This is a genomic window from Flavobacterium sp. HBTb2-11-1 (assembly GCF_009826975.1).
GTDB lineage: Bacteria > Bacteroidota > Bacteroidia > Flavobacteriales > Flavobacteriaceae > Flavobacterium.
Genome location: NZ_WUMO01000004.1, coordinates 288,356 through 403,698, shown reverse-complemented (window position 1 = coordinate 403,698; position 115,343 = coordinate 288,356). Strand labels below are relative to the sequence as shown.

Sequence of the window (115,343 nt, the reverse complement as noted above, 5' to 3'; positions counted from 1 at the left end):
CTGGAGTGACAGTAAACCGTTACTGCGCATCTGGTTTGGAAACTATCGGAATGGCAACTGCTAAAATACAGTCTGGAATGGCAGATTGCATCATTGCTGGTGGTGCAGAAAGTATGAGTTATATTCCGATGGGAGGTTACAAACCAACTCCAGATTATAAAGTTGCCGCTGCAGGTCACGAAGATTACTACTGGGGAATGGGTTTAACTGCCGAAGCGGTGGCTAAACAATACAATGTTTCTAGAGAAGATCAGGATGAGTTTGCTTACAATTCTCACATGAAAGCTTTAAAAGCGCAAGCAGAAGGAAAATTCGACAAACAAATCGTTCCCATTACTGTTGAGCAGACTTTCATTAACGAAAATGGTAAAAAAGAGACGAAGTCATATGTCGTAAACAAAGACGAAGGTCCAAGAGCAGGAACTTCTAAAGAAGCTTTAGCAGGTTTAAAACCCGTTTTTGCTGCTGACGGAAGTGTAACCGCTGGTAACTCTTCTCAAATGAGTGACGGTGCTGCTTTCGTTTTAATCATGAGCGAAGACATGGTAAAAGAATTAAATCTTGAGCCAATTGCACGTTTGGTAAACTTCGCTTCTTCTGGTGTTGAGCCAAGAATCATGGGTATCGGACCTGTAAAAGCAATTCCGAAAGCCTTAAAACAAGCAGGATTAACTTTGAACGATATTGAATTAATCGAATTAAACGAGGCTTTTGCTTCTCAAGCTTTAGCAGTAACTCGTGAATTAGGTTTAAATCCAGATATCGTAAACGTAAACGGTGGAGCAATTTCACTAGGACATCCTCTAGGTTGTACTGGTGCTAAACTTTCTGTTCAGTTATTTGATGAGATGAAACGCAGAGGAAATAAATATGGAATTGTTTCTATGTGTGTGGGTACTGGGCAAGGTTCTGCGGGGATTTACGAGGTTTTATAAGACTTTTTAGAGGAAAGAAGCAAGAGGAAAGACTTTCTGTTTGGGATGAAAAGTTAGTCTGAAATGGATTTTTAAAAAGTAGTAAAAAACCTACATTTAATTTTTCTTCTTATCTTGCCTCAAAAAACATGAAACACAATTTCAAGAATTTGAAAATTTGGATTTTAGCTATGGAAATTACAAATGATATCTATAAACTAACATCTACTTTTCCAAAATCAGAAACCTATAGTTTGGCAAATCAAATGAATCGATGTTCTGTTTCAATGCCTTCTAATATTGCTGAAGGCTCTAACAGAGGGAATAAACACTTTCAACATTATTTGAATATTAGTTTAGGCTCGTCATTTGAATTACAAACACAATTGTTGATAGCTTGTCAAAACGACTATTTAACAAAAGAAAAAACAGAAAAATTAGAAAACAAAATAATTGAATTTCAAAAGATGACTACAGGCTTCATCAATAAGTTAGGTTAAAATCTTTCTTCTTGCTTCTTTCATCTTTCAAATCTAAAAAACAAAAAAGTCATGAGCGACAAAACAAGAGGAGGTCAATTCCTAGTAAAAGAAACAAAATGCGAAGATATCTTCACACCAGAAGATTTCTCAGAAGAGCAGTTAATGATGCGTGACTCTGTAAAAGAGTTCGTTGACAAAGAATTATGGGCGCATAAAGATCGTTTTGAGAAAAAAGATTATGCGTATACAGAAGCTTCTATGCGTAAGGCTGGAGAACTTGGACTTCTTGGAGTTGCAGTTCCAGAAGAATACGGCGGATTAGGAATGGGATTTGTATCTACAATGTTGGTTTGCGACTACATTTCTGGAGCAACGGGTTCTTTCTCAACTGCTTTTGGTGCTCACACTGGAATTGGAACTATGCCAATTACACTTTATGGTACTGAAGAACAAAAGAAAAAATACGTTCCGAAATTAGCTTCTGGAGAATGGTTTGGAGCTTATTGCTTAACGGAACCAGGTGCAGGATCTGACGCTAACTCAGGAAAAACTAAAGCGGTTTTATCTGAAGACGGAACTCATTATCTAATTACAGGACAAAAAATGTGGATTTCAAACGCAGGTTTCTGCAGCTTATTCATCGTTTTTGCTCGTATCGGAGATGATAAAAACATTACAGGTTTCATCGTAGAAAACGATCCTTCAAATGGAATTTCTATGAATGAAGAAGAGCATAAATTAGGAATCCGCGCTTCTTCTACTCGTCAGGTTTTTTTCAACGAAACAAAAGTTCCTGTTGAAAACATGTTATCTGAAAGAGGAAACGGTTTCAAAATCGCGATGAATGCTTTAAACGTTGGTCGTATTAAATTGGCTGCGGCTTGTTTAGATGCACAAAGAAGAGTTACTTCTGGAGCTGTAAAATATGCTAACGAAAGAATTCAGTTTAATACTTCTATTTCATCTTTTGGAGCTATCCGTTCTAAATTAGCTGAAATGGCAACTAATGCTTACGCAGGAGAAAGTGCTTCTTACCGTGCGGCAAAAGACATCGAAGACAGAATCGCTGCTCGTGAAGCAGAAGGAACTTCTCATCAAGAAGCAGAGTTGAAAGGTGTTGAAGAATATGCAATCGAGTGTTCTATTTTGAAAGTTGCGGTTTCTGAGGATGTTCAAAACTGTTCTGACGAAGGTATTCAGGTTTTTGGTGGAATGGGATTCTCTGAAGATACTCCAATGGAAAGTGCTTGGAGAGATGCTCGTATCGCTCGTATTTACGAAGGTACAAACGAAATCAACAGAATGCTTTCTGTAGGTATGCTGATCAAAAAAGCTATGAAAGGACACGTTGATTTACTAGGACCAGCAATGAAAGTTCAGGAAGAATTAATGGGAATTCCATCTTTCGATACTCCAGATTACTCTGAATTATTCTCTGAAGAAAAAGTAATCGTAGCAAACTTGAAAAAAGTTTTCTTAATGGTTGCTGGAAGCGCTGTTCAAAAATACGGACCAGAATTAGATTCTCACCAACAGTTATTAATGGCTGCTGCTGATATCTTAATCGAAATCTACATGGCTGAAAGTACAATTTTGAGAACTGAGAAATTAGCTAAAAAAGAAGGTGAAGATAAAGTTCAAGAGCAAATTGCTATGGCAAAATTATACTTGTACAAAGCGGTTGATATCGTAAACTTAAGAGGAAAAGAAGGAATTGCTTCTTTCTCTGAAGGTGACGAACAACGTATGATGTTAATGGGACTTAAACGTTTCACTAAATATACTAACCTGCCAAACGTGGTAGCGTTAAGAGAAAAAATTGCAGAAAAATTAGTTGCAGAAAATTCATACTGCTTCTAATTTCAAAATAGTTTTTAGCTTTTAATTTGTTATAAACCCGTGCAAGTCCGAAACTGCACGGGTTTATTTTTTTTAATATGCTTATCGAAAGATATTTCTTATATGGCGCAATATTTTTGCAGATATTTGCAAAATATTTGTTAAAATTAGCTTATAGACTCATACGGTATAGCTAAACATAAAATGCATTACAGTATATTTAACATTCTAAAAACTATAAAAACAAAATAAATGAAACAAATTAACCTAATTGCATCATTTTTATTGTGCTTTTGCTTCACAGCTGTCTTCGCACAAAAAAATAAAAAAATGGACATTATTGCTTATTACACTGGCGATTCTCAACTTATTGATAAATATGAAGTTGGAAAATTAAACCAGATTATTTTTAGCTTCTGCCATTTAAAAGATGGAAAACTAAGTGTTGATTCTGCCAAAGATTCTATCACTATCAAACATTTAGTTTCTCTTAAAGCAAAAAATCCACAGTTGAAAATCATTGTATCTCTTGGAGGATGGGGAGGCTGCGAACCTTGTTCACAAGCATTTTCAACTGCTGAAGGACGCTTAAAATTTGCAAAGTCTGTAAAGGAAGTAAGCGATTATTTTAAAATTGACGGTTTAGATTTGGATTGGGAATATCCATCGATTGAAGGACTTCCAGGACATTTATATCAACCTGCTGACAAACCTAATTTTACAGAACTAATCAAAATATTACGTTCTACTTTAGGTAAAAAATATGAATTGAGCTTTGCTGCAGGAGGCTTCCAAAAATGTTTAGATGAATCTATTGACTGGAAAGCAGTTGCTCCATTTGTTAATCGCATTAATATCATGAGTTACGATTTAGTAAACGGATATTCAAAAGTTACTGGTCACCACACGCCTTTATACAGCACAAATCCGAAAGAAGAATCTACAGATAGAGCCGTTGAATTTTTATTGAAACTAGGTGTTCCTGCTGAAAAATTGGTAATTGGAGGTGCATTTTATACTAGACAATGGAAAAATGTAGAAAACATCAATAACGGATTATACCAAGCAGGAGAGCACTTTCAAGGTGTTGACTTTAAAAACTACGCTACAACATACACAGAAGCAAACGGCTGGAAATATTTTTATGATGAAAAAGCTCAAGCACCATATTGGTACAATGCATCAACTAAAACTTTTGCTACATCAGATGATTTAAAATCTATCAGAGCTAAAGCGGAATATGTAAAAGCGAAAAAACTGGGCGGCATCATGTTCTGGGAACTTACTCTAGACAGTTTCCGCGACGGAATGGTAAATGAGATTTACAAAGTTAAAACTGAAAAATAAAAAAAGGGAATCAAATTGATTCCCTTTTTTTTTAAAACGAATATTTTACATCGTTTTAGTTTTATTTTTGTCCATTTCACCAATAAACGGAATTGCTTCTAAAATTTCGCTTCTTATTATAGTTTGAAGATAAACCTCAAGCTGAATAAACTTTGCCGCGTTTATTGAACCAATTGCTTTTTTTGCCTGATTATAAGTCTTAGAATAAAGCTTCTCGTAATCAACGTGGTTTTTTAAAGTAGCCTTTGCCAACTCATCAGCTTTTGCATCTGTTAAAGTTTCATAATTAGCTGCATAATCATTTAATAGTTGAAACTTTGTCTGCCCTAAGGCTTTTCGCGACGTTTCATAATCATCATAAACTTTAGTGAAAGCAGCGGCTTGTGCATCAGATAAGTTCATGTACTGTTTTACCAGATCTGCTTTAGATTTTCCATAAACACTTTGTACTACTTCTAAATCTTCTTTATAAGAAGACTGTGCATAAGATGAAAACGAGGCTGCCGCCATGATAAGAATAAGTCCTAATTTTTTCATAGTTTTAATTTTAAATTTGTTTTTAAAAATATATGCATACTCAAATATACTGATTTTAAACACTTTAAATAAAATAACATTTTAAAAGAAAGAGTATTGGTAAACTGCTGAAAGCGCATAATAATTTAGTCCGTTGTTGGTATACGCCCCAATATGATATTGAAATCTAATGGATTGCCCTTTTGCAATTGGAGTAGAAAAAGTTCCTCCTACGCGCCAGTTATCAATCTGGCTATCATCCGAAACGCCATCAGTAATAGTTCGACCTCCAAAAAACCAAGTCGTATTGAAGCCAACCCACATTTGATTTTTAAAATAATAGCTTGCATGCGCCTGAAGGCTGTAGGTTGGTTTTTGCTCTAATTTTTTTCCTAGATAATCATTATTATCCGTATAAAACCAAACCCCGCCATAGGCCTCAGCATACACATGAGCAAACCGTTTCGATACTCCTATTTCTGGCTTGAAAGCCCATCGGTTTGTTCCAATATTTACTTGTTTATCTCCATAATATCTTCCTGTTGGGATTGAAGTAACCAAACTGACTCCAAGAATTGTTTTTTGCTCAAAACTTCTGAATTCAGATTTATCAAGTGCAGGAGAACCTAGCAAATTAATGCCAAAACGTACTTTCATATCTGCAAAACCAGTTCTTGAGCCAGTAACCAGCTGATCACTAACTACAGCAGATCCATCCATAAAAGTAAAAGGCAGTCCAACCTGTATACGAGCCAATTTATTTGCCAATCCAAACGTTCTAATATAATTCACAGCCATATTATGGCTTTGAAGTGTAAAATCTTTTATAGGTAGAGAAGGATCTGTAAGCACATTTCCATTTATAAAAACATAACCTGCAGCAATTACATTTAAATCTTTAGGAACATTAGCATACGCTCGAGGTTCCAAATCCTGAGCAGATAGGGACAACACACCAAAAAAGAAAACCAAAAGCGAAAACTGCCACTTTACTAACCAAAAAAAGATTCTTACCATATATTCAGACGAATTTGTGACAAGTTTACCCCATGAATTATATCATTGTTTCTCCGCTGTTTTGGGAGCATATATTATTCCATCATAGCTAATTGGGCCTCTATTATTACTACTGACAGAAAGTGTTGTGCTTCCGTTATAAAAGATAGAAAACAGTAAATCATAAACATCGCTTTTCCCTCTTACTGTCGCTTTTAGAATAGTATTATTCTTTTTACTTTCAACTCTAATATTTTCGGGTTTGCCTTCAAATTTTATTCCGCCATCACTATTGTATCCCACATTATAACCACGTCCAAAAAAAGGAAGATCACAAGTTGTACTATCAGCTTTAAACTTTAAAAAATATGTATTATAGTCCAGCTGAATTAATCTCCCTCCTTGTGGCGTTGCTTTTTGAGCTTCGAAAACAAAGTTTTGAGAATCTATAAGTTTCTTAATTTCATTTTGTTTCTGTAACTCTCTTTCTTGTTTGAGTTCTTTTTTTGATTTTTCTTGTGCTGAAACTGAAAAGTTTAGAACACTAACTAAAAAAAGTAAAGCAGATAATTTCGTTTTCATAGCATTATTTTTTAGTGAAACGCATCATGGCAATATCTCCAGAAATAAAATTCAATGTTTTGCCATCATCTGTTATATCATATGATGTAATTTTTTGCAGTGTACTCATGTAAGCCTGCTCCCCTTTACCGCCATCCAAACACATCATCTTGGTTACGGCCATGGGTTGCGTAAAATCAATTTTGCTGCCAGTCACATTCAGTTTTCCAGTGTATGAATTACAGCTGTTGTTTCCGGATACCCTATTCTCTTTAATGCTAAAATTTATGGTTGGCTTTTTATTTGGATATAATGCATCAAAAGTTTGTGCATCCGAGATATAATTCAATTCCCAAGTTCCATCAAGCTTAGAAACTGCATCCGTTTTTGCGCATTTACAAGAAATTAAAAACGAACTAAAAAAAACGAGGGTAAAAATCTTTTTCATCATAACATTAAGAATTAAATGTGAGCGAATTAGATAAGTGGTTTTCAGAAATTATTCGTTAAAAACCTATACGAATTTAAACAATATTTTCGGTTTTTAACTCAATCAATATCAAATTATAACGTATAGTTTGACTTTTTTTTAACTTTTAGAGTTAATCAGTTCCGTTATTTTATGTTAAATTTACTTAATCTTTAATTAAAATGCCCATAGATATGAAAAAACTAATTGTTTCTTTCGCTATAATTACAGCCTTAATCATTGGCTGTAAAACAAATAATAAATCAAATGATGCCAAAACTCTAACTGTTGCGCTAGAACCAAAAAGCAACAGTAAAGTAGCCGGAACTGCTACTTTTGTTGAGAAAAATGGCAAAGTAACTTTTACAGCAAAAATCACAGGATTAGAGCCTGGAGTCCACGCTATCCATATTCATGAAAAAGCAGATTGCAGCGCCGCAGACGGAAGTTCTGCTGGAGGACACTGGAATCCAACTTTCAAAAAACATGGAAAATGGGGAGTTGGAGAATATCATAAAGGTGATATCGGAAACTTTACAGCTGACGCAAAAGGTAACGGATCTATCACCCTAACTACAGACGAATGGTGTGTTGGATGTGGAGATTCTAATAAAGATGTTCTTGGAAAAGGTTTGATCGTACATGCAGGAACAGATGATTTTACCACTCAGCCAACAGGAAATGCCGGAGGAAGAGTGGCTTGCGCAGGAATCATTAAATAAGAAATATTTGAATAACCGCTATTTTTAACAAAATATAGCGGTTATTTCATTTTAAAATGAATCCTAAAACAAGAAAAAGACATAGCTTTGCATCAGCAAAATTAAGTCCATGATTAATCCATCAGCACCAGGCTGGATCGATAAGTTTTTTAGTGAACAGAAGTTTTCAGAAGCTATTCCTTTTGAGACTGTAGACTTGTTTTACTATAAAGTGAGAGAAACGGGATTTATTTACGGCCATATTATTGCTATAGATTCACAAGTTCCAATTCCGATAAAAGGCTGGTTTAAAACCGAAATTTCAAAAGTAGCTTTACTTAATACGCTCTACCATGTGTTTTGCTTAGAGAAAAGAAATTCGGAACCTAAAAATTTTATTTCAGAAGTTTTAAAGTTTTACAAGCAAATGAATCCAGAAGGATTTAATTTGTTTAAAATTTTATTGCCTAAAGACACTCCTTCTCTATCTCTGGAAAATATTATTGACCAGAGAGTTCAAACCAATGACAGCATTATCAGCAAAAACTTTTCGCATTTGGTGACCAATGCGCTTTTGTTTATTGATGTTTTAGCTTTCAGACAATATTTGGAACACGGAGAAATTCCTGAAAAATATTTAAAACGAATTGAAGAAACAGTTCTTGGAATTGTTGGTTTGGCTTTGAAAACCAAAACTGTAAAATCGCAGCACGACGATCTTCTGATAAAACTTTTTGAAGCTTCTATTCGCTATTCAAAATTTTCAAAAGTAACAGTTGAGACTTTAGAAACTTTGAATCTTGATTACTTTAAAAACAAATTGGAGCAATATTACCTGATTGACATGGCCGGAATGGCGTTGTGGAGTGATGGCGTTGTAGAAAATGAAGAATCGTATTTTCTATATGCCTTAGGTTCAACAATGGGAGTTCCTGATGATTTTGTGACCAAAAGTATGGACACAACCAATACTTTTATCACCACTCACAAAAAGAAAATACCGTACTTTAATTATTCAAATCCTGTCAAACATTTTTATGACCAAATGACGCACAGCGTAGTCAAATTAATTATAAGAAATAAAAACAGATTAATTAAAGAGATTGTTCAAAGTAAAGAATTAATGGTGCTTCTTGCCTATTCTACAACAAGAGATTTGGATGCGAAGGAAAAGAAAAAAGTAAAAAAACAGCTTTTAGATATCTGTAAAACCATTCCGTCACTTACAATTTTCTTACTTCCGGGAGGAAGCTTATTATTGCCGATATTGATTAAGTTTATTCCAACAATGCTTCCATCAGCATTTAATGAGAATTTAGACGAAAACGAATAAAAAAAATCGCCCTTTATAAGGGCGATTTCTATTTATCTATTAAAGGTCTAACTGATAAACTGAATCCAATTCATCGTTTGAACTGATGGTTACATTCAAATCGGTTACAAAACCAGAATTCAATCCGTAAACCCAACCGTGAAGCATAAGGTCTTGTCCATTTTTCCAAGCTCCTTGAACAATTGATGTTTTAGCTAAATTATAAACTTGTTCTTTTGCATTGATTTCAACAAAAGCATTAAAACGTTCTGTTTCATCTTCAATTGAGTTCAAATATTTGTCATGTAAACGATACTCATCTTTAATGTGACGAATCCAGTTATCAATAATTCCAACCGACTGGTTACCCATTGCAGCTTTCACACCACCGCATCCGTAGTGTCCGCACACAATGATATGCTTAATTTTTAAAACATTTACGGCATAATCCAGAACACTAAGCATATTCATATCAGAATGCACTACCATATTGGCAATGTTACGGTGAACAAAAACTTCTCCTGGTTTTGCGCCAACAATTTCGTTTGCAGGAACACGGCTGTCAGAACACCCAATCCACAATAATGGTGGCTGTTGTCCTTTTGCCAAATCAGCAAAATAATTCGGGTCTTTTGCCAATGAAGTTTCAACCCACTTTTTATTGTTTTCTAATAACTGCTCATAAAATTTTCTCATTTCTTTATTTTTTTGTGTGGTAATTTTTAAGTTATAATAGCCTCAAAAAATGAACTTGATGTAAAGTTACCTAAATTTTGACATTTCTTAGGCCTTAAAAACTCCTAAATTTAATTATTCTTCTCTAACAACTTCTCTTTTAACCAGTTCTCTTTTTGCCACATCATAATAATGTTCAATCGTAACATGATTATTATTTTCTGGCGTATTTTCTAGTTCGTATGCTTCTTTAAATCCTTTAAGCTTCACTTTTATATTTTCATCAACTGCTCTAGTTTCTTTAAATTCGCGAATCAAATCTAAAACATCATGCGCAATATACTCCGTATCATGAGCATTGATGATTACTTTTGAATTTTCTGGAATTTCATTTAAAGTCTGTTTGATAGCCGCTTTATTTAAAAACGAAACTTCCTGCGCTAAATCGATATGAATGATATCACCGTCTTCATATTCTTCTTTTTTAAAGACATAAGCTCTTTTTAAATTTCCTCTCAAAACAAAAATAATACTGATGATAATTCCCAACGCAACACCTTTTAGCAAATCTGTCGCAACAACAAAGACCAAAGTTGCGATGAAAGGTACAAACTGGTATTTCCCCTTTTCCCAGAAATGCATAAAGGTTGCTGGTTTTGCTAATTTATATCCGACCAAAATCAAAACCGTCGCCAATGTTGCCAACGGAATTTTGTTCAGAATTGCCGGAATAGATAATACACTTATTAATAAAAGTATACCGTGAATAATAGTTGACATTTTAGATTTTGCGCCTGCATTGTTATTCGCTGACGAACGCACCACAACAGATGTCATAGGAAGTCCTCCTAAAAGCGAACTGACTACGTTTCCTATTCCCTGAGCTTTAAGCTCAACATTGGTGTCAGTATAACGTTTTTGCACATCCATTCTATCAGAAGCCTCAATACATAAAAGAGTCTCAATAGAAGCGACAATGGCAATTGTAATAGCAACCACCCAAACTTGCGGATTTGTAACAGCAGTGAAGTCTGGCATTATTATAATTGATTTAAAGTCTTCAAAAGATTTTGGAACTGGCAAAGAAACCAAATGTTCTTTCGCAATTGCCAAAGTGCTTCCTGTAGATACAAATATTTCGTTTAAAACTACTCCAGCAATAACAGCGACTAAAGCTCCTGGAACCAGTTTTATTCTTTTTAAGAAAGGAACTTTATCCCAAGCTAATAAAATTACTAATGAAACTGCCGAAACCACAACAGCTCCTAAATGAATATGATTTAAAACATCAAACAAAAATGAAAACGAATTACTTCCATCATTTTGAATAAAAGCTTGATCTCCTTCGAAATCTGCATCATAACCAAAAGCGTGCGGTATTTGTTTTAAGATAATAATAATTCCGATACCGGCTAACATACCCTCTATTACGTTTGTTGGAAAATAATTCGATATACTTCCCGCTTTTAAAAATCCTAATGCTAATTGAATTAGTCCAGCAATAAAAACAGACATTAAAAATACATCGAACGCACCTAAATCGGTAATAGCGGTTAAAATGATAGCGGTTAACCCAGCAGCTGGACCTGATACACTAATATGTGATTGGCTTAAATATCCTACAACGATACCCCCCACAACACCAGCGATAATTCCAGAAAATAACGGTGCTCCAGAAGCCATTGCAATACCTAAACACAATGGAAGAGCCACCAAGAAAACCACTAAACCTGAAGCAAAATCAGATTTAAGGTTAGCAAAAAGATTGATTTTTTTTGTCATAATATAATACTAAAAAAATTATTCATTAAAGATTTGCCACATCTCAATAGAAATGCGGATAAAGATCAAAATAATCGGAAGTATTATGCTACGTTTGGCGGTGGAGCAAATATGCTCGGAGATATGTTGTCTAGTTTGACAATATTTTCAGAAATAATTGTTTTTTTCTCGATATAAACCGGAATCAAAACTTCATGCTCAAGAATTGTAGGGTGAACTACATTTTTAAGTTCCTTGTGCACTTCTTCTTCAGCAATGCTAAAAGATATAGCCGTATTATTCCCTTTCTTTAACGCCTGAACAATTGTTGGGGTCGATAAGAAGGCAATAAAAATGAATAATAATATGCGGGCTATAAATTTCATCAAAGCAAAAATAGCGTTAAACAAATAAAATCAAAGAGATTTTTATAGAAATTTAACACAAACAAAAAAGCAGAATGCAATTTTCATCCCATTCTGCTTCTATTTTATTAAAAACCAATATATTATAACGATTCTTCTAACCAAGCATTCATCATCCAAATTGTTTTTTCCTGCTCAGCAATAAAGTCGCTCATCATAGAATTGGTTCCTTCATCATTAATTTCGTCAGATTTGTTCAATATTTCTCTTTCGATTTTTAATAAATCAGATAAGGAGTGAACAATCAATTGAACTGCTTTTTCATCGTTAGAAATATTCTTTCCAACCGTCAATTTATTATTTTGAATATAATCTTCAAAAGTATGCAGAGGCGTTCCTCCTATTGTTAGCACTCTTTCTGCGATCATATCTATTTTAAGTTGTGCATCTGTATATAATTCTTCAAACTTAACATGTAAATCAAAGAAGCGCTTTCCGCGAATATTCCAGTGAATCCCTCTTAAGTTTTGATAATATACTTGAAAATTTGATAATAATACATTCAATTCTTGTACTAACAATTCTGATTCTTTTACTGGTAATCCTAAAATATTTGTCTTCATAATCTTATTTTTTACACTAATTTACTACAAATTTAGAGTAACTTTACTAAAATATATATAAATAAAAATTATATTTTCTTATTTTCGCATCACAAATTACTATCAACATGACTATAACTCAATTGCAATATGTGTTAGCGGTTGCTGAGCATAAAAACTTCACTCTTGCTGCTGAAAAATGCTTCGTAACACAGCCAACTTTAAGTATGCAGATACAAAAGATTGAAGAGGAGCTTAATATCTTAATCTTCGATAGAAGCAAAAAACCAATTCAGCTTACTGACATAGGACAAAAAATTGTCAGCCAGGCGAAAAACATCGTAAACGAAGCCGATCGCATAAAAGATATCGTAGAACAGCAGAAAGGTTTTATTGGCGGAGAATTTCGTCTAGGAATTATTCCAACGATTATGCCTACACTTCTGCCCATGTTTTTGAATAATTTCATTAAGAAATATCCAAAAGTAAAACTCTTAATTGAGGAGCTGAATACAGAGGAAATCATTACAAAACTAAAAAACGGGCATCTAGATGCTGCAATTGCCGCAACGCCGCTTGAAGACGAAAAAATCAAGGAAATTGTATTGTACTTTGAACCATTCGTAGCCTACATTCCTGAGCATCATGCTAGTTTTCAGAAAGAAGAAATTGAAGTAGCCGACTTAAACCTCAATGAAATTCTGCTTTTACAAGACGGTCACTGTTTTAGAGACGGCATTTTGAATTTATGTAAAAGCGTCTCTGACGTCGATCAAAATAATTTTCAGATTCAAAGCGGAAGTTTTGAAACTTTAATTAAATTGGCAGACGAAGGCCTTGGTACAACGTTACTTCCGTACTTGCACACCTTAGACTTAAAAGAATCCGATAAACTGAAACTTCGTAATTTTAAGGAACCAAAACCAGCCCGAGAGGTAAGTTTGATTTACCCAAAGAGCGAATTAAAGATGCAAATCATTGATGCATTAAGATCTACAATTGCTGGAGTTGTAAAAGGCGCAATTGTTTTTCAGAATGTTCAAATCATCAGTCCATTACAAAAGAAAGCGCAATAAAAAAGGAGCCAATTTGGCTCCTTTCTTTTTATACTTTAATTAGTTGTAGACTTTGTTTTAATTCTGGTTTTCCGACAACGAAATTCAGTAACCACTCTTGCAATTGTTCCATTTCGTAAGGCAACAGTGTTTTGATAGCTTTTTCTAACTCTTTGCAGAAAAGTACCGGATCGAAACTAACTCTTTCAAGTATTGATTTCGTGTAATCAAACATCATTTTTGACATAATAAAATAAGATTTTCGGGGGTTATCTATTTTTTTAAACTCGCACCAAATTTAAACAAATAACCAACATAAACATTACTTTTAACTTATTTTTTAAAAAACTTTAGCAACGAATACGTTTTCTTAAAACAAATAAATCAATATAGAATTATTCTAAATTATTCATTTGAACCGTTTTAAAAGCTCGAAACATTTCCCTTTTTCCTGGAGGTCCTGTTAATTTTTCTACCGTAAATCCAACTTCCATCATGCTTCTCTTCACAACTCCTCGAGCAGCATAGGTAACCAAAACGCCGTTTGGTTTTAAGCTATTGTACATTTTCTGAAAAATTTCAGTACTCCAAAGCTCCGGTTGTACTCTATATCCGAAGGCATCAAAGTAAATCAAATCAAAAATTTCAAAATCGTTTATTTCGTGAAAAAATTGTTTTCTTTTGGTTAACGAGAACAGGTCGCAAATTTCTATTTTTTCATTCCATTCACTTTTATGCATTTTCTCAAAAATGTTCTCAAATTCCAATGCCTCAAGTTCATTGGCATAATTCATCTCCAAGATTTCATCTGCATCAACAGGATATGCCTCTACTCCAACATAATCTATTCTCTGATTTTTTCTAATAGCTTCCAAATACGTGATAAAAGCATTTAAACCAGTCCCAAAACCTATTTCTAATATACTTATCGGATTTTCAAATAATGAAAGACCATTTTTAATAAAAACATGTTTTGCTTCCTGAATTGCTCCGTGTTTTGAATGATAACACTCGTCCCATTCAGGCAAACGAATTGTAGTTGAGCCATCTAGCGTTTTAATTATTTCCCTTTTCACCTTTTAAGAATTTAATAATAGCTTATTGTTGATTTTCAAGCCATTTCAATAATCAAATTTAGTCAAAACAAATGCGTAAAGCCTTAAAAAACGACACTTTTTTCATAAAATCTTTATAAAAATCAATTAAATATTTGAGTTTATTATAGGATAAACAAATCTCAATCAAAACCTATAAATAATGAATTTTCACTAAGCATTTTACAGATTTTTACGTAATTTTGCATTCGATAAATTCCATTTTACACGATATCATCACTTTAGATTTCTGAGAGTGAAGAATATCTCACAAAAAACATACATAACTATGAGTACAACTCAAACGAGCAAAATTGAAATCATTAAAGCTACTTCTACAAAAATAAACGAAGTAGATTTTGACAACTTAAGTTTTGGTGCTGTATTTACAGACCATTTATTCGAATGCGATTTTAAAAACGGGCAATGGCAAAATCCTGTCATTAAGCCTTATGCTCCAATTTTAATGGATCCTTCATCAAAAGTCTTCCATTATGGGCAAGCGATTTTTGAAGGAATGAAAGCTTATAAGGATGACAATAATGATGTTTGGTTGTTTAGACCAGATGAAAACTTCAAGCGTTTTAATAAATCTGCTGTAAGGATGGCAATGCCAGAAGTTCCAGAAGCTATTTTTATGGATGGTTTAAATGAATTATTGAAATTAGACAAAGATTGGATTCAGAGAGGAAACGGAGCTAGTATGTACATTCGTCCTTTCATGATTGCTACAGGTCCTGGAGTAATTGCAAATCCTTCTGATGAATATAAATTTATGATTTTACTTTCTCCAGCAAAAGCATATTACGGAGGTGAAGTAAAAGTTATCATTGCAGAACATTTCAGTAGAGCTGCAAACGGTGGTATCGGGGCTGCAAAAGCTGCAGGAAACTACGCTGCTCAATTTTACCCAACTAACTTGGCAAACAAAGATGGTTTCCAACAAGTTATCTGGACTGATGATGCAACGCACACAAAACTAGAAGAAGCTGGAACAATGAACGTGTTCTTCAGAATTAACGATACTTTATTAACAGCTCCAACAAGCGAAAGAATTTTAGATGGTGTTACCAGAAAAAGCTTGATCGCAATGGCTGAAAAAGAAGGATTAAAAGTTGAAGTTCGTCCTGTAATTGTTTCTGAATTGGTAGAAGCTGCTAAAAACGGATCTTTGAAAGAAATCTTCGGAGCAGGAACTGCTGCTGTAATCAGCGTTATCAAAGGATTCTCTTATAAAGATGAGTACTTTGAAATGGCTCCAATTGAGAATTCTTATGCTTCTTTCTTAAAAGAAAAATTAACAAATCTTCAAAACAAACTTTCTGAGGATACTTTTGGATGGACAGTGAAAGTTCAATAATCCAAAACCATATTAAAAAAGAAACCCGATAAATTAAAGTTTATCGGGTTTTTCATTTTTCCTTTATTATTAAATTTTAGCTTCTCGTTGCCGAGTTACTTGCGAAGATTTGCTTCGCCAGTTCGCTATCGCTCGGGTCTCCTTCGTCGAAATGACAAAAATAACGTAAAGCTTTGCGAGCTTGGCCTTTTTCTAAGAACTGCAGAAAAAAAACTTAGCGTTCTTTGCGTTAAAAAACTTCTTTACAATAATTTCGAAAAATCAGGTTTAAAATAATTTGGACCTTTCATAACTTTTCCGTCTTCGCGATAAATTGGTTTTCCGTCTTCACCCAATTTGCTCATATTGCTGCGTTGTATTTCATCAAAAACAGCCTCTATCTTATCTTGAAGTCCGTGCTCGATAATTGTGCCGCACAAGATGTACATCATATCCCCAAGCGCATCTGCAATTTCAACCAAATCATTATTTTGAACCGCCTCGTAATATTCCTCATTTTCTTCCTTCATCAAATTATAACGAAGCAATTTTTTCTCTGCTCCTACATCGGCAATTGGAGTTGCACTGTGGCCAATTTTAAAAGCAGTGTGAAATTCGGTTACGGCGTCAAGTTGTTTTTTCATATAGTAGTTTTCTTTTTTTTTGCTAATTTAAGTCACTTTCTGATAAATCTGAAAATTTATTCAATGAAATGAAAAGGCAATTTAGCAGCAAATCGTTTACAAATCTCTAAATTTGCTAAAAATTTTTACAATTATGTTTAGTCAAGGACAAGTACTATTTGGAGTATGTTTTTTTATCGCTTTTGTAATCATTATGATATTTGCTTATCGAAAAGATTTGAAATTGCACAAAGTCTTTTATAAAGGGAATTATAAAGTACTCCTTGCTTTTCTGCTTTTCATTGTCCTTTTGTTCGTAATTAAAATCTTTCTAAAAAGATAAATTATTCTGGTCGAAATAAAATAAAACCTAATAATTAGGGGTTATTAGTAAGACTCATTATAAAATTTATAACTTTACCGAAACCAAACAATCTACCATGAAAATTCTAAAGTATTTATTTCTTTTTGCACTTTTAAGCTTTGTTGCTCTTACTGTTTTTGTTGCTACTCAGAAAGGAGATTTTTCTGTAGAAAGAAGTAAAGTTATCAATTCGCCTCGTGCAACGGTTTATAACTACCTGAATGACTTTAGAAATTACGAAGATTTTGAATCATGGTCTGTTGAAGATCCTACGATTAAAATGACCTATGCTAATAAAACCAGTGGTAATGGCGCTACATTTTATTGGGATGGTGCAGACGGAAAAGGAAATTCTATTATTCTTAAAACGAAAGATGGAGAAAGCATCGATCAAAAAATGCAGTTTGATGGCACCGAAGCCGATGTAAACTGGACCTTAAAAGATACTTTAAACGGCAAAACAAAAGTTACTTGGAAAGGAAAAGGAACTATGAGTTTTCTATTTAAAATATACACCGCTCTTCATGGCGGTTCTGACCGAGTTATTGGAACTATCTATGAAAAAAGTTTAGCCAATATTGACAAAAACTTAGATTACGAAACTAAAACTTATGCTGTTAAAGTAGATGGAGTGGTTAAGAAAACTGAAACTCCTTATATCAAGCAGACTTTTACTAGCGAAATTGCCAAAGTAAGCAAGAATGCTAGAATTGTAATTCCGAAGCTTATTCAGTTTAGCGAAACAAATGGTTTGTCTGCGGCAGGAAAACCTTTTATCATTTATCATACTTACGACACTAAAAATGGTTTAGCAAAGATTTCGATCTGTTTGCCTATCAATAAAGAGATTTCAACAAGTTCAGGAAGCGATATTTTAGCAGGAAAACTAAATGGTTTCGATGCTGTAAAAACAACGCTTAATGGAGATTATTCTCATAGAAACGAAGCCATTGCAAAAACAACAGCTTATATCAACAATCAAAAGATTATTCCAGATTTAAGCTGGTCCCATCTTGAAATTTTAACATTAAGCAAATTGGATGTAAAAGCTTCATCTAAATTAGTGACTGAAATTTATTTTCCAATAAAACCAAAAGTAGTTCCTGTTGCCACAGAACCTGTTTATGCCACAGAAAGCGCTGGCGAAACAGCAAGCGAGCCACGTGTAGAACAACCTACAGAAAAGCCTCGCATAGAACCTGTAAAACGTAAACCTGCTGCACCAACTCCAGCTCCTGCGCAAACACCTGCACAAGAAGAAGATTCAGAATTTTAAATAATTTCAAAAGCGCATTAAACCTTTTGTTTTAAATTCTGTCTAACTTCTATTAAAAAAGTTTACAAAACAAAAAGTTTGATAGACGAGAAAGAATTTATAAAACAACTATTAACCCCTGAAACGCAAAATACTGCGTTTCAAAAACTCTTGTCTGATTATCAGAAACCTTTGTATTCTCATATTCGAAACATTGTTTTGAATCATGATGATGCTGATGATGTATTACAGAACACTTTTGTAAAAGTCTTTCAAAATCTTAAAAACTTTAAAGGAGAAAGTAAACTTTTTTCCTGGATGTATCGTATTGCCACGAATGAAGCTTTGACTTTTTTATCGCAAAAAGCAAAATTAAGTGGAATTTCTTCTGAAGATCTGCAAAACAAAACCATTGACAGTTTAAAAGCCGATCTCTATTTTGATGGAGATGAAATTCAAATCAAACTTCAAAAAGCGATTGTAACGCTTCCGGAGAAACAGCAATTGGTTTTCAAAATGAAATATTTTGAAGAATTAAAATATGAAGAAATTGCAGATATTTTAGGAACATCTGTTGGAGCCCTTAAAGCATCTTATCATCACGCAGTAAAAAAAATCGAATTATATGTTACATCAAATTAAACCTTTTGTAACTAAAACTATCTTATAAGTATTATGAAAACATTTAAATTAGAAAACGAACCCAAAATAAAATCTGGATTTAAAGCTCCAGAAAACTATTTTGATGATTTTTCGGAAAAGGTTTTACAGCAGTTAAAAGAAAAAGAAGTTAAGGTAATTCCTTTTTACAAACGCAACAAAACAATTTCTATAGCGGCCGCTGCAGCAATTATTTTTGCATTATTAATACCGATCATAAATAACTATAAAGCCAATTCAAACGAACTTGACGAAGCCACTTTAGAAAATTATTTATCATATCACTCCAATATCAGCCAATACGATTTAATTCAAACCTTAGATGACAGTGATATCGAAAAATTAGGAAATGATGTTACACTAGAAGATGAAACGCTAGAAGATATTTTAGCTGCAAGTCCGAACATAGAACACTTAATTTCAGAACAAAATTAAATCAAACTTAACTCAACAACTTAGCTTAACAATGAAAATAAAAAACATTTTACCGCTATTACTATTTCTGACAAGCTTTTCAATTTTTGCCCAAAATGGAAAAATTGATGAAAAGCGAGAAAAGATTAAAGCTTTTAAAGTATCATTTTTAACGACAGAATTAGAACTAACTTCAACTGAAGCCGAAAAATTCTGGCCAATTTATAATGCTTATGATGATAAACAATATGAATTGAAGTATCTGAAAATGAAGACTTATATAAAACAGTTAAAAGATGAAAACCTTAAAAACCTTTCTGATAAAGAAGCTGTTACGTTATTATCTCAAATAGAAAGCACAGATAAAGAAATCTATCAGCTTCGTGAAAAATACATGAACAGTCTGAAAAAAGTACTTCCAGCAAAGAAAATACTATTACTTAAAAAATCTGAAGACGACTTTAACCGAAAATTATTGCAACAATACCGCGACAAAGCCAATAAGGATTAAATCTTAACGATACAACAGCGATAAGAACCCTATATAATAATACTTACTTTATTATTTAGGGTTCTTATTTTTTTATTTAAAATTCAATCGAACTACTTTATTGTGTCCCGCTGCGATTGCAGTATTTCTGTTCACAAAACGGATGGTAAAAAATCTGTTATCTGTAGAAAGCTGCATCCAGTTTTCTCCTCCATTTTGAGAATATTGTATCCCCTCAGAACCTACACAAACAATTTCTCTTCCATTACCCCCAGGAACATATTGCACACATGACGCATAACCAAATCCCATATTCTGACCAATTAGCTGCCAAGTCTTGCCGCCATCTTTTGTGAAAGCTTTATTATTAGCTTTATTATTAGGAAGATCATAATCTCCTCCTGCAATAAAACCTTGTTTAGAATCGTAAAAATCGGCTGTAAAAATTCCTGTCATCTGTTTCCCTTGCACAATTGGAGTCTCTACAACTTTCCATGTTTTTGCCTTATCTGGAGAATAAAAAACACGCGCCTTTTTTCCGCCCGAAACTAACCAAGTATCATTTCCTTTTATAACGATATTCGTATTGCTGGCTGCAAAAGCAGCTTCTCCTGTGCTATTTGTCGGTAATTTATCGGAAAGCAGTTTGGTCCAAGTTTCGCCACCATCTCGAGTAACGATAATTGAAAAAGTATCCTCTGTCGGGTCACCAATTGCAATTCCTTCCTTATCGTTCCAAAACTGCATGCTATCGTAAAAAACTTTTGGATTAATTTCCTTGTAAACCAATTTCACTTTTAGATCCTTTTTTGAAACCGAATATAAAAGTGCTGGATTTGCCACACTTAATAAAAAAATATCTTTTGAAGTTTGCGCTATACTTCTAAATTCCAATTTTAAGGTATCGCGATAAATATGTTCTTCGAATTTTTCTTTTTTATCCAAATCATAATACCCAAAACGAGAATTATCAGCTCCGTACCAAACTTTATTTTTATCAATAAGAATTGCTCTAATACTAATTCTATCTTTAAATAATGTATCTACCGTCATAGATGTAAAGCCATTATTGTACGCAACGTCAGTTTTATAATTAAATGTTCTAAAAGACATCAATAAAATAAAAATAACACAAAATAAGGCGAGTTTTTTCATAGGAAACTTAAAATTTGGTTAACGCTAAAATACAATTAATTCCCACATAGAGAATTAATTTTCCTATTTTTTTGGCAAGATTATTTATTGTTTCATTTACAGAACTTTATCTAAAAAATTTAAAAACCCTTTCTTTTAAATATTTAAAACACTAAAAATCAATATTATACAAATTCAATCAGAACAAATAAATTTTGTGGCACAGTAATTGGATATCTCATAACACAAAATAATTTAATACAAATTAGCCATGAAAGCGAATTTACTTTTAATAGCAATATCAGCCTTAGTTTTTGGTTCTTGCGCTGCGCAAAGTCAAACTACTGTTTATGCAAAAAACTCAGATATAAGCGATAACTTAGATTTAAGAGCTGTTGCTTCGATGTTTGGAGAATCAGCTAATCTTCAAGATTTTGAAAGACGTTTAAATGATCCGAAATACCAAATATCAAATCTTGACCTTAACGGAGATGACGAAGTGGATTATCTTCGTGTAATCGAAAGTGTTGAAAACAGAACTCACGTTGTAATTATCCAAGCGGTTTTGGATCGTGATGTTTACCAAGACGTTGCTACAATAGATGTAGAAAGAGACAATTACAATAAAGTGAGTGTTCAAATTGTTGGAAACGCTTACTTGTACGGAGCAAATTACATCTATGAGCCTGTTTATAGTGTTGCGCCTGTTATTTACACTTCATTTTGGGTAACAAATTACAGACCGTATTATTCTACTTGGTACTGGGGTTACTATCCAACGTATTATACTGCTTGGAGACCTTACCCAGTTTATAGATATAGAAGTAATATCAATGTTTGCATCAACGTACACAATACATACAACTATGTAAATGTGAGAAGAAGCTACAGAGCCCCTGCTATTTACGAAACAAGACGTACTTACGGTTACGAAAGAATGCGTCCTAACTACAGTTTTGCTGAAAGACACGCAAATACATCTAATAGATATGAATTAGAACAAAGACGTGTAGCAAACAGAGAGACTAGCCGAAATACGTATAACACCAACAGAAATTATACTGGAAGAACTACATCTGATAATGGTGTTTCCAACAGAACCTATGCTGAAAACAGAAATGCTACAAACAGAACATCTGTAGACAGAAGCAGCAATGGAAACGGAAACAATAGAGGTTATAACTCTACAGGCAGAAGTACTGAAAGCGTAAGCACAGAAAGAAGCACAAATCGTGGCGGTTATTCAAATAATGGTTATAATAATACTCAAAGAAATGAAAATGCAACTCGTGTACAAAATACTCCAAGAGTAGATTACGGAAGCAGTAATAATTCTAATACATCAAGAGGATATTCTAACCGCGACATGTCTGCTCCAAGAGCTGAAAGAAGTTCAAGAAGTTATTCTGAAAACCAATCTAGCAATTCAAATAGAGACTATTCTGCTAGACCACAGCAAAGCCAACGTTCAGAATCTCCACGTATGAGCCAAGAACCTTCTAGAGGAAATCAAGAATCTAGAGGCGGACAGAGCCAAAGAGATAACGGGTCAGGCTCTAGAGGAAATGGCAGAAGAGGTTAATTTTCGAAATAAATAATATTCAAAAAGGAAAGCACAATTTTACGATTGTGCTTTTTTTTATCTTTTTAATTTTAATTGCTGCTAATTTGTTTTAAAACAGTAAATTTGCAACCGTCTTTTTATAAAATTATACATGAGCGCATCGCATAAAAACTTACATAGTAAGTTGTCTATAGGGGGTTTATTGATTACTTTAGGGATTATTTATGGAGATATTGGTACTTCTCCACTATACGTAATGAAGGCTATTTTGGGCGATCATACGATAAATGCTGATATTGTTTTAGGAGGCATTTCTTGTGTGTTTTGGACCCTTACATTACAAACTACAATAAAATATGTACTTATTACTTTAAGTGCAGACAACCACGGCGAAGGAGGAATTTTTGCCTTATATGCATTGGTCAAGAAAACAAAAATCCAATGGCTCATAGTGCCAGCCATTATTGGTGGTAGCGCCTTGCTCGCCGACGGAATTATAACCCCGCCTATTTCGATTTCTTCAGCTGTAGAAGGAATTAGGGCATTTTATCCAACGATGAAGACACAGACTATTGTCTATATCGTAATTACCATTTTATTTATTTTATTTACCATTCAGCAGTTTGGAACTAAATTGGTTGGAAAATTCTTTGCTCCAATGATGTTAATCTGGTTCGCTATGTTAGGTACCGTCGGAGCAATTCAGGTATTGAATTATCCTGAAGTAATAAAAGCGATCAATCCTTATTACGCTTATCATTTATTATCGATTCATCCTGATGGTTTCTTCGTTCTTGGTTTCGTATTCTTATGTACAACTGGAGCTGAGGCATTGTATTCTGACATGGGACACTGCGGAAGAAAAAATATTAGAATCAGCTGGATTTTTGTAAAAACTACTTTAGTGTTAAACTATTTCGGACAAGCCGCTTATTTAATTCACCACGAAGGAAGCACTTTACAGCAATTAGGAGGTGAAAACGGAAATCCGTTTTACTTGATTATGCCACATTGGTTTTTGCCTTTTGGAATTGTAGTAGCGACTCTTGCTGCCGTAATTGCTTCTCAGGCACTTATTTCTGGTTCGTTTACATTAATTAACGAGGCGATGCGTCTGAACTTCTGGCCAAAAGTAAAAATTAAATATCCAACAGAAGTAAAAGGCCAATTATACATTCCGTCAATCAACTGGCTATTGTTTTTTGGCTGTGTTGGAATAGTTTTACATTTTGAAGAATCAGGAAACATGGAGCATGCGTATGGTCTTGCGATTATTTTATGTATGATCATGACCACGATTCTATTAAACTATTACTTAATCATGAAACGTGTAAAACTGTACTTTATGGTACCGTTAATTACAATTTACTTATTGATTGAATTCAGTTTTCTTTTTGCTAATATTACCAAATTTGCTGAAGGTGGTTACGTAACATTAATCATTGCGAGTTTGCTGATTTCTGTAATGACTATCTGGTATTTAGCTAAGAAAATCAATAAAAACTACACCAAAGTGGTTAAAATTGATGACTACAAACGTGTTTTAGTTGAGTTAAGCCAAGATTTATCTATTCCGAAATATGCCACACATTTGGTTTATATGACCAATGCAAATCGCGTTGATGAATTGGAAGAAAAAGTAATTTATTCGATCCTTCAAAAACGCCCAAAAAGAGCTGATATTTATTGGTTCGTTCACGTTAATATTTTAACTGAACCTTACAAAACGCAATATAAAGTAACAGAAATTGCCAAAGACGATATTTATAGAATTGATTTCAACTTAGGTTTTAGAGAACCAACTAAAATCAACTTGATGTTTAGAGAAGTTATCAAAGACATGGTAAAACGAGGCGAAGTAGATATTACCAGCCGTTACGAATCTTTAAACAAAAACAATATTATTGGAGACTTTAAATTTGTATTGTCTGAGAAATTCTTATCAAACGACAACGATTTAAGATGGCATGAAAACATTATCATGAACTCTTATTTCTTCATAAAAAAACTGAGTTTGTCTGAAGAAAGAGCTTTTGGTCTAGACAGCAGTTCTGTTAAAATAGAAAAATTCCCGATGGTGCTTCACGCTCCAGAAAATATTGGATTAACACGTATTACAAAATAATACTCTTTTAAATAATTCAAAAAAAACACTCTAATTTGGAGTGTTTTTTTCTTTTAATACGAGTTAGATTAAGATTCAGTATTAAAAATTTAACTTTCAATCAATTAATAGTACCTTTGCAACTCAAATTATAGAAATGAGATTACACAGAAATTTAGTTTATACTACCATTGACTCTTTGAATGCTATTTTCAATGAAGGAGAATATGCTGATAAAGTGGTAGCCAGAGCATTAAAAAAAGACAAACGTTGGGGAAGTTCTGACAGGAAGTTTGTTGCTGAAACGATATACGAAATTGTTCGCTGGAAACGATTATACGCTGAAATTGCCGAAGTAAAAGAACCTTATGACAGAGACAATCTATGGAGAATGTTTGCGGTTTGGGCTGTTTTACGCGGTTATCCGATTCCAGATTGGAGACAGTTGGAAGGAACTCCAGAAAGAAAAATTAAGGGACGTTTTGATGAACTTTCAAAAGTAAGAGCGGTAAAAGAATCTATTCCAGATTGGATGGATAAATTGGGCGTAAAAGAACTTGGAGAAAAAGTTTGGGCAAAAGAAATTGCAGCTCAAAATCAGCCTGCAAAAGTTATCTTGAGAACTAATACTTTAAAAGGCACCAAAGAAAGTCTTAGAAATACTTTAATGGATTTAAATATTGAAACTGAATATTTAAAAGACCAGCCAGATGCTCTTGTTTTAAAAGAAAGAGCAAACGTATTTTTGACAGACGCTTTTAAACAAGGACTTTTTGAAGTTCAAGATGCGAACTCTCAGTTAGTTGCAGACTTTTTAGATGTAAAACCAGGAATGCGCGTAGTAGATACTTGCGCTGGTGCTGGCGGAAAAACATTGCACATGGCTTCTCTAATGCAAAATAAAGGACAATTGATCGCAATGGACTTGTACGAAAGTAAATTGAAACAATTGAAATTAAGAGCTAAAAGAAATGGCGCTTTTAATATCGAATATCGCATTATCGACAGCACAAAAGTGATCAAGAAATTACACGAAAAAGCTGATCGTGTTTTAATTGATGCACCATGTAGCGGATTAGGAGTTTTGAAAAGAAACCCAGATTCTAAATGGAAATTACAGCCTGAGTTTATCGATAACATTCGTAAAGTTCAGAGCGAAGTTTTAGAAAGCTATTCTAAAATTGTAAAACCAGGCGGAAAATTAGTTTATGCAACTTGTTCAGTTCTTCCATCAGAAAACCAAGAACAGGTAGAGAAATTCTTAAAAACAGAAATTGGACAACAATTTACTTTTATTGAAGATCGTAAAATGTTAGCTTCAGAATCTGGTTTTGACGGATTCTATATGGCACTTATGGAACGTAAGAAATAAGAAATTCCAATATTTAAATTTCAAATTCCAATTTGTTTTGGAATGTCTAAATACTAAAAATTCCAAATCCCAATTGAAAAAGTTGGAATTTGGAATTTTTTATTTTGGAATTTCCATTAAAGCTTTGGAATTTGGAATTTAAATATTGGAATTTTACTCCTGAAGGGTGGGTTTTCGCAACAACTTTCCATTTTCATTTTCTTTGAATTTTGAGACGAAGACGATTTCTTTTGGCTTCTCATATTTCCCTAAAACATCGAAGAAATCAGGCTCAAATTCTTGTTTTTCTCCTTCGATAACTAAAACTAATTTTTCTCCAAGAGTTGTATCTGGAAGTCCTGTTACAAAAAACCTATTAGCAATTTTCCCTATCAGTTTAGCTTCAATCTGCTCTGGAATCAGCTTTACTCCTCCACTATTGATTACATTATCAATTCTTCCCAAAAACTTAAACTGCTGTTCATTTACCAATTCTACCAAATCATTTGTGACAATTGGCTCATCAGAAATCGAGGCAACATTAATCACCAAGCATTGGCGATCGTCCTGAGAGATTTTGACATTTGGCAGAATTGAAAAAACAGAATCTCCCAAACGTTTCGCTGCAATATGCGTAATCGTTTCGGTCATTCCGTATGTCTCGTAGATTTCTGTTTTAAGCGGCAACAATTTCTCTTCAAGAGCCGAATCCAATTTTGCTCCTCCAATAATTAATTTACGAACTTTTGAAAGTCCTTCTATAGAATTTTGAACTTGAAGCGGCACCATTGCAACAAAATCATATGTGGTTGTATTTAGTTCCAGCGGATGCAGACTTGGAGAAACCACATCTAACTCCAAACCTAAAATTAAACTTCTCACCAGCATCATCTTTCCTGCTATAAATTGCGTAGGCAGACATAATAAAGCTTTATTTCCTGGCTCTAAACCAAAAAAATCACCTGTTGCCAATGCTGACTGAATCATAGCCTGTTTCTTCAATCTGACAAGTTTTGGAAGTCCTGTTGTTCCAGAGGTTGTCATTTCGATATAATCCTTTTTATCAAACCAATCCAAGAAAAACTCTCCAATTGATTGCTCATAAGCATCGCCTTCTTTGATAAAACTATAAGCGACGCGGCACAAATCTTTTGCATTTAGATGGTACCCATTTAATTTGAAATAATTGTGAACCTTATTTTGAGTTAAGTTTTGCATATTCTTAAGCATTTAATTCGACATTATTAATATTTCCTGTTAGCCTTTCTTTCCAATTTGTCCAGCCGTATTTTTTACTGAAAATAAAAAGCAGAATAGGATAAATAATAACCACTGGCATAATGACATCAATTCCTGCTGAAGGCTCTGAAAGATCTTTAAATATAGAATGGGTTTGAAAAACAGTCCAATCTGAAGTAACCAATAATGCTCCTACAAGATTGTTTGCAGCATGAAATCCGAGTGCCAATTCCATGCCTTCATCCATTAGCGTTATCACACCCAAAAACAATCCCGTTCCTATATAATAAATCATGATGACACTTCCCATTTTTTCAACTTCAGGATTGGTCCAATGCATGGAGCCAAATATTACAGAAGTCATCAAGAGCGGAAACCATCTGTTCTGAGCTAAATTAGCAAATCCTTGCATTAAATATCCTCTAAAAACATATTCTTCGGTAGAAGTCTGAATCGGAATTAAAACGCATCCTAAAACTGCTAATATCAAAAAAGGAACTAATTTAAACTGCAATACAAATTGTTCAGGAGATCTTAAATATACAAACAAAAAACTGAGCAAGGAGAAAAATGACCATAAAAAGAAAGAAAACCAGATTCTTTTCCAATCAACTCCAGGTCTTGAAGTTGTGACCGACAATAGAGTTTGGCGGTGAATATATTTTACCACAAAATAAATTCCCGCAAAAGCAAAAATGAAAGAAATCATTATCAGAAAAAGAGTTGTATTAGATTCAAACATTTTCATTATTCCCTCATTTGTAGTTGGAAAAGCAATGTGTTCTGTAAATGTTTTATAAAATACAGCGGCTGTAATTGGAATTTGCCCTATAAAAGATGCTGAAATAATAAAAACTGATCCTACAAGATATTTCCAAAATTTATTTTCGGGTTTAATTCCTTGTTCTAAAAACATAAATTTAAAATTTTAAAAAATGAGAATTCAAATTCGATAAGTTAATCATACTTTTGATAGTGCTAAAATACCTCCTTTTTATTTTACGAATATTAAACATTTAAATATAACAAAATGATACAAATTTACCACAATCCAAGATGCGGAAAATCGAGAAATTGCTTGGCTTTTATTGAAAAATCAAATCAGGATTTTAAAATCATACCTTACTTAACTGAAACTCCATCTTTTGACCAATTAAAAACCTTATCAGGACAGTTAAATCTTGAACCAATCCAGCTGATTAGAACGAAAGAAAAAATCTGGATCGAAAATTTTAAAGGAAAAGCCTTGAGCGATGACGAGATTATAAATGCCATGGTAGAAAACCCAATTTTAATAGAGCGTCCGATTGTTGTAAAAGACGGAAAAGCTATAATTGGCCGGGATCCAGAACTTGTCGCTTCTTTTTTAGATTGATTCTAAAATACCCTATTAACATTTTTTTGTGATTTTTCTCTTTAAACCAAAAACTACATTTGGCGTCTAAAGAGAAAAAGAAAACCAGAAATGAAAAAAATCAAATTTGCCGTATTACTTGTATTCTTGTTTACAAGTTTTTACAATTACTCTCAACAAGGTCCCGGAGGCAGACCCAAAGTAAAAGTCACCGGAAAAGTTTTCGAGAAAGTAAGCAAACAACCCCTAGAGTATGCTACAATTTCACTTACTGCTCCAAATGATACAAAAGTTGTTGCTGGCGGAATCACAAATCCAAAAGGAGAATTTGAAGTTGCGGTTGCACCCGGAACTTACGATATAAAAGTGGAGTTTATTTCATTCAAATCGACTGAAATCAAACAAAAAAGCATTCAAGACGATACCAATTTAGGTGTTGTAAATTTATCTGAAGATGCTGCACAATTGAATGAAGTTGTAGTTCGTGCAGAAAAATCGACGGTAGAAATCAAACTAGACAAAAAAGTTTACAATGTTGGACAGGATATGATTGTAAAAGGCGGAAGCGTGAGCGATGTTTTAGACAACGTTCCTTCTGTTTCTGTGGATACTGAAGGAAACGTTAGTTTAAGAGGAAGCGACAACATTCGCATTTTAATCGACGGAAGACCTTCGCAAGCCATAAATATTGCAGAAGCTTTAAGACAGCTTCCAGCGGATGCAATTGACAAAGTAGAGGTAATTACAAACCCATCAGCGCGTTATGATGCTGAAGGCGGTTCTGGAATTATCAATATTGTTCTTAAAAAAGGAAAAAATCAAGGTTTCAACGGAACTTTTATAGCTTCAACAGGTTTACCAGAAACGTATGGATTAAGTGCTAACTTAAATTACAAAACTGAAAAGTTAAACTATTTTACAACTGCCGGTTACAACTACAGAACTACAGAAGGAGCTGGTAAAACAAATTCCGAATATTTTGACGAAAACGAAATAACAAGAAGCTATTTAGATGAAGACCGTGACACAAAACGTCTTAGAAAAGGCTTTAACGGAAGAGCTGGTGTTGAATGGACCATAACCCCTTCTACATTTTGGACAAATGCTATCAACTACCAAAAAAATACTGGTGACGATAGAGATTTGATCAATTATTACAATTACGATGCCGATCGAAATTTTACTGGAACAACGTATCGTTTAAACAACGCAGATACTGGAAGCGAAAACTTCGAGTATACTTCTAATTTGATTAAGAATTTCAACGATAAAGGGCACAAACTTACCGCAGACCTTTCTATTTCAAGAAATACAGACGATAGCTACAGTACTATTACAGCCTCACCGAATTTCAATAATACATTAAACGATCAGATCCAAAAACAAGTATTATTTCAGGCAGATTATGTTCTTCCGCTAGGAAAAGGAAGCCAGTTTGAAGCAGGATATAAAGGAAGTTTTGGAGATCTAAACAACGAATATTATGTAACTGAAAATGGAGGAGCAAAAGATCCTAATTTATCAAATACTTTAGAATACAAAGAAAACATCAATGCGCTTTACACACAGTATGGTTTCAAAGTAAATAAATTCTCTTATTTATTTGGTTTAAGATGGGAAGACACAGACATCCATGTTAATTTGCTAGACAATAGCGATTTCAATACCAAGAAATACAACAACTTATTTCCAAGTGCTTTTATTAGTTACGAAATCTCAGATCAAAGTAATTTCTCTGCAAGCTATAGCAAACGTTTGTCAAGACCAAGAGGACGTTTCATGAACCCAGCAGTTAACTACGCTAGTAACGTTAACATCTTTCAAGGAAATCCAGACTTAGACCCTTCTTTGACAGACAAATATGATATTGGCTACATCAAAAAATGGGATAAAGTAACCTTCAATACATCGGCATATTTTGAAGACACAAAAGATGTTTTCAGCTTTGTACGATCTCCTACTGGAGACGAAGTTAATGGAGTGCCTGTAATCAAAAGCCAACCTATTAACTTAGGAAAAGAGCAAAAATTTGGTTTCGAATTTACGTTCAATTACACTCCATTCAAATGGTGGAAATTAAACAGTAACTTTAACTTCTTCAATGTAAAAACTACAGGGGAACATAGTTATACAGATACGCAAGGAAAAGAGATTGTTCAAGATTTAGACAATCAGGCTAATTCTTGGTTTGCAAGAGTAAACTCTAAAGTGACACTTCCGTACAAAATTGACTGGCAGTTGACAGCAATGTATAACGGAGAACAAAAAACAGCTCAAGGTAAAAACTTAGGCCAATTCGGAATGAATACTGCTTTCAGCAAAGATGTTATGAAAGACAAAGGAACTATTGCTTTCAACATTAGCGACGTATTCAATTCAAGAAAAATGAGATCGTACACGTATTTAGATGATGTAAGTTCATATAGCGAATTCCAATTCCGTAAACGTCAGTTCAATTTATCATTCACATACCGTTTCAACAAACCAAAAGGTGAAAGAGATAAAAATGCACAGCCAAGAAATGATGGCGGTGGAGACGGCGGTGGAGATTTTCCTGGATAAAATCTTTTAAATTCCAATCTGGATAAAAAATTCCAAATTCCAATTTTATCATTGGGATTTGGAATTTTCTATTTATAAGGAACCCGACAGTTTTTAAAAACCTATCGGCTTTAAATAAGCTTGTCAAATTGGAATTTGGAATTTGTCCCGAGGCTTCCGGATTGGAATTTCCTTTTTTTTGGCACAAAAAAAAAGAACCTTTTGGGTTCTTTTTTTATGACATCAATCTAAAATTAAATAGATTGTTCTTCTTGTCTTTTTCTGGCTCTTTTTTCTTTAATCATTTCCCAGCTAGCTCCTGTTACCCAATAAGATAAGAAACCTACCAAGAAAAACATTAACCAAAACCCTATAGTTAGTATGGTTAAGAAAAGTAAAAAACCTAAGTACTGTGAAAATTCAAACATGTTTTCCGGAATTTTTGAATGTTACCACAAATGTAGGGTATATATTTTTTCTCAGCAATAAAATCTAAATCAATTTTCGTTAAATAACATTTATCCGTATATTTATACTCATTTTAAATAAGCTTTTTTAGGTCATACAATCCCTTTCTCTAAAAGAGTTCAGAGGAATTTCATCAAAACATTTCACATTTTACAAATAACATTTTTACATACAACATAATGAAATACAGAATAGAAAAAGACACCATGGGCGAAGTTCAAGTCCCAGCCGACAAATATTGGGGTGCACAAACAGAACGATCTAGAAATAATTTCAAAATTGGGCCGGCGGCATCCATGCCAAAAGAAATCATAGAAGGTTTTGCTTACTTAAAAAAAGCCGCTGCTTATGCCAATTACGATTTAGGCGTTTTGCCAATCGAAAAAAGAGATGCAATCGCAGCAGTTTGCGACGAAATTCTTGAGGGAAAACTAGATGACCAATTCCCTCTTGTAATCTGGCAGACGGGTTCTGGAACGCAAAGCAATATGAACGTAAACGAAGTAATTGCCAACCGCGCTCAAGTCCTTAAAGGTTTTGAAATTGGCGAAGGCGAACAATTTATAAAAGCCAACGACGATGTAAACAAATCCCAATCGTCAAATGATACTTTCCCAACTGGAATGCATATTGCCGCTTACAAAATGGTCGTAGAAACTACGATTCCTGGTATCGAAAAACTTCATGCTACTTTAGCCAAAAAAGCTGCAGAATTTAAAGATGTTGTCAAAATCGGCCGTACGCACTTAATGGATGCGACACCATTAACTCTTGGTCAGGAAATTTCAGGTTACGCAGCACAACTAGCCTTCGGATTAAAAGCCTTAAAAAATACTTTATCCCATTTATCTGAAATCGCTCTTGGAGGAACAGCTGTTGGAACAGGATTAAACACTCCAAAAGGATATGATGTAAAAGTTGCAGAATATATCGCAAAATTTACCAACCATCCTTTTGTAACGGCAGAAAATAAGTTTGAAGCGCTTGCAGCACACGATGCAATTGTAGAAACACACGGAGCTTTAAAACAATTGGCTGTCTCTTTAAATAAAATTGCCAACGATGTTAGAATGCTGGCTTCAGGTCCTCGTTCTGGAATTGGCGAAATTCATATTCCTGAAAATGAACCAGGTTCTTCTATTATGCCTGGAAAAGTAAATCCAACGCAATGTGAAGCTTTAACCATGGTTTGCGCTCAAGTTATTGGAAATGATATGGCAATTGCTGTTGGCGGTATGCAAGGGCACTATGAACTGAATGTTTTCAAACCTGTAATGGCGGCCAATTTTTTACAATCGGCACAATTATTAGGTGATGCCTGTGTTTCTTTTGACGAACATTGCACACAGGGAATCGAACCAAATCATAAACGCATCAAAGAATTAGTTGATAATTCGCTTATGCTAGTAACTGCTTTAAACACCAAAATCGGATACTATAAAGCGGCAGAAATTGCTCAAACCGCTCATAAAAACGGAACAACTTTAAAAGAAGAAGCTGTCCGACTTGGTTATGTAACTCCAGAAGATTTTGATGCTTGGGTAAAACCTGAAGATATGGTTTGAGTTATGAATTATGAGTTATTACTCTAACGTAAATAATAAAAGGAGAAACATAAATGTTTCTCCTTTTTTATAGACAAAATCGGCTAACTCTAATTCATAATTCATAACTTATTTACCGTCTACATAATCCTGTAAATAACTGAATCTTTCTGTTAGTTTTCCGTTTTCAGTGATTTTGGCGCGTTTTAAGATTCCGTCTTTATCACCGTTGAAGAAAGCTGGAATTACGTGTTCCATAAATTGTTCTCCAAAACCTTCGCTGGCATCTTTTGGAATTTCACACGGCAGATTATCTACTGCCATTACTGCAACTGCAGCTGGATGAAAAAGATCAACTTCACGATCTTCTAACGGAAAATACCCATATAAGGGATCTTCAATGGTTGACGAACGTATTGTACAAGCAATCGGACCGTTAACATCACAAGAAATATCAGCTACCACTTTCAATTTGCAGTCGCTTGCGTTCAGCATTTCTTTGGTTAAAATCATCGGTGCATTATTGGCATAAAAATGTCCAGCAAAATAAATGTCAGATACTTTCGTGAATCGTTCAAAATCAGATTCATACTCTTCTGGATGCTTAACAAAATCTACAAAATCCAAAACCTGCCCGTCTTTCCTTTTGTTGTATTCCAAAACATCCAATTGCACATAAACCGCTTGAGCATATTTTTTAGTCAAATAATTATCAATTGTAATTTCCTTCACTTTTATAGCATCCAAAATTTCTTTGGCTCCGCTCCCAACCTTTCCAGTTCCAGTAACTACAAATTTCAGAGCTGGCATTGTAATGCGCTTTAAGTGTTTTATCAAATCTTCTTTTCCTGAAAGAGTTTCTGCTTTTGGAAGTTTGAACAATTCGAATTTAATTCCGAATGCACGGATTCCGTTATAAACCCCAACCATTCCAGCATATTTTCCAAAACCAATTAAACGATGATCGTGTTCGTTTACAATCGTTTCATGATCGTATAAATCAATATTTTTTTCTAAAATCGCCTGAAGTAATTTTCTATTATGAGGCTGTTTTTTAATTGTATGAGAAAAAAAGAAATACGCTTTATTTGGAATCAAGCTTTCTACAGGAACTTCTTTCACACCAAATAAAACATCGCAGTCAGAAACATCATCAGTAACGGTAATTCCCATATTTTTATAGTCATCATCAGAAAAAATTCTGATATCTGAACTTTCGACTTTTACAGAGGCATCATGATAAAGTTGCTTTAATCTTGTCAATTCATTTGGAGAAAAAACAACTCTTCTGTCAGGCGGGTTTTTTCTCTCTTTTATGATTCCAAATTTCATTAGATTGGTTTTTTAGTATTTAATAATATAACTTTTTAAAACATATTTGTTTCAAATATAACAAATTTAGTTAAAATTTTGTTTCAAAAATTCTATTTAAAATGTTCCAAAACCGTTAAAAGCTGAAAAACAACCGAGTAAAATTTAGTTTTCTTAAAAAAATGTTAAAAAACACAAAATAGAGCCCAAGAACCAAGAATACAACAAAATTGAATTCGATATATTTGTTTTTAAAGAACGATGCAAATGATTTTCCTTAAAAAAACAAAGATACCACAAATACTTTTTTCAATACTGGTTTTAAGTTCATGTGGCCAAAACAAAACAGCAGCCACAGATACAACTCAGACAGTCGAAGATACCTTACCTAAAATGAAGCCGTTAGGAGCTGAACCGAAAGTTTCACAGGCTTATAAAAACTCAGTTGTCGGCAGAATAAATCACTTTTACAACAAAAATTGGCCAAATAATACCATGAATGGAAGCTTCTTAGTGGCCAAAAATGGACAAATTTTATTTGAAAGATATAATGGTTATGCCAATAAAAATGAAGGAACGGAGATAACTCCTGAAACACCTGTACAAATTGCTTCTGTGAGCAAAGTGCTAACTGCCACAGCGGTTTTAAAATTGGTTAACGCAGGTAAAATCGATTTGGACCAAAAAGTAAATACTATTTTAAAAACTTTCCCATACGAAGAATGTACCATAAGAATGTTATTGGATCACCGCACAGGAATGCGTAATTACGCTTATTTCACAGACCGCGACAAATCGATTTGGGACAGACATAATCAATTAACCAATAAAGACATTTTAGATATTCTGGCTACAAAAGATATTGGTTTGGAAGCTAAAACTGGAACACGTTTTAGTTATTGCAATACGAATTATGCCATGCTGGCTCTTATTATAGAAAAAATTACGGGCTTAAGTTATAAAGAAGCCATGTCTGAAATGATTTTTAAGCCTTTGGGAATGACTCATACTTATGTTTTTGATGATGATAAAGACAGAAAAAAAATTGTTCCTTCTTATAAAGGCAACGGTGTAGAAATTGGCTTTGATTATTTAGATAATGTTTACGGAGATAAAAATATCTTCTCGACTGCACGAGATCTTTTAAAATTTGATCGCGCAAGACAATCGCCAGATTTCTTAAAACCTGAATTATTAAAACAAGTTTACACTGGCTATAGCAATGAACGTAAAGGAACTAAGAATTACGGTCTTGGGATTAGAATGATTAATTGGGAAACGGGACAGAACTTTTATTTTCATAATGGATGGTGGCATGGAAACACCTCATCTTATATTACTTTGATGAAAGAAGGCGTAACGATTATTGCCCTGTCTAATAAGATGACTAGAAACACTTATGCCGTTCGCAAACTAGCTCCGATTTTTGGAGATTACCCATTTAATTTTAAAGACGAAGAATAACAAAATTTTTCTGAAAATTTTAGCAGAAAGTAATTTCAAATAGTCTAAATTTGCAGACTTATTTTTTGGGGTCGACTGGTTTTGACAGCAAGTCGAATTGAACAGTAAGCACGTCGAGCATTGAGACCTTGCTCGTAAATATAAGATCTCGAACTTTTACACGGCGAAAATAATTACGCTTTAGCTGCATAATCCGAATCATAGTACGATTGCGCCACGTCTCTACAAGGTAGAGAAGCTGGATTCTCCTGGAAAGCCTTGGTTTGTGGCGTTCCGTTCAGGGGAACCGTAAAAATAAACCTAGATTTCCATGAGCTTCGGGTGGATTTCGAAATTTAAGAAGATAAGTGTTGGGTGGTTGTTTCTGGCCTAGCTCAACATCGAAAATCCAATCAGGAAATAAGCGTGTAGAAAGCTCTTTAGTTGCTTGTTTGGACCCGGGTTCGATTCCCGGCGACTCCACAAAAAAGCCTGTAAACAATTTGTTTACAGGCTTTTTTTTTGGTTGACAATCTGGTTGATATTTTTCTCCTTTGGTTTATCTTAATTTTTTGATGCTAAATGATAGCAATTCCAAAATAATTTTAAAACATCGCGGAGCTATCCATACATATTTTTTATCTCCGACATAACAAAGGTACTTTGGGTACTTCCTATGCTTTCAACTGACCCCAATTTATTAAACACAAAATCCTGATAATGCTTCATATCTTTGGCAGAAACTTTCATTAAAAAATCGTAATCGCCTGAGATATTATAACATTCTACAACTTCTTCTATTTTCATAATATCACTGACAAACTGATTCCCAATATTACGATCGTGCTGTTTTAGTTTGATATTACAAAAAACAATGAATCCCCTGTTTAATTTTTCTGCATCAAGAAGCGCTATGTATTTCTTAATATAACCATTGTTCTCTAATCTTTTAATACGCTCAAAAACGGGCGATGGGGAAAGATTTACCATCTTCGCCAGTTCTTTTACTGTATATTTAGAATTATCGTGAAGTATATTTAATAACTGAAGATCAATATCATCTATCTGCTCCATAGAATTTTACTTTAAATTAGGTTTAATTTATTTCTAAATTAGAATAAAATTCTTTAAATACAACTAGAAACAACACAAAAATCTTATTTTACACCAATTAAAAAAATAATAACCTGCACTTATTTGATATAACAAAAATTACACTTCTTTTCGCCGAGCCATACCCTGAGCGATAATACTGGCGGCAATCAATTGCAATGCATGGTAAAGCATGAGCGGCAGCAATACGATCCCGGTGATAGTACTGTGCTGAAAAAGTACTTTTGACATAACGGTGCCATGTACCAATGACTTTTTTGACCCGCAGAATAAGACCGTAATACGATCTTCATCTGAAAAACCAAGCAGACGGCTGAGTAGTCCTACACAAAAGAATACCACAAAAAACAACGCCATCATCCCTACAGCAAGTCCGGCAAGTTCCAGAGCGGTGAAACCTTCAAAAAGATGTTCGGAGAATGACTTGCAAAACGACGTGTAAATAATGGTTAGAATAACTGCCTGGTCGAAATATTTGAGCTGCTTCTTGTATTTTTCAGCAATGGCGCCGAAACGGGAATTAAGGCTTATTCCAATTATGACAGGTAACAAGACTTGAAGAATCAACTTTATGACGATTTGAGTAACATCAAAATCGCCTGTCGCAGAAGCTATAAACAGCCCAACCCAGAGCGGCGTAACCAATACTCCGATCAAACTAGAAATGCTTGCATTGAAAATCGCTGCGGGAATGTTTCCCTTGGCAATAGAAACCATAACCACTGAAGAGGATACTGTTGACGGTAAAGCCGCCAAAAAAAATACACCCAACCACAGCAGCTCGAACCCGTTATTGACAAACAACGGGCGAAATGCCAAAACAATGAGCGGAAAAAATAAAAAGGTGGTCAACTGGACGACAATGTGCATTTTCCAGTTGGAAAGTCCGGCTTTTAGTTTCTCAACACTCAGTCGCATGCCATAAAACAAGAAAATCAAGGAAACCCCAGCATTAGCAATCTCCTCCAGCGAAACAGGTTCTTTAACCATGCCTGGCTTTGGTAAAAAATAAGCCATCAGAATCATGGTGGCTATCATTAACAGGAAACCATCGAAACCTGTTTTTTTTAATACTTGTAATAATTTTTTCAATGTGTATTAAATATTATTCCTCCATAGAAGTATGGACTCCATTATTAATATCGAGACTAATCCCAAGTTCTTTGCGTATAATTTCTGCTCCTGCGCTTAAAGCACTTAATTTGCCTCTAGCTACGTTTCGAGATAACGGAGCCATACCGCAGTTTGTAGAAGGGTAAAGATTTTCGACATCTACAAACTCAAGAGCTTTACGCAGGGTATCAGCTACTTCTTCTGGCGTTTCGATAGTGTTGGTTGCCACATCAATGGCACCGACCATTACTTTTTTACCGCGAACCAATTCCATTAAATCTAAAGGCACATTGGAATTGTGACATTCTAAAGACACCACATCAATTTTAGATTTTTGAATTTTCGGGAAAATTTCTTCGTATTGTCGCCACTCAGAACCTAATGTCTTTTTCCAATCGGTATTTGCCTGTATTCCATAACCATAACAAATATGAACAGCAGTTTGACAATGTAAACCTTCAATGGCTCTTTCTAATGCCGCCATTCCCCAATCGTTCACTTCATCAAAGAACACATTAAATGCAGGTTCATCAAACTGGATAATATCTACCCCTGCGTCTTGAAGTTCTCTTGCTTCTTGATTGAGTGCTTTCGCAAATTCCCATGCCAATTTTTCTCGGCTTTTATAATGGTCGTCGTACAAGGTATCTACCATTGTCAGCGGGCCTGGCAATGCCCATTTTATAGGTTTATTAGTCTGTTTGCGTAAAAATTTAGCATCTTCAACAAAAACTGCTTTTTGGCGTGCAACCTCACCTACAACCACTGGAACACTCGCATCATAACGGTTACGGATTTTTACGGTTTTACGGTTTTCAAAATCTACACCGCTTAAATGCTCGATAAAAGTCGTTACAAAATGCTGGCGTGTTTGTTCGCCGTCACAAATGATATCTAGATCTGCCAATTGCTGTTCCTGCAGAGAAATGCGGAGAGCATCCTGTTTCCCTTCAAGTAACTGATCTCCTTCTAATTTCCATGGTGACCAAAGTTTTTCGGGTGGTGCAAGCCAGGCTGGTTTGGGTAAACTTCCAACAATAGAGGTGGGTAGTAATAATTTTTTCATAATAATATAATTTTAATGCGTTGTAATCAATTAAAGGGTAAAATTAGCAGACCATTGTTCCAAGAGACTTTTGTAAGGCTTAATGAAATGCTCTTCTGCATATTTACCCTGCTCAACAGCCAGTCGGCTGCGCTCTTCGCGGTCATAAATCACGCGAGTCAATGAATAATCTTCGTGTTTAAGACTAGGCTTATAGATTTTTCCAGCCACTGAATTTGCATTGTAAATTTCAGGGCGATAAATCTTCTGGAAAGTCTCCATTGTGCTGATTGAGCTGATTAATCCAAGATCAGTATAATCAGCAAGCAGATCTCCAGAATGATAAAAAGCCATCGGTGCCACACTATTCGGAGGCATGAAAAAACGAACTTTTAATCCCATTTTAGAGAAATATTCATCAGTGAGAGAATATTCATTCTGCAGATACTCAAAACCCAGAACAGGATGCTGGTAGTCAGTGCGGGTATACGTTTTGTTGCTCGATACACTTAAACAAATGATCGGTGACATCTTAAAATGCTCTTTATAAGTGACCGAATTCACAAAACATTTATAAAGTTTGCCGTGCAAATCGCCAAAATTTTCAGGAATAGAAAAAGTAGATTTATTTTTATTGTACTCGGTCAATAAAATACTGAAATCATAATCACGAACATAAGAAGAATAATTGTTTCCGGCAACCCCTTCGATTTGCTGGCCAGTTTTACGGTCAATAATATTCGTTTTTAAAACTTCAATCATCGGTAAATCGTTACTGCCATTTTTATCATCAATACTCATCGTTACTGTGAGGATTTCAAGTTCTATAAGGTAACGATCAGCTTTTGGATTATCCAGATGAGCCAATGCATTGAATCGATTGTTAATCATATTTAAGGCATTGCGTAAGTTTTGCTGGCGCTTATCTCCTCTAGCCAGATTCGCAAAATTGGTTGTCAAACGCGTTTGGCTTGAGGGGTGATAGTTTTCATCTAAACAGGTGCTCTTTAGTTTGAATGCGAAATCATTCTTGATTGCATTCTGAGTGGTTTTAATATCTTGCTTTTCGTTTATTTCCCTTTCTTCTTGTATGTTCGCTTTCATTTGATGATAATATTTAGTTTTTTATCCTGCAAATTTTAAAATAAAAGATTAAATATTTTCATTCATACTAAAAATCAGATAATTATTCTTTTTATGTATGCTTATAAAGATTATTATCCTTTAAACAAATATAATAATGAAAGAAAACAGATAATTATTCTTTAGTGCACTTAAGAAGATTGATTCGGAGTTTCCTTTATTACTTCAAAAACTCGAAAAAGAAAATATAAAGGAAAAATTACACCTGATAAAAGCTCAAATAATACTACTTTCAAATACTGGACATAATGTAAAATGATTGCAATCTTCTTTGTCTCGAACTTAAATCACATATACTATTTTAATGGATATTATTTAAGTTTATCAATAAACATTACGATGGGAATTAGCTGTTCGAATGAAATCCCGCGACTCCACAAAAAAGCCTGTAAACTTGATGTTTACAGGCTTTTTTTCAATTGTTTCTACAATAGTTTTAACTATAACGGTTGCATTAAGTATTCTAAACGACAAATACGGCTTCCCTACAAAGAAGACCGCATCTATCAAACTAATTCAAATTAAAAAAACTATAAAGTTGCTTTTACTTCACCACAGGTAAGCATATTTTTTGGATAGTACGGATTTTTGATTTCTTTACTATCGCTTGTCCAAACTGCACCAGTCATTGGGCAGACTTGTAAATATAATGTTTCATCTGCTGCTTTAAATTTTGCTGCCTGATCCCAATATTTTACTGAAAGAGTCTCAAAAATCTTGCGCTGTTTATTAATGTTTTTTGTCGTGGCAATCTGATTAGCCAATTCTATAATTTCTTTTCTTGAAATTGTAGCAATGTTCATTTGTTCCAACGTTAACTTTTTAAACTTGAAGTTTTTCAAAGAATTTGTCAAAGCTACAGCACTTTTAACGGCAACAAGACTATCCGAAAGTATTAAGCTATTTTTTAAAGCCAAATAACTCTTTGTAATTTCTTTCTTTTGCTCTTCTCTTTTTTGCACCAATTCTGGAGTCACTTCTTCTTTTGATGTTAATTGTGCTTGAGCCAAAGTACTTAAGCAAATAAATGCTATAACTAATATTTTTTTCATATTGCGGTTTTATCTAATTTATTAACGATTTTATCGATTTCGATTAAAATGTTTTCGAAATGATCTTTATTAAATCCTGTTGAAGCATCCATAAGCTTTGTAACATCGGTTCTTAATTTAATAAGATGCTGTTTCCCGTATAGTCTCACATCACTTCTTTGCGCTGCATTTAGAGCTTTACCTGGTTCTGTTTCTTTCGGCAAAAGCAACATGCCTAGTTTTTCAATATAACCACGCTGTAAACTTCTTCTGTAAAAATCTTGTTTTTCATCGCCTGTAAATTTCACCCAAACTGTTTGCTGTAAATCATTTAGAAATTCAGGAACTGTATAAGCATTTTCAAACTGGATCGATTTAAGACTAATATTGTACAGCATGCCTGGGCTTAAAAGCATATTTAGAACCTGATTCTGCTGATCTGAAATTTGATCAGCTGTTTTTAAAGAAATAAGCTGATCAATTTCCTGCGGGTACATCCATAGGGGAGCTACAAACAATTGTCTTCCTACATAATCAATTGCGGCTTTTACTTTTGCTTTTGGTATCTGCTGATAGACAACACCTTTTTCATCTACAGTTCTTTTGGTTACGTAATTATTGCCGATATATTTCAGTACGTGGTACAAATAGATACTATATTGTGACACCACCGCTTTATGCATATCCGATAAATTGTCATAAGCATCATTAGGCTGATAGGTCCATTCGATAAGATTTGGCACAACGCGCTTTAAATTTTTTATTCCGTAATCACTTGCCTTTACTGCGTCATCACCGATATCTTCTCTTTGGCTGCGCGGATCTTCATCTTTACCTTCTCCGCCAAACCATAATTTAGGATTAGCAGCTAAACTATCAGTAGTTAATTTCGCCAATATTTTTTCTTCTTCAAACTCGTCCTTCGCATTTGGATAATATCCATAACCCCATTGAACCGCCCATTTGTCGTAGCTTCCAATACGCGGATAAATTCCTTTTGGACTAATATTGTCTTCTGGCTGCGCCACATAATTAAAGCGGGCATAATCCATAATAGAAACGGTATGGCCATTGGCTTCTACCCATTTTTTGTCACGAAGTTTTTCTACTGGAGTAGCATTACTTGCTCCCATATTATGGCGTAAACCAATAGTGTGACCTATTTCATGCGAAGAAACAAAACGGATTAATTGTCCCATTAATTCATCATCCAGATGCATTTTTCTTGCTCTCGCGTCAAGAGGTCCAGCCTGAATCATATACCAGCGCTGCACTAATTTCATCACATTATGATACCAACCAACATGGCTTTCTATAATTTCACCGCTTCTTGGATCGCTCACACGAGGCCCATAGGCATTTGGCGTTTCAGAAGCGTAATATCTTACTACAGAATACCTTGCATCTTCTAGACTCATCGTTTTATCGTCTTCTGGCCATTCTTTCCCTACAATCGCATTTTTAAAACCAGCGGCCTCGAAAGCTTTCTGCCAGTCGTTGATTCCCGCAATTAAATATGGCCTCCATTTTTTTGGCGTTGCTGGATCTATGTAATAAACGATTTGCTTTTTTGGTTCAACCAATTCGCCTTTTAGATATTTTTTAATATCCTTCTCTTTTGGCTCTAAACGATATCTCTGAATGATAAATTTCTTCTGTGCGCGTTGTTCGTCATCATCAAAAAGGACATATTTGTTGGCAAAGTATCCCACTCTTTCATCAAAAAAGCGTTTGCGCATTGGTGTTTTAGGCAATAATACAATAGATGTATTTAATCTAATGGTTATGCTTCCGCTGCTTGCAGTACTGCTTGTGTACGTTTTTGTGGTTTTCACTTCGATATTGATTGCATAGGTATCAATAGCCTCAATAAAAGATTTATCATCGGCAAGAGAAGTCAGTTTTTTTTCTGTTTTCTCTTTGCTTTCTAAAGAAAACATCGGATTATCTTTTTTGAATGCATCTGTTACATCAATAACAATATTTCCGTTATCTGGATTAGTTGTCTTTATTGGAAAAGCCCCTACAATTGGGTTTTCATTACTTCCAGCCAATGCTTTTGCCAACATTGAATCAGCCGAACGCACATCTTGCTTATATTGCAGCGATCTCAAATAAACCGTGTTATTAGCTCCTTTTTCAAAATAAATGGTTTGTTCGTTGGCTTTTTCTCCTCCAAAAGCTCCCATTCCTTCCGGAGTAGATAAATATCGTGTTACCACTAGCATGTATCTATTAAACAAGCTATCTGGAATCTGAAAATAATATTTAGTATCAACCTGGCTTACAGTAAAAAGCCCTGATTTATTTTTTGCTTTTTCTGTTATTACCTTATTATAAGCCTGCATGCCTTTGGGCTGTGTACTGGTACTATCGGCTTTTTTTTCTGGGGTTTGAGCAAAACCATGCTGCCAAGCAGACAGCATGGTTAGTATTATAATTAACTTTTTCATTGAAATTAAAACGGAACTTTTTCGTCTGTATTTAAAGTAAGCTTTGGATTTTTTGTCAGTGCCGATAAAGGAAACGGAATAATGTACAATCTTGAGTTAGGCTGCAATGTATAAGTCTTTTGAGGAACTGTTTTGTTTACGATTGGAAATACTCTTGTTATTGTTTTTGCATATTCTGCTTCTGTATTTAATCGCTTTAGGTCAAAAAATCTATTAAATCCTAACAGTAGTTCTTTTCTGCGTTCGTTCACCACCAATTCCATAGTTTCTTTTCTAGTAGCAGGAACCGTTAAATTTACTGTGCCAGATAGAATACGTTTTGCTCTTAAAGTATTTAAAACTCCTACTGCTTCGTTTAATTTATTGTCTCTGGCATAACATTCTGCCAGCATTAAATATACTTCAGTAGTCTTCATGCCAACTGTTGGATAAAAAAACCTTGTATATTGAACTCCCCAATAAGCAGTATTCGAACCCTGATCTAAATTGGTTGTACTGGTAGAATTGAAAAACAAATTAAAACGAGCATCATTTGTTCCAAATAAAGTTCTCAATTCAGGGCTAATAATATAGCTCTGCGCAAAATTCATTTCGTTATAACCTGTCATGTACATATAACTAAGAACTTCAATATTGTCTGCAGCTGGAACAGCCACTGATGTTGGCCCTCCTTTTGCGCTGTAAGCAACCATATCAAATATCTGATTGTTATAACTCAATGACTTTTCTGCCGCAGCCTGTGCCGCCGCAATTTCGCGTTTAAACAAATGTACTTTAGCTTTAAATGCGTAGGCAAATGCGAGTGATGGGTGATAAACATCCATTGGTTTTTCCTTCAGATATGGCAACGCATCTTCTATATCTTTTTGTATGAAATCGTAAACCTGGGCAACAGTAGATTTTGAAGGCTGCGCTTCCAGATCAAATTTATCCATGATACAAATTCCTCCATCAGTCGCAGCGGTTTGCGGATCATATGCCTTAGCATACGTATTTACTAATAAGAAATGATCGTATGCTCTGTAAATTTTAGCTTCGGCTTTGGCCAATTGCTTTATGCTCTCATCTCCTTTACTATCATCAACCAACGAAATAACAGTATTCCATCTATTAATATAAGTATAAGCTTGATTATAAAAACTTGAAGCTGTGAATAAAGAAACCCTGTCTATAGTTTCATCAAAAGTAAAATTAATGATGTCAATGTTTGGCGTTCTTCCTATTACGTTGGCTTCTCTCATCCATTGGTCATCTGACAAATATTGAAAGTTATTGATTGGATACCCTCTATTTGGCAGCGAAACTAATTCAAGAAATTGTTGAGGAGTTTCGATCACCAAAGCGCCTTTGGGTGTTATTTCAGTGTATTCTTCGCATGATGAAATCGTTAACATCATCAAAGACAATAATAGTATATAAACCTGTTTCATTTTTAAAGAGTAAGATTAAGACCTAGTAAATACGTTTTTGGCAATGGTAAATTACGTGTACCAGAATTTAGACTATAAACCTCTGGATCAATACGATTACCAGCTGCACTCCAATACCAAATATTATTCATTTGAAAAGTAAATTTTGCAGACGCCATCTTTATTTTAGTTGCAAAAGCTTTAGGAAGATTATAAGCCAAAGAAATATTTCTCAATTTAATATAATCGCCATCTACAACATTTGCTGTTGAGTTTCTCCATTGGCTGCTTATTGTTCCTGCATAATTTCTAATATTTTCGGCAAAATCAACATACAAACGAGTATTGTCATTTCTATTTGTGTCAGTATAACGATCTGTGATACCAGAAAGATTTACGGCATCAGAACTCATATCTAAGGTTTCTTTACGCATTACGTTTCCTCCCGAGAAAACAAACAAGAAATTTAAATCGAATTGTTTATACGAAAAACGCTGAGATAATGAACCTGTGTAAGTTGGCATTAAAGTCCCCACATTTACTAGGGCATCTGCATTGGTAATTGTTTTTATACTTGTAGAAACTGGATTTCCGTTTTCATCAAAAGTTATAGAAGGATTTCCATTTTCATCCAAAACGTAAGGATAACCATTTACTGTTCCTCCGTATTGGTAAGCATACATGCTATTAAATAATTCATTTTCTAGAAAAAAATTGGTTGGCGAAGAAACATATACCGATGCTGTCGATTCTGCTCTTGTTACTTTTTTAACGGTTGTCTTGTTGTGGGCAAAAACTAAATTAGAATTAATGCGGAAATTACCGTTATTATACCATTCAGAACCAATACTAAATTCTATACCTTTATTTAATAGAGCTCCTGCATTGATTTTTCTCGACAAAGCACCAACAGTAGGATCAAGATCTGTAGTCGCCAATAAATCGCTGCTGTATTTGTGATAAACATCAATCGTACCGTTTAATTTAGCTCTAAATAAGCTATAATCTACACCAATATTGGTACTTTGTGTTTTTTCCCATCTTAACATCGGATTTGGCTGAGCCGTAATATTTGTATATTGTAAAGATTGATACAGGTTATCGTTTCTTCTTGTAGCGGTAATATAAGGTGTGGTATTTTGATCAACATTTCCGTTTATACCATAAGTTGATCTCAATTTTAACATACTTACCCATTTAACTTCTTTCATAAAATCTTCATTGCTGATATTCCAGCCTAAACCTACAGACCATAATGGGCGGTTTTTATATTTTGGATCAACTCCAAACAAATCTGCTCTATCTACTCGGTAACTCCCCGTAAGGTTGTATTTTGATAAATAAGTATAACTGGCAGTACTAAAAATAGAAAAGTAACGGTGAAGGATTTCTTGCTGTGTTCTGCCTAACGCTGAAAGTGTTCTGTTACTCCCAAAAATATAACTAGAAACTCCCGTTTGGCTAAGTGCAAGATTGTTTAATACTGCAGAAGTAAGCGTAACAGGATCATACCCATATCGAAGTTGCTCTATGCTTCTTGGAACAAAAGTTTCGCGCATTTCTGTACCAACTAATGCATTAACTGAGTGCTTGCCTTCTGCAAACTCTTGATTAAAATCTAATTGATTTCTAAAAGAATAATTACTTGCCTGACTGCTTGCCTGTTTGTATCTTCCTCCTGTAGAAAAGCCATCAACGTAAGTGTATGCATTTGTAGTCGGATTATAGCCTGTTAATGCATTGATAGCATAACGCATTCTATAAGAATTGACATCATGATATTGTTCTCTATCATTTTTTCTTACTTCATATTGAAATTGTGTATTAAAGCTTAGACCTTTCCATAATTTAGCTTTTACGTTAGCGAAAGTTCTTAGGCTTAATGAATTTTGCTCCTCAATACCTTCTTTAAGCGCATCTAAAACATTAAAATTAAAAGATTTAAAACCGCTTAAGCCTGCCAATTTTTCAACCATTGCTGGATTAAGAGCACCGCTAGAAGTAAATCCATCTTTAACTGATGCAAAGGAAGATTGCACTAAATTTCCGTTATCATCTGTAATACGTTCGTATCGTTTTTGAATGTCGTAATTGCCTAGATCATATTCTGTAACATCATCATTACTGTATGTTCCATTTATTCCAAATGTTGCATTTAGCCAATCGTTTATCTGAAAACTACTTTTTGCATAAAGATTGAATGCGCGTCCTGTATTGTATTTTATACGATTTTTAGATTCATCGTAATTAAGAGAAACATAAGTATTCTGTTTGCTTGTACTTCCTGAAAATGCAATATTATAACGTTGTCTGAATTCATTTTGCCAAACATTATCACGGTAATCTTTATTGTAATCGTTCTTTCTCCATTGCGCAAGAGTACTGTTGTAATTGGCATTATCAATTTTACCTTCTTCCAAATTTCTGTTTAATTGATAAAGTGGACTGTAATATTTAGTACTGCTGTTTCCAACATCTCCGTAACTGCTAAACATGGTAGCCGTATCGGCAAATCTTGCTCTTTCTCTATTATAAACCGCCTGTTCAAAATCAATTAGATCACTTGTCGAGGCATAGTTCATATCTCTCAAATTTGGTTTATCTGAAATAAAGAAATCTGAGTTTACCGTAACTTTTAACTTACCATTTCCTTTTTTGGTAGTTAATACAATAATACCATTTGCCGCTCTTGATCCGTAGATAGAAGCCGCAGCGGCGTCTTTAAGCACATCTACGCTTTCAATATCATAAGGATTGATTTCATCCAATGTTAATTCCGTTGGCAGACCATCTATTACTACAAGAGGGCTGTACCCCACATCTGCAGAAAAAGTACCGATACCTCTTAATATAGGCTGATCAGATCCAAGTCCGCTTGGATTTTTTTGAAACATCAAACCAGCTACACGGCCTTCAAGCGCACTAGATAAATTACCATTAATATTTTCATTTAACACCTTTTGATCAACTTTACCAATAGCACCAGTAAAATTACTTCTGGCAATGGTTTGAAAACCCGTTACCACAACTTCTTTCATTGCAGCCACCTTGTCTTCCACAATGAGTGTTAATTCTGTGCGTCCTGCAATCCCAAAAGATTTATTCTCAATAGTTAATCCAGAACATTCAAGAACAGCACTCGATGGAACTTTATCAAAAGAAAAACTACCATCAAAATCGGTTACACTTACTCTATTGGTTCCAGAAACCGTAACCGTTACCCCAGGAAAAGGTTCATTTTTATTGTTTAATACTTTTCCTCTTATATCGATTAATTCGTTTCCCAAGCTCTCGGATTTATCCTTTGAACCAGTAACTACTATAGTTTGGTTTGCAAGATTGAACTTTAAATTCTGACCGCTGAAAATCCGATTTAAAGTTTCCTTCAATGAAGAATTCTTTACATTAATAGTAACAGGTTTAGCATCTTTAAGCAGTTTTTGAGTGTAAAAAACTTCATAATTAGCTTGTTTGGCCACTTCTTTTAATACCGTCTCAAGCGATGCGTCTTTAAAATTGACAGTAATAGTCTGAGCTTGGCTCTTATAACTGCAAAACAAAGTAAACAGAAGACTTAATAAAGCCAGAAAACTAACTTTTGGAATCTTTTTTTTAAGTTTTTTGTAAGGTTTTTTTGGTTGTAAATTTAATTTCATACATTTACATTGGTTATAGTTAAACAATAGTGGACAACTTATATTGGCTATAAACTTTTTAAACAACCAGAAGCATCGCAACTGCCTCTGGTTTTTTAGTTTATAAACTCAATATAATCGGTTAAACTTAAAGGTTAGGGATAAACAATAATCGTCTTTCCTTCAACCTTAAATTGTATATTGCTAAGCTCAAGTACTTTTAATACTTCAGACAAATTTTTATTTCTAAAAGTACCTCCGTTAAATCTCACATCTGAAACATCGCGACGGTATTCTACTTTAATTCCGTACCAGCGTTCAAGCTGTTTCATTACCGATTTTAAATCAGCATTATCAAATTTAAATCGGCCATTTTTCCAAGCTATTGCTGCTTCTGTATCAACTTCTCTAATTGTAATTTTAGCAGCATTATCACTTATATTAGACTGCTGGCCTGGTTTTAAAATTGCTCTCTGATTTTTAGAAGAAACCGCAACACTTCCTTCCAATAATGTAGTTTTTACAGTCGCTTCATTATTATAGGCATGAACATTAAAATGTGTCCCTAAAACCTCAATGCTTTGTTTATCTGATTTTACTATAAAGGGTTTATTTTTATTTTTAGCAACTTCAAAATAGGCTTCTCCTTCCAATTCTACCACCCTTTGATCTCCGTTAAACTGAGTTGGATATTTGATGGACGAAACGGCATTCAGAAATACTTTTGTCCCGTCTGCTAAGACAATATTATATTGCCCTCCAGTTGGCGTAGAAAGTGTATTAAATGAATTGCCATTTTCTTTTGAAATATCTGCATCTGGATTTATAACATAAGTAATCACTCCATTGGCATCCATTTTTATAGTTACCTCATCTTGATCTTCTTTAGCAATGATATCTTTCGAAGAAATATCCGAAAGTACAATCTGCTTTCCGTTAGAAAGTGTCAAAATCCCCCTGTTTCCGCCTGGAGCAATATCTTTTGCCTTTTCGACAATCTGAATATTTTCTTGTTTTGCCCCTGTTTCCGGTTTCGCAAAAAAGAATATTCCTGCGCCCAACAGCACCGCGATCGATGCCGCGACTGCCACGCGTGGCCAAAGACTAATCACTTTCGTTTTCTGAGCCAACGGAAGCCTCGATTTCAAATGTTCGTAACTATCTGCCAGTTCGTACTCACTAAGCTGTCTCTTGCTATTCGACGCTTTATGTAAATACCACACATCAAGTTTATCCTTATCTTCATGAGATAAAGTGCCATTTTGATATTTTTTAAGCAGTTCTAGAAATTCAGTTTCATTCATAATTACAACACGAAATTTTGTCTTGTTTTATAGTAAGACAGTTAGAAATGGGTTTTGTCATAGATGAAAATCAAAAAAATATTAATTTATCATTAATAAATTCATCGAAACGTTAGTTTCTCTTTATTAATGAGGTTATTAGAAGTAAATTTTGTTTTAAATTTTAACAAAAAGAACAAGAAAAAATTACCAAATGAAAACATTTAGGGCCGATTTTAGTTTTCCACGAAGAATTTTCAGCGAATTATAAACTTGCTGTTTAGCTGTTTTGTCGGTTATATTTAATTGTAAGGCAATTTCATCATACGAAAGTTCTTCTACTTTTCTTAAAAGAAAAACTTCACGCATTTTTTCAGGAAGTAAGGCTATTTCGTTTTCAATCATTGCCTCCAATTCTTTTTCTCTAAGTTTAGAATCAGCAAAAACATAATCGCTTTCAATAAAATTCGAAATCGAATCGGCATAACGCGAAACTACTTTTTCGTGAGCAATATGATTAAGGATTTTGTTTTTTGTTGCTTTGTACAAATAAGAAGATAGAGAACCCGTAATTTCCAGCTCATGGCGTTTGTTCCAAATAAATAAAAATACTTCTTGAACAACGTCATTTGATTCATCCTGATTCCCAATCATTTTGTAAGCATGATTTACTAAAAGTCTGGAATATCTCTCAAAAATTTCTGTATACGCTAATTGATCATCTTCCTTAAGAAGATTCAATAAAATATGATCAGCATATTTGCGGTAAACAGACATTAACAATAAAAAGTGAGGATCAAAAACACAATATTAAACATTTTTAGTGTTAAAAACCAAAAGATGATGCAGTTAAAACAAGCGCAAAGGATTTCGTAAAGCATTTTTTTAAATATCAATATGATTAATCTTAATAATATTGAATAGCCAGAATTATAGTTGGAAAAAGAACCAATTTGTACTTTTTCAATCTTCTTGCCCTTGCCTTTTTTTGGTTAAATGAAAATTTGATAAGACTGTTAGAAAATTATATAAAACAATTAGCCGTGTTAGAATGTAATTTTAGAATAATCTAATACAGAATTAGATACAATTATTCTTTAAAACTTATTTAATATGAGATCAGAAAATTACATGTCAGACGAATTTGGATTAGAAATGAATTCTTACGAGGAACAGCTATTATTAAATTATGATGATTATCTAGAAGGCGATTATAACAATAGGCTGACAGCTTCTAATCACTACAATCTAGAACTAGGAGAATTGGAAGATAATCTTGAATATGATTTCGACTCGGAATATGACGAAAATGACTGGGAAGAAGAAGAAGATTTAAATGATAATCTTGCAGGAGAATATGATGAGAACGAAGAAAAACCAGGAAGCTTTGAAATGATGAACTAAAAATAGCACTATGAAAAATTGGTTTATACTTCTAATTTCAATTTTCTTTTTTTCATGTCAGCAGAAGGAAAACAAAAAAGCTTCTGCTGAATCTGCTGAATCACCAATGCCTGTTGTTCAAAAAGAAAAAAAGCAGGAAAATAAACAAATAGGCGATACTATTGCTATGAATTTCAAAAATGAAGAAAATGTGTTTTCAGCTGAAGGCCATTTAGATTCTCTAAATTCAAAAGTATATGTTCAATTTAAAAATGAAGATTTGGGCGAATTAAACGCTCAAATTTTACCAGATGCGGGAAAAGGAAACATCCGATTTAATCAGATTATTTTTCCTGACAAAACCTCAGACGGTCCTTTTGGAATGGATTTGAAAATTCCGCTGAAACAAAAAGGAACTCATGTTTTAATAATTGGACATTCGCTAATGGCCGATAATCCTTATTATGGCAATTTTAAAGTGCAACTAAATATTCGGAAAGAATAATGCTTTATAAAATTATGCTTTAATTCCCTTTTTATTTCTTGCCCAATATGTAAGATATGCAATTCCTAAAATTAGCACCAATATATCAAATCTAATGATTTGCGGTATGCGATTGATTTGATCATTATAATAAGTTCCACCCAAAAGCGCTCCTAATCCAATTCCGAGTTCCATCGAAATATACATAGTGGCAACCGCTTTCCCTCTATGTTCAGGATTGCTCATATCTATGGTCCATGCGCTAATTGCTGGAGACAAAATACCAGTCCCAACTCCATAAATTCCAGCTCCAATCAATAACATCTCAATATCTCTTCCCGAACTAATTATAAAAAGAGCAATCGAAGTTATGATTAATCCAGCCATGATCACTTTTGGTCGGCCATGTCTATCTGAAACTTTTCCTGCCCCAAAACGCACCATAACCGAAGCTACCGTAAAAGCTGTAAAAAATATACCTTTATTTGTCGCTCCCAAATGCTCACTCCAATCTGGAATTAAGGTTAAAATAAGTCCGAAAGCAGTGTACGAAAGAAAAGTAATAATTCCCGCAGGAAACACATTTTTATCTACAATATCGTTTCTTCCTATAATGAACATTGATCTGTTCAATTTTTCTTTCGACTTAAGAGTTTCTTTCATGTTCATTACGATTATAATTGAAAAGAAAGCCAAAAATGACGAAGTGTAAAACATCACATTGATTCCATAATTATTTACAATCATACTTCCCAGCGCAGGCCCTAGTGCACCTCCAATACTAAAACATAATCCATGCATTCCGAGAGCTTCTCCCCATCTGTGCTGCGGAATAATATCTGCCACATAAGCCGATGTCGAGGTTGGTTTAAATCCTGTTGAAAAACCATGAACCAAACGAAGTAATAAAAACCCTGAAACAGAACTCAAAATCGGATACAAAAATCCGCATACCACACATACCGAAGAACCTATTGCCATAACAGGAACACGTCCCCATTTGTCGGTAAGCTTACCACTGAAAGGTCTCGAAATCGCAGCTGTTAATGTAAACAATGAGATAATAAGCCCTTTGTACTCTGCTCCTCCCAAACTGCTTAAATAATTAGGAAGTTCAGGAATCATCATATTAAAACTTGATGAAAATAATAAAGAACTCAAACAAAGTAAAATGAATTGTAAGGTATAAATTGATTTTTCGTTTTGTGACATTATTGGATTTTTATATAACTAAAGGCTGATAGAAAATTATAATTTTTAGAATAATTCCAGCTGATTGTTTGGGTTTATAGGTTTCTTTTTAGGAGGTTTTGCATCGCCAAAAACGGTTCTTCCGCCATACTTGTACGATTCTTCTCTTTCTCTTTGAACAAGCGCATCAAAATTGGAGTTTGGCGTAAAACTTTCTTCTGCTTTCCGCGAAATCTCAGATAGTTTTTGAATGGCACTCAATTTATCGCTATTTCCGATTTTGGCGCGATTAATCGCTCTTTGCAACGTATCAATAGTTTCATCGTAGATCTTAACGGGAACAGGAAAGGGATGTCCGTCTTTTCCTCCATGAGCAAATGAAAAACGTGCTGGATCTTCAAATCGTGTTGGAGTTCCATAAATGATTTCGCTTACCAAAGCTAAAGATTGCAAAGCCCTCGGCCCCATTCCTTTTAAGAGTAACAGTTCTTCAAAATCTTCGGGCTTATTTTCATGCGTAGCCCAAAGCATGGCGCCCAATCTTTTCATATTCACATCTTCCATTCTCACATCATGGTGCGCGGGCATAGAAAGATGCTGCATTTCTTTTATGATTTTAGCTGGCGATTCTTTTACCAATTCTAAAATACCTTCGCGAGATTTTGTTGCGGCATTGGCTGTAAGATTTAAAATCGAACCCTGGTTTTCGCCATAAATAAACGTGTGCGGTTCGTTGATAAAAGATTTTAAATCTTGCGAGTGCCAATGGTATCTTCTGGCTGTTCGAGAATTCGGATTCATTCCCTGCTGGATAACAGCCCATTGTCCTTTATTATCTACAATAAAATTATGCTGATACAATTGAAATCCGTCTTGAATGGCGGTATTGTCCACTTTTGCCGTAAGTCGGCTGCAGCTGGCAAGATTGATTCCATCGAGGCCTGTTTTTTCTCCCACAAATAAAAGTTCTTGTGGCGTAGCCATAGAATGTTTTCCTTTTCCTCCGCAGATATAAATTCCCAACTCTTTTGAGTGCGGATTAACCGATTTTTTCAAAGCTCCAAGCACCGAAGTTGTAATTCCAGACGAATGCCAATCCATTCCCATTACAGCTCCAAAACTCTGAAACCAAAACGGATTGCTTAATTTGCTAATAACTTCAGCAGTAGAAAATTCCATAGCAATGGTTTCCACAATGGCAAAACCAAGTTTAGACATTCGCTCAGCAAGCCATAATGGAACATGTCCATAATGTAAAGGAAGATCTGCCGTGCCGGAACGTTTCATTTGCTGGAATTATAATCCTGCAAAAATACTTCTTTTAATTGTGAATTATAAATTGTGAATTGTTAATTCAAATGTAAAATGTTTAAGTTGTGAGATGTTTAGATTGTAAGATGTGAAAAGTAAAATGATACTCATATCTTGCAGTTCACATTCACATTCACATCTCACATCTCACATCTCACATCTCACATTTCACATTTCACATTTCACAATTTACAATTTAAACAATTTCAATATCGTCCGCAGGTTCTGCAGCTGGCTCAGGATTATCATCCAGCCATGCTACAAATAATTTATATCCAATTGAAAACACAATTGGTCCGACAAATAATCCGATAAAACCAGACATGATAAAACCGCCAATTACACCCAGAAAAATTACAAGCATTGGCACAAGCGCTCCTTTACCTAATAGAAGCGGCTTTAAAACATTATCTGAAAGTCCGCTGATGATAAAAAACACAGTCCAAAAAACAGCATGGCCAGAATCTCCTGTTGAAAAAAGATAGATAATAACTCCAATATTAATTATAATGGGTCCAATTTGTAAAATAGAAAATATCAAACAAATCAAGGTCAATATTCCCGCATAAGGGATATCAGCCATAAATAATCCGATGGCCTGGATCAGAGTCTGAATAACGGCAACACCCAAAATGCCTTTAACCACTTGATAAATTGTTGAAACAGAAATTGTCATAATTTCTTCAGCTTCACTTCCTGCAATTTTTTTAAGGAATTTCATAAAGAAAGCTTTACCTCCTGGCGATACTAATAAAACTCCAGCAATAATAACCGAAAGTATAAATTGAAGAAATGCAGCACCAGAACTCAAAATACTTGCCATAATTTTAGATGACAATTCTCTAATCTGATCTTGATATTTAACAACGCCTTGTTCCAAATCTGTTGACATCGTTAGCAAAAACTCGTAAAGAGGCTTCCCAATTATCGGCCATTCCTTTATAGAAGGCCCCGGTGGACTAATTTTAAGCGTTCCTGCTTCAAAGCTGTCCTTCAGTTCCAAAAAATTGCCAGTCGCCGCTTTCAGGAAATAAATAAGAGGCACCACCATAATGGCAATAATCAAAATAGTAATGACAACCGATGCCAATGCTTTACGTCCTTTTAATATTCGCTGCAATGAATTAAACAACGGATAAAATACAACAGACAGTATTATAGCCCAAAGGATAGGCATAAAAAAAGGCAACAGCAATTTAAGACAAAACCCAACAAGGAGAAATATGAAAAATAACTGCAAAATAGTATCAAAGAGTTCTTTCTTTTTATTCGAATAAGTTGTTTTCATGATTATTGTTTTTAATGGTGAATGGTTATAATTGTGAATTGTTAATGGTGAATGAATTCTCTCTATAAATCCGTACTCTGACTTCTTTATTCTTTATTCTTTATTACTTCTCAGTCTTATTAATAGAGAAATTGGCATCTGAAACCAACCTTCCAATTAAGATTACTGGATACAAAACGCCCGTAAGCACTTCAATCTGAACTAGGGAACGAGCCAAAGGATGAAGAGGCACTATTTCCCCAAAACCTGTTGAAGTGATACAGATATAACTGAAATACATAAAACTAGCCAAATCGCTATTGCTTGTAAATTTCGTTTCGGTTATCTGAAAAGCACCTTCAATATGTTCAAAAAGAAATAAATAAAGGGTTGACCAAAAATGAACCAACAGCATGTAAACTACAATCGAACCCACAATGCGGTAAGTGGTGACTGGACCAGGTTCTAGAACTTTTATTAAAACCAAAGTAATTAGCAGAAGCATGATGGCAATAGAAAGAATAAGGTCGGCAAAGAGAATAAAAATATTATGTTCAAAATAATTAATCCATTGCGTTACAATAAATAAAAATGGAATTATTGAAATAATTAGAGCCTGTTTTTTATGTTTGGATAATGCCAAAATTCCAGCAAAGAGAAACAGCATCCAAAATATATTAACAGCAACCACAAAGCGTGTATAACTGCCGAAAAAAGGAATGATAATGAAATGCATGATAAACAGCAATATCAACATACCGCTGAGCCCTTTTTCTTGAGTCCAAAAGCGGTATAAAAAACGATCTTTTTTTACTATCATAATGTTAATTTCAAATATTAAATTCCAATCCCGAAACCTCGGAAAAAATCTATGTTCTTACTTCTTTACTCTTGCTTCTTTCATTTTTCATCTTTCATTTTTCATCTTTCATCTTTCATCTTCAAATCGGAATCGGCTCTACTTCAACTCTTCCAATTGGTCTACGCCAAAGTTTGAAAATCAGTATAATGAAAATAGGCAGAAAACAAATTGCAGACATAACGAGATAAATATCTTTATAAGCCAATAATATTGAGGCTTGCGAGGTTTGATTAGAAAGGCTTTTTTCTGCTTTTTTCTGTGCTTCGGCATCTGATAAACCCATATATAAAAATTGTCTTTTTGAATTTTCCAACTGATTTTCGGCTTGTTTATTTATCGGACTCAGTTGCTGGCTCAGACCAGTTTTATGCTGCACATTCATGTTCGAAATAAAAGTTCCTAAAACAGCACTTCCCAACAAAGAAGCAAAAACTGCCTGAGCAATAATTCCAGTCATCATGCGCGATGTGCTCAAAAACGGAGGAATTCCCTCTGAAATGTAAAGCAGCGAAACAGGAAAAAGAAATCCCATTCCTAACCCTTTAAAAATTAATGGCAGATAAAAATCAGATGCATCAATTCCTGGATAGAATCTGAAAAACAGTATAATATGGTACATTCCGTAACAGGCAAAACCAATGACCCAAATGGTTGCCAGATAAATGCGTTTGTATAAAAGATAAGTCGAAAGCGGAATTGAAATACATAATCCAATTAAAAGTGAGAGATGCGTTACCGCTCCCAAAACAGGATCAAAACCTAAAACATTGGTCATATAGCCCGTTACAACGCTTCCTGTCCCATTCATTATTCCGATATAAAACATTAAAAATGCACCGGGAATCACATTTTTAAATTTGTAAACATCCGGATTAATTAATGGTTCTTCCGTAAAACGAACATGAAGCAAATAGATTCCTGCCACGATAAACAAAACTGCTGAAGCTAATGTTATTTTAGGATCATTAAACCAATTTCTGGTCTGACCTTCGGCACATAAAAAAAGGATAATCGTAAAAAATAGAATCAGTATAATCCAGCCTCTCCAATCAAATTGAAATTTGGTTTTGAGAGGCGCCACATCGGCTCTGTAAAAATACCAAGCCAGAATAATACAGATCAAAAAGTTGACATTCAGAAAATAAATTCCAAACGTCCAATTATGAAAACTCACAAAATGTGCTCCTAAATACTGATACAAATGCTGGCTCCCTTTTTGAATAAACTGAAAAATTCCATACATCAAAGCCATATTTAAAGCTGGATTGTATTTTAACAAAATGGGCACCATCGAAGCAAATATTCCGATAATGGAAACAATTGCCAAAAGCGAACGGCATAAAACAAACCAAACAATAGTGGGCGCAAACAAGGATGCCGTATTGAAAAGCAGAGACAAAAACGAAACCGATAAAATCATGGTTCGAACTTTAATTTGTTTTCCTAATTTCAAGCCTAAAGGCAAAAAAGCCAACATTGCAAAAATGGGAATGTAAACCGCATAACTAAAAGCCGTGGTAGAAGGTCCGAAATGTCCTAATATCTGCGAATTATCATAAGTTGTGACATTGAGTCCGTTAAAAAAAGGAATCGTCAGGATATACAATCCTGCCAATGTAAAAACGCTCCTTTTTTTCCCTGCAAACATCTCTTATTTTTTTACTTCAACTGTTACATTCATTCCTGGTCTTACTTCCTGAAGCTCTTTTGTTAGAGTTTCAAATTCAATTTTCACTGGAATACGCTGTGTGATTTTCACAAAATTTCCAGTCGAATTATCGGGTTCAACCATAGAGAATTTGGCTCCTGTGGCTGGAGAAAAACCAGCAACTTTTCCTTTAAATTCTTTTCCGTCTAAGGCATCAATTGTAATGGTCACTTCTTGTCCTTGCTTTATTTTTTCGATTTGAGTTTCTTTAAAATTCGCTGAAATCCATAATTTTTCAGTCAGTACGATTGTCGCAATGGTTTGATTGGCATTGATTAATTCGCCAATAGACAAATTTCGTTCGCCAACAAAACCATCAGCGGGAGCCAATATAACCGTATAAGACAGCTGCAATTTTGCTGCATCAAGATCTGCTTTCTTTCTCGCAACGGTTGCTGTGGCAGCTTCAAGATTAATCGAACTTTGTTTGGTAATCGAACTGCTGGCATCTAGACCTTTTCTGCCAGCCTTTACATAAGCTTCTTCCGATTTTAATTTGGAAATAACCTGATCATATTGATTTCTCGTCACAGCCGAATCGGCATACATATTCTTGAAACGCTGATAATCTTTTTGTGCTTTTTCTAAACTCGCCAAATCTCCCGCCAGCTTTTCTTTTCCAGAAGCCTGATTAGAAATCGAAGTGGTTATATTTTGCTGTAGCGAATGCAGATTTCCTTCGGCTATAGCCAAATCAGCTTCTGCTTGTTTGACTTTGATGATATATTCTGAATCGTCTAAAACAACCAATGTATCGCCTTTATACACCTGCTGATTGGCTTCAAAACGGATTTCTTTTATATGGCCAGTTGCTCTTGCCGCAACATTATTGATGTAAGCTTCTACCTGAGCATTATTTGTAGTTTCATAAGAGCTGAAATCAAAGAATAAACTTAAAATCCACACTCCTCCTGCAATTAAAAAAACAAAAGAAAGGACAGTGAGAATGCTGTTTCTCTTTTTTTCACTTTTCTGAACTGCCTCTTTTTGTGTATCTGCTTCGCTCATAACAAGAAATTTTAAAGTTTGCCCATTGCATATTGAAGTGAGTAATATTGAATGATTAAATCTAAATTGGCGTTTACAAGTGAAATTCTGGAGTTATTTAGCTGTAATTCTGCATCTACAATCTCGCTGATTAATGCAAAATCGTTATCATATCGGCTTTTTACAATTTTATAATTGCTCATCGACAGCTCAACATCTTTTTTGTAGGTTTTGATATTCTCTTTGCTTTCAGCATATCTTACGAATGCATTTTTTACTTCTGTCGTAATCTGATCTTTGGTGACTTCCAGAGCGATATTACTTTTATCAATTTCCAGTTTGTCACCACTTATACGATGTTTCAAATTATAAAAACTCGAAATATCCCAGTTTAAAGAAAGTCCTGCCGCCCAGTAATTGAGAATGTTTACATAATTGGGCCATTGCGCCGGATATTCTGTATTCAGAATAAGATTTGCATTTAAATTGGGTTTAAATCCGCTTTTGGTTAAACTCAGTGAAGATTCAGATAACTTGATTCGTATTCCTGCCCGTTTTATTTCTTCTCTGTTTTGAAAAGCTTCATCTAAACTTTCCTGCAGGTTCATGTTTTCTGTCGGAATCATACTTTCTGTCACTTCGGGTTTCAGAATCGTATTGGTTGGAAAACCGATTAAGATATCCAAATAATTGCTGATGAGCTGAATGGTATTGGTGCTTCTAAAAACCGAAACCTTAAAATTAGACTGCTGCAACTCGGTTCTCAAAAGATCACTTGTCAGATTCTGACCGTTTTTTACACGCGATTTCAACTGATTTATTCGAATATCGGTATTGATAATATTCTGTTTCGTAACCTCAATTTGGCGGTACAGTTTCTCGAGCGTGAAATATTGTTCTGTAATGGCATTTTTAACGTCGGCTTCGGTCATTTTTACAGCAGATTCCTGCATTTCACTGATTAATTCCTGCTGATTAATTCTGGTATTAATGGCATTTCCAGCGTAAATTGGAAGTGAAGAAATAATATTGGCAAAAGCCTGATGATCGTAATAATCTACGGTGACATTTCTGGCATAAAACCCTTCATAGAGTTTAGGATCTCCGATATAATTGTATCCGCCGTTTAAGCTTATTCTTGGCGCTTTTGCAATTTTTGCCTGACCGACATTTTCGTTAGCAATAGCCAAATCAGCATTTGCCAGTTTTAATTGCCGGTTATTTTTAATGCCTAATAAAATTGCTTCGTCGAGTCTTATTTTTTTTGCAGATGCAAGACTGCTGGTATCCTGCTGCGCAAAATTGAAGTTACAGCAGCACAATAAGACAAGAGTCAAATGTTTTAAATTTAAAACTCTAAATTGCCAATAACACATCCGATTATATTGATTTAATTTTTAATTTTTGGGAATTTGTAATCAATATTCTTCAAGAAACCTTTCGGTAAAACTTGAAATCTTTCTATAAAAAAGTCACGGCGTAAAATCTGAAATTGTTCTTTTGCAATAATTATTCTGATATAAATTTAAACAATTATTATTCAACACTTTAAAGAACAAACACTCAAAATTGTTCCATTTTATAAATTGGAACAATTTTTAAGGCTTTAAGGCTTATTTTAAAGCAAAAAAAATTGCAACAATCAGATAGATCATTGCAATTTTAGAAAGAAATCAAAATATAGTTATCGGCGTATAAATATTATTTTCTGTTTTACGGCATCTATTAAAATAGACTATTGAATGATGGCGAAAGTGTACTCTTCACGTAGAATAAGATAAATTTTGCCAGAAATAATAATGATATCATAAAAAAGTTTGAGTTTAGTGCATTGGCCCATGTTGCTCTCTTTTTAGGACTATCATTTCCAAATTTTATCGAACGGATCTGGACTTATATACTAAAAACCTAACAGGTTTTGAAAACCTGTTAGGTTTACTACTAACTACTCTAACTTAAACCATTCGTTTACTTCTCTTGCGATGGTATCTTTAATTTCGGGATTTTCAAATTCATTTGAAACCGAATTATATACATAATCTTTTTTCCACTTTTTATAATTCAGAGCCACTTTTTCAATCGCATCACAGATATAAAAAAGCTCTTCATTACTCGTAGTCGGATGCAATGATAAACGAACCCAACCCGGTTTATTGGTCTGATTTCGCTGTAATAACTCATTTGTAATCTCTGCTGATTTCTTTTCGTTGATATTAAACAAATAATGCGCATAAGTACTGGCACACGACCAGCCACCGCGAACCTGAATTCCGAAACGGTCGTTTAAAAGTCTTACAATCAGATTGTAGTGAATATCTTCAATTACAAACGATACACAACCAATTCGCTCAGTGCTTAAATCTCCTAAAATAGACAAGCGTCGTATTTTTTGAAGTCTCGAAAAACAAAGGTCAAGCAATTCTTTTTCTCTTTTTTTGATGTTCTCCACTCCCATTTGCTCTTTCAATTCTAAAGCCAATGCTGTTCTAATAACCTGCAGAAATCCAGGAGTTCCGCCATCTTCTCTTACTTCTATCACATCGCTGTAACAATATTTTCCTAACGGATTGGTCCATTTCACGTTTCCTCCACCTGGATTATCAGGAAAATCAGATTGGTATAATTTTTCATTAAAAACTAGAATACCGCAAGTTCCAGGACCGCCTAAAAATTTATGCGGAGAAAAGAAAATAGCATCCAACTGTTCTTCTGGATCTTCTGGATGCATGTCAATTTTGACATACGGTGCCGAAGCGGCAAAATCTACAAAACAAAGTCCGCCGTTTTGATGCATGATTTTGGCCAATTCATGATAAGGCGTAATAATTCCTGTAACATTCGAACAAGTCGTAAACGAACCGATTTTTAAGCTTCTATCTTCATATTTTGCAAGGGCTTCTACAAGAGCGTTAGGATCAACTAAGTTATTCTCATCAGGTGGCAAAATAACCACTTCTGCATTCGTTTCATACCAAGAAACCTGATTGGAATGGTGCTCCATGTGTGTAATGAAAACGACAGGCTTATCTTCTTCTGACTTTGTTCGAAGCGCCATGATACGCTGCAGTTTCGATAAAGCTGCCGTCATACCGCTTCCTGTTGTTACCAAGACATCAGATTCATTGGCATTAACCGATTTTTTAATGATATCTCTCGCATGCTGATAAGCGTAAGTAGACGTTTTTCCTGTCTGACTTGAAAGTGAATGCGTATTGGCAATCATGGGACCAATTTTATTGAGCATGATCTCTTCGATCGGCGCGTATAATCTTCCGCTGGCAACCCAGTCTGCATAAACTAGATTTTGTTCTCCGTAAACCGATTCGAAAGTATGGTCAATTCCTACCGTATTTTCTCTAAATTTAGAAAAGTAACATTCAGGTTCTGTTGGTTTTGTTGTTGGCTCAATAGCATTCATATCCTTGTCATTTTAAATTAACTAATATTGTATTTGAATTTGTTTTATTCTTCCTTTTGTCATTTCTATGAACGAGAAATGACAAGATTGTGCTTTTTTTTCTTAGATTTTATTTTCTAAAAGTCTTTTCAATGTAGATTGCAGCTCTTGTCCGTATAGATTTTTTGCCACTATTATTCCTTTTGGATCCACCAAATAATTTCCTGGAATGGCTCTAACACCATATAATTTCGCAACTGCACTATTCCAGAAAAGCAAATCAGATACATGTGTCCATGTTAGATTATCGTCCTTAATTCCTTTGATCCAATTTTCCTTCTTTTTATCCAGAGAGATTGCCACAATATTGAATCCTTTATCATGAAATTCTTTATACGCCGCTACAATATTCGGATTCTCTCTTCGGCAAGGTCCGCACCATGAGGCCCAAAAATCAATCAAAGTGTAACCTTTTAAGTTATCATAAAGACGGACTGGTTTTCCTTCTGGATCGTTGGCTGTAAAGTCTGGGGCTTTTTTACCTACCGCTAATCCGTCTAAAACAATAGCAAGCTCTTTTAATTCTTTCACGTAAGTGGTGCCCTGAAGACTTTTATCCAGCAAAGCAATATTCTGTGTAATCTGTTCAGGGGTTAATCTATAAGACCAGTTTCTGTACAATACATAAGCAGAAACAATTGATTTTGGATTTTCTGTTATGAATTTAGTGATTTCCACATCTTTGCTCTTTTTATACGCTTCAAACAAATCCTGAGAAGCCGAACCTTCTACCACAGAAGCAGTATAATATTTCTTCGGACTCAATTTTACTGTAATCGGATTTTTTTCAAGAAAAATATACAAGGGCGAACTTTCTGTATTCACGCTTAACCCGTATAAATCTGGCGTTTTTACTTTTGTTTTAAAACTAAAATTTCCGTCTTTTACTTTTGCCGAATCAATAGTGGTAAACATCTTATTGTGAAACTTCTGTAAGTACACGTATTGCGCAACAGTATCGGCGACCGTTCCTTTCAATTGTAAATTATTTTCTTGAGCCTGAGTTTGAAGAGCCCCAAGAAATAAAGCGAAACCTAATAGTATTTTTTTCATTTTATATTTAGTTTTAAGATTAGACAAAAGAATTTCAGGCCAATGTCAGAAGTCATTGGCAGTATTTTTATTTTACAAAGAGAATCTGGAATAAACTATTGTTTTAGCATTTAGAAAAAAGCAAAGACGTTTTCTTCAAAAATGGAATTCAAGAATTCATAACCTGCGTATAAAATAGATTCTGCTTTCATATTAATAAAGATTTGGTTAGATGATCTTAAACAGATTTACGGAGAAATCTTTCTTATCTGCCCGCTTGTAGCGGAAGGATTTAGCACCTTATTCGGCAACAGGTTGCTAAGACTTCATTGGGCCTATTCCCTCAGTCTTTCTGGATAAGCATCATGTTATAAATTTTCTTCGATACAAATATATATTAATTCTACCGAATTAGTCAAGTTTAAATTGAATTTTTTTTAAATTAATTGAAAAAGCATTTTTAAGAAGAAAACAAAGTTCTCATAATCAAATAATTAAAAAACACAAATACATCGTTTTGAAATTCTTATTTATAAAAGAAATTCATACGTTTTTAAAATCTCAATTGAAAAGTATTTTTAAATTCTAAAGAAAAAGATGCAGGTATTGGTTCTTTTCCAGATTGGTAAGAGGTTCTTTTAATCCGTTTTCAAGATTTGAGGTAATCAGTCCCAGCACTTGTTTTAGATCGTTGAAATTATTTGGCTTCACAAAATAACAGAATGCACCAAGGTTGCCGGCAGCTTCCATATCATTTTTGTGTGAAGAAGTAGAAATCATAATTACCGGAATATCTTTATAACGCTCTTCCGATTTTAATCGTTTCAGACATTCCCATCCATTCATAATAGGCATATTTAAATCCAAAAAGACAACTTCAGGTGTTTTATCATGACTATTTAGCATTTTCAATGCTTGATCCCCATTTTCTGCACAATGACAAATAATACTTTCATCTATATCAGCCAACGCTTCGCAAAACATTTCTGCGTCGTCCCTGTCATCATCGGCTAATAAAATTATTTTCTTACTCATGCTTAAATGTCTTTTTCTTTTTGTTCAAATGGCAACATAATTGTAAAAACAGCTCCTTTATCGACAATTCCATTTGCTGTAATGCTGCCTCCGTGACGTTCCGCTATTTTTTTACAAAGCGACAACCCTAAGCCAGTTCCTTCATAACGATCTTTAGAATTTAATCGGGTAAAAGTTTCAAAAATACGTCCCGTCTGATCGGGGTCAAATCCGATTCCGTTGTCTCGTACCGTAATTACAGCTATTCTTTTACCGTCTTCAAATTTTTCTTCTGCATTAATGGCAATCTGCGGCGGAACATTTTCTTTAGCAAATTTAATCGAATTGTTTATCAGATTATAAAACAATTGATAAAGTAGCACAGAAGCTCCTTCAATAACAGGAAGTCCTTGATAATAAATATTTCCGCCTGTTCTTTGAAGTGAAATTTCCAGATCGGTTTCTATATTTTTGATGACTTCGTTAAGATCAACTATTGTTGCTTTCTGCGAGTCGGCATTGATTTTAGAATAGGCAAGTACACCGTCAATCATAGTAAACATGCGGTCGGCCGCTACATGGATTCTTTCAATATATCTCGTTGCCGATTCGTCCAGCTGATTTTCAAGATGGTCTTCTAAACGGCTTACAAATGTTTTTATTTTTCTGACAGGCTCTTTTAAATCATGTGAAGCCACATGGGCAAACTGCTGTAAATCATCGTTAGAACGCTGGAGTTCCTTAGTACGGTCTGCCACCAAAATTTCAAGTTTTTCGGTAATCGATTTTTGTTCATGAATATCGGTGCAGGTGCCAAACCAATTGGTAATAATGCCTTCTTTATCTCTAATAGGAAGTGCTTTGCTTAAAAACCAGTGGTATTCTCCCGTACTTCCATTTTTTAAACGAAATTCCATTTGATAAGAAGAACCCGCTTGAACGCTTTGGTACCAAGTTCTTAAAACATCATAAACATCATCAGGATGGAGTGCTGGAACCCAACTGGAATCACCAAATTCATATTCTCTAAAACCGATGTACTCATACCATCTGCTGTTATAATAATCTATAAATCCGTCAGGGCGCGCAGTCCAGATAATTTGAGGCACCAGATCAGCAAGCTGCCTAAATTTCTCTTCGCTTTCTGCAATAACATTTTGAAGCTCTTTTTGTGAAGTAATATCGCTAGCGGCACCAAACCATTCTACGATTTTTTCTTTTTCATCTAATATCGGAACCACTCTAGACAAAACCCATCTTACAGAATCATCTTCTTTTATAATTCTGTGTTCCATTTCAAAAATGCTTTTCTCCACTATTGATTTAGAAATAAGATGAAGCGCCTGCTCCAAATCGCCAGGATGCACAAATTTATCCAGCCAATTGACACTGTGGCCTCCAGTTCCAGAAAGCCTTCCTCCTCCTTCAAGGCTATGCATAACCATCCAATCGGAATCCATTCGGTAAACCAGATCAGATGAAGCGTTGACCAAAGCTCGAAAACGGTTTTCGCTTTTTTCCATTTTCTGGCGAGCTTCAACTTGTTCGGTAACATCAACCGCTACTTGAATCATTCCTGTTATCTGATCTTCTTCAATTAATGGGCGATAGGTTAAGTTATAATAGTAGTTTTTTAATTCTCCCGTTCGATTGTGCGGTACAAGAACCTCACTTTGGTCAAAAGGAATTCCTTCATTATAAACCTTTAAAACCTGTTCCCACACATATTGCCCTTCAAGTTCCGGCAGCACATCAATCAATCGCATACCAATAATTTCTTCACCACGGCCTATCATTTGAAGCATATGTTTATTTATCTGCTCAATAACCAAATCGTCTCCTCTTAGCACTAAAGTTGGTGCTGGTGTCTGATGGATCATTTTGCGAAAACGGTTTTCACTCTGCTGCAATTTTTCTTCAGCTTGTTTGCTTTCCGTAATATCTCGTGTCGTTCCTGCTACAAGTTCCACTTTTCCATCTTCATTAAAAACGGGAACAAAAATATAGTCGTAAATCCTTCTTCCTAATTCTGCATGCGGAAAAGAAACAGTTCCTCTAATGGATTTTTTTTCAGCAACTACAATGTCTATTTCTCTTTCGTGCATTTCGGCATGCCAATCTTCATATCCATTTTCTCGAAGGCCGCGCCCAATTGCATCCTCTGCCGATTTCCCCCACATTGTCAGTAAGGCTTTATTGGCATAAGTAAACTTATAATCGAGATCAAACACATAGACCAAATCGGGAGTCCCATTTATTATAGAGTTGTAAAGCCTTTTTTGTTTTTCCGCATCAATTAAAGCAGTATTCAGTTCGGTTTCGGCATGTTTCTTTTCGGTAATATCCTCCATTGTCATTACCAATAAATCATCTTGCATAACAACAGTAAATTTCAAGCACTGTTTTCCTCTTTCATCATTATGCCATTGCTCAAAATAGGCTGTAATTCCGGTTTCTGCGGTTTCAATACACTTTTCGAGAATCGTGTTTCCTTCTATTTTAGAAAAAACTTTACTGAATTTCTTTCCCTTGTAGTCTTCGGTATTGATCCAATTTATAAGGTAGTTATTTAGCAACAGCACTGAAAAATCTTCGATTGTATTTTTAGTGCTATGCAAAGGTTTTAAAACTGCAATACCATTTGGCGCAGCATTAAAAACAGTTTTAAAAAGGTCTAAATTATTTATTAACTCCATTATCTTACTGAGTGGAAATAATTTCTAATGCTGCTTAATTTACAAAATACGCTCAATTTTGTTAAATTCCTTCTCAAATATAAATAAAAACGCATTCACTTTAAGCAATCTTTAAAATGATTTTTAACTAAAAACATAGTAAAAGTCTTTTCTGATGCAACATCAAAAAAAGCTGAATCCTTTAGATCCAGCTTTTTGTTTTTTGTGCATAATAAAACAATTATCGCTTGATAGAATCGGTCTTAACGGTTGAAGTCGTATCCATATCTATGGTATCAACTTCTGGTCCAACAGTATCCATAGTGTTTTGAATGCTATCATTTTCATGCGAATCTATTGTAGTGCTTTCATTCTTTTTACAAGAAAATGCTAATCCTGCTAGGAGAATCAAAAAAGCCATTTTAGTTATTATTTGCGTTTTCATAATTATATTTTTTAATGAACATTATCAAATTTTAATTTTTATAAAAATAGCTCTTTATATAAATGTACTCTTTACACAATTTTCAAAACTTCTTATATAATGCTGTTATTTCTTTTTCTTCTTTATACTGTCTTTTTTCAATCTTACGCTATCTTTTTGTACACCCGATTCGCTGGTGTAGGTTGCCCCATCTTCTGCACTCGCACTGGGACCTGTACCTGTTCCAGCGTTGCTATGCTCTGCAGATCCGCTATTGCCAGATCCCATGCTCTGCGGATCTTCGACATTTACGGAATTATCATTAATGCTTCTTGCAGTGTCTTTTGCCGTTGCACCAGTATCTAGCGGATTTTGATTAGTTTCTATTTCGTCGCTGTACCCATCATTATTGTTTTTACAAGAACCTATCATTCCTGTTAGAATAATGAGCATCAAAATTTTTAATGTTTTCATAATAATTCGTTTTTACAATTTGCACTAAGAAACTACCATTCAACTATTTATGTTTACAAAATTTCTATTGGTTGTTATATAAAAGCACAATGGAAATCCTATAAATTTTTAGAATTAAAACTGTAAGCCATTGGTATTTTTTACTTAGTAGCTTTGATATGAATGCATTAGACCTCAACAAAAAGTTTAAAAAAATGGAAAATTCAAATCAAAATATAAATGAAGGCAGTATTACTTCAGGCGATAATGTTTCCTTCTGGATCGATTCTATTGATATAATCGCTTTCGAAAAACCAACTCAGGATATTAATACTGAGGTGCTGATTATTGGAGGCGGTATTGCCGGACTTACAACTGCTTATAAACTTTTAAAAGCAGGAAAAAAAGTAGTTTTGGTAGAAGACGGTTTTATTGGCAGCGGAGAAACAGGAAGAACCACGGCACATTTAACTTGTGCCTTAGACGATAGATATTATTATCTTCAAAACACATTTGGAAAGGAAAACGCCCGACTTGCCGCCGAAAGCCATACGGCCGCAATAGATGAAATAGAAAAAATTGTAAATGAATTACAGATTGATTGCGATTTTGAAAGAGTAAACGGTTATTTATTTCTTCATCCGAATGACAAGGAAAAAAATTTGGATAAAGAATTTGAAGCTACTCAAAACGCAGGGTTAGAAACTGTTCTTTTAAACCATACTCCTTCGCTGGCCGAATCTCAGAATCAAAGATGCCTCGCATTTAAAAATCAGGCGCAATTTCATATTTTATATTATGTAAAAGGACTTTCAAAAGCTATAATCGATTTAGGTGGCACTATTTATACTGAAGCACACGCCGAAAATATAACCGAAAAAGGCGCCACCGTAAATGGTTTTAATTTTTGCGCCAAATATATAGTTGTGGCAACTAATGCACCTATTAACGATGTGCTAACCATGCATACCAAACAGCACGCTTACCGAACCTACGTTATTGGAGGAAAAATTCCGAAAGGCAGTTTGCCACATGCTTTATGGTGGGATACTGGAGATCCAGAATCCAAATGGGTCGCACAGCCTTATCATTATGTGCGATTGCAAAATTTTGATGATGAACATGATCTGCTAATTGTGGGAGGTGAAGATCATAAAACAGGACAAGCTGATGAAGAAGGAATATCTGCATTTTCGCGTTACGAGCTATTGGAGATTTGGGCTAGAAAATATTTTCCATTGTTAAATGAAATCAGCTATAAATGGTCTGGACAGGTTATGGAACCTTTTGATTCGTTAGGGTTTCTAGGCAGAAATCCAGGCGATCAAAATGTATTTATCATTACTGGTGACTCTGGAAACGGAATGACTCACGCTACTATTGGAGCCATGATTATTTCTGATATGATTCAAGGGATCGATAATAAATGGCAGGATTTATACAGTCCGTCGCGAATTACATTTAAAGCAATTGGAGATTATATGAAGGAAGCTGGAAATATGGCTTCGCAATATCTAGATTGGATTACAGGATCTGATCTTGACAACACAGCCGATTTAGAACCTGGGGACGGCGGTATTCTTTCTTTCGGACTACGAAAAGTGGCAGTTTATCGAGATTACGACAAGACGCTTCACGCCTTCTCTGCTGTTTGTCCGCATTTGGGCTGCATTGTGCAATGGAATTCAGATGAAAAATCTTTTGATTGCCCGTGCCACGGTTCCAGATTCGCAGCCGACGGAACAGTATTGAATGGTCCTGCTGAAAGCAATTTAAGCAATCTTCACATTAAATAATATAAAAATATTACAGCATGGAAATCTTATCAAACTACTTTACTGAAAATATATCTCAGAAACGAATTGTAATAACAGGTGGTACAACTGGAATTGGCAAAGCTATTGCCGATTTACTAGTTTCTCTTGGCGGAAAGGTCTTCATTTTTGGAAGAGACGAAACGGATTTTTATCATGCTATGGATGATATTAAAGCCAAATCGTCTAAAGGAGAAATCTTTGGAGAAACAGCAGATATCACCCAAAAAGAAGATATTGCCCGAATTTGGGAAAGAGTTGACAAAGTCCTTGGCGGAATAGATATTTTAATTAACAACGCTGCTCTGCCAGCTCGCGGCATTATTGAAGGCGAGTATGAGGATTGGAAGTATATTTTAGAAACCAATATCTTAGGATATATAGCTTTTGCGAAAGAAGCAGTCAATAGAATGAAAGAACAAAAATCTGGGCATATTGTAAATATTGGTTCTATGAGCGCCGAAGTCAAAGAAAAAACAGGAGTTATTTATGTAGCCACCAAAACTGCCATAAGAGGTTTTAGCACAGCTTTACGCAAAGAAATTAATCCGCTTGGGATTAAAGTATCGCATGTAGAGCCAGGTGCGGTAACAAGTGATATGCAGCCTGATCCAAAAGAAGTCCAAAAAGAGAAAATAAAAGAAATGAAGATGCTTGAAGCAGAAGATATTGCCATGAGTGTATTATTTTGTCTCTGCCAGCCTAAACGTTGCGATGTTGTTAGCATGCAAATAAGGCCTCATCTCCAGATCATTTAAAAATAAAATACTCACTTTTTTCATTTTTTTAATTTGAAAACACCTTTGCAATTTTTGTACAGGTGTTTTTTTTGGTCTGAAAATTATATAATTTAATCTGAAAATTATGTAAATGACCGCTCAGATTTCATTTTACTTTAGCCTTACCATACACAAAATCTTTTTTAATCTTCACTTAATAAAGTCTATTTTTTAATGGACTCATATTTTTAAACAAACTGAAAATTTAAAAATAGCTGTCTTTGATCGTTTATTTGGTGAAGCAATCTCATTATTTCTATTTTCTATTTTGTTTGCTATCATGCATTTACCGATCACATCTGTTTTTGCATGAATAAGTTTTTTGTATCCAGCTTTCAATTTAATGAGAGTAACTTAACCCCAAGCGACCATGAATATTGTGCATTTAAATAGAACTCAAAAAGCCGAATCTTTTTTTCCGATTGTTGCCATTAGTTCAGCTTCATCAGAGATTGAAATTCTAAAAAAAGTAATTTCAGAATTTCCAGCAGATTCTAAAATGGCTTATCTTATTATGGAAGATTTGTATTTTCCGCAAACCGAAAATCTAGCATTGGAACTCGAATCGTATTCAGAAATGCCAGTTATAGAAATTGTCAGTTCAGTCGATCTTCATTCAAATCATATCTATGTTATTCCAGCTAATAATTTTCTTGAAATTGAGAATGATTCGCTGGTGCTTAAATCACGAACGAGAAGCAGTAATTCTGCCAACTGCCTCGATTTCTTTTTTGATTCTCTTGCTAGCATTTATAAAAGTTACACCATTGGCCTTGTTATTTCTGGAAGCGCTGTTGATGGTTTTGCCGGACTTAAAAAAGTCAAAGAAATGGGCGGTACTTCTATTGCAATCCTGCACAAAAAGGGAATCCCGAAAAACGATGACACTGGAAATTTTATAGATTACTTTAGTCCGCAAGATCAAGTTTCAGACAAATTAAAAGAAATACAAAACAGTTATTTAGTCAATCACGCTTACCAAGACAATCCAAATAATAGCAACGAAGATGAAGAAAATCTACTTAAAGAAATTACTGCTTTATTACAACTAAGAACAGGAACCAATTTTCAACATTATAAACATCAGACAATTCGAAGACGTATTGCAAAAAGAATGGTGGTTACACATCAGGAAAGCACTCAAAAATACTTGAATATTCTAAAAAACAGCACAGCAGAACAAGACGCTTTGTTTAATGATATTCTTATTCCTGTGACTTATTTTTTTAGAGATACTTCATTTTTCTATCATTTGTGCACAGCCATTTTTCCCACTTTAATAGAAAATGCAAACAATGAAATTTTACGTATTTGGTCTGCGGGCTGCTCGACGGGAGAAGAAGCGTATTCACTGGCAATCTGTTTGCACGAATATTTAGAACAGAACAATAGGCAAAATATAAAAATTCAAATTTTTGCCTCCGATTTATCTGATCATTGCATTGTCAAAGCGCGCTCGGGAGTATACACATTGCAAGATGTAAAAAATATTAGCAGCGAAAGACTCGAAAAATATTTTACAAAAAGAAATAATACATTTCATGTCAATAAAATTATTCAGGACATGTGTGTATTTGCTGTTCATGATTTAACAAAAGATACTTCATTTTCCAAAATAGATCTAATCTGCTGCCGCAATGTTTTAATCTACTTTGATACAGAATTACAAAATCAAGTATTGACTTCCTTTCATTATTCTTTAAGAGATAACGGCTATTTATTTTTAGGAAAAGCAGAAACAGCCCATAATGTGCCGGATTTATTTGCCATAGTGGATAAGCAAGAGAAAATCTATATTCGAAAAAATGAAACGAAACATCCCAAAACTATCCGTTTAGGCTCAAACAGCGATCGAACAAAAAATGTTAGCCCAGAAACGGAAATAGATTATAAAAAAATTGCTTCTGACATTCTTCTTGAAAATTTTTCTCCTGCGGCCGTAATGATAAACGAACAGCTTGAAATTGTTTATTTTCACGGAGACACAAGCCCGTTTTTGCAGCCAGCATCTGGAAAACCAAGTTTTAACATCTTAAATATGGTTCGAGAAGAGATTAGTCTGGAACTTAGAAATGCCATTTTAAAAGCAAGAAACGAGAAAAAAAACTTCTCAGGCGGCCATATTGCTGTAAAAAAGCAATCTTTTTTAACTTCTTTCGAAGTTATTTTTCTTCCTTCAAATCTTGATTTGCTATTGATTGTCTTTTGCAAAAAAACACTCTCGCATTCAGAACTCATTACCAATGCTGAAAGTCCTTCGAACGAATTTCAAAAAGAATTGCATCAGCTTCGAGGCGATTTTAAAAGGGTTACCGAAGAACAGCAGATTTATTTTGAAGAACTGCAGAATACCAACGTAGAATTATTGACTAATACTGAAGAACTACAGCTTATAAACGAAAAACTAACGGCTTCTGCTGAAGAATTGCAGTCAAATAACAAGGAGCTTTCTTTTTTAAATGAAGAATTACAGAACCGTAGGGATGAACTTGCTCTTATGCGAAATTTTTACGAATCTATTGTAAAAACAATCCGAGAGCCCGTAATTATAATTGACCAAAATGCGGCTATAAAAAGCGCCAATCCATCATTTTACAATTACTTTAATACTATTCAAGAAGAAACAGAAGGAATTTCAATTTTTGAAATTGGCTCTTGTCATTGGAACATTCCTGAATTCAAAGAATCTGTGTTGAAGAAAGTAAATCAGGGAGAAACAATAGAAAATTTTAAAATCAATTTTATTCTTGAAAACGGAATAAAAAAAACAATGCTTTTAAATGCCGCTCCAATTATTAATTCTGTACCAGAAGGAATGATTTTAATTGCGCTTGAAGATATTACAGAATTAGAGTCTAGCAACGAATCAATTAAAAATAAAAACCTTGAATTAAAAAGCTACGGCGTACATTTGGAATTATTTACAAATGCCGCGAGCCATAATTTGCTTGAGCCTGGACGAAAAATCTATATGTTTGGAAAAAAGGTTTTAGACTCCGAAAAATTATTGTCGGAATCAGGAAAACATAATTTGCATCGTCTACTGAATACAGCTGTAAATCTGAATCAGCTTATTGAAGATTTACTTAATTATTCTAAAGTAAATTTCAGCGACAAATCTTTTAAGAAAACTGATCTTAATATTGTAGTAAAAAAAGCCATTACCGAACTAAAAAGCATGATTCAAGAGTATAAGGCAGAAATTACTTTCGATGTGCTCCCTATTCTTTTCAGCATTCCCTCCCAGCTGAAACAGCTTTTTTCTCAATTAATAATCAATTCTATTAAATATGCCAAGAAAGATGTAAATCCTCAAATTAAGATAAGTGCAGTACAGCCATCTCCAGAGGAAATTAAACATGTAAATGCCAATTCGAATCGAAATTACACTAAAATCATGATCAAAGACAATGGAATGGGATTTACGAAGGATTTTGAAAATCTAATTTTTGATCCTTTTTATAAACTTCATAGTAACGAAAACCACTATGGAAGCGGATTGGGTTTGACACTCGTACATAAAATCGTTTCCAATCATAATGGTTATATTCAAGTTTCAAGCAAACCGGAAAAAGGAACTATTATTTGTATTTATCTTCCTGTATAAAAAAAGAGCGGAAAAACCACTCTTTTTATTCTTTAATCCGTTTTTGTTTCTTCATTTCCAAAAGTTCGAATATTCATGACAGAATTATCTTTATGTCTGAGCTCTTCGTAATCCGCATCATCTCCCCAATCTCCTGTATTTGGTTTTTGAATTGGGCTATTTGCTTCATTTAATTCTTCACCCTTATTCTCGTCATTCGGAAAATACATATGATATCCCAAAATAGGATCCCAATTTGCTTCTTGAGTACGATCAATGCCATCTTGGAATAAATCGCTGTTTTCATTTCTTGCATTCATTTTCTACTGTTTTTTTATACCATCAGAAATTGAAAGTATGATTATTACCTCGTTTCATAAAACATTAAAATTCAATAAATTAAGCGAAGTATTTGTTATATCATTTTGGAGAAAATTTATAAGATTCTGTTTTATAGTGTTTTTATTTTGTTTCGCCATTTTGATTTGTATTGTTCGGCAGAATGTTTCAGTGACCAGTATTCTATTATGGTCTGTATAGTTTCTTTAAATTTTTCATCGCTGTAAGGCGTAATAAAATAACTCTTTGCAGGTATTGCATAAGTATCTATGACAAAAGAACTGGTAAACAAAATAGAATAAAAAAGGCAAGGACATTTCATCTTCCTTAATATTGTTTTTTTATAACTGGATTGTCTGTCATCTTCATTGAATTGCAATACATTGGAAAATAACAAAAAAGGTATATTTTTTTGAGCAGCCATATACAACATAGCCTCAGCAAAGGTGTTGAAACAAAGCAGAGTATTCCTGAGTTCCAAATCTGAAATAATTTCCTGAAACAAAAGACGATTTTCTTTGTTTTCTTCTATTACAATTATACTTCCTTTTATATTCATGATTATAATCTTTTGGGTTAGACATTCAGAATATTCTCATTTTCAAAGTTCATATTTTAAAAATCTTTCATTTATATAATTGTTAGTATGTTTTTACATAATTCCCACACTAAACCCTTCAAACAATTGATTTTTAAACCATTATATGCTAAATAAAAAAGTGGGAATAATGAAAGATTTGCCTAAAATTATATAAGTAGAGAACGGGAAGCCATTATATTTTGCGCAAAAATTTAATCCTTAACCCCAACAACATGAACAACTTATATTTTAAAATTATCGCAATCGTCATTTTAATAAGTTTCAATTACAGCTGCGACGCACTTTGCAATGACGAAGATTCTCCTAGCGCTAAAAAAGAAGCGGCAGTACTTAAAAAAGCAGATAGCTTAAATGTTTCTATAACTGACTAATAGTAAAAATAAAACGGCCTGTAAATCAATATTTACAGGCCGTTTTTTAACAATCTAAAATCTGAAAAAAAAGTCTTTTTAAAAAGTCACCAGTTTTACTCCCAAAGTAAACCAGCGTGATGGCAATGGCACCGCCCCTACTTCATAATAAGTGGCATTAAAAATATTCTGGCCATCTAAGAAAATAGTGAATTTGTTAATCGCTTGACTTACTCTAAAATCATTTACCCAGTAAGAAGGTCCTGTAATTCTTTCGTTGAAACGAGTTGCAAACATTACAGACAGGTTTTTAAACTGATAATCTATTGTATTGGTAATTTGATGTTTTAATGAAGAAATTGCATATTTTGAATACGTTTCTGTACGTGTCGTCTTAAATTCAGAATCTAAATAAGTATAGGCTAACAAAATGCTTAATCTAGAATCTTTAGAGAAATCAAATCTGTAATTTCCGCGTAAATTAATTCCGTTTGTGTTCAAATCTCCTTTGTTCTGGCTCTGCCAAGGCACATTTGTAGCATTACGCATCCAGTCGATATAATTGTCTATTTTTCTGTAGAAATAATTAGCGTTCAAGCTCAAAGCTCTTTTATTGTATTTAAATCCAATTTCGCTTTGAAAAGCATTTTCTGAATCTAAATCTGGATTCCCGATATTTCCGGTCTGCTTCAGATACAAATCGGTAAACGACGGAATTCTTTGGCTTGTTCCTACATTTCCAATGATTTTAAATGCGTCGGTAATAGCATAACTAGCATCGATTCCTGGATAGATTTGCCATTTATAATCTGAATTATAGTTTAAATACGTTCCGATATTGACATCCAATTTTTCAGTAAAGCTTCTTCTGTATTCTGCATAAAGTCCAACATTTTCACGATCGTGGTCTCCAATGTTCGAAGAATGAATATTTTCGTTTCTGAATTCAGCACCAAAACCAATTTCTCCTTTAGATAATTTAACCGTAGAATTCAATTCTCCCGCAATAGAATTGGTATAATGCTGACTTCTTCCAACAGCTAGATTTGAATTTCCTAAATAACGGTAATCATCATAATTGTATCGGTACGTAACTCTCGGCATGATTTTCCAGCTATCTGTAATTTGATGATTCGACTGAATGTTGGCATACGTAGTCTGAACAATTTCAGTAGAATTTTTATCTCCCGGCGCAGCGTAAAATCCGTTTGCTCCAAATCCATTTTTGATATAACCTGCAGAACCTAAGATTTCGTTCTTATCATTTATCTGAACATTTCCTTGGTAGAAAATTTTATTGTTTTCAAAAGCTGTATTATAACGGTAACCATTGCTTTTATCGTGCGAAGCAAAAAGCAAGTGCTGTTGTTTTTCTTTGCCTAAAACAGCTCCCGCCTGAACGCCAGTTCCGTAAAATGTATCGCCAGTGTCCTGAGTATCTTTTTCGAAGTTAGAGCCTGCATAAGTGCTTACTAAAAATCCAGAATCGGTTGGTTTTTTGGTAATGATATTAATCGCTCCAGTTAAACTGTTGATTCCGTAAATTCTAGCCGCTGGTCCGCGGACTACTTCAATTCTTTCAATTGCTTCAACCGGAAGAGGCAGATTGAGCATGTTATGAGCCGTTTGCGAGTCGATTACTTTTGCTCCGTTTAATAGAACAACAGTCTGCTCAAAACTTCCTCCGTCAACACTAATGTCAGCTTGAGTTCCAAAAGGTCCTCTTTGTCTGATATCTACTCCATTAGCATATTGCAATACTTCTTGCAAGGTTCTTCCAGGCAATTTCTTTATGGTTTCGCTCGAAATAACGTAAACATTTCTGTTTTGCTTAGAAATAGGCGTATTAAAACGGCCTTCATTAATAATAACTTCATCCATTTGGTTGATGGAATCCTGCTTTGTCTGTGCGTAAAAATTGGTACAAATTACTGTAAAGACAGCAAAATAGATTTTTTTCATTTTGGCTTATTATTTTTTTGGCAAAAGTAATTCCTTACCGTACCAATAAAGCATACCAGTTTTATAATTATAGCTAGTCCGGATGATATTATGATCTATTTTGCTAAAAACTAAGCAAAAGTGAGAGATATTACTTATAAATCAAATGTTTAGCACACATATTTGAATGCAGCCTAACCTTTCTTTCAGCTATTCTGATTTCTTCTTGGGTTTATTATTTAGCCACAAATTCACATATTATTTCAAATAATTGGAATAATTCATTGTGCTTACCAAACACACAGATTATACAAAATAATTCGTGAATTCGTGGCTAAAAAAATCATCTATTAATCTGTCTCCAAATTTTAGCACTAAAATCGTCTTTGTACATTAATCTGTTGGTTCTCGTTGGATTTACACGATTCGTCAGAATAATTAAAAATCGGTTGGTGTTTCTATTCATAAAGAAAAAAGTTCCCGTAAAACCTGTATGCCCAAAATCATCTTTTGTAAAAAACTCATCCGGTTTTCTTTTATCAAAACCTAAACCTCTATAAATTCCTTCTTTTGCAAGCGGAGAATCTGTAAACTCTTTTACAACATTTGCTTTTAGAATCTGTTTTCCTTTATAAGTTCCGTTGTTCATTAACATTTTACAGATTACAGCAATCGATTCTGCATTGGCAAACAAACCTGCATTTCCAGAAACGCCTCCAAAAATTGCCGCGGCTTCATCGTGCACATAACCTTTAACTGTATCTTTTCTAAAAAAATGATCTACTTCAGTTGGCATTACGTTATCGATCGAAGTCCATTTTAACGGATTATATCCAATCTTTGAAATGCCTAATTCTGTATAAATTTCATTTGTAAACTGATCGAGTTTTTTTCCTGTTTGAGTTTCAATCATTTGTTTCACCAAAAGCAAGTTTAAATCGCTGTACAAATATTTCCCTCTCGGATTGGTATTTGCTTTCGCAATCCTTTCGTAAACTGATGGATAAAATTCTGGATTCAGCCACATATTTTTATAAATCTGAACCCAATTTTGTTTCGGTTCAAAAACCAAATACTTTGAGTCGTAAACAATGTTTTTGTTCACATACATATTATCAAACTGCTCAACATATTGCTCCGATTTTTGATTGCTCAACAAAGGCGAATTATCTGGCGTAGAAAGCAATGCCTGATAAAAAGTGATACTTGGCGTTAGTCCAGAAGTATGCGTTAAAAGTTCAAAAAGCGTTAAATCTGCAATGGCTGTATTTTTATACATTGGAACAATTTGGCCAACTTGATCTGTAAGTTTTAGTTTATGGTCTCCAACCAAACGCATCGAAACAATCGTCGCTCCAAGAACTTTAGACATCGAAGCCAAATCGAAAACATCGTCAGATTTCACCAATTGCTTTTTCGTATAATCATGATATCCATAATTTTTTGAAATCAGAACTTCATCTTTAGTTCCAACAATAATTTGCGCACCAGGAAAAAAGCCTTTTTCGAGCGCATTTGTCATCATTGAGTCGATATAAACTTCATTTCGCTTTAAATCGAAAGACTGCTTTGCATTTTTCTGGGAATGACTTTTTGTTCCCACAAAAATCAAGGAAATGATTATAATTTTAACACCAATATTTTTCATAGTACTACGGATTAATTTTTAAGTCCTGCGCTGCCATCAAAGGCTCGTTATTGGTTCCCTTAATTTGTATTCTAACTGCTTTTACAGGTTGTTTTGGATAAATTGACGCATTTCCGTAATCAAAATTATCGCCTTTTATGAAATCCGTTCCGTTGTATGAAAACTCAACGTAACCGTCATTTATTATAAATCTCGGATGATGTGGAATTCCAGTTAAAACATCTATTTTAGAAGATGTTACAGGAGTTGTAAAGGTATACAAAATCCAATCGCCATCTTTGCACGCAACATCGGTGCGCAAGTAAGATTCTTCATTGTAATCTTGTAGATTCGAAATTGGAAACTTCGGATTTTCTGCCATCGAAGAAGTCACTTTAACTTCTGGTTCCTGATATGGCGAACAATTGAATTTTACGTTTGCCGCTGACTTTTTCTCTTCTTTATTTTCAACAGTAAAATCTAATCGATACGTATTTTTTTCGTTATAATTTCCAATTACAAATCTCAAACGAGGTTTTGCTTTTAACGCTTTTTCGTCTGCATAAGTCTGAATCAATTTATCATTTTCAAAAAGCGAAACACTTTTGATTGTTCCGTTTGCTCCATCATCTGCTGGATTAAAATTCAGATACCAAATTCCTTTTTTATCAACATGCTCTGAGATATTTTCTGAAATCGTTAAAACTTCTGCTTTCGATGTATTCCAATTGGCAACAGGCAATTTTTCAGCTTTTACAGCTGGACTTGCCGAAGTCTCATTAAAGAAAACTCTAAACCTATATTGCTCATAATTTTCTGTCTGAATTGGTTCGGTATACAAAGGCGACTGTCTTGTAGGCTCGTTTCCATCTTTGTCAAAGCGAACAACCGCACCTTCATAAGGCGGCGTTACTGTGATTGTTCCATTTTTATAAATCGCTGTTGGAGGAAAATCTCTAAAAGCAATTCCCATATCGGCTAATCTTTTCAAATGGCTGTTGGTTAATCTTCCATAAAAATCATCCCAGTTTTTATCTTCTTTTTTAGACCAGCCAATTTCAGCCAAAGCGCTTATTCTTGGATAACTCTGGTATTCCATGATTCTTGCAGGGCGATCCAAATATTCACTCCATAAAGCACCTTGAACTCCAACTATATTTTTTTGTTCTTCAGGAGTTAAATCGGTATCTGGAATTGGTTCAAACGAATACGCTCTTTTTGTATCCGTAATTGCCGCCCAACGGTGACCACGTTCTGTTTCAGATTGTGCCATGTCAAAATACAAAAATTGTCCCGGTATCATGATGGTCTTATATCCTTTTTTTGCCGATTCAATTCCGTAACTAATGCCTTGCCAAGCAGAAATCAGTGTGTTTGGATCAATTTCTCCTCCTTTTAGGATTTCATTCCAGCCATCTGTTTTTTTATGGTATTTATCAACGATTTTTTGAACCCTTCTAAAGAAATAATTCTGAAGCTGAAAACTATCTGTAAAACCTTCTTTTGCCATCAAAGCTTTACATTTTGGGCATTGTTCCCAATTGGCACGATTGACTTCGTCTCCTGCAACATGAATATATTCAAAGGGAAACAATCCAGATACTTCTCTAATTATTGAATCTAAAAGGTCATAGTTTTCCTCTCGACCAACACACCAAACATTTTTTACTTCTCCTTGAACACTTTTAAGTTCCTGACTTATTTCACATCCAATTTCTGGATATGACGCTGTAACTGCTCTCGAATGTCCTGGAATTTCGATTTCTGGCATTACCGAAATACCGCGATTTGCCGCATAAGCTACGACTTCTTTAATGTCTTCTTGCGTATAAAAACCTCCATAACGTTTGTCTCCAGAACCGTAAGATGGCAATAAGACTTCGCCAGGACCTCTCCAAGCACCTTTTAAAGTCAAATCTGGCATCGATTTGATTTCGATTCTCCAGCCATTATCATCTGTTAAATGCCAATGAAAAACATTCATTTTATGTGCCGCGAGCCAATCGATATAATTTTTTACGGTTTGTTTGTCAAAAAATTGTCTTGAACAATCGAGCATCATACCTCGCCAGTCAAAACGTGGATAATCTTTTATTTTTACAAACGGAAGAGTTCCTTTTTTAACTTCTTTTGCAGAGCAAATTTGCAGGAAAGTCTGGAATCCGTTTAAAACTCCTTTATCCGTTTTTCCTTTTATGAAAATGCCACTTTGGTTTATTTCCAATTGATACCCTTCATTTGGAAGATCCAATTTCTTATCTACTAGAAATGAAATGTTATTTTTTCCGTGTTTTTTTCCAATGGAAACAATCGGATTAATTCCAGTACTTTTTGAAACACCTGCTGCAATATAATCGGCGCTATTTTTTACTTTCTTATCTACAACAATTTTTAAAGACGAAGGCAAAACAAATTGTCCTGTGCTTTGTTGAACGGATACAGGTTTTGGTATTATATCCAGTTTTTGGGCTTGTACAATACTAAGCGAACTTAGAAATATGGCTAATAGAAGAATACTTTTTTTCATCTTTTTTATATTTTATTTTGTTGAAAATTCTATCGGACTGCTTTCTGTCTGGGTCTGGCTCAAGGCAGTGAGCGCATAAACATAGTTTTCCAAATTGGCATTTGCCACTTCTAGTTTTAAAGCTGTTGTCACATAATAAATATTCTCAGGATTTGAGAAATCTGTGATTTTCCCTTTCAGAAATCTGTAAATGACATATTTCTTGTCATTAAATGCAGCTTTCCAAGTTAAAATTGCATTATTGCCTTTTTTGGCAATTACAGCATTTGTTGGCGGTTCTGGTTTTAATCTTGCAATTCTGTTTGCTTCTGGAGTTAAAGCGATATACTTGTATTCTTTTTCAACGAGAGGTTTTCTAAGCGTATCTCCTTTTTTCAGAAAATTAGAAGCTGTAAAGTGCATCGAGCCTTCAATTTGAGGGAATTTACGAATCATTTCAATCTGCTTCACAATTTGATCCGAACTTCTCCATTCTGGTTCTTTCGCAGTATTCGAAATTTTATAATCGCCATGCCCGACATAAACATTTGCCCCATATTTATGTTCTGCCCACCATTTTGCCAGAACTTCAAAGTTTGCTCTGTCAAAACCAATGTGCCAATAGATTTGAGGCGTTACATAATCAATCCAGTTTTCTTTTTGCCATTTTAAGATATTAGCATACAAATCATCATAATTGGTAGCTCCTGCTCTCGTATTAGAACCTTGAGAATCTTTGGCAATATTTCGCCATACTCCAAAAGGCGAAATTCCGAATTCAACTTCTGGTTTATTGGCTATTATAGTATCTCTTATTTGTTTGATAATCAAATCAACATTGTCTCTTCTCCAATCCTCTTTATCTTTAAACTGACGTGGTTCTTTAGCGAAAGCTTTTTCATCAGGAAACTCTTGACCTTCAATTTTATACGGATAAAAATAATCGTCCATGTGAACGGCCTGAATATCATATTTGCGAACAATTTCGCCAACTACAGAAGCAACAAAATTTCTTGTTTCCTGCAATCCCGGATTAAAATATCTGGCTTTCCCGTACGTCAGGAAAAGGTCTGGTCTTTTAAAATATAAATGATTTTTTGAAAGTACGTCTCTAACGGTATCTTTCTGAACACGATACGGATTCAGCCAAACGTGCACATTCATGCCGCGTTTTCCTGCTTCATCAATCATCATCTGTAGCGGGTCAAAACCCGGAGCAACGCCTTGAGTTCCTGTTATCCAATGCGATGCTGGTTCTTTTGTCGATTTGTAATACGCATCGGCAGTTGGACGGATTTGAAAAATGACTGTATTCAAATTATAAGAACGTAGATTATCCAAAATGGCAATCATTTCGCTCTTCATTTCTTTGTCTGACAAACCTGGTTTAGAGGGCCAGTCTATATTTTCTACAGTAGAAATCCAAGCTGCACGCATTTCTCTTTTTGGAGATTGCTGACTGAAAATTTGGGTATGAATCAGCAAAATTAGAATTACAATTTTTAGGCTTTTCATGATCATGTATTTTGTGTCGTGAATATTTAACTGCAAAGAGCGCAGGGATTTACGCAATGTCCGCTAAGTTTTTGTTTTTTCAATCTCGCAAAGTCGCAGAGACGCAAAGATTTAATCTTTCTATTCTATTTTTCTCTCGCAGATTTGTCAGATCTAACAGATTTAATTCGTGGGAATTCTGTTATTCTTAAAAAATATTTTTTAATCCTTTTATGACGATAGCTATCGGAGTGGTTAAAATACCTAACAGGTTTTGAAACCTGTTAGGATGACATTTCTTAGTTAAGCAGATAAATCCCGCCTTCAATCAGCGATGCCCAGACTTGTCCTTTATCATCAATTGTAAAGCCATTTACGCTTGAACTTCCTAGGTTAATTTGCTTTATAATCTCAAATTTAGAAGCATCTACAATCAAAACTTCTCCTTTTCTGCTTCCTACGTATATTTTGTTTTTGTTTTCTAATATTGCTGCCGGATTGTGTTCGTATCCAAGTTTTAAATCTAACACTTTACTTTGGTTCACCAGATTTTCTTCTGTAAGTTCAAGATCATCGCTAAGAGGCAATCTTAGTAATAAACCGTCCATTGTTTTACCGTAAAACCATTTTCCATCTTGGCTTTTTCCCATCGATTCTCTAATTTTCCATTTCTGCGTTCTTAAAAGCGTTTTTCCTGTTTCAATATCCAAAATGGTCAAAAAACGTTGTGGAGTAACAAAATAAAGTCGGTTTTTTGTCGAAACCATATTCACATTTCCAGCCGAATACAAAATTTGTTTATCATTGCCATTGTTCCATTTCCAGATCAATTTTCCTGTGTTTTTATCCAGACAATACACATACGAATCCCAAACTCCAAAAATTATTTTATCGCCTTGAATTAACGGCGTTCCTTGCGAATATGACGCTGGCAAATTATTCTGCCAGATTGTTTTACCACTCACAGCATCTGCGCAAATAAATGCTGTAGAACTCGCCGTATAAATTTTATTATTTTCTGCAATTGGCGAGCCTACCAAAACGCCGCCAACAGGAATTGTCCATTTTTGTTTGCCAGACTGTGTGTCAAATCCTACTAGGTTTCCTTCTATTGTACCGATAACCAAATTATTTTTTACGATGATTGGCGAAAAATAAATTGAATTTCCTGTCTCAGTTTTCCAATTTAAAGCTTTATTCTTAAGGTTTATAGATTTTATTTCGCCGATAGAATTCGTAAAATAAACACTCTTTTTGTCAAATGCCGGAAGGCTGTAAATTGAGGCAATATCTTTTATATAAGGAGATTGCATTGCCAAACTATCTTTAGGAATTACAATTTTCGAAGGCTTGGACGGAACCGAAAATCTAAAAACTGCAGATTTATCTATTTCTTTTTGATAGATACTGATGCTGTCTTTGCTGATAATTACTTGATTATAACTTTTTGTTTTTCCGTCTAGAGAAGTTATTGATGTTCCCATTATACCGCTCAAACCAGAGAAATCATATTTGCGTAAGGTGTGTCCGTGACCGCAAAAAGTAGCGACGGTTGGGTATTTTTCTAAAACAGAAAGCACTTCTTTGTAATTGCTCACGCTGTTATCTAACGGATAATGAGCAAAATTCAATACTTTTTTATTATTGTTTTTAAGATTGTCTTTTAGGGTTTTATCAAGCCAAAGCACATCTTCGTGTTTTACAAAACCATCACCCATTTTCATATAAGGTCCACATGGAAAACCGATGAAAAGATAATCACCTTTTGAAAACACAAAACGGTCTTCACCAAATATTTTTTTATAAGTCAAGCCGGCGCTTTCGCTCCAGTTGGTTTCGTGATTTCCTGAAATTACATAATACGGAATTTTCAATTTAGAGAGAATCGAATGCACTTGTTTTAATTCGTCATCGGCACCTCTATTGGTCAAATCACCAGTTACAACCGCAAATTCGAAATCTGAATTATTGATTTCTTTTACAATATCCTGCAATAAAAAATCATTTTCATTTCCTACCGAAACGTGTAAATCTGTGAGCTGCACAAATTTGATCTGTTCTGATTTTTCTATATTTTGAGCAAAACTTGTTGTGATTACAAAAATTAGCAGTATTCTGGAAAATAGATTTTTCATTGGTAATTTTATTTAATTAAACTATAATTTATTTAGAATCTAATGCCGTTTAAGGTATGTTAGTTGTAATTCTTTGGCAAAAAAATACCTAACAGGTTTATAAAACCTGTTAGGATAACCAACCAAAATTTATGTATTCCGACATGTGTGGAACCGAAATACACTTTAGGATTACTTTGTTTTTAGATTTTCATTAAAGAAATCATGAAAAAACAAAAGCTGATATTTTAAAGAATTCTCCCAGTATTTCAGATTATGTTCTCCTGGACGTTCTATATAATCGTGATTTATTTTTTGAGCCAGCATTTTTGCATGAAGCTCTCTGTTAACGGTCATGAAAAAATCATCAACTCCACAGTCAATAATTAGTTTTAGTTTGTTGTCTTTCACCAAATCGAGCATATTGGTAACCGTATTTTTATCCCAGTTTTCAGGATGTTCCGTAATGGTTCCCAACCTTTTTTTGATGTCCCAATTTTCAGGAAACGGACGAAAATCTACTCCACCACTCATACTTCCTGCCGCTCCAAATACATCCTGATGCTTAAATGACAAGTATAAAGCGCCGTGACCACCCATGCTCAAACCCGAAATCGCTCTAGCTTTACGATCTGCAATTGTTCTGTACTGTTTATCAATAAACGGAACCAATTCTTTTACAACATAAGTTTCATATTTAAAACTCGGATCAATCGGACTATCAAAATACCAGCTTGAATAATTCCCGTCTACTCCAACCACTATAAAACCATATTGATCCACTTGTTTTCCTAATTCCTTAAAATCTTTTGCCCATGAAGCATAATTTCCGCTATAACCATGAAGCAAATAAACTACTGGAAATGCTTTCTTACTCTTTTTATAATGGTCCGGAACTACTACGCAAGTTTTAATATTCTTCTGCATCGAAGCACTAAAAACCTGCAATGTATCAACCTTTGCTGCTCTGGCTGTAAAAATTAAAAGCAGTAATACGATTGAGTAAATTATTTTTTTCATAATTGATGTTTTTATAAAATAATATTTTTGAAAAGTACTGGTAAAATACGAAAACTTATTTCAAACAACCTTTCAAAATGGTTACAGGATGCATCGCTTTTCTACTCGTCCCATCAAAAATCTGATGACGACAGCTGGTTCCCGCAGCTGCAATTTCGGTTGATGGTTCTGTTGCCCTAATTTTTGGAAACAAGGTATCTTCTCCCATCTTCATACTGATTTCATAATGCTCTTTTTCGTAACCAAATGAACCCGCCATTCCGCAACAGCCCGAATTGTAAATGGTTACGGTATTATTTTTTGGAACATTCAGCATCGCAAAAGAAGCTTCAACAGAGCTTAATGATTTTTGATGGCAATGCCCATGAATCTTTATATTTTTCTCTCTTTCAGAAAATTGTCCCGCATGAATTTTTCCCTTGGCAATTTCTTTTTTGAAAAATTCTTCAACCGTTAAAGTGTTTTGGGCTAATTTCTCAGCGCTTTCCTTATCCGAAGCCAATCGGATGTATTCGTCTCTGAAAGTCAATATTGCCGAAGGTTCGATTCCGATTAAAGGCGTATTTTCAGAAATTATATTTTTGAATGTATTGACATTTTTATTGGCTATTTCTTGCGCTTCTTCCAGAAAACCTTTGGAAATAAAAGCTCTGCCGCTTTCTTCGTGATCAATTACAATTACATTGTAACCTAATTTAGTCAGCAATTCGAAAGCATCGATTCCGACCGAGACATCATAATAATTGGTAAATTCATCACAGAAAAGATAAACGCTGCCGTTTTCAAACGAGTTTGTTGCGTACAGCTTTTTGTTTTTTTCATACCATTTCCTGAATGTTTTTGGAGCCAATAATGGCACTTGTCTTTCAGGTGCAATTCCCATACGCTTTTTAACGAATGAAAGATTAGAAGCCCAATTGGTCACAGATGGGGCGATACTTCCCAATTCATTCAATTTAGAATTGAAAGCAAATATTTTATTACGGAAAGAAAATCCGTTTGCTTTCTGATATTGGTATAAAAATTCTGCTTTTAAAGTCGCCACATCCACATTGCTTGGACATTCGCTTGCGCAAGCTTTACAGCTCACACACAGCTCAAAAACCTTATATAATTCTTCGTGATCGAATTTGTTTTCTTTTTCCGAATTCGTCAGATATTCTCTTAAAGCGTTGGCACGAGCACGAGTAGTATCTTTTTCATTTCTTGTGGCGCGATAACTTGGACATAGAGTTCCACCCGCCGAAGGCATTTTTCTGCAATCGCCCGAACCATTGCATTTTTCTGCAGCACGCAAAACGCCTAAACTATCAGAGAAATCTTGAATGGTTTTTATCTCAGGTTCTACCCTTCCCGCCTCAAAACGAAGGTTTTCATCCATTTTAGAAGCATTTACGATTTTCCCAACATTCAAAATAGTATCAGGATCAAATGCTTTTTTGATTCGTTTCAGCAGTTCGTAGTTTTTATCGCCAATCATAAACGGCAGGAACTCACCTCGTAAAATTCCATCGCCATGTTCGCCGCTTAACGAACCTCTATATTTTTTTACCAAATGCGCCACTTCAGTAGATAAATTTCTAAATTGGTGTAATCCTTCTTTTGTCTTCAAATTTATCTTGGGACGCAAATGCAGCTCACCCGCTCCAGCATGTGCATAGTAAATGGCACTTTGTCCGTGTCTTTCCATCATTGCGGCAAAATCGGCAATATAATTTGGAAGATCACTTAATTCTACGGCTGTATCTTCAATAGAATCGGCTGCTTTATCGTCTCCTACAATGCTTCCTAAAAGCCCAAGACCTGCTTTTCGCACCTCGTTTACTTTGTCAATATCTGCTCCATAGATTTTTGGCAAAGCGTATCCGAAACCATTAATTTGAAGATCATTAATCAAAGCATCAGCTTGCAATTCGGCATCTTCCATACTAATGTGAGATCCAACTTCGAGCATAATAACTGCTTTTGGCTCACCCACAATAAAAAATCGGTTTTTAGCTTGTTCCCTATTGGTTTTCGTGCAGTCCAAAATCGTGTCATCCATCATTTCGCAAGTGTATAAATGATGTTTCATTGCTGTCACAACAGCTTCTAAACTTTCTTGAATGGTATGAAAATGCGCCACAACCATTATGTTGTTGGTTGGAGGCAGATCATCCACTTTTAAAGTAATTTCTGTTGTAAAAGCCAGCGTTCCCTCACTTCCGCAAAGCAGTTTTCCTAAATTGATGGTATCTTCTGTTCCTGAAAAAAGTTTCGATTTCAGCAAAACATCAATTGCGTAACCTGTATTTCGTCTGTGAATTTCTGGTTTTGGAAATTCTTTTAAGATTTCTTCTTGATTTTCTTTATTCGAAAGCTCTTCGTAAATCGTTCTGTAAATTTTACTTTCTAAAGAATCTCCTTTTGTTTTCTCAATAAATTCTTCAGAAGTTAAATCCTTAAATACTGCTGTAGAGCCATCACTTAAAACGGCTTTTATTTCTACTATTTTATCCCTTGTAACACCGTAACGAATTGAAGTTGTTCCCGATGAATTATTTCCGACCATTCCTCCAATCATACATCTGTTGGTTGTTGATGTTGTCGGAGCAAAAAATAATCCGTGCGGTTTTAAATATAAATTCAGCTCATCTCGAATTACTCCTGGCTGAACGGTTATGGTTTTCTTTTCACGATCAAAAGAAACAATCTTATTAAAATGTTTCGACACATCTACAATGATCCCGTTGCCAACTGTCTGTCCCGCCAAAGATGTCCCTGCCGTTCTTGGCGTTATCGAAATCTTATTTTTTGAGGCAAAACGAATAATATTGATAATATCATTTTCTGATTTCGGAATGGCCACGGCAAGCGGCATAATTCTGTAAGCAGAGGCGTCTGTGGCGTATATTTTTTTATGAAGGTCATCATAAAAAAGGTTTCCTTCTAAGGAAGTTTCTAATTCTTGTAATTGGAGAGAATCGGACATTTAATTTGGTTCTGTTGCTTTTTGGTTCTTTAATACCTGTTTTATTTATGCATTGGCTAAAAGCTGTTGGCAAAAACAATACATTCTAAATTTTATCAGAATTCAATATTTATTAAAGTTCCTATTTTGAAGCGTCGAACTTCATCAATGCATTTAGAAAAATGGCAAGTAAACGAAGAATGATTTCTATAAATATGTCTGACTAATAAAATTAGTTTTAACAAATATAGATACAAAAAGCATACAAATACATTATTTTGCGTTTTTTAACATAATGAAAATAAAATAACGCAACAAAACGCAAATATTACACTGGATAAGTTTAAAATTATAAGATAAAGACTCCAGATTTTCTATATTCATCCAGCCTTTCATCTTCTGGATCTAATTCTGTCACGATAGTATCCAACTGCGTAAGATCACATACGCCATGGGGCATTTTGGTATTTAATTTATTTGAAGCAAACATCGACACCACCCTATCAGAAGCTTCTATCATGGCTTTTTTAACAATTGATATTTCATAACCTACTTCTGTAAGTCCTTGCTTGATATTAATGCTGCTGGCGCCAATGAAACAAATATCAGCCTTAATTTTAGATACAACCTGAATCACATCCATCCCTATTGTCACCATTGCGTTTTTCTGCATTTTTCCGCCAATAAAAATCAAATCTATATTAGGATGCTGAGACAGTTGCATAGCGATCGGTAAACTATACGTATATATTGTAGCCTTTAAATCGGCTGGAATTAACTTAGCAAAAACCAGGTTGGTACTTCCTCCACTCATTATAATAACCTGATCGTCATGAAGAAGAGATAATGCTTTTGTCACGATTTTCTTTTTCTGCTCTTCTGCAACAATAGCAATATCAAATACATTATCAGACTTTTCTTTTACCTGAACAGCGCCTCCGTATACTTTCTCTAACAGCTTTTTACTGTCCAATTCGTTCAAATCTCTTCTAATTGTATCTTCTGACAAATCGAGAGCCAAAGCTAAATCTGTTGTAACAACTTTTTGGTCTTCAATAAGTTTAGTCATTATATATTTATGTCTTTCGGCTTTCAGCATGTTTTTATAAAAGTTAAAAATTCATCACAAATATATCAAATATTTCATTCTATAATAAAAAAAGCCTTAAAAACTGCAAAATCATGCATTAGTAAGATTTTAAAAACAAATTCAATTCTTATTTTTTATCAAAAAATGCGTTATTTTGCGTTTTTCAAATTATTTTTAGAAAAAAAACACATAAAAATGCATTTGTATGCAATAATTAGATATATTTGCTGAACAACAACCATAAAAAACCAGATTAATCATGAAAAAATTACTCTTTATTACAGTGTTGGTTTTGTGCATTCAAACAGCATTTGGACAAGCAAAAACAGTTACTGGAACAGTAAAAAACAAAGCAGATGGATTTCCGATACCTGGAGTCAGTGTTATGATTCAAGGGACTTCCAACGGAACTACAACTGATTTTGATGGAAATTTCAGCATAAGCGTCGCGTCAGGCCGAAGCCTTAGCTTTAGCTACATGGGCTTTGAAACTCAAGTCGTAAAAGTTGAAGGGCAACAAAAACTTAGTATTTCACTTGCGGCGACTGCTGCAAAATTGGATGAAGTAGTTGTCGTGGGATTCTCATCGCAAAAGAAAGCAAATCTTACTGGTGCAGTTGCTAAAGTTGATGTTAAAAAAGCTTTAGGAAGCATCCCTGTTACAGATATTACAAAAGGTTTACAGGGAACTACTCCAGGACTTAATATTACTTATAATTCAGGTAGTATCGGCAAACAATCAAAAATTAATATTCGTGGAGCTGGAACTATTGTAAACGGAGAGGTTTCAGGATCGCCACTTATTTTAGTTGATGGTGTTCCAGGTGATCTTTCTTTATTAAATGCAGAAGATGTAGAATCGATGTCTGTCCTTAAAGATGCAGCCTCTGCTTCTATTTATGGTGCACGTGCTGCATTTGGAGTTATATTAGTTACCACTAAAAGCGGTAAAAATGCAAAAGGCAAAGTACGATTTGCTTATAGTGTAAATACTGGTATTAGCAACCCAATTTCTTTGATTAAATTTAATGATCCTACAGTAGAGCTTCCTGCAATGATCGAGGCACAAGCTAGAGCGGGTAATGCCAATCCAGAGTCTTTTGGTATGAACTACAAAACGTTATTGCCTGGTATCATTAACTGGAAGGAAAAATATGCTGCCACAAGAAATCCTAATGATAAAAACATGGTTTTAGGAGAGGATTTCGACGTGATTGGCGGCAGAGAATATTTTTATAGAATCTGGAATCCGCATGATGAAATGCTAAAAAAGAATTCTATACAAACGCTTCATAATTTATCAGCTCAAGGTTCTTTAGGAGAAAAAAGTTCTTTTATTGTTTCGTTAGGTTTAGCGAATCAAGAAGGGGTAATGAAAATCAATACCGAAACTAACAAAAGATTCAATCTTAACCTTGGTTTGACTACACAGTTAGCAAGCTGGCTTACTGGAGATTTTAAAGTACTAGGAACTTTCCAAGAATATGATTCTCCTTTTAACTACTATAACAATGGTGTGGATACTGCTGGTAATGGTTATTTTGGATACTACATGCGTTGGGGCTCTTACTTCCCTTATGGTACTTACAATGGCACCTATTTCAGACATGCGCCAGGTTATATGGCAAACGCATCTCAAAATGAGAATAAGTCAAATGATATGAGGATAAGCGGAAAACTTACTGCTCAAATTACAAAAGACTTTAATATTATTGGAGAATACAGTATCAATACTAATTTTTCAAGCCTTAAAATGAATGGTGGTCAAGTGCCACTTTGGGACTGGTGGACAAGTGCTGCTGACTTGGTTGCAGGAAAACCTACATCTATGGAAACTGGAAATGATTTTGTGGCACAAGCCAAAACATCTTACACTAGAAATGTAGCCAATGTTTATGCAAATTATACTAAAACATTGGGTGAAAACCATAACTTTAAAGCACTAGGAGGTTTAAACACTGAGTGGTACGATCAAGAAAGAACCTATGCTCGTAGAAATACGCTTTTGGATAAAAATAAACCAGAGTTTAATCTAGCTATTGGTGATCAATTTACTGCACCTCTTGTTGCTAATGACATCTTAAATCCAGGTTTATCAAGATATGCCATTGCTGGATTCTTTGCACGTGTGAATTATGATTACAAAGGAAAATATCTTTTGGAAGTAAACGGACGTTATGACGGTTCGTCAAAATTCCCTACAGATGAGCAATGGGGATTCTTCCCTTCTGCTTCTGTTGGATACAGAATTTCAGAAGAAGCTTTCATGGAAGGTACAAAAAGCTGGTTAAATGATTTGAAAATTAGAGGATCTGTTGGTTCAATTGGAAATCAGAATATTGCTAACAATGCCTTTTTACCTGTTATGACGAATGTTACTACTAATCCTAACCCTTATTGGATAGGAAGCGGTACAACGATTCCTCCTACTGTAAATCAGCCATCAAATGTTGATCCGAATTTAACTTGGGAAAAAGTAACTACTCAGGATATTGGTATCGATATTCGTATCTTTAATATGCTTGGATTAACTTTTGACTATTATCAAAGAGATACCAAAGGAATGTTGGCTCCAGGTAAAACACTTCCAGGCTCATTTGGTCAGGCGGCTGCCAATACGAACTCAGGAAATTTAAGAACCAAAGGTTGGGAGCTTGCTCTTAACTTCAACAAACAAATAAACCAAAACATTAGTGTTTATGCAGATCTTACCCTTTCAGACAATACTACTGAAGTAACAGAATGGAACAACTCTGCTAAACTGATTTCAACTTCATCTTTTTACGCAGGTCAAAAACTTGGCGAAATCTGGGGATTAGAAACAGACCGTTTGATTCAAACTACAGATCAAATTGATGCAACTGGATTAATTGTAAATGGTGTTGATTATAAAAATATTAGAACCGGTGCTTTTAAATTTGGAGCTGGAGATGTAATGTATAAAGATTTAGATGGCGATGGTGTAATCTCAAGAGGAGATGGAACAGCTCTTAAACCTGGAGATTTAAAAGTTATTGGTAATACAACTCCTCGTTACCAATATGGAATTCGTTTAGGAAGTGCTTTATACGGATTTGACATTGATGCCTTCTTTCAAGGAGTTGGTAAACGTGAATATTGGGCGACTTCTGATTTAGTATTGCCATTCTACAATAGAACAGATGCCATGTATGTAAACCAGAATGATTACTGGACGCCAGAAAACACAGATGCTTATTTCCCTAATCCGTACCCTAATCATGCTGGAAACGCTTTTGGAACTTATGCGCCTGGATCTAACAACTTTGTGGCACAGTCACGTTATTTATTAGACATGTCTTATTTACGCTTAAAGTCTGTAACGATTGGATACACTTTTCCTAAAAGCATTACCGAAAAAATCGGAATCGACAAAATTAGACCGTACGTTTCTGGCTTAAACTTAGCGACTTGGAAAAGCAGTAAATTGCCAGTAGATCCTGAGATTAATGAAACAGAAGCTGCATGGGGAAGAACTTTCCCTTATTCTAAAACGATATCATTTGGTATTCAACTTGCTTTCTAAAAAAAGTATTTAAAAATTAAAAAATTAATCAAAATGAGAAAATATATAACAAACTCTAGGATAAAACTAACAGTTGCCTTGTTTGCTATTGCAAGTGTAACGGTTAGCTGTTCAGATTTCTTGGACACACCACCTGAAGATGTTTTTACAGATGACAATTTTTGGACTTCAGAAAATAACGTAAAAACATTCTCTTGGTTGAACTACAATACCTTCAACGGTTATGGAAATAATGCAGGTACTACAGCTGACTTCTACTTCCATTCAGGAACAGGATTAATAGATGACAACCTAGCCAATAACGTTTTTACAAACTTTCCAACGGCCCCAAATGCAACTAATGCAAACTGGAACGAATACTACACTTTGGTTCGTCGTTGCAATCTTATGCTTGCAAGAGTACCTAATGTGCCAATGGATCAGACAAAGAAAAACCACTATATAGGTGTTGCCAAGTTTTTTAGAGCTCATACTTATTTTCGTTTAGCACAGCAGTTTGGCGATGTGCCTTATACAGACCAATATTTGGCTCAAAGTGATGTTAACGTATACAAACCAGCTTTATCAAGAGCAGAAGTTATTGACAATGTAATTAAAGATTTGGAAGAAGCAATTCCAATGCTACTAAATGTTGACGATAATAATGTTACAGTAAATAAATATACTGCTTATGCATTATTAAGCCGTGTATGCTTAACAGAAGGTACGTACAGAAAATACAATTTAGGACAGAATGGAAGCACTTATCTTCAAAAAGCAAAAGATGCTGCATTGGCTGTAATGAATAACAATTCTTACAAATTAAATGCCGATTGGAAATCACTTTACAATTCTGTTGAATTATTAGGAAATACTGAAGTAATTTTAGCAAAAAGGTATATTAAAGGTGTTTTAGGAAATGGAATACAAGCCTATACCAATACCTCAACTGTTCAAAACGGATTGACAAAATTTGCTGCAGAAAGTTATGTAACCACTAACGGATTGCCTATTAAACAAGCTGGAAATGCTCAATATTTAGGAGATAACAATATTGCCAATACTTTTGCTAACAGAGATCCAAGATTTGCTAAAGCTTTCAGTACAGCAGATTACGCATACTCAGACAAGCCATACAATGGTTTAACCTCTATAACAGGTTATGTATTCCAGTTGTATAATAATCCTGCTACCACAGGAACAGAGGTTACCACAATTGGACAAAATCAGATCGATGCTCCTATTTTCACACTAAGCGAAGTTTATTTGAATTATGCCGAAGCATGCGCAGAATTAGGTACAGTTACTAATAACGATCTTAATCTATCAATTAACAAAGTTCGTACACGTGCAGGAATTGCAATTTTGACTACAGATGGCACCAATGCGGCAGCTAACGGAGTACAGATAGATGACCCGCAAAGAACAACTGCATTAGAACAAATTTCAGGAATTGTCAACCCAATTATATGGGAAATCCGTCGTGAGCGCAGAATTGAATTTATGAGCTGGACTACCATGAGAAAAGAAGATCTTATACGTTGGAAAAAAGGAGATTATCTTGATACAAATTCGAATCCTGATGTTATTTTAGGAGCTAGAATAACTTCTTTGATTGGAACTAATTCTAAAACAAAAGTAAATTCACAAGGATATGTGATTCCTTATGCTGCAGGTGTGACAAGATTATTTGTATCACCTAAAAATTACTTAAGTGCAATTCCAACAAATGATATCAGTTTATACGCTGCAGAAGGTGTAGAATTAAAACAAAATCCTGGCTGGTAAAATAAGCAAAACTGAAAAATTGCCCCCATATAATACACTGCCTCTGAAATGAGAAATTTTAGAGGCAGTATTTTAAAATACTCTTTTTAAACACGTTGTGACCAATAAAAAAGCCAAATAAAAATTTACACCTGATTCATACAGGTTATATCTTGTTAGTTTTTAGATTCCCCAAATCTTCCTAAAACATTCATATACTCCAATAAAATCTTAATTTTATTAGTCCAATTCGTCTTTAACTAATAACTGTATTTAAAATGATAAAATATATAGCAAAAAGTGCTTTTGTTGCAGCGCTTCTGTTTTGTGCGCCTTCATATTCGGCAGTGATTCTGCCAATTGAGCACCATAATTCAGAGGAACTCAATTATGCTGTTATAAAAACGGGAGCTGACAATTACGAAAAATACGTCCCGCTTTTAAAAGATAAAAAAGTCGGAATTGTAACGAACCAGACAGGAATTTTATCCAACAAAATACATGTGGTCGATTTCCTTCTGGAGAAAAAAATTGCTATTCAGACCATTTTTGCTCCAGAACACGGATTTAGAGGAACTGCCGATGCAGGCGAACATATTGTTGATGGTAAAGATCCTAAAACGGGCTTGCCAATTATTTCACTTTATGGCGACAATAAAAAACCAAAACCAGCGCAGTTATCTGGAATTGATGTCATGATTTTTGACCTGCAAGATGTTGGTGCACGATTCTATACCTACATTTCTTCTTTACATTATGTAATGGAAGCTTGTGCAGAAAACAACGTTCCGCTTATTGTTTTGGATCGTCCAAATCCAAATGGTTCTATCGTAGACGGACCACTTTTAGAAAAAGAATTTACAAGTTTTGTCGGTATGCACCCTATTCCGCTCCTTCACGGAATGACAATTGGTGAATATGCGCAAATGGTAAATGGAGAAAAATGGCTTAAAGATGGCGCTCAATGTAAACTAACAATCATTCCTTGTGTAGATTACAACAGAACTATGCCATACAGTTTATTGGTAAAACCGTCTCCGAATTTGCCAAATGATCAATCTATAAATCTATATGCCAGTTTATGCCTTTTTGAAGGAACAAATGTGAGCATGGGACGCGGAACTGAAAAACAATTTCAAATCTACGGCTCTCCCTATTTAACTAAAACGAATTTCAGTTTTACTCCAAAACCCAATTTTGGCGCAAAAGATCCTTTATACAACGGAAAAGAATGTTATGGAGAAGATTTAACAGCATATCCAAAATTGAAACAATTAGAATTGAAATGGCTTATTAAAGCATATCAGAATACCAGCGACAAGACAAAATTCTTCAACGCATTTTTTACCAAACTCGCAGGAACAAAAAAACTGCAGCAGCAAATCGAAAGTGGTGTTCCTGAAGCTCAGATAAGAAAAACTTGGCAGAAAGATCTTGAAGCTTTCAAAAAAATGCGAACAAAATATCTGATTTATAAATAATATTTCTAATTCAGTTCCCTTAGACTTAATTTTTTAAACAATAGAAACATAGACTTTGATAGACTTACAAAAAAGCGTTTGATAGCATAAACACACACATATATATTGCTATGCAGAAATGTAGTTCTCTTTGCTTTGTTTTTTAAAGATTGGTTACCTTTTTAAACAAAATCAAAACCTGTGTTTCTATGTTTTAAAATTAAATTCCATTCTAGATAAAAACAGCAAACTATTAATGTAAAATAGAGAAGCCTGATATTAGAAAAATCTCGGTTTCAAAAATCAAAAAAAAGAAAAATGAAAAATAAAAATCCTGAAACTGAACAAGAATCTTTGTACAAAGACTTGGATCAAATGAGCGTGAAAGAACTTCTTACCAACATTAATACAGAAGACAAAAAAGTTCCGCATATTATTGAAGAGCAAATTCCTAAAATAGAAAAACTGGTTAAAGCCATTGTAAAAAAAATGCAATTGGGCGGAAGATTATTTTATATTGGAGCTGGAACTTCTGGGAGAATCGGAATTTTAGATGCATCAGAATGTCCTCCAACTTTTGGTGTTTCGCATGATATGATTATCGGAATTATTGCTGGTGGCGACACCGCAATCAGAAAAGCAGTAGAAAATGCCGAAGATGATACGGAACAAGCATGGAAAGATTTAGCAAAATTCGAAATTTCAAGCTTAGATATGATTATCGGAATTGCTGCTTCTGGAAACACGCCATATGTTTTAGGAGCACTTAAAAAAGCTAAAGAACACAATATTAAAACAGGAAGTATTTCTTGTATCAGTAACGGACTTATCGCTCAAGAAGCTGATTACCCGATTGAATTGATCGTGGGTCCTGAATTCTTAACTGGAAGTACTAGAATGAAAGCAGGTACAGCTCAAAAACTAACCTTGAACATGATTTCTACCTCGGTAATGATCAAATTAGGAAAAGTAAAAGGCAACAAAATGGTTGACATGCAATTGTCTAACGAAAAATTGGTAAAACGAGGCATCAAGATGATTATGGAAGAACTTGCTATTGAATATGAAGTTGCCGAAGAATTATTGCATAAACATAAAAGTGTAAGAGCTGTTCTATTGGCTCACAGCAAAAATCAGGAAAACTAAAAACCACACTATCAAAATCTTTTTATAGATTTATACAAATTCAAAAGCTGAATAAATTCATTTTTTGGAGTTTTTAACGAAGACCTAACTGGTTTTAAAAAACTGTTAGGTCTAATTAAAAAACCTCATTATCAGAATTATTCATAAAAAACCAAAAAAACACCAAAACTATAAAATGACACCAAGTACCATCCTTCTCCTTATTATCATTTATTTCGGAACATTATTCTATATATCCCACAGAGTCAGTAAGAAAGACAGCGGAAATGAAGCGTTTTTTACAGCCAATAAAAATTCAAAATGGTATTTAGTGGCATTCGGAATGATTGGAACGGCTCTTTCTGGAGTAACCTTTATTTCTGTTCCTGGAGAAGTTGGAGCGCCAAGCGGTGAACAATTTAAATATTTTCAGTTTGTATTGGGAAATGCTCTTGGATTTATTGTCATTACAAAGCTTTTACTACCTCTATATTATCGAATGAATTTGACTTCGATTTATGGATATATTGAGCAAAGAATGGGCTTTTTCAGCTATAAAACAGCGGCTTCAATTTTCTTAATCAGCCGAACTATCAGTTCAGCGTTCAGATTGTATTTGGTTGTAATTGTTTTACAGCGTTTTGTTTTCGATTTTTATCATATTCCTTTTGCGTTTACTGTTTTAATTTCGCTGTTGCTAATCTTCTCGTACACCTATAGAGGCGGATTGAAAACGATTATTATTACCGATACTTTACAGACTTTCTTTCTAGTAACTTCTGTTTTCCTTACCATTTATTTCATCTGCGACAGAATGGATTTGAGCGCTATCGGTGCTTTTGAAGAAGTAAAAAACAGCAATTATTCTAAGATTTTTTTCTTTGATGATTTCATGGGAAGTAAATTCCATTTTGTAAAACAAATCCTTGGCGGAATGTTCGTAACCATTGCCATGACAGGTTTAGATCAAGATTTAATGCAAAAGAACCTAAGCTGTAAAAACATTGGCGAAGCGCAAAAAAACATGTTCACTTTTACAGGAATATTTGTCATCATCAATATTTTCTTCTTGAGCGTTGGAGCCTTATTATATATTTATGCAAACAAAAACGGAATTGCTGTTCCAACCGATTTAATTACCGGAAAACCAAGAACCGATTTACTTTTTCCTGAAATTGCTTTAAACCATTTAGCGCTTGTTCCTGCAATTGTATTTTTACTGGGAATTATTGCTGCCACTTTTGCAACCACAGATTCTGCCCTAACAGCCTTAACAACTTCTTTTTGTGTTGACTTTTTAGGAATGGACAAAGCAGAAAACAGCCATAAGAAAAACACCGTAAAAATTAGACATTTAGTGCATATCAGTTTTTCAGTTTTGGTCTTTTTTATCATTCTAATTTTCAACTCCATCAATGACAGTTCGGTAGTAGGAATGATCTTTAAGGTAGCTTCCTACACTTACGGACCATTATTAGGATTATACGCTTTTGGTTTGTTTCAAAAATCAAGACATGTAAATGACAAACTGGTTCCCTTTATCTGTTTGCTTTCACCGTTGTTTACCTATTTCATCAATGAGTATTCTAAAGTTTTATTTGCAGGATATGTTTTTGATAATGAATTAATTATACTAAACGGATTAATTACTTATTTAGGATTATTTATTACCAGTTCACGAAGTGAAAAAGAAATAAGTTTCTAATTCAGTATTACTATTGATGAATCAATTTGAGTGTAAGAGCAATAAATTCAAATTGATCCTTAAAAAAAATGATATGAAAAATCCATTCATAAAAATTAGTTTATACGCCGCTTTTATATTTTTAATTACCAATTGCGCATCCAAAAAAAATAATGACGCAACAGATGATAAAAAGGATATTCCTTTAAAAGACACTGTTGTTTACGTACCAAAAAATACTTCAGAGAAAAAAACTTTTTTCAAAGATTCTGATCAGGAAACGGCTTGGGTTGACAGCATTTATAACAAAATGACCGTACAGGAAAAAATCGGGCAACTGTTTATGGTTTCTGCATATTCTAACAAAGATTCTGTACACGTTAATCAGATTAGTAAACTAATTGAAGATTATAAAATAGGAAACGTTATTTTCTTCCAAGGCGGACCAGTTCGCCAGGCGAAATTAACCAACTTATATCAGTCAAAAGCAAAAGTTCCTTTGATGATCGGAATCGATGCTGAATGGGGATTGGCCATGCGTTTAGACTCAACATACCGTTATCCGTGGAATATGACTTTGGGCGCGATTCAGGATCTAAAATTAATTGAAAATGTGGGAAGAAATATGGCAGCCGAAAACAAGCGAATCGGCGTTCATTTCAATTTTGCTCCTGTTTTGGATATTAACACTAATCCGAAAAATCCAATTATCGGAAACCGTTCTTTTGGTGAAGATAAGGTTAATGTGAGCGAAAAAGCAATTGCTTTAATGAAAGGAATTCAAGGAAATGGCGTTTTCTGTACAGGAAAACATTTTCCGGGGCACGGAGACACCTCAACCGATTCACACCACGCCTTACCTACCGTTAATTTTTCTAAAGATCGTTTAGATTTGGTCGAATTATATCCTTACAAAAAATTATTCGACGAAGGTTTGGCTTCTGTAATGGTGGCGCATCTTAATATCCCTAGTTTAGAATCACAGCCAAACTGTCCATCTTCGGCTTCTTATAATGTGGTGACCAATCTGCTGCAAAAAGAATTGGGTTTCAACGGATTGATTTTTACTGATGGTTTGGCGATGAAAGGCGCAGCCAATTTTAAAGGTCCTGGAGATTTGGAAATTGCAGTTATTTTGGCTGGAAATGATATTTTACTTTGCCCAGAAAATGTACCCGTTGCGTTTCAGAAATTGGAAGCAGCTTACAACGAAAAAGTGATTACTGAAGAACGATTGGCACATTCTGTTAAAAAAATTCTTCATTTTAAATACAAAGCGGGACTAAACAAATACAAGCCGATTGATTTAAACAATTTATACAATGATTTAAATCCGACGCAAAATGATGCTTTGCATTATAAATTGTATGAAAATGCCATTACAGTTCTAAAAAACGAAAAAGAAATTCTTCCAATAAAAGATTTAAGTGAAAAAATTGCCTACATAAAACTGGGTGAAGACACGAATAGCACATTTATTTCTACGCTGAAAAAATATACCGAAATCACGGAAGTTAAAGACACCAATCTTGACAGTCTGAATAAGGAATTGAAAAAATTCGACAAGGTTATTATCAGTTATCACAAAGTAAATAAAGCTTGGGAAAAACAAGAATTTACGTTGCAAGAAATGCTTTGGCTGAAAGAAATTGCCAAACACAACAAAGTAATTTTAGACATTTTTGCAAAACCTTATTCGCTTCTATCCATTTCAAATTTTGATGATATCGAAGGATTAGTGGTTTCTTACCAGAACTCAGATATTAGTCAAGTTGTTTCGGCAGAATTGCTTTTTGGAGCGATTGAAGCTAAAGGAAAACTGCCTGTTTCCATCAATGATGCTTTCCATGTCAATGATGGTTTAACTACTGAAAAACAAAATCGTCTGGCCTTTACAGCTCCAGAAAATGCTGGAATGAATCCTGCCGTTTTATCTAAAATTGACGCCGTAGCACAAAAAGCAATTGACGGAAAAATGACTCCAGGAATGCAGGTTTTGGTTGCTAGAAAAGGAAATGTAATTTTTCAGAAATCCTACGGAGCGCAGACTTATGATAATGGAAAAAAAGTCACTGATACCGATTTATATGATGTTGCTTCGATTTCAAAAATGATTTCGACATTACCCAATGTGATGCAATTGTACGATAAAAACAAAGTAGAGCTGGACACCAAACTGAAAGATATGTTGCCTTTTTTTGCCAAAACAAATAAAGAAAATATCACGTTCAAAGATCTGCTAAACCATTACGCAGGGCTTCAAGCTTGGATTCCGTTTTACAAAGCAACTTTAGACAGCAACAATCAGCCTTCTGAAAAATATTATCGAAAAGCAGCCGAAAACGGTTTTACAACAAAAGTAGCTGACAATCTCTATATTCGAAATGATTATCATGATACGATTATGAAAATCATTGCCGAAAGTCCTGTAGCTTTAAAAAAAGAATACAAATACAGCGATTTTACCTTCATCATTTTAAAAGAATATTTAGAGAGAAAAACACATAAAAAGCTGGAAGATCTGAGCAAAGAAAATTTCTTCAGCACATTAGGAATGACCAATACGCTTTACAATCCGCTGGATAAATTTGATAAAAGCAATATTGCGCCAACTGAAATCGATAATTATTTCAGACATCAGGCAATTCAAGGTTACGTGCACGACATGGCCGCAGCAATGGAAGGCGGAGTGGCAGGTCACGCGGGAATTTTTTCTAATGCGATGGATGTTGCTAAAATGATGCAACTGTTTTTGCAAAAAGGAAACTACGGTGGCATTCAATATTTTTCTCCACAGACTTTTGATGCTTTTAATACTTGCTACTACAAAAATCAAGGCGTTCTAAGAGGTTTAGGATTTGACAAAAGAGTACACAAAGGCGGATCAACTTGCGATTGTGTTTCTGAATCAAGTTTCGGCCATACAGGATTTACAGGAAATATGGCGTGGGCAGATCCAGAAACCGGAATTGTGTACGTATTCTTATCCAACAGAACCTATCCAGAAGTAGTAAATGACGAAAATAAATTAGCAAAAGGAAAAATCCGAGAAGAAATTCAACAAATCATTCAAGATGCAATTATGAAATAAAAATTCAAAAATTTAAATTCCAAATTCCAAATTCCAAAAAAACAAAAATCTATAATCTTGCTTCTTGCTTCTTGCATCTTAAAAAAAAATCTAAACTATCAAACCCAATGACAAAAGAACGTTTAACTTCACTCGATGTCTTTAGAGGATTTACCATTCTCTTAATGACGATTGTCAATAATCCGGGAAGCTGGTCATCTATTTATCCGCCCCTAGAACACGCCGAATGGCATGGTTGTACGCCTACTGACTTAGTTTTCCCGTTTTTTGTATTTATAATGGGAACTGCAATTCCGTTTGCGATGCCTGTAAAACATTTTGACGGAAGTGTTTTCAATAAAATTTTAGTTCGTTCGCTTCGAATTTTCTGTCTAGGATTATTTTTAAGCGTTTTCAGCAGAATCCATTTATTTGGCTTGGAAGGAATTCCGTTATTAGGACTAAGATTAGCGATTGCCTTTGCGGTTGCTTATGCCCTTTTAGGAAATTTTTCTATGAAAGTTAAAACCATTTTGGCCATTGGTGTATTTTTAATTCTTATCTCATTATCATTTAGCGGACTTGAACATTTTGAAGACACGAGAATTCCAGGCGTTTTACAGCGAATTGCAATTGTGTATTTCTTTACTTCAATTTTATATTTAAAGACTAATTTAAAAACACAGCTTTTAGTTTTAGCTGGACTTTTAGTTGGATATTGGCTTGTAATGGCTTTTGTTCCTGTTCCAGGTTTTGGTCCTGCCAATTTTGACAAAGGAACTAATCTTGCGGCTTGGATAGACGATACACTTTTAAACGGTCATTTATGGGCATCGTCTAAAACTTGGGATCCGGAAGGAATCTTGAGTACTTTGCCAGCAATTGGAACAGGAATTTTAGGAATGTACATTGGTCAACTGTTAAACTTATCTGTTGATAAAATGGAAATCGTAAAAAAGACCGCCATTGCAGGAACTGCTTTGGTAATTGGAGGTTTAATTTGGAACATCTTCTTTCCTATCAATAAATCACTTTGGACAAGTTCTTATGTTTTATACACAGCTGGAATTGCAACATTATGTTTAACGCTTTTGTATTATATAATCGATATGAAAGGACATAAAAAATGGACCAAATTATTCCTAATCTGGGGCGTAAACCCGATGATTGTATTTTTCTTTTCTGGAATAATTCCGAGAGTTTTAAGTGGCATCAAAGTAGCAGATCCTGAAAAAGCTGGCGAAGAAATTGGTCTTCAAGCCTATATTTATAATCATGGAATTGTTCCTTGTTTTGAAAACCCGCTAAATGCATCACTTGCTTACGCCTTGTCTTATGCCGTTTTCTGGTCGTTTATCTTATGGATTTTCTATAAAAAGAAACTGATTTTTAAAGTGTAATTAAAATTATAATGAATTACCACAACGAGTTACAATTTAATATTCCGTAGGAATATCTGGTCGGTAGAAAAAGAATATACCATTTTGCATCGTGTTCCAGAGGAACACCTGATTTTATATAACAGCGCTCTATTTTATGAATCAAACGTTCCTACGGAACGTATAACCGCAATTCAAATTTAATTCTACCGATGAGACATTCCTACGGAATGAATTAAATAATTTCAGCCGGACTTAATAGTTTGATTTGGTCATCGTTCTAACACTTATGTAAAGATCACTTTTCTTTTTTTCTAAAAAATTTTAAGAAAAGCAGTATCTTGCCGTACCAACAAAAGTGTCAGTTTATAAATTATGGATAGTCCGGTTGAAATTCCTTTTAAAAGCTTCATTCAGCTAAAACCAGAAGAAAGCACTGCTATTTATCTGCAGCTTGTTTTTGAGTTCATCAAAGCCATTCAAACTGGTTTTCTTCCTGAAGGCACCAAACTTCCCGGCACAAGAATTTTATGCAAAGTGCTTTCTGTTAACCGAAACACTTTAATCAAAGCCTTTCAAGATTTAGAATCGCAAGGTTGGATTGAAACACTTCCGAACAAAGGAACTTTTATTTTATCGCAGCAAAAGCAAAAAAATAAAGCCGAATTTACCATTTCCAAAGAACAAAATTCGTCCGATAATGTCGGTTTCAGTTTTCAGCGTTCTACTATTCTTGAAAGTCCCATAGAAAACAGTAATCTGCCGTATCAGTTTAATGACGGAACGCCCGATTTACGATTGGTGCAAACTGATGTTTTAGCCAGGTTATATGTCTCAAAGCTAAAAAGAAGAAAAACATCCAAAACTTACGAACAGATAGAATTGCGTTCGCATCTGAACTTTAAAACTCATTTTTCTAATTATCTGAATTTGACCCGCGGAATACGGATTTCGACTTCCAATCTACTTACCGCAAGCAGTCATGAAATTGCTTTGTATTTGGTTACAAAAGTGCTCATTGCACCCGAAGATAAAGTTGCCGTCGCTTCTCCTGGATATTATATGTCGAATATGACGCTAACCAATACGGAAGCGCAGATTATTTCCATTCCCGTAAATGAGGATGGAATTGACACCAAAAGACTAAAAGAAATCTGCGAAACATCAAAAATTAGGATTTTATATTTGACTTCCAATTATCATTATCCAACGACCATTTCGCTTAGCGCTAAAAAAAGAATCGAAGTTTTGGAATTGGCCAATCAATACGGATTTGTGATTTTGGAAGACGATTATGATTTTGATTTTCATTATGACAATAATCCTGTTTTGCCTCTCGCCGCTTTCGATTCCAATCAAAAAGTGGTTTATATCGGTTCCTTCGGGAGATCCCTTCCTTCAGGTTTTAGTTATGGTTTTGTGGCTGCACCTGCGGAATTTATAAAAGAACTCGAAAAACATCAAAACATTCTCGAACCAAGAATAGATGTTATAAAAGAACAAGTTTTAACCGAATGGATTACCGAAGGCGAAGTGCATCGGCTTTCCAAAAAAAATAAAAAGACTTACAAAGAACGCCGCGATTATTTTGTTTCACTTTTAAACGAAAAACTAAAAGGTAAAATTAAATTTAAGATTCCTCCTCGAGGATTGGCCATTTGGGTTGAATGGCTAGATCATTTTAATCTAATACAATTTCAAAAGGAATGTGCCAACAATGGTTTGTTTCTGCCGAAAACCATTTTATACCAAACCAAAAATCTTACCGCCACACGTTTAGGATTTGGACATCTGGAAAAAGAAGAAATGGATAAAGCAGTTTCTATTTTGAGTCAATCATTGGAAATAATTCTAGACAAATGATTTTTCATATAACCCGCATAAAGCGTTGTTTATTCTTAAAAAAATTGGCTGTCTTTTCGACAGCCAATTGTGCAATTATTATAAAGTTTTTTCTCTTTCCCAAAAACGATGTTTTCCTAAAGCTTTTATAAAAGAAACGCTTAAGTTATTATCAGAACGAGTATCGCTCAACAAAACTCCAGGATCGTTATCTTTTATATCGCTGTTGCTTTTTATAATCTGAGTTCCTTCGCCTTCAGCCGCAATAAATTTGCAGTGATGGTACGAATCATTTAAAAACTCTTTTACTTCTTTAATTTTTGAAAGATCGGCGATTCCTTTTCCAGCCGGAATAAAAACACCATCAAAAAGCACAGAAGCAGCAATTTTATAGGTTTGATCAACTGAAATTTCTGTACCTTCTTCAGAAACAATTGTTCCTAAATGCGGTGCTATGATAATCGCCTTAGCACCTGCGTTTTGCAAAGCGGTTTTCATTGCTTTAACCGAATTGGCACTTACGCCTTCTGTACATAAAAAAGCAATTTGTCGCGTTGCAATGGTATTCGAAAGCGTCGGATTTTTAAGCATGCTCAAAGCATCAGAATGAATTATATTCTGATTCGCCTTACTTAGTTCTTGAGTACCTTTATCGTCTGCCCCAACTCCATGGTTGATCGGTTTTTCAATATCTTTTGGAACTGGAATTCCTAAATTTTTTCCGACGGTTGCTGCTAAATTGGCATCGACTTGATTTAAAAGCCCAAGCATTCTTTCTCGTACCGAAATCGCTTCAACTTTTCCTAATTCAAAAGATAAAGCACTTGCAATATGATCTTGCTCTACAGGAGTCTGGCTAGAATAAAAAAGTTTTGCTTGGCTAAAATGGTCTGAAAAACTTTTACTTCTTGCTCGTACTTTATGAGCATCAACACGTTCATTAAAGCTCACAAATCCACCCTGATCCATTTTGGCTTGAAACGGGCATCCTCCACCTAAAGAATTTGGATGGTAACTTACTTTTCCTACCGCAATTTCCTGACGCATATGTCCGTCGCGCTGATTGTTGTGCATTGGAGCGATGGTTCTGTTAATTGGAATTTCATGAAAGTTCGGGCTTCCTAATCTTGACAATTGAGTATCAGTATATGAAAATAATCTTCCTTGCAACAGTGGATCATTTGTAAAATCGATACCAGGAACAATATGTCCTGGGTGAAACGCAATCTGTTCGGTTTCTGCAAAAAAGTTATCCGGATTTTTATTCAAAACCATTTTTCCGATAATGGTTACCGGAACCAATTCTTCTGGAACTAATTTTGTTGGATCAAGCAGATCAAAATCAAATTTATGCTCGTCACTTTCCGGAATAATCTGAACGCCCAATTCCCATTCTGGAAAATTTCCAGCCTCTATGGTCTCCCACAAATCCTGCTTATGGAAATCCGGATTTTTTCCTGATATTTTTTGCGCCTCATCCCAAGCAACTCCATGTGTGCCTAATTTTGGTTTCCAATGAAATTTTACAAAATGAGATTCATTTTTCTCATTTACAAATCTAAAAGTATGCACACCAAAACCTTCCATCATTCTTAAACTTCTCGGAATCGCTCTGTCACTCATAACCCACATAATCATGTGCATTGATTCGGGCATTAGCGAAATGAAATCCCAGAAAGTATCATGTGCCGAAGCCGCCTGAGGAATTTCGTTATGAGGTTCTGGTTTAACGGCGTGAATTAAGTCCGGAAACTTCATTGCATCTTGAATAAAAAATACCGGTATATTATTTCCAACCAAATCAAAAACGCCTTCCTGAGTATAAAATTTGACTGCAAAACCGCGAACATCTCGAGCTAAATCTGTAGAACCTCTAGAACCTGCTACGGTAGAAAAACGAACAAAAACAGGCGTTTTAATACTGGTATCGTTTAAGAAGCCCGCTTTGGTATATTTTTCCATTGTTTTGTACAATTCAAAATAACCATGAGCCCCCGAACCTCGCGCATGAACGATGCGCTCTGGAATTCTCTCGTGGTCAAAATGGGTAATTTTTTCTCGCAGTATAAAATCTTCCAAAAGAGACGGACCTCTTTCTCCTGACTTTAAAGAATTGTTATCGTCATTAATTTTAACGCCTTGGTTAGTGGTTAAAAACTCATTCTGAGCACTAGATTTATTAAATTCTAAATCATTCTGTTTGCCATCCGAGTTGTCTTGGTTTGTTGTTTTTGAATTTTTCATTTTCTGTTGATTTTACATTTATCATTCAATGAACTATAAATTTCTACTTTGGTTTATGAGACATTTCTCTAAAATAGGTCAACAAATTTAGGAGGCTTTTTAAGTTTAACTTTATACAATTAAGCTTAAGGATTATAACATTCTAATCACAATCAAAATGAAAATCAGCACTTTACTTATAATTATATAATTACAACTTGTTAATCCTATAACAGGAAAAGCCATTCCGAAAGTACCTTTGAAATAGAGTTTAATTCAAAAAAAGGCTTATGATTTTTTTCATCATTATACAATTAATTTTAGTTGCTATTGGGGCGACATCGGCCATGACTTGGTTTAGTTATGCCATGTCGGAAAATTTTAGGGAATTGTATAAAGAACCTGTTTTATTGAGTTTTGCTCTAAAGAAAACAAACATCAGCCTTTCCGAAAAATCTCAGAAAACATGGGGATGGCTGATACATTATATTATTGGTTTTCTATTTGTTATGGGATATCATATGATATGGGTAAAGAATATTTTGCCAATTTCGCCACTCAGTGCACTTATATTAGGCGTTATCAGTGGTGTAATTGGAATACTCAGCTGGATAGTTATATTTAAAATGACCGACCATCAACCCCCAATTGATTTTAAAGGTTATTACATTCAGCTGTTCTTTGCCCATATTATTTTTGCCGTCACAGCAACCGCGCTCTACTCTATTATACTAACTATTTTAATCCTTCTAAAAGCTTATGTCACTGTCTAAATACAATCAGAAAAGAGATTTTAAACAAACGCGTGAACCGAAAGGAAAAATCGAAAAATCAGCAAGCGAGCTAATTTTTGTCGTGCAGAAACATGCCGCGTCACATCTTCATTACGATTTTAGGTTAGAGATGGATGGTGTGTTAAAAAGCTGGGCAGTTCCAAAAGGCCCGTCAATGGATCCTGAAGTGAAACGTTTGGCTATGATGGTCGAAGATCATCCGTACAGCTATAAAGATTTTGAAGGCACCATTCCAGAAGGAAATTACGGCGCAGGAAATGTGATTGTATGGGATAATGGAACTTATACTTCTGATGAGAAAACAGATTCTGATGAAAAGCAATTATTGAGCGATCTCGCAAAAGGACGTTTAAGCTTTGTTCTAAAAGGCAAAAAACTAAAAGGAGAATTTTCGCTGGTTAAACTTCACGGAAAACAAGAAAACGCTTGGCTTCTTATCAAAAAAGAGGATAAATATGCTTCTTCTGAAGACATATTAGAAAAAAACAAATCAGTTATTTCTAAAAGAAGTTTGGAGCAATTGGTAGAAAAATCTGAAAAGCTCGTTTCAAAAACTGAAGAGAAAACCGCTGAGAAAAAAGCAGTAAAAAAAAAGTCCACCCCAAAAGCTGACATCGCCGAATTTTTAAAACCCATGCTTGCCAGCGTACGCGAAAAACCTTTTGATGATGACGAATGGATTTTTGAAAATAAATACGATGGCTATAGAACGATTGCCGTTATTAATGCCCAAAAGGTCGATTTATTCAGCAGAAATGAACTTTCTTTTAATGCTAATTTCAAACCCATTGCCGAAGACTTAAAAAAAATTGACCACACTGTCGTTTTGGATGGCGAAATTGTAGTAGAAAATGATGCTGGAAGAGCCGATTTTCAGCTGCTTCAAAATTATATGAAAACAGGAATCGGGAATCTAAAATATTATGTTTTTGATTTATTGAATTTGGATGGAAATCTCATTACGGAACTCTCTTTATTGGAAAGAAAAGAACTGCTCAAAATTCTCTTTAATAAATATCCTTTTTCTAATGTTTTTTATTCTGAACATACCGTTGGCGACGGAATTAAACAATTTGAAAAAGCCGTTAAAAATAAAACTGAAGGCATTATTGCCAAAAGAGCAGACAGTACTTACACTATAAATCGAAGAAGCACAAACTGGCTCAAAATAAAAACCGCAAATGAAGAAGAAGCCATCATAATCGGGATTACCGAGCCGAGAAATTCCAGAAAATATTTTGGCGCTCTTTTACTCGGACAATACGATGGCAAAAAACTGCAGTATATTGGCAAATGTGGCACCGGTTTTACAGAAACCACGCTGAAAGATTTATACAACAAACTAGAGCCGCTATTTACAGCCAAATCTCCGCTTGACGAAAAAATTCCGATACGTGATAAAATTCAATGGGTAAAGCCAAAAGTGGTGTGTCAAGTTAAATTTTCAGAATGGACTCAAGACCAGCATTTAAGACATCCCGTTTACCTCGGAAATCGAATTGATAAAAAAGCAGAGGAAGTTTTGTTATCATTCCCAAAAGACGATTCAACTCAACTAAATTCAGATGAAATGACAATTACACCAGAAAATAAAAAGGAAAAAACAGAAAACGATTACGATTTAAAAGTCGGAAAAACAGTTTTGCATCTTACTAATCAAAACAAAGTCTATTTCCCAAAAGACGGTATCACTAAGGGCGATATTATTCATTATTATAATGAAGTTTCAGAATTGATTCTGCCTTATTTAAAAGACCGTCCAGAATCGATGAATCGTTTTCCTAACGGAATTGATTCGCCAAGCTTCTATCAGAAAGATGTTGATGTAGATAAAATTCCGAAATGGCTCAAAACCAAAAAAGTCTTCTCAGAATCTAATAATGCCGACATCGATTATCTGATATGTAATAATAAAGAAACATTGCTTTATATGGCAAATTTGGGCTGTATAGAAATGAATCCGTGGAACTCGACAACCAAACACATTCAGAATCCAGATTGGCTGGTAATTGATTTGGATCCTGCAGGAAATGATTTTTCTCCTGTGATAACAACCGCTTTGGTGGTGAAAGAAGTTTTAGACGAATTGGAAACCGAATGTTTATGTAAAACTTCGGGTGCTTCTGGACTGCATATTTATATTCCGCTTGGCGCGAAATATGATTATGATTCGATAAAAATTCTTGGCGAATTAATAGCAAAAGAAGTGCAATCCAGACTTCCAGATATTACTTCGATTGAAAGAAGCATCAAAAAGAGAAAAAATAAACTGTACATCGATTTCTTGCAAAACCGACGTGGGCAAACTTTAGCGGCGCCGTATTCTGTTCGACCAAAACCTGGCGCGACAGTTTCTACGCCTCTTGAATGGAGCGAAGTGGGTGAAAAACTGCATCCGTCGCAATTTACCATCAAAAATGTCTTGAAACGTTTTGAGAAAAAAGGAGATTTGTGGACTCCCGTTTTATCAAAAGGAGCCGATATTAAAAAGATTATTCACAAACTAGAAGAAAATCAAAACGTTTAAGAAGATTTTTTCTTTTTGGTTTCCAAACTGGCTTTCAGCATTTCCATTAAGTCGTCGCTTTGTTTGTGTACGACTTTTAGTTTTGGAGCAGTTTTTTTGAGTTTTCCTTTGGCTTTCTTTTTAATGATATCCAAAAGTTTGGCGGTATATTCGTCTTTAAAACCAGAAATATCAAATTTCTCGGTAAGCTGATCGATTAGTTTTTCGGCCATGTCCATTTCTTTTGTAGACTTTTTGGACATTGGCGGAAGCTTTAATTCATCCGTACTTCTAATTTCCTGTTCAAAACGAATTCGGTTTAAAACAATGACATTTTTGTATGGTTTTAAAATAGCCAGACTTTCTTTGTTTCGCAACACAAATCTTGTTACACCAACTTTTCCTGAAGCTTCAAGCGCGTCACGAAGCAATCCATACGCATTCATTGCGCCTTTATCGGGTTCTAGATAATACGGCTGTTCATAATAAATACTTTCAATTTCTTTTTCGAAAGCAAAACTTTCAATATCGATTGTTTTGGTTTTAATGGCATCTGCAGCTTCAAAATCGGAATCTTCCAGAATAACATATTTGCCTTCAAGATTATACCCTTTTACGATATTGGCAAAATCTACTTCTTTTCCTGTGTCTTCATTGACACGCTTAAACTTGATATTGGCGTGATCTTTTGCATCAAGCATGTCCATATCCAAACTGCTTTCCTGCACCGCCGAAAACATTTTTATCGGAATATTAATTAATCCAAAACTTACCGAACCTGTCCAAATTGATCTCATGGCTTTTGCTTTAAAATTGAACTCTAATTTAGTTCAACCAAAAAACGTAAGCCTTACAAAATCAACAGTTTGTTTTATATAATTGTGAATTATGAGTTATGAGTTATGAAATAACATTGTGTTTACCGTGGTGAAACCACGGGCTATGTTTGAATATATGCTATACGACAAAAAAAATGAGCTATGAATTACAAGTGTCATCACACTCATAATTCATAACTCATAATTCATAACTTAAAAAAAATTACCAGCCTCTTACAGCACCGCCTTTAAACTCGCGTTCAGCTGCTTTTTCCACTTCTGGAGATTGAAAAGCTTGTAAAAACTGTTTTACTTTTTCTTCGTTTTTATTGTCTTCACGGCTTACGACCAAATTTACATAAGGTGAATCTTTATCTTCAACAAACAAAGCGTCACGCGAAGGAACCAATCCAGCTGCAGACGCAAAAGTATTGTTGATGATCGCGATAGAAACATTCTGGTCGTCTAAAGCTCGAGGCAATTGAGGCGCTTCTAACTCTAAAATTTTTAAATTTTTAGGATTGCTTACGATATCTGTTACTTTTGGCAATAAACCAACACCTTCTTTTAGTTTCAATAATCCGTTTTTCTGTAAAAGTAGTAAAGAACGTCCGCCGTTTGTTGGATCATTTGGAATAATAATCGTGCTTTCGTTTTTCAATTCAGAAAGACTTTTTATTTTTTTAGAATAAGCTGCAATCGGGTATACAAATGTATTTCCGATAATGGCCAATTTGTAGCCTCTTTGTTTAGACTGCTCGTCTAAATATGGTTTGTGCTGAAAAGCATTTGCATCGATATCACCTTGGCTTAAAGCTTCATTTGGAATTACGTAGTCGTTAAACGAAACCAATTCTACTTCCAATCCGAATTTTTCTTTTGCCACTTTTTTAGCCGCTTCAGCCACTTTTAATTCTGGTCCCGATGCCACACCCACTTTTATAAAATGTGGATCGTTGTTTTTTTTATTTCCGCAATTAACCAAAACAAAAGACAAAGCAAATATCCCGGCAGTTTTTAAAATATTTAATTTCATGATTGTTCTATTTTTTAATTTTTAATTCTAAATTTTTAATTGATTATCTATGATCGAATCGCTTTGATAATCGGTCTCCAGCAAACTGAATCGCGAATACCAAAATGACCAATAATGCCAAAACCGAATTCATGGTCACGGCATCATATCCAATATATCCGTACTGATAACCGACTTGCCCTAAACCACCTGCTCCAACAGCTCCGCCCATTGCAGAATATCCGACAAGGGTAATTAAAGTAATAGAAGCTGCATTGATTAAAGAAGGAAGAGCTTCTGGCAATAATACTTTGTACACAATTTGCAAAGGAGTTGCACCCAATGCTCTTGCTGCTTCGATTAATCCAGACGGAAGGCTCAACAAACTGTTTTCTACCAAACGGGCAATAAATGGCGCTGCACCAATGCTCAACGGAACCAAAGCTGCACTAACGCCAATTGAAGTGCCAACAATAGCACGTGTAAACGGAATCATCCAAACGATCAAAATAATGAATGGAATGGAACGAAAAACATTTACTATAACTGATAATGTTCTGTTTAAAACGGGTTGGTCCAGAATCTGATTTTTACGAGTCAAGAACAATAAAATTCCTGTTGGAAGTCCTAATAAAAAACCGAAAAAGCCCGATACAAAAGTCATAACAATGGTTTCCCATGTTCCTTTTAACAATAAATCTATAAGAGAATCAGACATAACCTAAAATTTCTGTTTTAATGTGTTTTGAATTAAAATATTGAATCGCCGCATCGTAATTTTCGCGTTTTCCTGAAAGTTCGATCAGCATCACGCCAAAATTAACCTCGCCAGCCTGATCCATTTGCGCGCTGACAATTTTGAAATCGGTATCAAAAAGTCTTGAGACTTCTGAAATAACAGGCTCGTTAACTGATTTTCCTGTCATTTCCAGTTTTAATAATGGATTCAAATTACCGTTGTCATCTTTTTGCAATTTTTCCTGATAAACAGACGGAATCTCGATATGAAGCGAAGAAGAAATAAATTCTTTTGTCAGTTCATGTTTCGGATCTGCAAAGATTTCGCCCACACTTCCCTGCTCTATCAATTTTCCGTGACTGATAACCGCAACTTCATCACAAATCGATTTTACCACTTCCATTTGGTGCGTAATCAGCAAAACGGTAATGTTCAGACGTTTGTTGATGTCTTTCAATAAGTTCAAAATCGATCTTGTTGTGGCAGGATCAAGCGCACTTGTAGCTTCATCAGACAAAAGCACTTTCGGATTATTGGCTAAAGTTCTTGCAATCGCGACTCTTTGTTTTTGTCCACCAGAAAGACTTGCCGGATAATCGTTTGCCTTTTCTGCCAAACCAACCAATTGCAGTAATTCTAAAACACGCTTTTTAATTTCGCTTTTTGAAGTTCCAGTTAATTCCAATGGAAAAGCCACATTATCAAAAACTGTTCTTGAAGAAAGCAAGTTAAAATGCTGAAAAATCATTCCGATTTGTCTTCTTTCAATCGCCAATTCAGCGTTTGATAATTGCATTAAAGATTTGCCATCAACGATAATTTCGCCA

89 protein-coding genes, 1 other RNA gene and 1 riboswitch (2 of these 91 running past the window's edge) are annotated in these 115,343 nt (G+C 34.6%); of the genes, 36 read left to right on the top strand and 54 right to left on the bottom strand.

What is annotated here, in order from left to right; genetic code table 11:
- The 4 genes from GR162_RS11165 to GR162_RS11150 form a co-directional block, all read left to right on the top strand.
- Positions 1-935: the 3' portion of an acetyl-CoA C-acyltransferase gene (locus GR162_RS11165; RefSeq protein ID WP_160782210.1), read on the top strand. Its footprint begins 247 nt before the window's first position; 935 of the gene's 1,182 nt are visible here — the last part of the coding sequence; its start codon lies off the left edge, out of view; it ends in the stop codon at positions 933-935.
- 128 nt (positions 936-1,063) lie between these two features.
- Positions 1,064-1,414, top strand: coding sequence for a four helix bundle protein (locus tag GR162_RS11160; protein ID WP_160782209.1), 351 nt, complete (start codon positions 1,064-1,066; stop codon positions 1,412-1,414).
- Positions 1,415-1,465: 51 nt separating this feature from the next.
- Entirely contained in the window at positions 1,466-3,256 is a 1,791-nt protein-coding gene (locus GR162_RS11155; protein ID WP_160782208.1) for an acyl-CoA dehydrogenase family protein, read from the top strand.
- 309 nt (positions 3,257-3,565) lie between these two features.
- Positions 3,566-4,582, top strand: a complete 1,017-nt coding sequence (locus GR162_RS11150) for a glycoside hydrolase family 18 protein (RefSeq protein WP_237421352.1) — start codon at positions 3,566-3,568, stop codon at positions 4,580-4,582.
- A 45-nt stretch (positions 4,583-4,627) separates the two neighbouring features.
- Here the strand turns inward: GR162_RS11150 and GR162_RS11145 are convergent, their stop codons facing one another.
- From GR162_RS11145 to GR162_RS11130, 4 genes are all read right to left on the bottom strand, one after another.
- Complete coding sequence (locus tag GR162_RS11145) at positions 4,628-5,119, bottom strand: hypothetical protein (protein ID WP_008468509.1); 492 nt, start codon at positions 5,117-5,119, stop codon at positions 4,628-4,630.
- Between the two features lie 81 nt (positions 5,120-5,200).
- Positions 5,201-6,115, bottom strand: a complete 915-nt coding sequence (locus GR162_RS11140; protein WP_066033964.1) for a transporter — start codon at positions 6,113-6,115, stop codon at positions 5,201-5,203.
- 42 nt (positions 6,116-6,157) lie between these two features.
- Entirely contained in the window at positions 6,158-6,676 is a 519-nt protein-coding gene (locus tag GR162_RS11135; RefSeq protein ID WP_160782206.1) for a DUF4251 domain-containing protein, read from the bottom strand.
- 4 nt (positions 6,677-6,680) lie between these two features.
- A complete protein-coding gene (locus GR162_RS11130) occupies positions 6,681-7,106 on the bottom strand; it encodes an META domain-containing protein (protein ID WP_202393929.1) in 426 nt (141 codons plus the stop codon).
- Positions 7,107-7,318: 212 nt separating this feature from the next.
- On the opposite strand from GR162_RS11130, the gene GR162_RS11125 reads away from it, so the two are divergent.
- Entirely contained in the window at positions 7,319-7,846 is a 528-nt protein-coding gene (locus GR162_RS11125; protein ID WP_160782205.1) for a superoxide dismutase family protein, read from the top strand.
- 109 nt (positions 7,847-7,955) lie between these two features.
- The gene (locus GR162_RS11120) at positions 7,956-9,158 is read left to right on the top strand and encodes an LETM1-related biofilm-associated protein (RefSeq protein ID WP_160782204.1); all 1,203 of its coding nucleotides are present in this window, start codon (positions 7,956-7,958) and stop codon (positions 9,156-9,158) included.
- Between the two features lie 39 nt (positions 9,159-9,197).
- Here GR162_RS11120 and can read toward each other — a convergent pair whose 3' ends face one another.
- The 4 genes from can to GR162_RS11100 form a co-directional block, all read right to left on the bottom strand.
- Entirely contained in the window at positions 9,198-9,833 is a 636-nt protein-coding gene (gene can, locus GR162_RS11115; protein WP_160782203.1) for a carbonate dehydratase, read from the bottom strand.
- Between the two features lie 114 nt (positions 9,834-9,947).
- A complete protein-coding gene (locus GR162_RS11110; RefSeq protein ID WP_160782202.1) occupies positions 9,948-11,594 on the bottom strand; it encodes a SulP family inorganic anion transporter in 1,647 nt (548 codons plus the stop codon).
- Between the two features lie 83 nt (positions 11,595-11,677).
- On the bottom strand, positions 11,678-11,959 hold the full coding sequence (locus tag GR162_RS11105) for a hypothetical protein (RefSeq protein WP_035692090.1): 282 nt from the start codon (positions 11,957-11,959) through the stop codon (positions 11,678-11,680).
- A 122-nt stretch (positions 11,960-12,081) separates the two neighbouring features.
- Positions 12,082-12,561, bottom strand: a complete 480-nt coding sequence (locus tag GR162_RS11100; RefSeq protein ID WP_008468490.1) for a Dps family protein — start codon at positions 12,559-12,561, stop codon at positions 12,082-12,084.
- Between the two features lie 107 nt (positions 12,562-12,668).
- Between GR162_RS11100 and GR162_RS11095 the strand changes: the two genes are divergently transcribed.
- Positions 12,669-13,616 (top strand): LysR substrate-binding domain-containing protein, encoded by a 948-nt coding sequence (locus GR162_RS11095; protein ID WP_008468488.1) that lies wholly within the window; start codon positions 12,669-12,671, stop codon positions 13,614-13,616.
- A gap of 28 nt (positions 13,617-13,644) precedes the next feature.
- Here GR162_RS11095 and GR162_RS22275 read toward each other — a convergent pair whose 3' ends face one another.
- Together GR162_RS22275 and mnmD are read right to left on the bottom strand one after the other, a co-directional pair.
- Positions 13,645-13,842, bottom strand: a complete 198-nt coding sequence (locus tag GR162_RS22275) for a hypothetical protein (protein ID WP_008468486.1) — start codon at positions 13,840-13,842, stop codon at positions 13,645-13,647.
- Positions 13,843-13,990: 148 nt separating this feature from the next.
- Complete coding sequence (gene mnmD, locus GR162_RS11085) at positions 13,991-14,671, bottom strand: tRNA (5-methylaminomethyl-2-thiouridine)(34)-methyltransferase MnmD (RefSeq protein WP_160782201.1); 681 nt, start codon at positions 14,669-14,671, stop codon at positions 13,991-13,993.
- Positions 14,672-14,978: 307 nt separating this feature from the next.
- Between mnmD and GR162_RS11080 the strand changes: the two genes are divergently transcribed.
- Entirely contained in the window at positions 14,979-16,049 is a 1,071-nt protein-coding gene (locus GR162_RS11080; protein WP_008468483.1) for a branched-chain amino acid aminotransferase, read from the top strand.
- Positions 16,050-16,291: 242 nt separating this feature from the next.
- On the opposite strand, the gene GR162_RS11075 is transcribed toward GR162_RS11080, so the two are convergent.
- Positions 16,292-16,672: a nucleoside triphosphate pyrophosphohydrolase family protein gene (locus tag GR162_RS11075; protein WP_057116704.1), complete on the bottom strand. Its 381-nt coding sequence runs from the start codon at positions 16,670-16,672 to the stop codon at positions 16,292-16,294.
- A 419-nt stretch (positions 16,673-17,091) separates the two neighbouring features.
- Here GR162_RS11075 and GR162_RS11065 point away from each other — a divergent pair, with 419 nt between their 5' ends.
- The 4 genes from GR162_RS11065 to GR162_RS11050 all read left to right on the top strand — a co-directional run bounded on the left by GR162_RS11065 (position 17,092) and on the right by GR162_RS11050 (position 19,855).
- Positions 17,092-18,291 (top strand): SRPBCC family protein, encoded by a 1,200-nt coding sequence (locus tag GR162_RS11065; protein WP_160782199.1) that lies wholly within the window; start codon positions 17,092-17,094, stop codon positions 18,289-18,291.
- Positions 18,292-18,369: 78 nt separating this feature from the next.
- The gene (locus GR162_RS11060; protein WP_160782198.1) at positions 18,370-18,912 is read left to right on the top strand and encodes an RNA polymerase sigma factor; all 543 of its coding nucleotides are present in this window, start codon (positions 18,370-18,372) and stop codon (positions 18,910-18,912) included.
- Positions 18,913-18,945: 33 nt separating this feature from the next.
- The gene (locus GR162_RS11055) at positions 18,946-19,365 is read left to right on the top strand and encodes a hypothetical protein (protein ID WP_160782197.1); all 420 of its coding nucleotides are present in this window, start codon (positions 18,946-18,948) and stop codon (positions 19,363-19,365) included.
- A gap of 31 nt (positions 19,366-19,396) precedes the next feature.
- On the top strand, positions 19,397-19,855 hold the full coding sequence (locus tag GR162_RS11050) for a sensor of ECF-type sigma factor (protein ID WP_160782196.1): 459 nt from the start codon (positions 19,397-19,399) through the stop codon (positions 19,853-19,855).
- Between the two features lie 72 nt (positions 19,856-19,927).
- On the opposite strand, the gene GR162_RS11045 is transcribed toward GR162_RS11050, so the two are convergent.
- Positions 19,928-20,989: an oxidoreductase gene (locus GR162_RS11045; protein WP_160782195.1), complete on the bottom strand. Its 1,062-nt coding sequence runs from the start codon at positions 20,987-20,989 to the stop codon at positions 19,928-19,930.
- A 250-nt stretch (positions 20,990-21,239) separates the two neighbouring features.
- On the opposite strand from GR162_RS11045, the gene GR162_RS11040 reads away from it, so the two are divergent.
- The 3 genes from GR162_RS11040 to GR162_RS11030 all read left to right on the top strand — a co-directional run bounded on the left by GR162_RS11040 (position 21,240) and on the right by GR162_RS11030 (position 26,008).
- Positions 21,240-22,550 (top strand): DUF3300 domain-containing protein, encoded by a 1,311-nt coding sequence (locus GR162_RS11040; RefSeq protein WP_160782194.1) that lies wholly within the window; start codon positions 21,240-21,242, stop codon positions 22,548-22,550.
- Positions 22,551-22,683: 133 nt separating this feature from the next.
- The gene (locus GR162_RS11035; protein ID WP_160782193.1) at positions 22,684-24,657 is read left to right on the top strand and encodes a KUP/HAK/KT family potassium transporter; all 1,974 of its coding nucleotides are present in this window, start codon (positions 22,684-22,686) and stop codon (positions 24,655-24,657) included.
- Between the two features lie 136 nt (positions 24,658-24,793).
- On the top strand, positions 24,794-26,008 hold the full coding sequence (locus GR162_RS11030; RefSeq protein WP_160782192.1) for an RsmB/NOP family class I SAM-dependent RNA methyltransferase: 1,215 nt from the start codon (positions 24,794-24,796) through the stop codon (positions 26,006-26,008).
- 153 nt (positions 26,009-26,161) lie between these two features.
- Here GR162_RS11030 and GR162_RS11025 read toward each other — a convergent pair whose 3' ends face one another.
- Both GR162_RS11025 and GR162_RS11020 read right to left on the bottom strand, forming a co-directional pair.
- Positions 26,162-27,205 (bottom strand): AMP-binding protein, encoded by a 1,044-nt coding sequence (locus tag GR162_RS11025; RefSeq protein WP_202393928.1) that lies wholly within the window; start codon positions 27,203-27,205, stop codon positions 26,162-26,164.
- Positions 27,206-27,209: 4 nt separating this feature from the next.
- A complete protein-coding gene (locus GR162_RS11020) occupies positions 27,210-28,142 on the bottom strand; it encodes a CPBP family intramembrane glutamic endopeptidase (protein WP_160782190.1) in 933 nt (310 codons plus the stop codon).
- Between the two features lie 114 nt (positions 28,143-28,256).
- Between GR162_RS11020 and GR162_RS11015 the strand changes: the two genes are divergently transcribed.
- Entirely contained in the window at positions 28,257-28,601 is a 345-nt protein-coding gene (locus GR162_RS11015; RefSeq protein ID WP_160782189.1) for an arsenate reductase family protein, read from the top strand.
- Positions 28,602-28,691: 90 nt separating this feature from the next.
- Positions 28,692-31,142 carry an outer membrane beta-barrel family protein gene (locus tag GR162_RS11010; protein WP_160782188.1) on the top strand — a complete coding sequence of 817 codons (2,451 nt, stop codon included), beginning with the start codon at positions 28,692-28,694 and terminating at the stop codon, positions 31,140-31,142.
- A gap of 233 nt (positions 31,143-31,375) precedes the next feature.
- Here the strand turns inward: GR162_RS11010 and GR162_RS22160 are convergent, their stop codons facing one another.
- A complete protein-coding gene (locus GR162_RS22160; protein WP_008468464.1) occupies positions 31,376-31,549 on the bottom strand; it encodes a hypothetical protein in 174 nt (57 codons plus the stop codon).
- Between the two features lie 219 nt (positions 31,550-31,768).
- Here GR162_RS22160 and fumC point away from each other — a divergent pair, with 219 nt between their 5' ends.
- Positions 31,769-33,154: a class II fumarate hydratase gene (gene fumC, locus GR162_RS11005; protein WP_160782187.1), complete on the top strand. Its 1,386-nt coding sequence runs from the start codon at positions 31,769-31,771 to the stop codon at positions 33,152-33,154.
- A 108-nt stretch (positions 33,155-33,262) separates the two neighbouring features.
- Here fumC and GR162_RS11000 read toward each other — a convergent pair whose 3' ends face one another.
- Complete coding sequence (locus GR162_RS11000) at positions 33,263-34,465, bottom strand: NAD(P)-dependent oxidoreductase (protein ID WP_119792266.1); 1,203 nt, start codon at positions 34,463-34,465, stop codon at positions 33,263-33,265.
- 240 nt (positions 34,466-34,705) lie between these two features.
- Here GR162_RS11000 and GR162_RS10995 point away from each other — a divergent pair, with 240 nt between their 5' ends.
- Positions 34,706-35,908 carry a serine hydrolase gene (locus GR162_RS10995; protein WP_008468458.1) on the top strand — a complete coding sequence of 401 codons (1,203 nt, stop codon included), beginning with the start codon at positions 34,706-34,708 and terminating at the stop codon, positions 35,906-35,908.
- A 67-nt stretch (positions 35,909-35,975) separates the two neighbouring features.
- Positions 35,976-36,373, top strand: a transfer-messenger RNA (tmRNA) gene (ssrA, locus tag GR162_RS10990).
- 135 nt (positions 36,374-36,508) lie between these two features.
- On the opposite strand, the gene GR162_RS10985 is transcribed toward ssrA, so the two are convergent.
- The 10 genes from GR162_RS10985 to GR162_RS10940 all read right to left on the bottom strand — a co-directional run bounded on the left by GR162_RS10985 (position 36,509) and on the right by GR162_RS10940 (position 50,889).
- On the bottom strand, positions 36,509-36,961 hold the full coding sequence (locus tag GR162_RS10985; RefSeq protein ID WP_008468454.1) for an Lrp/AsnC family transcriptional regulator: 453 nt from the start codon (positions 36,959-36,961) through the stop codon (positions 36,509-36,511).
- 138 nt (positions 36,962-37,099) lie between these two features.
- Positions 37,100-38,092 carry a bile acid:sodium symporter family protein gene (locus tag GR162_RS10980; protein WP_160782186.1) on the bottom strand — a complete coding sequence of 331 codons (993 nt, stop codon included), beginning with the start codon at positions 38,090-38,092 and terminating at the stop codon, positions 37,100-37,102.
- Between the two features lie 13 nt (positions 38,093-38,105).
- The gene (locus tag GR162_RS10975; protein WP_160782185.1) at positions 38,106-39,179 is read right to left on the bottom strand and encodes a methionine synthase; all 1,074 of its coding nucleotides are present in this window, start codon (positions 39,177-39,179) and stop codon (positions 38,106-38,108) included.
- 30 nt (positions 39,180-39,209) lie between these two features.
- The gene (locus tag GR162_RS10970; protein ID WP_160782184.1) at positions 39,210-40,262 is read right to left on the bottom strand and encodes a DUF1852 domain-containing protein; all 1,053 of its coding nucleotides are present in this window, start codon (positions 40,260-40,262) and stop codon (positions 39,210-39,212) included.
- Positions 40,263-40,831: 569 nt separating this feature from the next.
- Entirely contained in the window at positions 40,832-41,353 is a 522-nt protein-coding gene (locus GR162_RS10965; RefSeq protein ID WP_160782183.1) for a DUF3347 domain-containing protein, read from the bottom strand.
- A complete protein-coding gene (locus tag GR162_RS10960) occupies positions 41,350-43,785 on the bottom strand; it encodes a zinc-dependent metalloprotease (protein ID WP_160782182.1) in 2,436 nt (811 codons plus the stop codon). The genes GR162_RS10965 and GR162_RS10960 overlap by 4 nt, the downstream gene beginning before the upstream one ends.
- Positions 43,786-43,790: 5 nt before the next feature.
- Complete coding sequence (locus GR162_RS10955) at positions 43,791-45,215, bottom strand: RagB/SusD family nutrient uptake outer membrane protein (RefSeq protein ID WP_066033944.1); 1,425 nt, start codon at positions 45,213-45,215, stop codon at positions 43,791-43,793.
- Positions 45,216-45,217: 2 nt separating this feature from the next.
- Positions 45,218-48,850 carry a SusC/RagA family TonB-linked outer membrane protein gene (locus tag GR162_RS10950; RefSeq protein ID WP_160782181.1) on the bottom strand — a complete coding sequence of 1,211 codons (3,633 nt, stop codon included), beginning with the start codon at positions 48,848-48,850 and terminating at the stop codon, positions 45,218-45,220.
- Between the two features lie 134 nt (positions 48,851-48,984).
- Positions 48,985-50,133 (bottom strand): FecR family protein, encoded by a 1,149-nt coding sequence (locus GR162_RS10945; protein WP_160782180.1) that lies wholly within the window; start codon positions 50,131-50,133, stop codon positions 48,985-48,987.
- 186 nt (positions 50,134-50,319) lie between these two features.
- Positions 50,320-50,889 (bottom strand): RNA polymerase sigma factor, encoded by a 570-nt coding sequence (locus GR162_RS10940; RefSeq protein WP_119792288.1) that lies wholly within the window; start codon positions 50,887-50,889, stop codon positions 50,320-50,322.
- Positions 50,890-51,225: 336 nt separating this feature from the next.
- On the opposite strand from GR162_RS10940, the gene GR162_RS10935 reads away from it, so the two are divergent.
- Both GR162_RS10935 and GR162_RS10930 read left to right on the top strand, forming a co-directional pair.
- Positions 51,226-51,516: a hypothetical protein gene (locus tag GR162_RS10935; protein WP_008468434.1), complete on the top strand. Its 291-nt coding sequence runs from the start codon at positions 51,226-51,228 to the stop codon at positions 51,514-51,516.
- A gap of 10 nt (positions 51,517-51,526) precedes the next feature.
- Positions 51,527-52,000: a hypothetical protein gene (locus GR162_RS10930; RefSeq protein ID WP_160782179.1), complete on the top strand. Its 474-nt coding sequence runs from the start codon at positions 51,527-51,529 to the stop codon at positions 51,998-52,000.
- 12 nt (positions 52,001-52,012) lie between these two features.
- On the opposite strand, the gene GR162_RS10925 is transcribed toward GR162_RS10930, so the two are convergent.
- The 13 genes from GR162_RS10925 to GR162_RS10865 all read right to left on the bottom strand — a co-directional run bounded on the left by GR162_RS10925 (position 52,013) and on the right by GR162_RS10865 (position 68,381).
- Entirely contained in the window at positions 52,013-53,191 is a 1,179-nt protein-coding gene (locus GR162_RS10925; RefSeq protein ID WP_160782178.1) for an MFS transporter, read from the bottom strand.
- A gap of 45 nt (positions 53,192-53,236) precedes the next feature.
- Positions 53,237-54,457, bottom strand: coding sequence for a DUF763 domain-containing protein (locus GR162_RS10920; RefSeq protein WP_160782177.1), 1,221 nt, complete (start codon positions 54,455-54,457; stop codon positions 53,237-53,239).
- A gap of 220 nt (positions 54,458-54,677) precedes the next feature.
- A complete protein-coding gene (locus GR162_RS10915) occupies positions 54,678-55,769 on the bottom strand; it encodes an AI-2E family transporter (protein WP_160782176.1) in 1,092 nt (363 codons plus the stop codon).
- 103 nt (positions 55,770-55,872) lie between these two features.
- Positions 55,873-56,568 carry a two pore domain potassium channel family protein gene (locus tag GR162_RS10910; RefSeq protein WP_160782175.1) on the bottom strand — a complete coding sequence of 232 codons (696 nt, stop codon included), beginning with the start codon at positions 56,566-56,568 and terminating at the stop codon, positions 55,873-55,875.
- Between the two features lie 121 nt (positions 56,569-56,689).
- Positions 56,690-58,258, bottom strand: coding sequence for an MFS transporter (locus GR162_RS10905; protein ID WP_160782174.1), 1,569 nt, complete (start codon positions 58,256-58,258; stop codon positions 56,690-56,692).
- A gap of 3 nt (positions 58,259-58,261) precedes the next feature.
- Positions 58,262-59,326, bottom strand: coding sequence for an HlyD family secretion protein (locus GR162_RS10900; RefSeq protein WP_160782173.1), 1,065 nt, complete (start codon positions 59,324-59,326; stop codon positions 58,262-58,264).
- Between the two features lie 11 nt (positions 59,327-59,337).
- The gene (locus GR162_RS10895; protein WP_160782172.1) at positions 59,338-60,642 is read right to left on the bottom strand and encodes a TolC family protein; all 1,305 of its coding nucleotides are present in this window, start codon (positions 60,640-60,642) and stop codon (positions 59,338-59,340) included.
- A gap of 608 nt (positions 60,643-61,250) precedes the next feature.
- The gene (locus GR162_RS10890; protein WP_160782171.1) at positions 61,251-62,723 is read right to left on the bottom strand and encodes an aminotransferase class V-fold PLP-dependent enzyme; all 1,473 of its coding nucleotides are present in this window, start codon (positions 62,721-62,723) and stop codon (positions 61,251-61,253) included.
- 102 nt (positions 62,724-62,825) lie between these two features.
- Positions 62,826-63,815 carry a TlpA disulfide reductase family protein gene (locus GR162_RS10885; RefSeq protein ID WP_160782170.1) on the bottom strand — a complete coding sequence of 330 codons (990 nt, stop codon included), beginning with the start codon at positions 63,813-63,815 and terminating at the stop codon, positions 62,826-62,828.
- 241 nt (positions 63,816-64,056) lie between these two features.
- Positions 64,057-64,157, bottom strand: a riboswitch (SAM riboswitch).
- A 222-nt stretch (positions 64,158-64,379) separates the two neighbouring features.
- Entirely contained in the window at positions 64,380-64,829 is a 450-nt protein-coding gene (locus tag GR162_RS10880) for a response regulator (RefSeq protein WP_160782169.1), read from the bottom strand.
- 2 nt (positions 64,830-64,831) lie between these two features.
- Positions 64,832-67,504 (bottom strand): PAS domain S-box protein, encoded by a 2,673-nt coding sequence (locus GR162_RS10875; protein ID WP_160782168.1) that lies wholly within the window; start codon positions 67,502-67,504, stop codon positions 64,832-64,834.
- 220 nt (positions 67,505-67,724) lie between these two features.
- The gene (locus GR162_RS10870; protein ID WP_066033929.1) at positions 67,725-67,928 is read right to left on the bottom strand and encodes a hypothetical protein; all 204 of its coding nucleotides are present in this window, start codon (positions 67,926-67,928) and stop codon (positions 67,725-67,727) included.
- A 105-nt stretch (positions 67,929-68,033) separates the two neighbouring features.
- Positions 68,034-68,381, bottom strand: coding sequence for a hypothetical protein (locus GR162_RS10865; protein WP_160782167.1), 348 nt, complete (start codon positions 68,379-68,381; stop codon positions 68,034-68,036).
- Between the two features lie 194 nt (positions 68,382-68,575).
- Here GR162_RS10865 and GR162_RS10860 point away from each other — a divergent pair, with 194 nt between their 5' ends.
- The 3 genes from GR162_RS10860 (at position 68,576) to GR162_RS10850 (ending at position 74,560) form a co-directional block, all read left to right on the top strand.
- On the top strand, positions 68,576-70,156 hold the full coding sequence (locus GR162_RS10860; RefSeq protein WP_160782166.1) for an FAD-dependent oxidoreductase: 1,581 nt from the start codon (positions 68,576-68,578) through the stop codon (positions 70,154-70,156).
- A 17-nt stretch (positions 70,157-70,173) separates the two neighbouring features.
- Positions 70,174-70,932, top strand: coding sequence for an SDR family oxidoreductase (locus GR162_RS10855; protein ID WP_160782165.1), 759 nt, complete (start codon positions 70,174-70,176; stop codon positions 70,930-70,932).
- Positions 70,933-71,323: 391 nt separating this feature from the next.
- Entirely contained in the window at positions 71,324-74,560 is a 3,237-nt protein-coding gene (locus tag GR162_RS10850) for a CheR family methyltransferase (RefSeq protein WP_160782164.1), read from the top strand.
- A gap of 32 nt (positions 74,561-74,592) precedes the next feature.
- On the opposite strand, the gene GR162_RS10845 is transcribed toward GR162_RS10850, so the two are convergent.
- Positions 74,593-74,859, bottom strand: a complete 267-nt coding sequence (locus GR162_RS10845) for a hypothetical protein (RefSeq protein WP_160782163.1) — start codon at positions 74,857-74,859, stop codon at positions 74,593-74,595.
- Between the two features lie 131 nt (positions 74,860-74,990).
- Positions 74,991-75,437, bottom strand: coding sequence for a hypothetical protein (locus GR162_RS10840; RefSeq protein WP_066033924.1), 447 nt, complete (start codon positions 75,435-75,437; stop codon positions 74,991-74,993).
- 254 nt (positions 75,438-75,691) lie between these two features.
- On the opposite strand from GR162_RS10840, the gene GR162_RS10835 reads away from it, so the two are divergent.
- A complete protein-coding gene (locus tag GR162_RS10835) occupies positions 75,692-75,850 on the top strand; it encodes a hypothetical protein (protein WP_160782162.1) in 159 nt (52 codons plus the stop codon).
- A gap of 78 nt (positions 75,851-75,928) precedes the next feature.
- On the opposite strand, the gene GR162_RS10830 is transcribed toward GR162_RS10835, so the two are convergent.
- The 8 genes from GR162_RS10830 to GR162_RS10795 all read right to left on the bottom strand — a co-directional run bounded on the left by GR162_RS10830 (position 75,929) and on the right by GR162_RS10795 (position 90,580).
- Positions 75,929-77,791, bottom strand: a complete 1,863-nt coding sequence (locus tag GR162_RS10830; RefSeq protein WP_160782161.1) for a TonB-dependent siderophore receptor — start codon at positions 77,789-77,791, stop codon at positions 75,929-75,931.
- 322 nt (positions 77,792-78,113) lie between these two features.
- Positions 78,114-79,418, bottom strand: a complete 1,305-nt coding sequence (locus GR162_RS10825) for a serine hydrolase (protein WP_160782160.1) — start codon at positions 79,416-79,418, stop codon at positions 78,114-78,116.
- A gap of 4 nt (positions 79,419-79,422) precedes the next feature.
- Entirely contained in the window at positions 79,423-81,924 is a 2,502-nt protein-coding gene (locus tag GR162_RS10820; protein WP_160782159.1) for a beta-N-acetylhexosaminidase, read from the bottom strand.
- A 12-nt stretch (positions 81,925-81,936) separates the two neighbouring features.
- A complete protein-coding gene (locus GR162_RS10815) occupies positions 81,937-83,418 on the bottom strand; it encodes a glycoside hydrolase family 10 protein (protein WP_160782158.1) in 1,482 nt (493 codons plus the stop codon).
- Positions 83,419-83,696: 278 nt separating this feature from the next.
- The gene (locus GR162_RS10810; protein WP_160782157.1) at positions 83,697-85,532 is read right to left on the bottom strand and encodes a PQQ-binding-like beta-propeller repeat protein; all 1,836 of its coding nucleotides are present in this window, start codon (positions 85,530-85,532) and stop codon (positions 83,697-83,699) included.
- A gap of 171 nt (positions 85,533-85,703) precedes the next feature.
- Entirely contained in the window at positions 85,704-86,531 is an 828-nt protein-coding gene (locus tag GR162_RS10805; protein WP_160782156.1) for an alpha/beta hydrolase family protein, read from the bottom strand.
- Between the two features lie 55 nt (positions 86,532-86,586).
- Positions 86,587-89,502 carry an FAD-binding and (Fe-S)-binding domain-containing protein gene (locus tag GR162_RS10800; RefSeq protein ID WP_160782155.1) on the bottom strand — a complete coding sequence of 972 codons (2,916 nt, stop codon included), beginning with the start codon at positions 89,500-89,502 and terminating at the stop codon, positions 86,587-86,589.
- 328 nt (positions 89,503-89,830) lie between these two features.
- Entirely contained in the window at positions 89,831-90,580 is a 750-nt protein-coding gene (locus GR162_RS10795) for a DeoR/GlpR family DNA-binding transcription regulator (protein WP_008468392.1), read from the bottom strand.
- Positions 90,581-90,830: 250 nt separating this feature from the next.
- On the opposite strand from GR162_RS10795, the gene GR162_RS10790 reads away from it, so the two are divergent.
- The 8 genes from GR162_RS10790 (at position 90,831) to GR162_RS10755 (ending at position 106,442) form a co-directional block, all read left to right on the top strand.
- The gene (locus GR162_RS10790; protein WP_160782154.1) at positions 90,831-94,115 is read left to right on the top strand and encodes a TonB-dependent receptor; all 3,285 of its coding nucleotides are present in this window, start codon (positions 90,831-90,833) and stop codon (positions 94,113-94,115) included.
- Between the two features lie 33 nt (positions 94,116-94,148).
- Positions 94,149-95,882 (top strand): RagB/SusD family nutrient uptake outer membrane protein, encoded by a 1,734-nt coding sequence (locus tag GR162_RS10785; RefSeq protein WP_160782153.1) that lies wholly within the window; start codon positions 94,149-94,151, stop codon positions 95,880-95,882.
- A 257-nt stretch (positions 95,883-96,139) separates the two neighbouring features.
- Complete coding sequence (locus tag GR162_RS10780) at positions 96,140-97,342, top strand: exo-beta-N-acetylmuramidase NamZ domain-containing protein (protein ID WP_160782152.1); 1,203 nt, start codon at positions 96,140-96,142, stop codon at positions 97,340-97,342.
- Positions 97,343-97,639: 297 nt separating this feature from the next.
- Positions 97,640-98,467 (top strand): N-acetylmuramic acid 6-phosphate etherase, encoded by an 828-nt coding sequence (murQ, locus tag GR162_RS10775; protein ID WP_129745446.1) that lies wholly within the window; start codon positions 97,640-97,642, stop codon positions 98,465-98,467.
- A gap of 175 nt (positions 98,468-98,642) precedes the next feature.
- A complete protein-coding gene (locus GR162_RS10770; protein ID WP_160782151.1) occupies positions 98,643-100,151 on the top strand; it encodes a sodium:solute symporter in 1,509 nt (502 codons plus the stop codon).
- 73 nt (positions 100,152-100,224) lie between these two features.
- A complete protein-coding gene (locus GR162_RS10765; protein ID WP_160782150.1) occupies positions 100,225-103,221 on the top strand; it encodes a glycoside hydrolase family 3 N-terminal domain-containing protein in 2,997 nt (998 codons plus the stop codon).
- A gap of 107 nt (positions 103,222-103,328) precedes the next feature.
- Positions 103,329-104,600 (top strand): acyltransferase family protein, encoded by a 1,272-nt coding sequence (locus GR162_RS10760; RefSeq protein WP_160782149.1) that lies wholly within the window; start codon positions 103,329-103,331, stop codon positions 104,598-104,600.
- Positions 104,601-104,954: 354 nt separating this feature from the next.
- Positions 104,955-106,442 carry a PLP-dependent aminotransferase family protein gene (locus GR162_RS10755; RefSeq protein ID WP_160782148.1) on the top strand — a complete coding sequence of 496 codons (1,488 nt, stop codon included), beginning with the start codon at positions 104,955-104,957 and terminating at the stop codon, positions 106,440-106,442.
- A 78-nt stretch (positions 106,443-106,520) separates the two neighbouring features.
- On the opposite strand, the gene GR162_RS10750 is transcribed toward GR162_RS10755, so the two are convergent.
- On the bottom strand, positions 106,521-108,665 hold the full coding sequence (locus GR162_RS10750) for a catalase (protein ID WP_160782147.1): 2,145 nt from the start codon (positions 108,663-108,665) through the stop codon (positions 106,521-106,523).
- A gap of 269 nt (positions 108,666-108,934) precedes the next feature.
- Between GR162_RS10750 and GR162_RS10745 the strand changes: the two genes are divergently transcribed.
- Together GR162_RS10745 and ligD are read left to right on the top strand one after the other, a co-directional pair.
- Positions 108,935-109,417: a hypothetical protein gene (locus GR162_RS10745; RefSeq protein ID WP_160782146.1), complete on the top strand. Its 483-nt coding sequence runs from the start codon at positions 108,935-108,937 to the stop codon at positions 109,415-109,417.
- Entirely contained in the window at positions 109,404-111,965 is a 2,562-nt protein-coding gene (gene ligD, locus GR162_RS10740; RefSeq protein WP_160782145.1) for a DNA ligase D, read from the top strand. The genes GR162_RS10745 and ligD overlap by 14 nt, the downstream gene beginning before the upstream one ends.
- On the opposite strand, the gene GR162_RS10735 is transcribed toward ligD, so the two are convergent.
- From GR162_RS10735 to metN, 4 genes are all read right to left on the bottom strand, one after another.
- The gene (locus tag GR162_RS10735; protein ID WP_008468370.1) at positions 111,962-112,741 is read right to left on the bottom strand and encodes a Ku protein; all 780 of its coding nucleotides are present in this window, start codon (positions 112,739-112,741) and stop codon (positions 111,962-111,964) included. The genes ligD and GR162_RS10735 overlap by 4 nt on opposite strands.
- Before the next feature lie 244 nt (positions 112,742-112,985).
- A complete protein-coding gene (metQ, locus tag GR162_RS10730) occupies positions 112,986-113,798 on the bottom strand; it encodes a methionine ABC transporter substrate-binding lipoprotein MetQ (RefSeq protein WP_066033907.1) in 813 nt (270 codons plus the stop codon).
- Between the two features lie 43 nt (positions 113,799-113,841).
- Positions 113,842-114,495 (bottom strand): methionine ABC transporter permease MetI, encoded by a 654-nt coding sequence (locus GR162_RS10725; RefSeq protein WP_066033906.1) that lies wholly within the window; start codon positions 114,493-114,495, stop codon positions 113,842-113,844.
- A protein-coding gene (metN, locus tag GR162_RS10720; RefSeq protein WP_160782144.1) for a methionine ABC transporter ATP-binding protein MetN crosses the window boundary here: on the bottom strand, positions 114,488-115,343 show its 3' portion. It continues 176 nt past the right edge of the window; only the last 856 of its 1,032 coding nucleotides appear in the window; its start codon lies off the right edge, out of view; the stop codon is at positions 114,488-114,490. Before metN ends, GR162_RS10725 begins: the two co-directional genes overlap by 8 nt.

What these genes read in the sequence shown, in the direction of transcription:
- GR162_RS11160 (WP_160782209.1), top strand. Translation starts at nt 1,064, where the DNA reads ATGAAACACAATTTCAAGAATTTGAAAATTTGGATTTTAGCTATGGAA.
- GR162_RS11030 (WP_160782192.1), top strand. Translation starts at nt 24,794, where the DNA reads ATGAGATTACACAGAAATTTAGTTTATACTACCATTGACTCTTTGAAT.
- GR162_RS11095 (WP_008468488.1), top strand. Translation starts at nt 12,669, where the DNA reads ATGACTATAACTCAATTGCAATATGTGTTAGCGGTTGCTGAGCATAAA.
- GR162_RS10820 (WP_160782159.1), bottom strand. Translation starts at nt 81,924, where the DNA reads ATGAAAAAAAGTATTCTTCTATTAGCCATATTTCTAAGTTCGCTTAGT.
- GR162_RS10995 (WP_008468458.1), top strand. Translation starts at nt 34,706, where the DNA reads ATGCAAATGATTTTCCTTAAAAAAACAAAGATACCACAAATACTTTTT.
- GR162_RS11050 (WP_160782196.1), top strand. Translation starts at nt 19,397, where the DNA reads ATGAAAATAAAAAACATTTTACCGCTATTACTATTTCTGACAAGCTTT.
- GR162_RS22275 (WP_008468486.1), bottom strand. Translation starts at nt 13,842, where the DNA reads ATGTCAAAAATGATGTTTGATTACACGAAATCAATACTTGAAAGAGTT.
- GR162_RS10760 (WP_160782149.1), top strand. Translation starts at nt 103,329, where the DNA reads ATGACAAAAGAACGTTTAACTTCACTCGATGTCTTTAGAGGATTTACC.
- GR162_RS10750 (WP_160782147.1), bottom strand. Translation starts at nt 108,665, where the DNA reads ATGAAAAATTCAAAAACAACAAACCAAGACAACTCGGATGGCAAACAG.
- GR162_RS10945 (WP_160782180.1), bottom strand. Translation starts at nt 50,133, where the DNA reads ATGAATGAAACTGAATTTCTAGAACTGCTTAAAAAATATCAAAATGGC.
- GR162_RS10765 (WP_160782150.1), top strand. Translation starts at nt 100,225, where the DNA reads ATGAAAAATCCATTCATAAAAATTAGTTTATACGCCGCTTTTATATTT.
- GR162_RS10940 (WP_119792288.1), bottom strand. Translation starts at nt 50,889, where the DNA reads ATGTCTGTTTACCGCAAATATGCTGATCATATTTTATTGAATCTTCTT.
- GR162_RS10755 (WP_160782148.1), top strand. Translation starts at nt 104,955, where the DNA reads ATGGATAGTCCGGTTGAAATTCCTTTTAAAAGCTTCATTCAGCTAAAA.
- GR162_RS10975 (WP_160782185.1), bottom strand. Translation starts at nt 39,179, where the DNA reads ATGAAAAAATTATTACTACCCACCTCTATTGTTGGAAGTTTACCCAAA.
- GR162_RS11120 (WP_160782204.1), top strand. Translation starts at nt 7,956, where the DNA reads ATGATTAATCCATCAGCACCAGGCTGGATCGATAAGTTTTTTAGTGAA.
- can (WP_160782203.1), bottom strand. Translation starts at nt 9,833, where the DNA reads ATGAGAAAATTTTATGAGCAGTTATTAGAAAACAATAAAAAGTGGGTT.
- GR162_RS10850 (WP_160782164.1), top strand. Translation starts at nt 71,324, where the DNA reads ATGAATATTGTGCATTTAAATAGAACTCAAAAAGCCGAATCTTTTTTT.
- GR162_RS10885 (WP_160782170.1), bottom strand. Translation starts at nt 63,815, where the DNA reads ATGAAAAAAATACTATTAGGTTTCGCTTTATTTCTTGGGGCTCTTCAA.
- GR162_RS10770 (WP_160782151.1), top strand. Translation starts at nt 98,643, where the DNA reads ATGACACCAAGTACCATCCTTCTCCTTATTATCATTTATTTCGGAACA.
- GR162_RS11140 (WP_066033964.1), bottom strand. Translation starts at nt 6,115, where the DNA reads ATGGTAAGAATCTTTTTTTGGTTAGTAAAGTGGCAGTTTTCGCTTTTG.
- GR162_RS10915 (WP_160782176.1), bottom strand. Translation starts at nt 55,769, where the DNA reads ATGAAAACAACTTATTCGAATAAAAAGAAAGAACTCTTTGATACTATT.
- GR162_RS10815 (WP_160782158.1), bottom strand. Translation starts at nt 83,418, where the DNA reads ATGAAAAGCCTAAAAATTGTAATTCTAATTTTGCTGATTCATACCCAA.
- GR162_RS11130 (WP_202393929.1), bottom strand. Translation starts at nt 7,106, where the DNA reads ATGATGAAAAAGATTTTTACCCTCGTTTTTTTTAGTTCGTTTTTAATT.
- GR162_RS10875 (WP_160782168.1), bottom strand. Translation starts at nt 67,504, where the DNA reads ATGGAGTTAATAAATAATTTAGACCTTTTTAAAACTGTTTTTAATGCT.
- GR162_RS10835 (WP_160782162.1), top strand. Translation starts at nt 75,692, where the DNA reads ATGAACAACTTATATTTTAAAATTATCGCAATCGTCATTTTAATAAGT.
- metQ (WP_066033907.1), bottom strand. Translation starts at nt 113,798, where the DNA reads ATGAAATTAAATATTTTAAAAACTGCCGGGATATTTGCTTTGTCTTTT.
- GR162_RS10870 (WP_066033929.1), bottom strand. Translation starts at nt 67,928, where the DNA reads ATGAAAACGCAAATAATAACTAAAATGGCTTTTTTGATTCTCCTAGCA.
- GR162_RS11075 (WP_057116704.1), bottom strand. Translation starts at nt 16,672, where the DNA reads ATGAAAAAACAACTTGACGCCGTAACCGAATTTCACACTGCTTTTAAA.
- GR162_RS10935 (WP_008468434.1), top strand. Translation starts at nt 51,226, where the DNA reads ATGAGATCAGAAAATTACATGTCAGACGAATTTGGATTAGAAATGAAT.
- GR162_RS10735 (WP_008468370.1), bottom strand. Translation starts at nt 112,741, where the DNA reads ATGAGATCAATTTGGACAGGTTCGGTAAGTTTTGGATTAATTAATATT.
- GR162_RS22160 (WP_008468464.1), bottom strand. Translation starts at nt 31,549, where the DNA reads ATGTTTGAATTTTCACAGTACTTAGGTTTTTTACTTTTCTTAACCATA.
- GR162_RS11010 (WP_160782188.1), top strand. Translation starts at nt 28,692, where the DNA reads ATGAAAAAAATCAAATTTGCCGTATTACTTGTATTCTTGTTTACAAGT.
- GR162_RS10920 (WP_160782177.1), bottom strand. Translation starts at nt 54,457, where the DNA reads ATGAAACGTTCCGGCACGGCAGATCTTCCTTTACATTATGGACATGTT.
- GR162_RS10930 (WP_160782179.1), top strand. Translation starts at nt 51,527, where the DNA reads ATGAAAAATTGGTTTATACTTCTAATTTCAATTTTCTTTTTTTCATGT.
- GR162_RS11110 (WP_160782202.1), bottom strand. Translation starts at nt 11,594, where the DNA reads ATGACAAAAAAAATCAATCTTTTTGCTAACCTTAAATCTGATTTTGCT.
- GR162_RS10840 (WP_066033924.1), bottom strand. Translation starts at nt 75,437, where the DNA reads ATGAATATAAAAGGAAGTATAATTGTAATAGAAGAAAACAAAGAAAAT.
- GR162_RS11045 (WP_160782195.1), bottom strand. Translation starts at nt 20,989, where the DNA reads ATGAAAAAACTCGCCTTATTTTGTGTTATTTTTATTTTATTGATGTCT.
- GR162_RS10745 (WP_160782146.1), top strand. Translation starts at nt 108,935, where the DNA reads ATGATTTTTTTCATCATTATACAATTAATTTTAGTTGCTATTGGGGCG.
- GR162_RS11135 (WP_160782206.1), bottom strand. Translation starts at nt 6,676, where the DNA reads ATGAAAACGAAATTATCTGCTTTACTTTTTTTAGTTAGTGTTCTAAAC.
- GR162_RS10880 (WP_160782169.1), bottom strand. Translation starts at nt 64,829, where the DNA reads ATGAGTAAGAAAATAATTTTATTAGCCGATGATGACAGGGACGACGCA.
- GR162_RS10950 (WP_160782181.1), bottom strand. Translation starts at nt 48,850, where the DNA reads ATGAAATTAAATTTACAACCAAAAAAACCTTACAAAAAACTTAAAAAA.
- GR162_RS10890 (WP_160782171.1), bottom strand. Translation starts at nt 62,723, where the DNA reads ATGAATGCTATTGAGCCAACAACAAAACCAACAGAACCTGAATGTTAC.
- GR162_RS11015 (WP_160782189.1), top strand. Translation starts at nt 28,257, where the DNA reads ATGATACAAATTTACCACAATCCAAGATGCGGAAAATCGAGAAATTGC.
- GR162_RS11105 (WP_035692090.1), bottom strand. Translation starts at nt 11,959, where the DNA reads ATGAAATTTATAGCCCGCATATTATTATTCATTTTTATTGCCTTCTTA.
- GR162_RS10910 (WP_160782175.1), bottom strand. Translation starts at nt 56,568, where the DNA reads ATGATAGTAAAAAAAGATCGTTTTTTATACCGCTTTTGGACTCAAGAA.
- GR162_RS10725 (WP_066033906.1), bottom strand. Translation starts at nt 114,495, where the DNA reads ATGTCTGATTCTCTTATAGATTTATTGTTAAAAGGAACATGGGAAACC.
- GR162_RS10960 (WP_160782182.1), bottom strand. Translation starts at nt 43,785, where the DNA reads ATGAAAAAGTTAATTATAATACTAACCATGCTGTCTGCTTGGCAGCAT.
- GR162_RS11040 (WP_160782194.1), top strand. Translation starts at nt 21,240, where the DNA reads ATGAAAGCGAATTTACTTTTAATAGCAATATCAGCCTTAGTTTTTGGT.
- GR162_RS10855 (WP_160782165.1), top strand. Translation starts at nt 70,174, where the DNA reads ATGGAAATCTTATCAAACTACTTTACTGAAAATATATCTCAGAAACGA.
- GR162_RS10970 (WP_160782184.1), bottom strand. Translation starts at nt 40,262, where the DNA reads ATGAAAGCGAACATACAAGAAGAAAGGGAAATAAACGAAAAGCAAGAT.
- GR162_RS10795 (WP_008468392.1), bottom strand. Translation starts at nt 90,580, where the DNA reads ATGCTGAAAGCCGAAAGACATAAATATATAATGACTAAACTTATTGAA.
- GR162_RS10900 (WP_160782173.1), bottom strand. Translation starts at nt 59,326, where the DNA reads ATGAGCGAAGCAGATACACAAAAAGAGGCAGTTCAGAAAAGTGAAAAA.
- GR162_RS10810 (WP_160782157.1), bottom strand. Translation starts at nt 85,532, where the DNA reads ATGAAAAATCTATTTTCCAGAATACTGCTAATTTTTGTAATCACAACA.
- GR162_RS10780 (WP_160782152.1), top strand. Translation starts at nt 96,140, where the DNA reads ATGATAAAATATATAGCAAAAAGTGCTTTTGTTGCAGCGCTTCTGTTT.
- GR162_RS10965 (WP_160782183.1), bottom strand. Translation starts at nt 41,353, where the DNA reads ATGAAAAAAATATTAGTTATAGCATTTATTTGCTTAAGTACTTTGGCT.
- GR162_RS10860 (WP_160782166.1), top strand. Translation starts at nt 68,576, where the DNA reads ATGGAAAATTCAAATCAAAATATAAATGAAGGCAGTATTACTTCAGGC.
- GR162_RS11100 (WP_008468490.1), bottom strand. Translation starts at nt 12,561, where the DNA reads ATGAAGACAAATATTTTAGGATTACCAGTAAAAGAATCAGAATTGTTA.
- ligD (WP_160782145.1), top strand. Translation starts at nt 109,404, where the DNA reads ATGTCACTGTCTAAATACAATCAGAAAAGAGATTTTAAACAAACGCGT.
- fumC (WP_160782187.1), top strand. Translation starts at nt 31,769, where the DNA reads ATGAAATACAGAATAGAAAAAGACACCATGGGCGAAGTTCAAGTCCCA.
- GR162_RS10925 (WP_160782178.1), bottom strand. Translation starts at nt 53,191, where the DNA reads ATGTCACAAAACGAAAAATCAATTTATACCTTACAATTCATTTTACTT.
- GR162_RS10790 (WP_160782154.1), top strand. Translation starts at nt 90,831, where the DNA reads ATGAAAAAATTACTCTTTATTACAGTGTTGGTTTTGTGCATTCAAACA.
- GR162_RS11020 (WP_160782190.1), bottom strand. Translation starts at nt 28,142, where the DNA reads ATGTTTTTAGAACAAGGAATTAAACCCGAAAATAAATTTTGGAAATAT.
- GR162_RS11155 (WP_160782208.1), top strand. Translation starts at nt 1,466, where the DNA reads ATGAGCGACAAAACAAGAGGAGGTCAATTCCTAGTAAAAGAAACAAAA.
- GR162_RS11080 (WP_008468483.1), top strand. Translation starts at nt 14,979, where the DNA reads ATGAGTACAACTCAAACGAGCAAAATTGAAATCATTAAAGCTACTTCT.
- GR162_RS10865 (WP_160782167.1), bottom strand. Translation starts at nt 68,381, where the DNA reads ATGAAAACATTAAAAATTTTGATGCTCATTATTCTAACAGGAATGATA.
- GR162_RS10905 (WP_160782174.1), bottom strand. Translation starts at nt 58,258, where the DNA reads ATGTTTGCAGGGAAAAAAAGGAGCGTTTTTACATTGGCAGGATTGTAT.
- GR162_RS10845 (WP_160782163.1), bottom strand. Translation starts at nt 74,859, where the DNA reads ATGAATGCAAGAAATGAAAACAGCGATTTATTCCAAGATGGCATTGAT.
- GR162_RS10825 (WP_160782160.1), bottom strand. Translation starts at nt 79,418, where the DNA reads ATGAAAAATATTGGTGTTAAAATTATAATCATTTCCTTGATTTTTGTG.
- GR162_RS11150 (WP_237421352.1), top strand. Translation starts at nt 3,566, where the DNA reads ATGGACATTATTGCTTATTACACTGGCGATTCTCAACTTATTGATAAA.
- GR162_RS10805 (WP_160782156.1), bottom strand. Translation starts at nt 86,531, where the DNA reads ATGAAAAAAATAATTTACTCAATCGTATTACTGCTTTTAATTTTTACA.
- GR162_RS10830 (WP_160782161.1), bottom strand. Translation starts at nt 77,791, where the DNA reads ATGAAAAAAATCTATTTTGCTGTCTTTACAGTAATTTGTACCAATTTT.
- GR162_RS11145 (WP_008468509.1), bottom strand. Translation starts at nt 5,119, where the DNA reads ATGAAAAAATTAGGACTTATTCTTATCATGGCGGCAGCCTCGTTTTCA.
- GR162_RS11000 (WP_119792266.1), bottom strand. Translation starts at nt 34,465, where the DNA reads ATGAAATTTGGAATCATAAAAGAGAGAAAAAACCCGCCTGACAGAAGA.
- GR162_RS11035 (WP_160782193.1), top strand. Translation starts at nt 22,684, where the DNA reads ATGAGCGCATCGCATAAAAACTTACATAGTAAGTTGTCTATAGGGGGT.
- GR162_RS11065 (WP_160782199.1), top strand. Translation starts at nt 17,092, where the DNA reads ATGAAAATTCTAAAGTATTTATTTCTTTTTGCACTTTTAAGCTTTGTT.
- GR162_RS11125 (WP_160782205.1), top strand. Translation starts at nt 7,319, where the DNA reads ATGAAAAAACTAATTGTTTCTTTCGCTATAATTACAGCCTTAATCATT.
- GR162_RS11025 (WP_202393928.1), bottom strand. Translation starts at nt 27,205, where the DNA reads ATGCAAAACTTAACTCAAAATAAGGTTCACAATTATTTCAAATTAAAT.
- GR162_RS10985 (WP_008468454.1), bottom strand. Translation starts at nt 36,961, where the DNA reads ATGGAGCAGATAGATGATATTGATCTTCAGTTATTAAATATACTTCAC.
- murQ (WP_129745446.1), top strand. Translation starts at nt 97,640, where the DNA reads ATGAAAAATAAAAATCCTGAAACTGAACAAGAATCTTTGTACAAAGAC.
- GR162_RS10955 (WP_066033944.1), bottom strand. Translation starts at nt 45,215, where the DNA reads ATGAAACAGGTTTATATACTATTATTGTCTTTGATGATGTTAACGATT.
- GR162_RS11055 (WP_160782197.1), top strand. Translation starts at nt 18,946, where the DNA reads ATGAAAACATTTAAATTAGAAAACGAACCCAAAATAAAATCTGGATTT.
- GR162_RS10785 (WP_160782153.1), top strand. Translation starts at nt 94,149, where the DNA reads ATGAGAAAATATATAACAAACTCTAGGATAAAACTAACAGTTGCCTTG.
- GR162_RS10800 (WP_160782155.1), bottom strand. Translation starts at nt 89,502, where the DNA reads ATGTCCGATTCTCTCCAATTACAAGAATTAGAAACTTCCTTAGAAGGA.